Consider the following 115,343-nt stretch of genomic DNA (forward strand, 5'->3'; position numbering starts at 1 on the left):
CGAACGCGGACCAGGCCAGCGGCTTTTGTGAGACAAGCGGAACCATCTGGAAAGTTGGGCCATAGTGGGTGACAGCCCCGTACGCGTAATGCGAACAAAAGTCCTTGAGTAAGGCGGGACACGTGAAATCCTGTCTGAAATTCGGGGGACCACCCTCGAAGCCTAAGTACTCGTGCATGACCGATAGCGAACTAGTACCGTGAGGGAAAGGTGAAAAGCACCCCGACAAGGGGAGTGAAAGAGTACCTGAAACCGATTGCCTACAAACAGTGGAAGCCTGCAAGGGTGACCACGTACCTTTTGTATAATGGGTCAGCGACTTAGTGTGACGAGCAAGCTTAAACCGGTAGGTGTAGGCGCAGCGAAAGCGAGTCTGAACAGGGCGTTCAGTTCGTCGCATTAGACCCGAAACCGAGTGATCTAGCCATGAGCAGGCTGAAGGTAAGGTAACACTTACTGGAGGGCCGAACCCATAACTGTTGCAATAGTTCGGGATGACTTGTGGCTAGGGGTGAAAGGCCAATCAAACTCGGAAATAGCTGGTTCTCCGCGAAATCTATTTAGGTAGAGCGTCGACCGAATACCCCAGGGGGTAGAGCACTGGATGGGCTAGGGGTCCTTACCGGATTACCAAACCTAACCAAACTCCGAATACCTGGGAGTACTAGTCGGCAGACACACGGCGGGTGCTAACGTCCGTCGTGGAGAGGGAAACAACCCTGACCTACAGCTAAGGTCCCCAAGTTATGGCTAAGTGGGAAAGGATGTGAGGATCCCAAAACAACCAGGATGTTGGCTTAGAAGCAGCCATCATTTAAAGAAAGCGTAACAGCTCACTGGTCTAAATAAGGGTCTTTGCGCCGAAAATGTACCGGGGCTCAAGCCATACACCGAAGCTTAGGGTTTGCGAGCGATCGCAAGCGGTAGCGGAGCGTTCCGTAAGCCAGTGAAGGGAGACCCGCGAGGGCTCCTGGAGGTATCGGAAGTGCGAATGCTGACATGAGTAACGTAAGGGGAGTGAGAGACTCCCCCGCCGAAAGTCCAAGGGTTCCTGCTTAAAGTTAATCTGAGCAGGGTTAGCCGGCCCCTAAGGCGAGGCCGAAAGGCGTAGTCGATGGGAATCACGTTAATATTCGTGAGCCTGGAGGTAGTGACGGATCATTGAAGTTGTCGAGCCTTATCGGATTGGTTCGGCAGCCGCGTGGTTCCAGGAAATAGCTCCTCCTTATAGACCGTACCCGAAACCGACACGGGTGGACTGGTAGAGTATACCAAGGCGCTTGAGAGAACTATGCTGAAGGAACTCGGCAAATTGCACGCGTAACTTCGGAAGAAGCGTGACCCTTCGATGGGCAACCATCGGGGGGTGGCACAGACCAGGGGGTAGCGACTGTTTATCAAAAACACAGGGCTCTGCGAAGTCGCAAGACGACGTATAGGGTCTGACGCCTGCCCGGTGCTGGAAGGTTAAGAGGAGGGGTGCAAGCTCTGAATCGAAGCCCCAGTAAACGGCGGCCGTAACTATAACGGTCCTAAGGTAGCGAAATTCCTTGTCGGGTAAGTTCCGACCTGCACGAATGGCGTAACGACTTCCCCGCTGTCTCCAGCATAGACTCAGTGAAATTGAATTCCCCGTGAAGATGCGGGGTTCCTGCGGTTAGACGGAAAGACCCCGTGCACCTTTACTATAGCTTTACATTGGCATTCGTAGTGGCATGTGTAGGATAGGTGGTAGGCTTTGAAGCAGGGACGCCAGTTTCTGTGGAGCCACCCTTGAAATACCACCCTTATCTCTATGGATGTCTAACCGCGGCCCGTCATCCGGGTCCGGGACAATGTATGGTGGGTAGTTTGACTGGGGCGGTCGCCTCCTAAAGAGTAACGGAGGCGCGCGATGGTGGGCTCAGAACGGTCGGAAATCGTTCGCTGAGTGCAATGGCATAAGCCTGCCTGACTGCGAGACTGACAAGTCGAGCAGAGACGAAAGTCGGTCATAGTGATCCGGTGGTCCCGCGTGGAAGGGCCATCGCTCAACGGATAAAAGGTACGCCGGGGATAACAGGCTGATGACCCCCAAGAGTCCATATCGACGGGGTTGTTTGGCACCTCGATGTCGACTCATCGCATCCTGGGGCTGGAGCAGGTCCCAAGGGTATGGCTGTTCGCCATTTAAAGCGGTACGTGAGTTGGGTTCAGAACGTCGTGAGACAGTTCGGTCCCTATCTGCCGTGGGTGCAGGAATATTGACAGGATCTGTCCCTAGTACGAGAGGACCGGGATGGACGTATCTCTGGTGGACCTGTTGTGGCGCCAGCCGCATAGCAGGGTAGCTATATACGGACGGGATAACCGCTGAAGGCATCTAAGCGGGAAACCCACCTGAAAACGAGTGTTCCCTGAGAGCCGTGGAAGACCACCACGTCGATAGGCCGGGTGTGGAAGAGCAGCAATGCTTGAAGCTTACCGGTACTAATAGCTCGATCGGCTTGATCGTTCTCATTTGCCTATGTCCATCGCTATCGCGATGGTTTGTCTGCCCTCACGGCAGTCCCTTCGGGACGCCTCCGGGCGGGGCGCGGCATCAGCCGCGACGGCCGGTCGGCCTTGCGAAGCTTCGCTTCGTTGGCCGTCAAGCCCTGAAAACAAACCAGCTTCTCTTCGTGCGTTTCGCCGACCTGGTGGTCATGGCGGAGCGGCTGCACCCGATCCCATTCCGAACTCGGCCGTGAAACGCTCCAGCGCTGATGGTACTTCGTCTCAAGACGCGGGAGAGTAGGTCGCCGCCAGGTCTGCAAAACGCACGTACAGCTTCTCTTTATGAATTCGCTTGCTCTGCAAGCCCACAAAGCCCGCCTCCCCGGCGGGCTTTTGTCGTCTAGCGCCGAGCGCGGCGCGCGATGCACAGCAAAGGCACGGGCGCTTGATCGAACCCAATCCGGCCTCACCGGACGCTTGCTGGGGGCTGCGTAAGCCCCGGTCAAGGCCGCCTGCAAGACAGACGGCCTTCGTCGAGGAAATCCGGCGGAGACGTCCCGCGCCTGGGCATACGGTCGACCGGCCTGGCGCGCCCTCATCGGCGTGAGGGCCGCTCAGGCCAGCTTCGCCAGAGCCTCGAGATCCTGCCGGCGCTGCCTCACCCTCTTTTCGTAGCTCGCCTGGTTCTTGGTGCAAATCAAAGCATGCGGGCTGCCTTTGCGGAGCGTCGCACAGGACAGGTCGCAGGCCGCATTGCGGATGTTGGTCTCGACATGGCTGCGAATCTCCTGCCGGGCTCTCAAGGTCCACACCTCGGCGATTGGATCGGCCATGAATGCCGTCAAGGATCGACAATGCTCGCAGTCGCAGCGTATTTCCACCGGTCGGCGCCAGTCGGCGGGCGGTGCGAGCGGTTCGGCGATGCGAGCTTCGAGGTGGTTCCGGCAGGCCTTCACCAGATGGTTGACGGCGGGATGTCCCGAAAGGTCAGCACTGCTCGCGAGCTTCTCCGCCGCCGCCACCAGCACTCCATCGAAAGCGAAATATCCGGAATGCGCAAGCATATGCCGGACGGCCTGCAAGGAGAGTGCCGCATCGGCAGCAGCCAGGGCGGCGATGAGATCGACCACGCATCCGACGTCGACAGTTTCGTAGCGAACCACAGGATCGTAGGACGGGCGTCTTGTCGGCAGGGTGTCGACGAACTGCTGCAATACCGGACGAATTTCCGGCAACAGGTCGGCGAAGCTACCTGCCAAGGCTGCGAGCAGCGCGGCCAGAGAGTTCAATCTCCTGTCGGCGGATGACGAGACGATTGCCCGTACCGCCCCGACCTGCCGAGGCTTCGCCAGAGACACAAGGCTGGCCACCACTTCGGAAACGGTCTCCCTGCCATAGCTTCCGCCTGCAACAACTCCGTCAAAGGCGGCCGCAATCGTGCTGCCTTCCCCGAGTTGCCGCAGAGCCGCCAGCAGCCGGGCCGCTTCCTTGGCTGCAGCGCCGCGCTGCCAGATCGCGATCAAGCGCTCCGCCAGTCGCAGCGCTTCGACACGGGCCGCCGAGGGCGCCGTACCGCCTGCAACGAGCCCGACTCGATTCTCGAGATAGGAAAGAGCGGTCTCCAGCCCGGCTCCGACCACGATATCGACCGTCGTCCCCTCCGGCCACAGCACAAGCGCGGCGCGCTTGTAGGTCCGATCGAACGAGGCGCCCTCGTTCCCGGTGGCCTCGTGAAATTCCTCGTCGTCTGGCTTGGCTTCGTCGAGGAAGTCCGGCGGCGACAGCTCATACGGCCGCACGGATATCGCATGAAAGGGTGCAGCCTGATCGTCAACGCGTCGCCAGTCGGTGAGCGTATAGTCGCTGTCCGTGACTTCGCCGACCTCGAATTGATCCTCGTATCGCGAGCCCCGTCTCCACATGTCGGTATGCTCGGCCCAGCCGCTCTCCTCGATCGTCAGCAGGGCCAGATGCAGATCGGTTCCCGCCTCGACCGCAGCTGCCCTGAGCACATCCCCCACCGCCGCATCGATCCCCTTGAGGCCCGCGAAAGCGAGCTCGGCGGGCGTGTATGCATGTTGAAGCGGATAGACCAGCTTCTGCGGGACCTCGTCCCACCCGTCGTCGTCATCGTCTGCGATCTCGTCCCATTCATCGTCTGCCGGTGCCTCGTCCCATTCGTCATCGGCTGTGGCCGCATCCCAATCATCGTCCATCGGGGTCTCATCCCATCCGTCCGCCTCGTCGCCGTCAGGGCGGCCGGTCACATGCGCCGTTTCGGCAACCATCCTGCTCCAGCCCGCGAGCGCCTCTACGATCCTGGCCCGTTCCCGGGCATAGTTCGGCGCGGTCGGCGCCGCACCCTTGCCCTTGCGAACGAGATTGTAGGTCAAGGCAAGGCGATGGCCCGAGGTGACCGGCCGCACTTCGTGGACGCAGTCCGCATAGAAGGCGGCATAGCCGAGTTCACCGGGATCGGAGCGGCGCAGATCCAGGACCTGTTCGCGCCCGTTGTGACGCACGATGAGCTCGCCACCTTCCGATTCTCCGGGAAGCACCAGCACGAGGGTTGCGAACATACCCGCTGCCTTTTCCGTGTCGCGGTGCGGCAGAAAGAAACTCTCCTTGTCGTAGACGAGGAGCTTGTAGAACTGCGCTTCGACCGGATCGCTTACCCCTAATCCTTCCGCAATTCTTTCGAGGATGATGTCCAGGGTACGGATCCAGTTCTTGCCGCCAAGTTGCACCCTATCGGGACCGAGCTGCCAGGTCCGCCGCACATTGGTGTCGAGAATGGTCTGTTCGCCACGCCCGAAGGGCGCCTGCGTCGCCGTGGCGATAATCTGTTGCGCCTGGATCGGCAGCAGAGGCAGCGATATCTGGCCCACGCCCTCGACACGCAGGATCGGCGCGCCGAAATCAACGGTGCCTGAAGCGACAAAATCGCCCGGCCGCTCGACGGTCTCGAGCAGGGTCGCCAATTCCTGAGCAATATTCGACATCGTCGGAAGCCTGTTGCTTGGGGTGCTCCAATCGAGTCGGATCGTGACTGCCGCCGAGCCCGACGTCAACAATATCGGGGCGGCGTTCAGCGGTTCAGCGAGGTCACGCCGTCCAAAAAAAGCGCGGTCACCATGTCGGCGTAGCCGTCGCGGCTGAGCGCGCCGCTGGGCTTGAACCAAGTGTAAGCCCAGTTGAGGATGCCGAAAAGCGACATGGTCACTGGCGTCACGCCAGCCCGACCTTCCCCGAGTTCCGGGTTGATCTCGGTGAGCACGTCGGAAAGGGCCTTCACGATGCGGCGTTCCATCTCACGCAGTTCGGCGCGCTGCGCTTCCGGCAGCGAGCCGGTGCCGTTCAGCAGCACGTGGTGGAAGTTCGAGGCCGAACGATAATTCTCAAGCACGCCGCCGATGAGGTGGCGCAGCCGTTCCCGCGGATCGAGGTCGGGGCGGTCGGCCTTGCGGATGGCAGCCTCGAGCTCGACGAGATGCGTGCGACCGATATCGAAGAGAAGCACCTCCTTGCTGGGATAGTAGTGGTAGAGCGAAGCCTTGGAGACGTTGTTTTCCCTGGCTATCTGCGCCATCGAGGCATGTTCCATACCGAGCTTGGCAAACACCGCGGCCGCGCTGTCGAGAATGCTGCGCCGCTTTTCGTTGAAATCGGCGGCTCTCGTTCTCGCCATGTTGTCGTCCCCTCGGCCCGCCGTCGACGACGGGCCTGCCTTCCAACCGCTCGACCGAATCAAGGTCGCCGACGTTTACCTCGGTGCCGACAACGACCACGCATTCGATGCGGTGTGCAAGGTCCTTGGCGATCGGGCCGGGCGACCGAGCCTCGGCGCTCAGCGATGTCTTGTCACAGGCGACCGATGCCGAAGCACTCGATGGGGCAGGTGACGACGCCGCCTGCCGGTAGATGGGAAAGGCTTCGAATTGCGCCTTTGGCGGCCCGCAAACCTATCGGCAGTCCAAGTCAGAAAGCTCTTGCATTGTCCGACCGCTCGGTCAATAATAAGTCGAATTGGAGGAGCGAGACGCGTTTGCAACCGCCGGTACGGCGGAGCGTGGGAGGCTTGCCTGGAATTCGAGATCACTTTGCGCCCGGCGCCCGAAAGGCCGGATCGCGATCGTTCAACCTGGGAGGAACTTATGAAGCTTGCCTTGAAAGCCGCTGCCGCCGGCCTTCTGCTCAGCGTGGCGTCGCCCGCTCTTGCCGACATCAAGATCGGCGCGACCGTGTCCGAGACGGGGCCCGCTTCGTCGCTCGGCGATCCGGAGGCGAAGACCCTGCGCATGTTGGTCGAGGAGATCAACGCGGCCGGTGGCGTGCTGGGCGAAAAGATCGAGCTGATCGCCTATGACGACGCGGGCGACCCCAACAAGGCGCGAACCTTCGCCACGCGGCTGATCGAAGACGACGAGGTCGTCGCCATCATCGGCGGATCGACCACAGGCACCACGATGTCGATCATGCAGGTGGTTGCCGACGCCGAGATACCCTTCATCTCGCTCGCGGGCGCCATCGAGATCGTCGATCCGGTGCAGCCATGGACGTTCAAGACGCCGCACACCGACCGCATGGCTTGTGCCAAGATCTTCGAGAACATGAAGGCCGGCGGCATTACCAGGATCGGCATGATCTCCGGCTCCGACGGCTTCGGCGCCTCGATGCACAAGCAATGCCTGCAGATCATCGGCGACTATGGCATCGAGGTTCTGATCGACGAGACTTATGGTCCCAACGATGCCGACATGACGCCCCAGCTCACCAACATCCGCGGCAAGGAGGGCGTCCAGGCGATCCTCAACGCCGGTTTCGGACAGGGGCCCGCGATCGTCACGCGCAATTACGGCCAACTCGGCATCAAGACGCCGCTGTATCAGTCGCATGGCGTCGCCTCCAAGGCCTTCATCGAGCTTGCCGGTCCCGCCTCGAACGGCGTCAAGCTGCCCGGAACGGCCATTCTGATCGCCGATCTGCTCGGGCAGGACGATCCGCAATACGGCGTCGTGACCGCCTACAAGGAAGCCTACGAGGAAAAGACGGGCTCGCCGGCATCGACGTTCGGCGGCTATGCCCATGACGCGCTGCGGCTGATGGTCGAGGCCATCAGCCGGGCCGGCAAGGCCGAGCCGCAAGCGATCCGCGACGCGATCGAACAGACCAAGGGCTATGTCGGCGTCACGGGCGTCGTCAACATGTCGCCCACCGATCACCTCGGCCTCGATCTCACCGCCTTCCGCATGCTGGAGATCAAGGACGGCGGCTGGGCGCCGGCTCAGTAATCACTCCGGCGACGAAGCCCCGCGCGGCACCGGCGGCCGCGGCAGCGCAGAGGTATCGCGGTGACGGAACTGCTGCAATATGTGTTGTCCGGCTTGACGGTGGGCGCGGTCTACGCGCTCGTCGCACTCGGCTTCACCATCATCTACAATGCCTCCAACGTGGTGAACTTCGCCCAGGGCGAGTTCGTCATGCTGGGCGGCATGATCACCTTCTTCGGCTGGCATGCGGGCTTGCCCCTGCCTCTGGCGGCGGTGCTGGCGATCGTCGCCGCCGCCGCCGTCGGCGTGGCGCTCAACAAGCTGGCCGTGGAACGCGCCCGAGGGGCCCCGGTGGTAAGCCTGATCATCATCACCATCGGCGCGTCCATCTTCCTGCGCGGCGGCGCGCAGCTGGTCTTCGACAAGCAACTGCACCGCTTCCCGGCCTTCAGCGGCGACGAACCGATCACCATCGGCGGAGCGACCATCCTGCCGCAAGGCTTATGGGTGATCGCCGGGGCAGGGATGGTCTTTGGTCTTCTCTACGTCTTCTTCACACATACGCTGACCGGCAAGGCAATCCTCGCCACGGCCAACAACCGCGTCGCCGCGCGGCTGGTCGGCATCAACACCGACCATATGATGACGCTCTCCTTCGCGCTGTCGGCCGCCATTGGCGCCCTGGCCGGCGTGTTGATGACGCCGATCACGCTGACCAGCTACGATCTCGGCGTCGCTTACGCGCTGAAGGGTTTCGCGGCTGCCATGCTGGGCGGCATGGGCGTGCCGGCGGGAGCGCTTGCCGGGGGCTTGCTGCTCGGCCTGATCGAGGCGCTGACGGCCGGCTATGTCAGTTCCGTCTACAAGGACGCCGTCGCCTTCATCGTGATCCTTTCGGTGCTGTTCGTCATGCCGCAAGGGCTGTTCGGCCGCAAATCGACCGAGCGGGTATGACGATGAAGCTCCCGTCGAAACACCTTACCCTGCTGGTGCTGGCGGCCATCGTGCTGCTCGCTCCCCTCGGCTTCCCGTCCAACTTCTACTACCGCATCGGATCGCTGATCTTCGTCAACGGGCTGGCCGTGACGGGGCTCGTCATCCTGATCGGCTACGCCGGCCAGATCAGCCTTGGTCACGCCGGCTTTGCCGGTATCGGGGCCTATGCCTGCGCGCTTGGTCCGCAGTACCTCGACATATCCCCGGCGCTTGCGATGCTGCTCGGAACCGCGGTGAGCGCCGCGATCGCCTGGGTGATCGGCCGCCCGATCCTGCGTCTCCAGGGCTACTATCTCGCCGTCGCGACGCTGGGTTTCGGCATCCTCGTTTCGATGGTGCTTGCCAACGAAGCGCCTGTTACCGGCGGGCCGGACGGTCACGAAGTGCCCGAGCTCGGCCTCAGGCAATTGATAAGAACGATCGGCATCGATCTTTCCAACGCCCAGTTCTGGTACGCGTTCACGGCGATCTTCCTGCTTGCCGGGGCCTGGCTCGCGCTGAACCTTTACGACAGCCCTTCGGGGCGGGCGCTGCGGGCGCTGCACGATTCCGAGATCGCCGCACGCACTGTCGGTGTCGATGTCGCGCGCTACAAGCTCCTTGGCTTCGTGCTCTCGGCCGTATACGCGTCGTTGTCCGGCTCGTTGCTCGCCTTGATGAACAAGTTCATCACGCCGGACGCGGCGGGGTTCCTCCATTCGGTCGAACTGGTCACCATGACGGTCCTGGGCGGCGCAGCTTCCGTGCCCGGCGCGGTGGCCGGAACGGCGCTGCTCACCATGCTGCCGCAGGTACTCACGGTGCTGCAGGACTATGAGCACATGATCCTTGGTCTCGTCATGATGCTGGTGATGATCTTCATGCCGTCCGGGCTGGTGCCCAGCCTGTCACGTCTGTTGCGGGGGAAGGGGTGATGCCGCTGCTTCGCGTCGAGGGTCTCGGCATCGACTTCGGCGGACTGCGCGCCGTCAACGATGTCGGCTTCCAGGTCGAGCCGGGCGAGATCGTCTCGGTCATCGGTCCCAATGGCGCCGGCAAGACGACGCTGTTCAACATGATCAGCGGCGCGTACCGGCCGGGGCGCGGGACGGTGGCGCTGAACGGCGAAACGGTGACCGGCATGGAGCCGCATCTGCTTGCCCGGCGCGGCTTGTCGCGCACCTTCCAGAACCTGCAGATCTTCCAGAAGATGACCGTGCTGGAAAACGCCATGGCCGGCTGCCATCTGAAGGAACGCGGCAATTTCCTGGCCGACCTGTTCTCGCTGCCCGCCTCGCGCCGGCGTACAGCCGGGACGCGCGCCGCCGCCATGCGACTCCTGGCGCGCGTCGGCCTCGACCGCGCCGCCGACAAGGAAGCTTCTTCGCTCTCCTATGGCGCGCTGAAGCGGCTGGAGATCGCCCGGGCGCTTGCGCTCGAGCCAGGCATCCTCCTTCTCGACGAGCCGGCGGCCGGCTGCAATGCCGTCGAAACGGAAGAGATCGACCGTCTCGTCGCCGAGGTGGCGAAATCCGGCGTCGCCATCCTGCTTGTCGAACACGACATGAAACTCGTGATGCGCATCTCCAATCACATCGTCGTACTCGACCGCGGCGAGAAGATCGCCGAAGGAAAGCCCGAACAGGTGGCCCGTGATCCCAAGGTGATCGAAGCCTATCTCGGCGTTCAGGCGAAGGAGGCGGGAGGCCATGCTCTCGGTTGAGAACCTGCGCTCGCGCTACGGGCGGATCGAGGTGCTGCACGGCGTCGACCTCGATGTGCGCTCGGGCGAAATCGTCACGGTGGTGGGCGCCAATGGCGCGGGCAAGACCACGCTCCTGCGCTGCATCTCGGGCGTGCAGCCGATCAGCGGCGGCAGCATGATCTTCCGCGGCGAGCCGCTGCAGGCCGTTCCGGCGCATCGGCGCGTGGGGCTCGGCCTGTCGCAGTCGCCGGAAGGACGGCAGATATTCACCAATCTCAGCGTCGAGGAGAATCTGCGCCTCGGTGCCTATCTCTTCTCCGACGGCCGGGTCGAGACCGACATGGCGGAGGCATTCGCGCTCTTCCCGATCCTTAAGGAGAAGCGCAACCTCGCCGCCGGCGGGTTGTCGGGCGGCCAGCAGCAGATGCTGGCGATCGCCCGCGCACTGATGGCACGGCCCGCATGCCTGCTGCTCGATGAGCCCAGCATGGGACTGGCGCCGATCCTTGTGGCGCAGATCCTCGACGTCGTGAAGAACCTGAAGGCGCTCGGCATCACGGTGCTGCTGGTGGAGCAGAACGCCTATGCGGCGCTCAAAGTGGCCGACCGGGGCTATGTCATGGAAACGGGCCGCATCACGATGTCCGGTCCGGCTGAAGAACTGATCGCGGACGAACGCATTCGCGCCGCCTATCTGGGCGTGTAGCATCCGTCGCTTCAAGCCTGTGGCCAATACCCGGCATTTGCAGAGGCAATCGCGCTGTTGGTCGGCTGTACGATCCGCGACGCGATCGTAGCGGCGCTCCTCCAGCGGGATGCGGGTCTTCACCTCCGCCTCATACTGCTTGCGGGTGGCGCGGCGGATATGGTTGACGATCTTCTCCGCAGGCTTTTTCTATATCCCGGCCTTCTGTCTCATCTTCGCTCCTTTGAAGGAGCTGCGGGCCAGACATCCTTCTCCCTCAGTTAAGCCGATTTTGTCTTGTTGACGCTGATGCGAGGCACAGTCGGCTAAAGTAAAGACTCAATTCTACATCTTATGATCTAGACATGCCGCGCAATGGCGAGCACTATGTCTGCAAGCTCAACTTACATTCAATGTAATTTTGGGAGAGCATCATGTCGTGTGTCGTCACATTGGCAAATGCGCGATTTGTGTCGAGTGTTTTCGTCAGCAGTCTGGGGCTGATCTCGGCACTGCCCGCCGCGGCACAGATCGTAAATCCACCGGTGCTGCAGGACGAGCGTACCCCGATCGCCAAGCCCAATGTCATGGCGGTCCAGCCCGGCGCGGAGGCGCCCCGCGAGGGAGTGACGTTACCCGGCGACCGGCTGCTCGATCTCAAGATCGTCTATTCCGACAACCAGATCTACAATCCCTCCACGGACGGGTACGACAAGGTTCGCCTGCGCAGCTATACGGGCAAGGGCGTCGACCCTGACGCTCCGTTCGTCTCGCCGACGATCGAAGCGGTGCCGGGCGACACCGTGCGCGTCACGCTGGACAATCAACTGCCGTCGGGGCCGCAGCCCGGCGATCCAGGCTGCACCGCGCCCGACACGAAACCCAACACACCGCACTGCTTCAACGGGACCAACCTGCACACGCACGGGCTGTGGGTGAATCCGTCCGGCAATGGCGACAACGTGCTCCTTTCGATCAATCCGCAGACGCAGTTCACATACGAATACAACATCCCGTCCGATCATCCTGCCGGAACCTTCTGGTATCACACCCACCGCCACGGCTCGACGGCGCTGCAGGTATCGAGCGGGATGGCCGGCGCGCTGATCATCCGCGGCAGTCGCTTTCCCACCCCGACCGCGCATGGCGACATCGACACGCTGATCCCGACCTCCGCGGTGCCGGAACGCGTGCTGGTCATGCAGCAGATCCAATATGCCTGCCGCGCGCCGTCAACGGCCGCCGGGCAACTCGGACCGATCAAGCAGGACATCAACGGGCGTTACATCTGCGACCCGGGTGATGTCGGTGGGATCGAGGGCTACGACCAGTTCGGACCTGGCACCTGGCCGGCATCGGGCCGCTATACCTCGCTCAACGGCAAGGTCTTCAACCCCGACGATCCGCTGAAGGCGGTGCAAGGTCAGATCGAGCGCTGGAGAGTTATCCACGCGGGCGTGCGTGATACGGTGAGCCTGCAATTCGCCAAGGTGCAGGCGGGCAAGCTCGAACCCGGAACGAAGACGCTGCTCGACGCCAAGGCCAGCGCTGAATTCATCAGGGAGACGTGCAGCACTGAGACCGTACCCTATATGCTGATCGCCGCCGACGGGCTGACGCTGGCGGCAGCGCAGGAGACAGCGCTCGCGACGTTCCAGCCGGGCTATCGTTTCGATGCGCTGGTCGTCTTCCCCGAAGCCGGCCGCTATTGCGTGATCGACGCCTCGGCACCCAGGTCAGGTGTGGTCAACGCGCTCGACGTAGGGCCGCAGTTGCTGGCAGTGGTCGAGGTCGCCGCGGGAACGCCGGTCGACGACGTGGCGTCCTATGTCAACGGCAAGCTGATCGAACTGGCCGAGGCCAACATGCCCGAGGATGTCAGGTCGACGGTGGTGGACGATCTCAAGGCGGGGACGAAATTCACCAGCTTTACGCCACACCCCGACATTTCCGATGGCGAAGTGGAAGGCAACGGCACGCAGGAGCTGACCTTCTTCATCGACACGACGGGTCCGGACACCAAGTTCGAGGTCGGCAACACGCTCAGCACCGCCAACGTGAAGCCTTACGATCCCACCCGGCTCGACCGCGCGCTGCCGCTGGGCAAGGCGCAGGAATGGACGCTGCAGTCGCATTTCGTGAGCCATCCGTTCCATATCCATGTCAATCCGTTCCAGATCGTCTCGATAACCGATCCCAACGGCAAGGATGTGAGCGCGGCGGGCGCGACGGACGACGCCGGCGGCGCGCCCTATGACCCGCAATATCCGGGGCTCAAGGGAGTCTGGAAGGACACGCTGTGGATCAAGAGCCTGATCCCGCAGTCCTTGCCCGCGGGTTTCTCGGGCGTCTATACGATCAAGCTTCGCACCCGCTACCAGCGATACATCGGCACGTTCGTGCTCCACTGCCACATCCTCGATCACGAGGATCAGGGCATGATGCAGAACGTCGCCGTGGTGCTGCCCGATCAGGTGGGCGATATCACCCAGAGCAACGTCATGACCATGGGTGGGCATAATGGCCACCAATGAGATCATGGAGGCGTCTGTCGCGCCGTTCACCTGGAGCGACGTCGAGGCCATCCTGGCCGCGGCGGGCGGCACCGTTGGCCCCGGCAAGCTGGTCGGCCTGACGCTGCCGGAATTCCTCACGCTCCAGCTCTATGGAATGCCGTTGATCGCGCCGGCCTCGAGCTGCTGCGGCGCGAACGACGGGCGTGGCGCACGCTCCGCGCTGATCCGCGGGCTTCGCGGGCTGCCGCCGTTCGACGGCAGCCAGTTCCTGCGCCTGCCCTGGGGCGGCCGGCCGGTCGCCGATGCCGACATCGACCGGATCGAGGCGTGGATCGACGAGGGCTGCCCCGGCGCGCTGGTCGGATCGATCGAACTTGCCGGCGAACTGAGCGTCGCGACCGAAGCGCGGGTCGAGGTGAAAGGTATTGCAGGCACCGTCTTCAATGCGGCGCCCGATCCGGCAGCGTGGCGCTATGCCAAGGGCGAGTTGCGACAGCGGATGGACGTCGACGTGCTGGACGATGCGCAGAAGGAACGGCTGCGCTACGCGTTTCGCGAACTCTACAATCTCAACAAATGGGTTGGCGACAAGCGCAGCTACAACAATCTCGCATTGATCCACCAGAATCATTGCCAGCATGGCTGGGAACGCTTCCTGCCGTGGCATCGCGTCTACCTCTACGAATTCGAACAGGCGCTGCAGGACTTCTGCCCGGAGGTGACCATGCCGTGGTGGGATTTCCCCGCTCCGCGATACAGGCCGGACGATCCCGGCAACGGCGCCATCCTGCCCGATGCGTTCAAGGCGTTCCTGACCGAGTCTTCGGTCGGCTTCCTCCGCGACTACGGCTTCCCGGCGCAGGTGAGCACGCTGGTCGGCCAGCTCTGGGCCAATCCGACACAAGCCTATGACGCTGTCACGGGCGCGTGCGGCAAGGACTATGTGGAGGGAGAGAACCGCAAGCGGCTGATCGATGCGTTGCTGGAAGCCAATTCGCTCTGGTATCCGCTGCGCTATTCCGGCCAGTTTGGCAGCGGTACGATCAACACCGTCATTCACTACCACTACCCGGCGCAGGAAGACATCGACGAGATTCTGGGCCTGCGCACTTTCCGCGATTTCGGCGGCGGCAGCCTCTATGTCGACAGCTTCGGCTTCCTCGACCAGAACCCGCACAATACGATGCATATCTGGACAGGCGGTATGAACCCGGCGTTCAAGGCCGAAGCTCCGGCCGACCGCAACACCGCGGTGCGCGTTGCCGGGCGCAAATTCCACAAGCGCGACGATCTCTATTCCGAGCCTCAGTTCGGTGACATGTTCTCGAATCTGACCGCGTCCTACGACCCGATCTTCTGGCCGGTGCACGCCAATATCGACCGGCTATGGTGGCGCTGGCAGCAGGAGCATCCCGACGGGCTCCCCGCCGATCTCGATTCCGCGCTGACGCCATGGAGCTACGCGGTGCGCGATACGCTCGACATGAACCGCTTCGGCTATGAATATGTCCGTGGCGGTTGCCTCATGCCCGTCGGGCTCGCCAATCCGGTTGGCCGCTTCGTCTCGGCGCCGATCGCGGTACCCGACGCGCGTTTCCGCTCGGCCGAGGTGCGGCTGCACCGGGTGCCGCAGTTGCCGCGGTCATGCTTCATCCGGATCTTCCTGAACACGCCGGAGGCGGATGCGAGCACGCCGCTGACCGTCGAGGGCTATGCCGGCTACGCCGCCATATTCGGCCATGGCGAGTGCTATGGCGGTCCCGGGCATTGCGACATACCGCCGGCGGAGAGCCGCAAGTTCGACCTGCGCGAGCGCAGCATGAACACCCCGCGCAATCACCGCATCGACGTGACGCGCGCGGCGCGGCGGCTGATCGCGGCGGGCGCGACCAGCCTCACGGTGAGCCTGGTCGTGATCGGAGCGTCCTACGAGGAAGACCGCGAACTGCTGCGGCTCGACGGGGTCTCCCTCAACTTTCTCGATTGAGGCCAAGAGAGGCGACCGGCAAGGCAGAGGGGGAAATTCGCATGGCCGAGCCATCCGTTTACCGCATCCACCCCGCAATCGGCATCGCCCGGCTGGGTGACAGCCCCGATGGCTTCTGCATCTCGCCGGAGCGACCGGCGCAGTTGCCCATCGAATGCGACGCCAATGGAAATGCCGCGAAGGACGATGCGCCGGTCAAGCATTTCAAGGACGGGAAGGGCCGGATCAAGCGCCAGGCCGCGCGCTTCCAGATCTTCGTCTATGACGCCGACAACCCCGTGGGCCGCCCCCTGAAGATCGGAGACCAGATCGAGGGCGGCGGCAATCGCGGCAAGCTCGTCGACATTCAATGGCGCGCCCATCTCGCCAACAAGAAGGCGGCATGGTTCACTTTCGACGGGCTGCGCGGAGAGACCGGCTATCCCGACGGCACGCCGCTGCGCAACGCCTCCATCACCGATCCGATCGAGCGGCAAAAGCTGATCATAGATGCCGGTCCGCAGGCCGTCGACTGCACTGCCCGGCGCAAGGCGAGCTTCGGGCGCGACACCAATCCGGCCTATGCCGTCAACTTTCCGCCGGCCGGGATGTCACCCAGGGACATCGACACGCTGGGCGAGATGATGACGGACGACAGCGGACGGCTGCTCGTGCTCGGCGGGCACGGCAACAGCGGCTCGTTCCTTGCCGGCTTTGGCCATCCGCGTATCGAGACCTATGCCAACAGCGACGGCTGGTTCGACGACATCTCCGACGGGCCGGTGATGGCGCGGCTGGTGATGATGGAAGATCGCGTGCAGGCGCTGCGCTACATCGATGTCGAATATCCGGCCTGGGTGCTGGTCGGCTATCCGCGATACGCTCCCGAAGTGCTCGACATGATCACGCTCGAGGACGTGATCGAGGACATGTCGATCCGCGAATTCGCGTATCGCACCGACATGTACGGCACGGCCGGCAGTTTCGAGGCGCCGCCGCGGATCGACCCGACCGATACGCCTGCCCTGCTCCATTGGAAGGCGGGTCCGGTGGAGTGGAATGCGGCCTATCGCCCGTGGTTCTGGCGCGACATCTGGCCGATCCTGTTCCGCGCCGACGAGTTCTCCTATTTCGCCAACATCCTCCAGCTATCCAATTTTCCGCACAACCAGTCCAGCCGGGGCACGTTCGATCCTTATCGCCTGTGCATACCGCCGCGGATCGCACCGCGTGCGCTGGCGCGGAAGGAAGGACGCGCGAAGGACGATCATGTGAGCGCACGGCTGCTCGAGGCCGCGGTCGAGCCGAGCCTGATGCTGATCGATGCGACGCGTGTCCCGGGTGCGGCCGACGCGGCGGTGGTCGGCGATACCGCCTCGGCGCTCAGAAACGCGGCCGCAGCATTTGCCGGTGCGGTCTGCCCGCCCGGCGACGACGAGGCGCCGCAGGCCTATGCCGCGCGGTGGCGCATGGTGTTCGGCGACAATGAAAACGCAGCCGATCCCGCTTATGCAGAGGCGCTCGCGGTATTCGACGCGGCGGTCGCCGACGTGATCGGGCGTATCGCCGCGGCCATGGAGCCACCAGCGAAGCAGGTGCTCGAGCTCGCGCGGCCCTCGTCGCGGCAGGAGCCGGGCGAACCCGACCGCACCCCCGATCCCGACGAGCCGATCGAGGTCGCCCTGCGCCGACTGGCGTTCGAATACCGCTCCGGCCTGCTGCTCGATCGCGCGCTCGCCGCGGCGGCCAAGGACGCGACGACCGATCCCGGCGGCTCCGCGCGGCGTTATCTGTTCGACCTCTTGCGCAAGCCGGGCGAAGAGAACCTGTTCCAGCTCGAGGCCAATCCGGCGACACGCACCTATCACCTGCCGCTGATGCCCTTGCTCGCGGGCGACAATCCGATCACCAACAGGACGGTGAGCAAGTTCTTGCGGTTGACCGACACGCAGCTCTTCCTGCTTCGGCAATGGGCGACGGGCATGTTCATCGACGAGGTGGATGCCGGCTTCGCCCCTGCCATCGATCCGTGGCAGCCCTACAAGGACTGGAACGCGCCGGGCGGGCGCGGGCTCGACCGGGGCGTGCTGTCGAACGGCCTTGGCGGCGCCTTCTGCCCCGGCGGCGAAGTGACCTGGATCATCCGCAACCCGGCGATCTGGCGCGAACCCTACCGGATCAAGTCCGACCCCGACTGGTACAGCTTCGTGCTGACCGCGGCGCAGGAAAATGCCAATCGCTGGGGATCGGGCGTCAGCGAGGAAGACTATTCCGCCTATGCCTCCGAGCCTTTGTCGCAAGGCAGCAACCTCGATGTCGGACTGCAGCCAGGCGACCTGACCAAGCTCTGCGGGCTGCCGTGGCAGGCGGATTTCAACGAATGCTCCACGCAGACGATCGACGTCACCTATGAGGAGTGGAACGTCCTTTATCCGGGGAGCGTCGGCAATACGCTGATGGAGCGCGAGCGGCGCGTCTGGGAGACGCTGTGGTGGCCCGCGCACCGGCCGATGCAGGTCTACTATCCCGTCGGCAACGACTTCCAGTTCCGCAACTGGGCGCGCGGGATTCCGCAGACGCTGGAGGGTGACCTGAAAATGGTGACCGAATGGTCGAAGCTCGGCTTCGTGGTGCGCAATCCCAAGGGCGACCTCGATCAGCCCTCGCCGGGCATCAAATACATCTGCGTGGAAGATTCAGGGGAAGTGACATGACGAACCCGTTTGCCGGCAACTGGGCCTATCGCAGCTTCCTCAACGACGCCGACCTGTCGAAGGCGGCCAATGACCTCTTGTTCGGCGCGGGCACGCTGACGATAGCGGAGGAGTCCACGACGGAGCTGTCGGGAACGATCGGCGGGCCGGGCTGGTCGCTCGATCTGCGCGGGAGCTTCGGCTACGGCGCGCCGATGCAGGTCCGCTTCCAGGGCAAGGGCGTGGTGGGTGGCGAGCAATGGATGTACGACTATATCGGCTGGCTCGTACCCGTATGGCCGAACAGCACCGACCAGCTCGAAGTGCCCGCGATCGTGGGATCGGTGATACGCACGATCCCGCATTCGGGCGCCGGCGGCGGCACGAATCCGGCGGGGGTGGTGGCGTCGTTCTATGCGGCCCGGGCGGACTGATGTCGCTGTCGTCGGCGGCGGGCCGGCGGGGGCCGCCGCAGCGCTGGCGATGCGTCGCCACGCGCCGGCCCGGCGCGTGGTGCTGCTCGAGGCAGGATGCCACGACCGGGTGAAACCAGGTGAGATATTGCCGGCAGCCGCGCGCGGGCTGCTGCGCCAGATCGGGGTCCTGGAGCCGTTCCTGGCCGGAGATTTCGTCGAGTGCCGGGCGGTCGTTTCGGCATGGGCCGGCGATGCGCTCGAAGAGCGCAACAGTATTTTCCACGCCCAGGGCGCCGGGTGGCAACTCGACCGGGCACTGTTCGACCGCCTGCTGCTGGAGGCGGCCGCGACGGCAGGCGCCGAGGTGCGGCTGGGCAGCGCGGTGCATTCGGCGGCGCGTGAGGGCCAGGACTGGCAGCTCAAGCTGAGCGATGGGAATGTCGTGGCCGGTACCGTGATCTGGGCGACCGGGCGCAACTGGAAGCTTGCGCGACCGCTTGGCGCGAAGCTCTGTGTCCACGGTCAACTCGCGGCATATATCCGCTTCTTCGACCGCGCGCCCGGCGATTGCCGGCTGGTGATCGAGGCACGGCCCGAGGGTTGGTGGTACACCGCCGACCTGCCCAGGCAACGCCGGGTGGTGGCGTGTCTGAGCGATCCCGACCTGGGCGGCGAGCTGCGCAACCCGGCATCATGGTACAGGGCGTTGGCGGCCACACGGCACATCGCACCGCTCTTGTCATCTTCCGCGCGAGAAATCGCTTCGCTGGCAAAATCGGCGGGAACTGCAGGGGTCGATCCGGCCGCGGGCGAACGCTGGGTCGCTGCCGGGGACACCTTGTTCGCCGCCGATCCGCTGTCGTCGCGCGGCATCACGCATGCGTTGCGCTCGGGCATCCTCGCCGCCTATGCCGTGTCGGACATGCTCGACGGACAAGACGAGCTGGCACGCACACGCTATGCAATGTTCGCAGAGCAGGGTTTTGCCGGCTATGCACCCGCGCTCGCTGCACACTATGCCGCCGCCGCCCGGTGGGACACGGCTTTCTGGCGCCGCCGCCGGCGTCAGGCCGAAGAGGAGCGGAGACCGGTGACGTTTCCGGGATCATCACGCAGCGCGAAGGAGAGTTGGTTCGAGGCGTAGAGCGACGGTACCGGAAAAGGGTCAGAAACAAGACGGCCGACGTGGCACGCCTCGTCGCTTCGTCTGCTCGGACGATGCCCGCCACATCACCCGCACCGAGCTTCATATCGATGACGGCTACGGCCGCAATCTCGTGCGTTGCGACGGCCGGCCGTGATGCCTGCGGGTGGCGAAACGGCAGCCACGACGGTCAAGATTTGTCTCCGACGGTAACAAACCCGCCCAAAAGGCCGGTTTTGGCCCCGAAAACGCCTGCTGCCGGAAAAAGCGCTGTTGCTGGCAAGCAAAATTTAACCATATTTGTCCATCCTTTCCGGGTCACTCGGTAAAGTTGGGGACAATCCAGAAGTCACGCCGCGCCGGCCTTTGGCCGACCGAAGACCTTTGCGGGGCTCGCTGGTTTGATAAGCGTGAATGAGTAAAGTCGTTACTGCAGGGCATATTCGTCGTCTGTTGCGTCCACTGCTGATCACTTGCTTCGGAGCTGCCTTTGCAGGCACGGCTGCATGGTCGGCGGCCGGCATACTGGCGATCGGCAGTTCCTTCGTTCCCGGCTCGGGCCAACTCTTGCCGCGGCCGCAGCTCTATGTGGAGCGGCTGAAGGAACGCCCCTCGAACAAGCAGGCCAGGATCGCCAGCACGCCCAGGCAGGTCATCGCGGCGGGGCAGCCGGTCGTGGCGGCGAGCCTTGTTGCCGGCCCCGCCAAATCAGCCCGCCGAACCGGGCCGACTGCAGGAAAGAATGCCAAGGCGACGCGCTTCGATGCGGTGGTGAAAGAGGCCGCGTTGACCTCGGACAAGCTGGCCGGACTCTTCGAGCGCGCCGCCAGGCCGGCTGCGAGGTCCGATGCGCCCACACCCGAACGTTTCGCGCCGCGGGCCCTCGGCTCGAGCGAAAAGCCGCTCGCCCTGCTGGCCTATGCCGATCCCTCGCCGGGCGGTTCGGCGGGGGCCGCGCTCTCGACCTTGCTTGCGCCGCAATGGGACGAGGACCCGGCAGCGGCGGCCCAGGACCTCGATACCGACTCCGCCGCCCTGCCGTCCGACGGTCCGTTGCCGCAGTTTCGCCCGCGTGGCGAGCAGGCTGCAAAGCCTGCCGCCGAGGCGGAAAAGCCCGCCGGGAGGCAGGCTGGGGAACAGGCGACGCCCCAAGCGGCCGAACCCAAGCCGGATGAACCCAAAAAGGCCGACGAGCGCGAGAAGCCGAAACAGCAGAAGCTCGCTTATGCGCGGCCGGATGATCCCTCGCAGACGCGGTCCGGCGGCGGCCTCGGCCGGACGCTGCGCGACATGTTCGGCGGCGGGCCGAAGGCCGGGAACGGCGTGGCCGTCTACGACATCAGCGCCGCCAGGGTCTACATGCCCGACGGCTCGGTGCTCGAGGCACATTCCGGCATCGGCAAGATGGCCGACAATCCACGCTACGCCCATGTCAAGATGAACGGGCCGACCCCTCCGCACACCTACAATCTCAAAATGCGCGAGAAACGCTTCCACGGCGTCGAGGCCATCCGCATGCTGCCGGTGGACGGCAAGAACAAGCACGGGCGAGACGGCTTCCTCACCCACAGCTACCTGCTGCGCGGGGGCCGGGCGGAATCGCATGGCTGCGTCGCCTTCAAGGATTACAATCGCTTCCTGAAGGCCTTCAAGCAGGGCAAGATCAAGCAACTCGTCGTGGTGCCGAGCGGCGGCCGGGGCGCGGCCACGCGCATCGCTTCCTCGAACGGGAAGAGCATTTGACGGGGTGGGCCGTCGACCTCGCTGAGCGGCATTGACGACACAGTCTTGCCGCAGCACATCGGTGAGCGGACCTGAACGAAACGACCGCGCGATCATCCGGGCGGCTGGTGGAAGCGGGGCTTTTGTCCTCCTGTTCGGGAAGCGCCGCCTTGGTGCAAGCCTCCCGGATGCGTTTGGCGTCCAATGCGGGGTACAAATCCGATTTCGTCTTCATTGAGTTCGACGCGGCGCGATCCAGGCCGGCAGACGGCTCCGTGACCGAAATGGCCTGCCGGAAGTCAAGACCGGCGGCGAACGCGCACCAGCAGTTCGACGGCGGTGATCTCCGTGCCCTCGGGAGGTTCCGGCAGGTGCTGGATACCCATGTCGCCGACGAGGTCGATGAGCCGTCCTTCGCCCTCGACGAAGAAGTGATGGTGATCGCTGACGTTGGTGTCGAAATAGGCACGGCCGCTATCGACGGCGACTTCGCGCAGGAGCCCCGCCCGCGTCAATTTGTGCAGGGCGTTGTAGACTGTGGCAAGCGAGACATGGACATCTGCCGCTTCGGCTTCCAAGTGCAAATCCTCGGCCGAAAGGTGGCGATGGCCCTTGCCGAAGAGAAGGCAGCTCAACTGGACGCGCTGGCGCGTGGGGCGCAGGCCCGCCTTGCGCAGTTCCTCCGCCATCCGATCAGGGGTATCCGAAGCTCCAACCGCCGAAGTGCATTCCATCGAGACGCAGCACCTCAATTACAGCGTGTCGCGTGAAAAAGGATCCACGCGACACGCTGTAGGTTCTTGATTTGGCGCATGTCTTTTTCCCGAAACCGGTGTCCACTTTCGGGAGACATGCTTTAGCTGTGCTACTTTATGCGCAATGCTTCAGATAGGCCAGAGCCTTGGGTTGTTGGCTGCCCAGCAGCCAATCGAAACGGCAGGTTGATAGCGAAGAAAAAGGCGCATCCGGAGAAAAGAGCGCGACGTTGCGATGGTCAGGATCGACGGCGCACCCGCATGATCAATTCCACCGAGGTAATCTCCATGCCCTCGGGAGGCTTTGGCAAACGATCGACCGCAATGTCGGCGACCACGTCGATCAGCCGCCCTTCCCCTTCCACAAAGAAATGATGATGGTCGCTCAGATTGGTGTCGAAATAGGTGCGGCCGTTGTCGAGGACGACTTCGAGCACAAGGCCGGCTTCGGTAAATCGATGCAGCGCGTTGTAGACCGTCGCACGCGACACACGAAAGCCTGCCACCTCGGCTTCCGCATGCAGCTCCTCGACCGAGACGTGGCGGTTGCCCTTGGAATAAAGGACGCGACCCAGGTTGACACGCTGGCGCGTCGGCCGCAGTCCGGCATGGCGCAGTCGCTCCGATACCCAGTCGGCAGGCTTCAAGCTCTCGGCAGGCTCATGTCCCATTGCGATCGAACCTCGCGTCTTCGCCCTGCAATGTGCAGATTCGATAGACCAGAAGTATAGCTATCGCAAGACACGCAACAACTCTTCCCTCTGTCATGGCGCTCAGAGGTCGAGAAAGCCTCACGCCTTCCGGGCGAGGAAAGCTATATGGACGTGGCTGACCCTTGGCTCAAAACTCCATGTCGAGGTGATCGTCGTGGTCGTGATGACCGGGAAGCTCCGGCGGTGGCGGGCCGGGAAGCTCGGCCACCATCACTTCCGTGGTGATGAGAAGGCCAGCCACCGAAGCAGCACCCTCAAGCGCCAAGCGCACGGCTCTCGCGGGGTCGATGATGCCCATCGACAACAGATCACCGTATCGGCCCGATTGGGCATCGTAGCCGAAGGCACTGTCGGTGCTCTCGAGAATTCTCGCCACGACAGCGGAGCCGTCTTGCCCGGCATTCGTCGCAATCTGCCGCGCCGGCCAAGTGATCGCATCGCGGACGATCGCGATCCCGGCGTTTTGATCGGCATTGTCGGTCTCGAGATTGCCGATCGCACGGCTTGCCCGCAGCAACGCAACCCCGCCACCCGGCAGCACGCCTTCCTCCAGCGCGGAACGCGTGGCATGTACGGCGTTTCGGATGCGATCCCGCTTCTCCCTGACCTCGATTTCGGTGGCGCCGCCGACCCTTATCACGGCGATGCCGCCGGTCAGCCTGGCCAGCCGCTCCTGCAGCTTCTCGCGGTCATAGTCGGAAGGGTTCTCCTCGAGCTGGGCCCTGAGTTGAACGATGCGGGCATCGACGTCCCCCCTGCCGGCGGCGTCTCCCGCAATGGTCGTATTCTGCTTGTCTACCGTCACCTTTTTGGCGCGGCCCAGAAAGTCGAGCTGCAGTTCTTCGAGCTTCAAGCCGAGTTCGTCCGACAGAACCGTTCCGCCCGTCAGCAGCGCGATGTCCTGCAGAATGGACCTGCGCAGGTCTCCGTAGGCAGGACCTTTCACCGCTGCAACTTTGAGACTGCCGCGTAGCTTGTTGACGATCAGAGCCGCCGAGACCTCGCCTTCGAAGTCGTCAGCGATGATGAGGAGCGGCTTCCCCGTCTGGACTACCTTCTCCAGGAGCGGGAGCAATTCATTTGTATTGGAGAGCTTCTTCTCGCTGAGCAGGACGAGGGCATCCTCCATTTCCACAGCCATCTTCTTTCGGTTGGTGACGAAATGAGGAGAGATGTAGCTGCGGTCGAACTGAATCCCGGCTACGAATTCGAGTTCGGTCCGCAAGGTCGTTCCTTCCTCGACCAGGACGACGCCGCTGTTGCCGACCTTGCCCATGGCGTCGGCGATGATACGCCCCACTTCGATGTCGCCGTTTGCGGCTATGGTGCCGATATGGGCGATGTCGGCGTTCGAAACCACGCTTCTGGCGTTCTTCCCGAGCTCCGCGACAACCGTTTTGACCGCGCGATCGATGCCGCGCTTCATGTCCATGGGATTCATGCCTGCTGCAACGGCCCTGATGCCGTTCCTCAGGATTGCGCGCGCAAGGACGACGGCGGTCGTAGTGCCGTCGCCGGCCAGATAGGAGGCTCTGATGGCGCTCTCCCGCACCATCCGGACACCCATATTCTCGAACTTGTCGCCGAGTTCGATCTCCCTGGCCACCGACACCCCGTCCTTGGTGATCCTGGCCCCGAAGGATCTGTCGATGGCGACATTCCGGCCCCGCGGCCCCAGCGTGACGCTCACGGCTCCGGCAAGGGTGTCGATGCCACGGAACATCCCCTCGCGAGCCTCGGACGAGAATTTGATCTGCTTGGCTGTCACGAAACTGCTCCCTTTTGAAGGCGGCCCTTGGACAGAACCGTCAGAGGGTCATGCTGCTGCGCGAGCGATATTGTTTCGCCTGAGCCGGTCCCACATGTCGACGATCGCTTCGGCGAGCCAGACGGTTCGGGGAAACCGGCCGACGATCCGCTTCAGGTTCGGCGAGAACCCGATAGCGTCGCTCGAACTGCGGTCGCGCTATCGCTTCGGAAAAGAAGTTTTCGTAGTTCCGATGATGCTGCCGCATATTGCCGCCCGGCTGATCTGCACGGGATCGGTCCGCCGAACCTTCCGCGGGATGGACCGAATCGCGAAGCCCGTAAGGTCCTCCTCCCATGGCCGTCTCTCCTCCCGAAACGTGCCTATCGAGCCCTTGCCGATCTTCCTCGAACACAAGATCGTGTTTTTTAGTTGATTCTAGACTAATTCTAAATATTATCTGTGGCAACGCCCGAAATGACAACGGGAGGAGCGCTGCGATGAGAGCCGCAATTCTCATGGCAGGAGCGCTTGCGTTCGGCGGGGCGGCAATGGTTGACTTGCCCGCGCAAGCCTACGAAATCGGGCCTGTCGAAGGCGGCGGAACGATCGAGGGCACCGTCGTCTATCGCGGCAACGTGCCGACGCAAACGATCATACCCACCAAGGACGTGGAGGTTTGCGGAGAACCGCGCGAGGAACCGCTGATCCGCGTGGGCGAAGGCCAGGCCGTCGAAAGTGCCGTGGTCTATCTGGCCGAAGTCGCCAAGGGCAAGGACTGGCCCGAGTCCGGCAAGAAGCCCGAGCTCGACAATATCAAATGCCGATTCGAACCCCAGGTCCAGGTGATCGCACCCGGAGGCATCGACATCGTCAACAGCGATCCCGTGCTCCACAACACCCACGGCTACTACGGCAAGCGCACTGCGTTCAATCTTGCCTTGCCGAACAAGGGGCAGCGCATTCCGACCGACCTGCCTCGTGTCGGCACGGTCCGCGTCGATTGCGACGCGCATGGCTGGATGGAGGGCTGGATCTACGTGGTGGACAATCCCTACTACGCGGTGACCGGCGCGGACGGCAAGTTCAGCATCACCGACGTGCCGCCGGGCGACTATAAGCTTGTCGCGGTCCAGCCCTTCACCGGGCCGGTCGAGACGCAGGTTACCGTCGCCGGCGGCCAGCCCACGACCTTGGAGGTCGAACTGAAGAAGCAATAAGACTGCCATAAAATGACGCGGCCGAGGGGCTGCGTCCGCCTCGTCTCGGATCGGTGGCTCTTTTGACCGGTCCAATGGGCCAGGAGGAAACCCAATGTCCGACGAGCTTGACCGCCTGCGTCGAGAGATGCACGCAGTGCTGCAGCCGCCCGGAGTGCGCCCGGACGACTCGCTTCAGATCACCAGGCGCACTTTCATCCACAAGTCGCTCCTGTTCGGCGCCGCCACCGTCGGCCAGACGTTCGCATGGTGGCCGTTGCTGAATACGATCGACGTCGCCAACGCCGCCGAGGCGCCGTTCAAATTCGCCTGGATTTCGGACACGCATCTCTATCCGAGATCGCTCAACACGCGCTTCGTCGACAAAACGCTGCGGGCCGCGCAGGAAGTCCAGGCGATGGACCCGCCCGCGGAGTTCCTGATCTTCGGCGGCGACCTCGCCCAGCTCGGCAAGATCGAAGAACTGGAGCTCGGCGTCGAACTGCTGAAGGACGTCACCATTCCGAAACACTACATCCCCGGCGAGCACGACTGGTACCTCGACATGGGGAAGAAGTGGATGGAACTTTTCGGGGAGAGCAACTGGACCTTCGACCTGAAGGGCGTGCGCTTCATCGGTCTCGACACGGTGAGCCGGGGCCCGGACTACTGGACGGCGAAGAACATGACGCCGGAGGAGCGCATGGGCCATATGGCGACGCTCGACGGCACGGTCGCCGGGCCGTGGGCGGGTGTCGGCCGCGACCAGCTCGACTGGATGGAGAAGACGCTGGCCGACTGGGGCAAGGACCAGCCCGTCATCATCTTCAGCCACAATCCGCTCTACGAATACTATCCGCCGTGGAACTTCTGGGTGCGCGACTGGCGCGAGGTGCACGATGTCCTGAGGCCTTACACCAAGGTCACCAATATCCACGGCCATGTGCATCAGGTGCTTTACAACGAGATCGGCACCATGCGCTCCATCGGCATGCTGGCGACCTCGTGGCCGTGGCCCTATGCCCCGGAAGGTGTGCCCAAGCTGACCAAGCCGATGATACGCGCCGACCCCGGCGATCACTTCGATGGGGTGGGGTGGGAAACCGTGAACGTGACCGCCGACGACAACGTGGACGTCGAGTACATCATGTGGGGCCGCAAGGAGGTCTTCATCCAGTCGCCGGAGGACTACTCCAAGAGCATTTCCGAGGTGATACGCCCGCGCATCGCCGACAACATGTATCCGTTCGCGAATCCATAGGAGGAATGGCCATGTGGACCAATTCAGCATTCCTCTGCCTGCGGCACTGCGCCCTTGCGGGCGCATGCGCGACCGCACTGATGGTGCCGGCCAGCGCAAACAAGGATCCGGTTACACCAAAGCAATTGAAGGCATACCAGGAAGCCTTCATGGCGGAAGTCAGGAAGGGGGATCTCCTCTTCCATGGTGATGCGGCGACCGCCGAGCAGCTCGGTGTCAAGTTGTCGACCACCGGGTGGGCCTGCGCCATGTGCCATCCAATGGCCGCCGATACCCACCCGCATGCGTTCCCGAAGTTCCAGGTGTCGATGGCCAAGTTCGCAACGCTGCGCGACATGATCAACTGGTGCATCGAGAAGCCCAATCAGGGCGAAAAGATCGATCCGGAATCGGAGGCGATGAAGGCCCTGGAGGCTTACATCTACTGGTCGAACAGCGGCTCGGTGCTGGTGCCCGGCAAGTACTAGGCTTTGGCGCGGGCGAGGCTCGGCCTCGCCCGCGTGACTTCGCGCCCGGTATCGTCCCCTGCCGGGAAGGGGAACAATGCGCGGCGAGACGACCGTGGCATAGGGACAGGTGCCGTGTCGGAGACAGGAACAGTCTTGCGGGGCAGGTTCGAAGGCGTCGACCTTGATGAATTGGTCGACTGGCCGGCGGTTCGAACGTGGCTTTACTGGGGCATGTTCTGGCTCCTCGTCGCGCCGTCGGTGGGCGTGCTGCTGTCGGGCCTCTTCAATTTCCCCGACTATCTCGGCACCCAGCTGGAGACGACGTTCGGCAGACTGCGCCCGGTCCATGTCAATGGCGTTATCTTCGGCGCCTTTTCCTCGCTCTTCATCGGCGAATGCTACTATCTGGTGCCCCGGCTTTGCGGCGTGCGGGTGCCATGGTCGCGGTGGAACGTTCCGCTCGCCTGGGTCTGGAACGTCACGACCGCGGCAGCACTGATCGCGCTGCCGCTGGGCGAGAACCATGGCCTCGAGGCGGGCGAGTTTCCGCTGTTCGCAAAGATTCCGACCTTTCTCGTCGTCGCCGTCGCGACCGCGCAGTTCCTGCTGACCATCGCCAGGCGCCTCGAGCCGCCGCTCTACGTTGCGCTCTGGTATCTCATTGGCGCCTTCGTCTGGACGACGATGAACCTCGTGCTGGGCATTCTCCTGCCTTACATGATCACCGGCATCAACAGCGCCGCCTTCCATGGCCTCTACATTCACTACATCGTCGGGCTGTGGCTGACGCCGGCCGGCTATGTGCTGATCTACTATTTCCTGCCGATCAGCGTGCGCAATCCAATCTACGCCCACAAGCTCTCGCTCGTCGGCTTCTGGTCGCTCGCGCTGTTCTATCCTTTCGTCGGCATACACCACTATCTGTACAGCCCTATCGCCGACTGGGCCGAGACGATCGCGATCGTGACCTCGATGCTGCTGATCATCCCGGTATGGACGGTGCTCGTGAACTTCTTCGGCACGGTGATGGGCCGCTGGGACGGCTTTGGACGGAACCTGCCCGCGAAGTTCCTGATCATGGGTGCGATCATGTATCTTTTCGGGTGCTTCCAGGGGTCGACGGAGGCGCTGCGCCAGATTCAGCAGCCGACCCATTTCACCGACTTCGTCATTTCGCATTCGCACCTCACCGTATTCGGCACCTTCGTGGTGTGGGCGATGGGTGGACTGCTCTACGTCTGGCCGCGCGCATGCGGACGCGAGCTCTGGTCCTTCAAAATGGGCAACTGGGCCTTCTGGCTGATCACGGCCGGCATTTCCACCATGGGCCTCGGTCTGACCGCCGGCGGCCTGCAACAGGGCTTCCAGTGGATGGCCGGCACGGAATGGCTCGACACGGTGCTTGCGATGCGGCCCTACTGGTTCGTCCGCACCATGGCCGGCATCAGCATGGACATCGGCATGACGCTGCTCGTCATCAATCTGATGCTGACGGCGCTCGCGCGACCGGCCCCGGCGGACGAACGCGCCGGCTTCGGCGTCGCTCCGGTCCCGGCTGGCGGAGCCGCCGAATGAGCGGGCGCTTCGTCACTCTGGTCGCCGGCATCTTCTGTTTCTTCGCGGCCGTGATCATCCAGGGCTTCCTGCCTTTCTTCGAGCCCTCGGCGCGGACCACCCGCGTCAGCTCGGTGGTTCGCACGGATCTCGGCCAGTTGAAATGGATGATCACCGACGCGACCGACTACACGCCCCAGCAGCAGCGTGGTCGCGCCGTCTATCTGCGCGAGGGCTGCTGGTACTGTCATTCGCAATATGTACGTCCGGTAACCGGTGAGACGCGCCGCTGGGGGCCGGTGACCGAATCCGGTGAATATGCCTTCGACGTGCCGCATCTGTTCGGCACCCGCCGCATCGGCCCCGACCTGATGCGCGTCGGCCTGAAATTCAGCGACGAATGGCACTATGCCCATTTCTGGGATCCGCGAATGCTGTCGCCGGACTCGGTGATGGCGCCCTATCGCGGCCTGTTCGACAGCCAGGATGAGCGGGTGGGGATCGTAGACGACGGAACCGGCGGCCGCACCTTGCAGAAGACCCCCAGGACCGAGGCACTCTTCGATTTCGCCAGCAAGCAGCAGATCAGGCTGACGCCGAATTCCGACGGGCTGCTGTTCGTGCCGAGAAGAGCCCGCGACAAGGCGCCGGTCATCCAACTGCCCAACGAGGAGTTCGACCTCGACACGGTGCAGATCGCCGCCGAGACGGAAGATCTGGAGGCGCTCGTGGCCTATGTCCAGAAGCTCGGCATGAACCGCGGCAAGTGGCGCGACCTGTTCGAGCCGCAGCAGCTCGAGGTCATGGACGCGACGATCCCGCGTTCGGAAGAATGGATCCGTCACGGCAAGCAGGTCTACGAGCGGCGCTGCCTTGGCTGCCACGGCGAAAACGGTGACGGCAACGGGCCCGCGGCGACCTTCATGTTCAACCAGCGCCCGCGCAACTTCAATGTCGCCGTGTTCAAGTTCAGGCTGACGAAGGAGCCTCTGCCGACCGACGGCGACCTGCTGCGCACGATAACCCGGGGCGTGCGTGGAACGGCGATGCCAGCCTGGTACGAACTGCCTCTCAACGATCGTCTCTCCGTGATCCAGTACATCAAATACGAGCTTGCGGTAGACCGGTCCGATCCGGCCAATCCTTATGCATATTTCGTTGAGGAGCCGCCCGGCCCTCCTCTCTACATCGGCAAGCCGCCGGCTCCGTCCCAGCAGATGCTCGATCGGGGCAAGCAGACCTGGCAGGTTGCGAAATGTTGGGAATGCCATGGCCAGGGCGGGAAAGGTGACGGCGAAAAAGCTGCCGGGCTGAAGGACGACCTGGGCTTTGCGATCGTGCCTGCCGACCTCACCAGCGGGCAGTTCAAGTCGGGGCCGGCGGTCGAAGACATCTTCCGCACCATGACGACCGGGCTGAGCGGTACGCCCATGCCTTCCTATCGGGATGCCTTGCCCGAGGAAGACCGGTGGGCGCTCTCCTACTACGTTCTTTCGCTCTCAGCCTACAAGGATCCGCTGACGCTTGAACCCCTGGCGATCGTCGAGGCGCAGCGTGCCGCGCTCAATGACCTCGAGCTGAATGCGGCCACTCCGGCGACCGCTTACGATCCCGGCAGCGCCGGCGCTGCCGGGGAGGGCGGCGGAGGATGATCGGTACGAAAAGGGCTTCGCCAGAAGGAAGATCGAACCATGGAAGGCTTTGAGATCACGGGACCCTATGCGAGCGCGATGCTGATGAGCCTCGGCGCGCTTTGCGTCTTTGTCTGGGCCGTTCTCGCGGGGGCATTCCACGGCGCCGACGAGGAAGCCAAGAGGTTCTGTGAAAGGGAGATCGAAAGTGACGAAAACAGATCCCGCGCCGAACAATCCCGATGAACATTCGCCCGACGACGACCTGGAAGACTATGGCGGCGGCCAGGTGCAGGCGCGACATGGCCGCCTGCCCATCTGGCTGCTCGTGGTCTATGGGGTCATGTTCCTTTGGGGGCTCTACTACGCCTACCAATATTGGGGCGGGATCGGACCGGGGAGGATCGGCTAGTGCAAGGTCAAAAGGAGCGTAAGATGTGGGCAGCCAGACTCGTGTTGGTGGCCGCAGTCCTGAATTTCGTCATTCTGGTCTCCGCCCTTGCCTCGAACGTCCTGCTCGTCGCTTTCTGATCGGGAGGAGCAGCATGCTTGCAGAAACCGCCTTCTCCTTAGCTGATGCGAGCGTCTTCCAGGTGATCGCGTTTTTCGGCGGCGCGGTCCTCCACATCGCCTTTTTCGCGTGGGTGGTGTGGCTCATCCGCCGGTAGCGGGACGGGTCCACGGTCGATCGCTCCCGTCCGCGACAGGACAGTTTGCAGATGACGGCCTACTACCTGGTGATCTTCGGCGCCGGATTCCTGGGCAGCTTTCATTGCATCGGCATGTGCGGCGGCTTCGCCTGCGCCCTCGGCCGCGATCCGCGCGGCGGCGCCGCCACTGTCGCGCGCCACCTTCTCTACAATCTCGGTCGCCTGACGACCTACTGCTTTCTGGGCGCGTTGGCAGGGGCGCTGGGTCAAGCCGTGTGCATGACGTCAGGCGCGCCCGCGTCCTTGCCCTCCGGTCAGTTCGACACCGCGCAGCGGGTTCTTGCCGTCGTCGCCGGGCTTCTCATGATCGCCATGGCGTTGCAGTTCTTCGGCTTGCTCCACGGCTTCCGCCGCGTCGCGATGGGTTTTGGCGGGAGTACGCTTGCCATGTCCTTGCGCAGCCTGATTGCGGCCCGGAGCCAGGCGGCCCCGATCGCGCTCGGTGTGTTCAACGGCTTCCTGCCGTGTCCTCTCGTCTATGCCTTCGCAGCCCAGGCGGGCAGCACGGCCGCTCCGCTTTCCGGCTTCCTGGTCATGCTGGCTTTCGGCCTCGGGACGTTTCCGGCGATGCTGACGATGGGCGGTCTGGCGCGCGTCCTGGCGCCGGCGTGGCGGCAGCGTGGAGTCTGGCTAGCCGGCAGCTTCATTCTTGCGCTCGGCGTGATCACGATCTGGCGCGGCGTCGTCTCGTTCGAGGCGCATCCGGATCATCAGGCGCACATCGAAAACGTCGGCCACGCGGAGCCGGATGCCGGATGATGACGTCTGCCGGCGATTTCTGTACCCACTGTCGCCTGCCGCTCGGGCTACGCCCGATGCAGCGAACGCTCGACGGCGAGGCGTGCTCTTTCTGCTGCTACGGCTGCTGCATCGCCTATCAGGTGAAGACCGGAAGGAACGAGGAATTCGAGGCGACGTGGCTCCTGATCCGCCTCGGCGTCGGCGGCTTTCTCTCGATGAACGTCATGCTTGTCAGCCTGGTGATCTATGCGGGCGCCTTCGATGCCGATGCCTGGCTGATCCCGTGGATCCACCTGCTGCTGTGGATCTTCGCGACGCCTGCCCTGGTCATTCTGGGGGAACCGTATCTGCGGGAGACCATCATCAATGCGCGACAGGGACGCCTCACCTCCGCCGCTCTCGTCGTGCTCGGCGTGACCGCTGCCTACGCCTACTCGGTGTTCGCCATGTTCGAGCGGAGCCAGCATGTCTATTTCGATACCGCCACGATGGTGCTGATGCTGTTCACCCTCGGCAGCTACATCGAGGCAGCCGGGCGCGCCAAGGCCGCGCGTGACCTGGAGCCGCTGCTCGCCGCCGAGAGCGAAAGCGCCACGGTCGTCGAAAACGGTATCGAGACGCGCCGCCCCGTGCGCGACATCGGCCCCGGCATGCTGGTTCGGACCATGCCCGGCGAGCGTGTGTCCGTCGACGGCGTCGTTGTCGAGGGTGAGTCTCACACCGATGAGGCGGCCATCACCGGCGAGAGCCGCCGCATCGTCAAGGGCGTCGGCTCGACGGTGATCGCCGGAAGTGTCAACCTCGACGGGCCGCTCCTGATCGAGAGCGCCGCCGCGGGGACCTCGACCCGCTGGGCGGGGATCTGCCATTCGGTCCGCGAGGCGCTGTCCCGTCCCAGCCCGCTGCAGCGGGTCGCCGATCGCGTCGTCGGCATGTCCGTGCCGTTTGTCGTCGTTCTCGGCGGGCTGACGACCGTTTTGTGGGCCCGCTCGCTTCCCTTCGACCAGGCCCTTCTGGCCGGGCTCGCGGTGCTCGTCGTCGCCTGTCCCTGTGCGGTGGGTCTCGCCGCTCCGCTTGCGACCTCGCTCGGCATCGGGCGGCTCGCGCGTAGCGGCTGTCTCGTTCGCGACCCCGCCGCATTGGAGGCGCTGGGCCGTTGTCGGCTGCTTGCATTCGACAAGACGGGGACGCTCACGTCCGGGACCCCTCGCATCGTCGGCGTCGATGCCGACGGGGTGGAGCGCGACGAGGTGCTTGCCCGCGCCGCCGGACTGGAGCGGCATTCCGAACACGGGTTTGCGCGAGCGGTCATGGCCGCGGCCAACCAGAGGGGTCTGGAGCCGGCCAAGGTTCACGACGTCCGCGTGGTGCCCGGTCGGGGCGTCCTCGGCAGCATCGGCGGCCAAACCGTGGCGGCCGGCAACGGTGCCCTGATGAAGGACATGGGCTGGCAGGCTGGACCCGCCTTGGGCGCGCGGGCACAGACGCTCGAGGCCAGCGGCCATTCGTTGATCCAGGTCGGTTGGACTGGGCGCGTTCGTGCCGTGCTGGCGCTCGACGACACCCCCCTTCCCGAAGCGCGTTCGACGATCGGGCAACTGCAAGGCCTCGGGCTGCATGTGGCGATCCTGACCGGCGATCTCGAACAGGCCGGGCGCCGGATCGGCGCCGCGGTCGGCATCGAGGACACTGCGGCCGGGCTGTCGCCCGAGGAAAAGAGCGCCGCGCTCGATCGTCTCCGTCAGACCTACCCGGTCGTGGCGATGGTCGGCGACGGCCTGAATGACGGGCTTGCCCTGGCGGAAGCCGACATCGGCATTGCCGTCGGCAGCGCCACCGACCTGGCACGCGAGACGGCTACCGTCCTGTTGCCTTCGGGCGGCCTGTGGATGCTGCCGTGGGTCGTCTCGGTCGCCCGAATGGTCAGGCGGACGGTCATCACCAACCTCGTCTGGGCGTTCGGGTACAATCTGGTCGCCCTGACGCTTGCAGCGCTCGGCTTGCTGCAACCGGTCCTGGCCGCCGCCGTGATGGCAAGTTCCAGCCTTCTCCTGGTCGTCAACTCGCTGAGGCTTTGCCGGCTTCCCGAACCGGTTTCGACCCGGACACGGCAGGCGGACACGGAGCTGGACGGCGTCGGCGCGCTTGTTCCGGCGCTGACCCGTTCTGCGGTGCAAGGCGGATGAGGACGTAATCAGCCGAAGGTGTCGCGGGTGAACGCAGCGTACCAGCCGATTGCGTGCCGCGCCGTTTTCCGGCGAAGTTCGGCGCTTTCGCCAACCTTGCTGACGAAGCTGTCGACGACCTTGATCTTGCCGGTGACCGGATCGGGCCGGAAGTTCAGGGCGTTGGTGAACGCGTCGTCGCGGGCGAGAAACGTGTAGCAGGAGTTGAAGAGGTGGGGAGCAAACTGCCGTGATCCTGCAAGTTCCGCGGCTATCGCGAAGGCGCATGCCTTGGCCTGGCTATTTGCGGAGAAGGCGGATTTCGGCATGTCGCCTCCAATGATGGCGTCGCCGACGAGGTGGATATTTCGCTGCAATGTCGACTCGAACGTCATCGGATCGACCGGGCACCAGCCGGACTTGTCGGCCAAACCCGTCTCGATCGCCAGAGCCCCCGCACGTTGCGGCGGAATGACATTTGCCACCGCAGCCTTGAACGTCTCCCCTTCTGTGATCACGGATCGGGTACCGACGTCGACTGCTTTTGTCGCGCCGGTGAACTGTGCGGGCAGCCACTCGATCATGCCCGGATAGTGGCGGGACCAGGCTTCCTGAAAGACGTCCTGGGGCTTGAAGGCATCCTTCGCATCGAGAATCAGTATCTTGGACCTCGGCTTGTGCCGCTTGAAATAGTCGGCGACGAGCGATGCCCGTTCGTAGGGACCCGGCGGGCATCGGAAAGGGTCCGGCGGAACCACGATCAGGAAGACCCCGCCGTCCTCCATGCTTTCCAGCTGCCGGCGCAGCAGCACGCTCTGCGGGCCGGCATTCCAGGCGTGCGGCATGACCTCGGTGGCCGCCTCGTCATAACCCTCGATGGCGTCGAGCCTGAAGGAGACGCCAGGGGCGAGGACGAGGCGGTCGTAGGGGAGGCGGCTCCCGCTCTTCAGTTCAACCGTCCTTGCGACGGGATCGATGCCGGTCGCCGCCTCGTGGACGATCATCACACCGGATTTCTCGGCAAGCGACCGATAGCCGTGGGAGAGCGAATCGAGCGTGCGCAAGCCGGCCAGGAAGAGATTGCTGAAGAAGCAGGTGACATAGCGCTCCTTCGGCTCGACCAGGGTGACGTGGATCGGCGGCGCGAGGGCGGCAAGGTATCTGGCGACCGTCGCTCCGCCGATGCCGCCCCCGACCACCACGACGCGAGGCAGAGCCTGGGCCAGGGCCGCTTTCGGATCCGCCGCCGCCAGCAGCGTCGCTCCCGTCAGGCCAACAAACTTGCGTCGCGTCCATCGCGTCATGGCGAACCGGTCCGACCGCTGCTCGTGGCAATGTAGTGTGCGACGCTGGCGAACTCCTCGTCGGTCAGCGACAGCGCGACCGCGTGCATGACATGGCTCGGCGCTTCGCTCGTTCGATAGGCCTTCAGCGCGCGAACGATCGCCTGCTCGTCCAGGCCGACAAGTGTCGGAATTCCCTGCTCGCCTCCGGCCGGGTCATGACACGACGCGCAGGTGGCGGCGATCTGACGCCCTTGTTCGTTCCCGGCTGCGACGTGCGGCGCACCGAGCAGAACGAGGCTCGCCCCAACAAGCGCGCCGACGCGGCTCGCCCGCGCGCTCTGATGATGGAGCCGCAAGTCCTTCGGTCCGGTTCGCACCCTCAACGGACCACCAGATCGTGAGACAATGAAAACACCCTGCCGCCATCTTCTTCCCAGACGAATTCCAAGGGGCCGCTCTCCGTCGCGGTCAGGAAGTACTCGAAGAAGGGATTGGCCGAAACGGCCTCATGAAGATGGACGCTGAACACTTCAGTTTCGAGATAGGTGCAGGCAAATCTGTTGATGATCCTGCGCGGTATGACCGCGCCGTTCTCGTCGAGGCGCAGCCCGGTTTCCATGTCGTGGCTGATGATGGCCCTGACGGAGAAGATTTCCCCCTTCACGGCTGTATCCGGTACGATGACGCGCGGTTTGGGGGCCGTCACGGATCCGTCTCCCTCAGGGCTCAGGCGCAGCCATTGCTGGCGACGTCGACCCATGTCCTGGCCGCCAGCAATCTGCCGTCATTCATCTCGGCCACCGCGACGACGTTTTGAGGCTTGGCCAATCGGATGCGCGTCGACACCCGCGCGACGCTGCGCCCCGGCACAAAGTTGAAACCAGCGACTTCGACAATGGGGTTTTCGGGCGCGAAGACGCGTATGCGCCGCACATGATCGTCCCTTGTCATGGGACTGTCCACCCGAAGTTCCATCGGGACCGTATAGCCGGTAGGGAACGTCGCCGGCATGACGAGGTGAACGCTGTCCGACGCGGTGACCACTCCCCCGATTTGCTGCCCGACGAATTCCATCACCTGGTCGGCGTCGGATGCCTCCGCCGGCGCCAGGAACGCGCATGCTAGCACTGCACCGCCCGAGCAGCCGCCTTTCAACACGTCGCGCCTGGTCAGGTCCATTGCTTTTCAGCCTCCAACCCTGACAGACGGCGTTGGGCGTAGCGCCCACTCTCCTGTCAGGCCCGAAGTCTCTAACGCAAATCCATTCTAGACAGGGTCCAGACTACAGACATGCCATTGCGTAGTAAAGGAGAACGGCAATTCTCGGACGCTGGGGCAAGTCCATGTGGCGGACATGATGTGCGGAACCACAGGGCCGAGAATGTCGAAGTGGTCGGCCAGGTCGAGACGCTGACGAGCATTCCGGGCCACCCCAATGGCACCTGGCACGATCGAGACGGCGCGGGACGGCAAGACGCTTGGTCAGATCTGCGATCGGCTCAAGGATCCGGCGCGCGGCAAGAACATCGGCGAGATCGTCGAGCGCATGGCGCATGACGGCCTCGCGGGCCGGCGCTGGAACCCGGGAAGGGCAGGGGTGCCCGGCACGCGGGACGTCTTCGGCGAACTCATCCGCCGACGGGCGGCCTTTCCGACGTCTTGACCTGAAAAGGCTGCTTTCAATCAGGGTCACGGAAAGCGTCCTGGCCTTGCCGCCGACACGTTGGTGAAGCAGCCCGGCGCCGCGCGCGCTTGCGATGCCGCCGCTGCTCGGCTACCCCTTCGGCCATGACGACACATCATTTCCGCCCATCCGCCTGGCACAATGTCCTGGGCACCCTGCCTCCGGCCCTTGCGGTCGCGTCCGGCGACACCGTGATCACCGAAACCGTCGATGCCCATGGGATCGACAAGGACGGTGTGCAGCGCGCTACCGAGCCGAACCCGATGAACGGCCCGATCTTCGTGACCGGCGCCGAGCCGGGCGATGCACTGAAGGTCGAGATTCTTCGCATGACGCCGATCCGCGACCATGGCTGGACCCGCGGCTCGCTCGCCGGCAATGTCGTCGACCCGGAATTCGTCCGGCGCCTGCCGCCGCGCGCCAAGGTGAACTGGCGGATCGACCGGCAGGCGCTGACGGCCTCCCTGGAGCCGACCGTGCCCGGCCTTGAGGACTTCGTGCTGCCGCTCGAGCCGATGATCGGCTGCTTCGGCGTGGCGCCTTCCCTGGGGCAGGCCTTCTCGACCGCCACCAGCGCCGAGAATGGCGGCAATATGGACTATCGGGGTTTTTGTCCCGGCGCGACGGTGTGGTTTCCGGTCGCCGTGCCGGGAGCGCTGTTCTTCCTCGGCGATTGTCACGCCACGCAGGGCGACGGCGAGATCGTCGGCACCGGCATCGAGACCTGTTTCGAGGTGGAAGTGCGGCTGACGGTGGAAAAGGGCCGCACGCTCGTCTGGCCGCGTGGCGAGAGCGCCACCGACATCTTCTCCGTCGGCAATGCGCGGCCGCTCGAGCAGGCCCTGCAGCACGCCACCACCGATATGTTCGAGTGGCTGACCAGCGACTATGGGCTCTCCCCGGCAGCGACCAGCCACCTCATGGGGCAAGTCGTCCGTTACGACGTCGGCAACGTGTTCGATCCGGCCTATACGATGGTCTGTCGCATCGCGAAGAAATGGCTGCGGGCTCGGGGCAGCAGTCGATGAGCGTTGCCTGCGCGCGCACATCGCAGGAGAACCCCTCATCCGACCTCGCTTCGCGAGGCCACCTTCTCCCACAAGGGGAGAAGGGAACGCTGCGGCAACGGTTCCGCCAGTCGCCGACGTTGGTGAGTTGCAGAGCCGGCAAAGCCAGGCTCCAGCCTTCTCCCCTTGTGGGAGAAGGTGGCCGCGCCCACGGGCCTTGCCTCCGGCAAGCCCGAGGACAGGCTCCGCGCGGTCGGATGAGGGGTATCAGGCGCGCAGAGTGGCCGGAGTGCGCGCTCGCCGTCACCTTGCGGGCGTCTTCTAGTTGACCAGGACATCCTCCAGCCGGATCGGGAATCGCCTGACGCGCACGCCGGTCGCGTGCCAGACGGCATTGGCGATGGCGCCCACCGTGCCGGTGATGCCGATCTCGCCGACACCCTTCACGCCGAGCGGGTTGACGTGGGCATCGTGCTCCGGGATCAGGATGGCATCGAGCGACGGTACGTCGGCATTGACCGGCACGTGATATTCGGCGAGGTCGGCATTCATGATCCGGCCCGTCCTGGGGTCCGTGACCGCCTCCTCCTGGAGCGCGAAGGAGACGCCCCAGATCATGCCGCCGAAATACTGGCTGCGGACGAGGCGCGGGTTGATGATGCGGCCCGCGGCGAAGGCCCCGACCAGGCGCGTCGCCCTGATCTGGCCGAGGTCGGGATCGACCTTGACCTCGGCGAAGACCGCGCCGTGCGAATACATCGCGTGGGCGGCGGCCACGTCCGGGTCGCGGGCCGCCTTGGCCATGCCGACGACCTCGGGCCGACCCGCGCGCAGCAGGATTTCCGCATAGGTTTCACTGCGCCCTTCATCGTCGCTGCGATGAAGCCGTCCGGAGCGCGCCACGACGCCGACATTGCCGGCGCCGAAGAGCGGCGACCGGGGATCGGCCGTCGCGAGCTCGGCAAGCCTGGCGATCACATCCTCGCCGGCATTGTGGATGGCCAGGCCCGCGCTGGCGGTGTGCCCGGAGCCGCCGGCAATGCCGCCGTCGGGCAGGCTCGACAGGCCTGAATGCAGTTCGACCTGATCAACGTCGAGCCCGAGCGTCTCCGCCGCGATCTGGGCGAGCGCCGTCCAGGCGCCCTGGCCCATATCCGCGCCGCCTGTTTCCACGAGCGCCGTGCCGTCGGTGCGCAGGGTGGCGCGCGCCTCGGCCGGGAAATGCGGGCAAGGGAACACGGCCGTGCCCATGCCCCAACCGACGAGGAGCCCGTTGTCGTCGCGCATGCTGCGCGGCTGGAGCGGGCGATCGGACCAGCCGAAGCGTTTCGAGCCCTCGGCATAGCATTCGCGCAGGGTCTTGGACGAAAACGGCCTGCCGGTGCCCGGCTCGGTCTCGGCGTAGTTGACGAGCCTGAATTCGAGCGGGTCCATGCCGCAGGCTTCGGCCGCCTCGTCCATGGCGACTTCGAGCGCGGCCGACCCGGACGCCTCGCCTGGCGCGCGCATCGGGCCCGGCGTGCCGGCATCGAGCCGCAGGGCCTCGTGCTCGGCAAGGATGGCGGGGCTCGCATAAAGAGGCAGCGACGCATTCGCGGCCGGCTCGATGAACTCGTCGAAGCTGGAGGTGGAGCCGATCGCGTGATGGTGTAGCGCGGTCAGGCGCCCCTCCTTGTCCGTGCCGATGCGCAGCTTCTGCCAGGTGCGTGCGCGATGCCCGACGGGGCCGTACATCTGTGCCCGCGTGAGGGCCAGCTTGACCGGCCGGCCGAGCATGCGCGCGGCGAGGATGGCGAGGATCTGCGGTCCGTTGAGGATCGCCTTCGAGCCGAAGCCGCCTCCGAGGAAGGGCGAACGGATGAGCACGTTCTCGGCCGGGATGCCGAAATAGGCCCCATAGGCAGCGCAACTCAGCGCCAGCGCCTGGTTGGGCATATCGAGGGTGACATGGTCGCCGTCCCATTGGGCGACCACGGCATGGGGCTCCATCGCGTTGTGATATTGCGCAGGCGTGACATAGTCGGCCTCCGTAACCCTGGCGGCGACCGCGAGGCCCGCCTCGACGTCGCCATGGCCCGTGCGCGCCGGCGCGCCGATGCCGACCGCAGGCGGCGCATAGCGATCGCCATTGTCGAGCCCTGTCCGGGCACTTTCGACCTCATATTGTGGACTGAGCAGCGCGGCCCCTTCGGTCGCCGCCTCCAGTGTCTCGGCGATCACCATGGCGATCGGCTGGTTCACATAGCGCACCTTATCGTCCTGGAGCACCTCTACGCGGAAGCCGAAGGGCGGCATCTTTTCGTCCGGATCGTGCGCCAAAGGCGGCCGGTTGGCCGGCGTCAGGACCTCGACGACGTCGGGATGAGCCCTGGCGGCATGGACATCAAGCGCCGTGACCCGGCCGCGCGCGATGCTGCTGACGGCCGTCACGGCGTAAAGCATGCCTTCGGGATGGTTGTCGGCGGCGTAGGTCGCGCGGCCAGTGACTTTGAGCACGCCGTCGCGGCGCGTGATCGGCTGGCCGGCATTGGACCCGTGGCGACGGTATTGGGGAGAAGCGGTATCAGGAGACATGGTTCGATCCGGGAATTGTGGAGAAGGGCGAGGCCGGAAGCGCAGGCATGGCTTCCGGCGTCCCCTCCAGTGCCAGGGACAAGGCGCGCATGACGATGCGGCGCGCCAGTTCGATCTTGAAGGCGTTGTCGCCGGACGGCCTCGCGTCGGCCAAAGCCAGCTCGGCCGCATTCGCGAAGGCGTCCGCCGTCGGCCGCATGCCGACCAGCGACGTCTCCGCCTCCGACGCGCGCCAGGGCTTGGCTGCCACGCCGCCGAGCGCGATGCGCGCCTCGCGGATCGTTCCGTTTTCGACATCGAGCGCGGCGGCGGCGGAAACGACGGCGAAGGCATAGGAGGTACGCTCGCGCAGTTTCAGATAGCGCGCGTTGCGGGCAAAGACCGCGGCTTCGGCGGGAAGCCGGACCGCGACAATCAGTTCGCCCGGCGCCAGCGCCGATTCCTGTGCTGCCGCGCCCGGCAGGGAGTGCAGCGCGTCGAGCGGTATCTCCCTGATACCTCGAGGGCCTTCCAACTCGACCACGGCATCGAGCGCCACGAGCGGCACGCAGAAGTCGGAGGGGTGCGTGGCGATGCAATGCTCGTTCCAGCCGAGCACCGCGTGAAGGCGGTTCTCGCCGTCGCGCGCATCGCAGCCCGACCCCGCTGCGCGCCGGTTGCAGGCGCTGGACAGGTCCTGGAAATAGGCACAGCGCGTGCGCTGCATCAGATTGCCTCCCACGGTTGCCGCGTTTCGCAGCTGCGGCGAGGCGCCTGAAAGAAGCGCCTCGGCCACCACGGGGAAGCTCCGCGCGAAGCGCTCGTCATAGGCGAGGTTCGCATTGCGGACGAGCGCGCCGATGCGCACGCTGCCGTCGTCGAGCCATTCGATGCGATCGAGCCCGGGCAGACGGGTGATGTCGACGAGCCGCCGCGGCCGCGCCGCGCCGATCTTCATCAGATCGAGCAGATTGGTTCCGGCCGCGAGATAGGCCGATCCCGGCTCGGCCGCCGCGGCAACGGCCTCCGGCACGCTGGCCGGGCGGATATAGTCGAACCGGTTCATGCCGCGTCCCTCCGGCTGCGTTCGGCAATGGTCTTGCGGGCTTCCAGCACCGCTTCTGTGATGCCCTGATAGGCGCCGCAGCGGCAGATGTTGCCGCTCATCAGTTCGCGTATGCGCTCGGGGTCGCCGCCGGCATGGCCCTCCAGGATGAGGCCGACCGCGCTCATGACCTGTCCCGGCGTGCAGTAGCCGCATTGGAAACCGTCATGTTCGATGAAGGCAGCCTGCACCGGATGGAGAGTTTCGCCGTCGGCCAGGCCCTCGATGGTGGTGATTTCGGCCCCGTCGAGGCTTGCGGCGAGCGAGAGGCAAGAGTTGATGCGCCGTCCGTCGACGAGCACGGTGCAGGCGCCGCACTGGCCGCGGTCGCAGCCTTTCTTGGTGCCCGTCAGGACCAGCCGCTCGCGCAACAGGTCGAGCAGCGTCACGCGCGGGTCGTCGAGCACGATGTCGCGGGGCTCACCATTGATGGTGAGGCTGATGGAGAGTGACATGTGGTACCCCATTCAGTGATTGTGATGTATGGATCGGGACCGCCGGGAGGCGGCCAAGGATGCGGGCGCATGGAGAGATCTGGCGCGAACGGTCCGTCGGCCCTGGCCGGGATTGCGTGCCTTCGTGCGTTTTCCCGGTGCGATCTATTTATACGGAGGGTGCCTCCGTTTATCAAGGGGCAAGAAGGCCTGTCGGGAAAAAAATGGGATCTGACACCGCGAAAACAAGACGCAAGCCGCGCGCCGACTCGATCCGCAACCGCGAGCGCCTGCTCGAGGCGGCGACGCAGGTCTTCAGCGCCGGCGGTCCGCAGGCAAGCCTCGAGGCGGTCGCGCGCGAGGCCGGCGTCGGGATCGGCACGCTCTACCGCCACTTTCCCACGCGTGAGGCCCTCTTCGAGGCGGTCTATCGTCACGAGGTCGATCATCTTGGCGAACTCGCCGAAAAGCTGGCGCGCGACACCGCGCCGGTCGACGCCCTGCGCGCTTGGCTGCACGCCTATGTCCGCTTGGTGGCGACCAAGAAGGGGATGGTCGAGGCGCTGCAACTCGCCGTCTACGGTTCAACGGAGTTGAAGGCCTATACGTTCGAGCGCCAGACCCGGGCGATCGGCCTGCTGCTCGACCGGGCGGTGGCGGCAGGGGAGATCCGTTCCGACATCCTGCCGGAGGATCTGCTGCGCACCCTTATAGGCATCTTCTATTCCCAGGGGCCGACCGACTGGCAGCCGACCGCGCTGCGCCTGGTGGATGTCTTCGTCGACGGCTTGCGCAAGCGCTGAATGCGGGTGCTGCCGGGCTGCGGTGCAGTCCGTGTCGAGCCGCGGTGAGGCCGCGCCAATGTGGTTGCGAACGAACCGGAAACAGAGTTCATTCCGGCGCATGACTTCAGCTCTTCGTGATTCGACCGCGATCCAGCCGGCGGACTATCTCGCCGCGCTGAATGCCGACCAGCGCGCCGCGGTCGAGCATGGCGATGGCAAGGTGGCCGGTCCGCTGCTGGTGATCGCGGGGGCGGGTTCCGGCAAGACCAACACGCTCGCCCATCGGGTCGCGCATCTCATCGTCAACGGCGCCGACCCGCGCCGAATTCTGCTCATGACCTTTTCGCGAAGGGCAGCTTCCGAAATGACGCGGCGCGTGGAACGCATCGCCGCGCGCGTGATGGGCGAGAAGGCCGCGACGCTGACGGAAGGGCTGAACTGGGCCGGCACCTTCCATGCGATCGGCGCGCGGCTGCTTCGCGACTATGCGCTGGAGATCGGCCTCGACCCCGCCTTCACGATCCACGACCGCGAGGATTCCGCCGACCTGATGAATCTCGTGCGCCACGAACTCGGGCTGTCAAAGACGGAGAGCCGGTTTCCGGCCAAGGGCACCTGCCTTGCGATCTATTCGCGTGTGGTGAATGCGCAGGCCGAGGTGGCGCCGGTGCTGGCGAAACATTTCCCCTGGTGCGTCGGCTGGGCCGACGAGTTGAGAGAGCTCTTCGCGGCCTATGTCGACGCCAAGCAGGCGCAGAACGTGCTCGACTATGACGACCTCCTGCTGTGGTGGGCGCAGATGTGCGCCGAGCCTGACATCGCCGAGCATCTGGGGGCCCGCTTCGACCACATACTCGTCGACGAATATCAGGACACCAACCGCCTGCAGGCCTCGATCCTGCTCGCTTTGAAGCCGGACGGGCACGGCCTGACCGTCGTTGGCGATGACGCCCAGTCGATCTATTCCTTCCGGGCGGCGGAGATCCGCAACATCCTCGACTTCCCCGGGCATTTTCCGGAACCGGCGCGGGTCGTGACGCTCGACCGCAACTATCGCTCGACGAACACGATCCTGGATGCGGCCAATGCGGTGATCGGCGAAGCGCCGGAGCGTTTCACCAAGAACCTCTGGACCGACAGGGGCTCGGGCGAGAAGCCGCAGATCGTCACCGTCCGCGACGAGGCCGAGCAGGCGAACTATGTCTGCGAGAAGATACTGGAGGAGCGCGAGGAAGGTGTCGCGCTCAAGTCGCAGGCCGTTCTCTTCCGCGCCTCGCATCATTCCGGCCCGCTGGAGATCGAGCTCACCCGTCGCAACATCCCCTTCGTCAAATTCGGCGGACTGAAATTCCTCGACTCGGCGCATGTGAAGGACGTGCTCGCGGTGCTCCGTTTCGCCGAGAATCCGAAGGATCGCGTCGCGGCCTTCCGCGTGACGCAGCTCATGCCGGGTATCGGGCCTTCGGCTGCCGCCGCCGTCATGGAGGCGATGGAGCGCGCGCTCGATCCCGTGCTGGGCTTGCAGTTCTTCCGCGCCCCGGCGCGGGCCGGCGCCGACTGGCCTTCTTTCGTCGACCTCTTCTCGATCCTGCGGTCCCGTTCGGCCTGGCCCGCCGATCTCGAAGGCGTGCGGCTGTGGTACGAACCGCATCTGGAACGCATCCATGAGGATGCAGCGATGCGCCGGGCGGACCTGCTTCAGCTCGAACAGATCGCGAGCGGCTATCCCTCGCGCGAGCGCTTCCTCACCGACCTCACGCTCGATCCTCCCGATGCGACCAGCGACGAGGCCGGCCCGCCGCTCCGCGACGAGGATTATCTGATCCTCTCCACCATCCATTCCGCCAAGGGCCAGGAATGGTCGAAGGTCTTCATCCTTAACGGCGTCGACGGCTGCATCCCGTCCGACCTCGCGGTCGGCGAGCGCGATGAGATCGAGGAGGAGCGGCGGCTGCTCTATGTCGCGATGACGCGGGCGAAGGACAGCCTCCACCTCATCACCCCGCAGCGCTTCTTCGTGCATGGCCAGGCCGCGCGCGGCGACAGGCATGTCTATGCCTCGCGCACGCGTTTCATTGCCGACCGCATGCTCGACCGCTTCACGCGCACGTCGTGGCCGCCGCCGGCGTCCGCGGCGAGCAGCCGGGCACCGCAGCCCGACATCCGCGTCGACCTCAAGGCCCGCATGCGCGGCATGTGGCGATAGAGCCGTTTGTTCCCGGTGGAAGCAGTGTGCACATTTCCGTGCATTGAAGCCCTGGCTGCACGTGCTACATCGACGCCATGAAAAAGATCGGCTTCCTCTCATTCGGGCATTGGTCGCCCTCATTCCAATCGCAGACACGGTCGGCGTCCGACGCGCTGCTGCAGTCGATCGACCTGGCGGTTGCGGCCGAGGAACTGGGTGCGGACGGCGCCTATTTCCGCGTGCATCACTTTGCCCGCCAGCTCGCTTCTCCCTTTCCGTTGCTGGCTGCCGTCGGCGCCAGGACGAAACGCATCGAGATCGGCACGGCCGTTATCGACATGCGTTATGAGAATCCGCTCTACATGGCCGAGGATGCCGGTGCTGCCGACCTGATCGCCGGCGGGCGCCTGCAACTGGGCATCAGCCGCGGGTCGCCCGAGCAGGTGATCGACGGCTGGCGCTATTTCGGCTACGTGCCGCAGGAGAACCAGACCGACGCCGACATGGCGCGGCGCCATGCCGAGATCTTCCTCGATCTGCTGCGCGGCAGGGGATTTGCGCAGCCCAACCCGCGCCCGATGTTCCCGAACCCGCCGGGCCTGCTGCGCGTCGAGCCGCATTCGGAGGGCCTGCGCGAGCGCATCTGGTGGGGCGCGGCTACCAATGCCACGGCGGAATGGGCGGCGAAGCTCGGCATGAACCTCCAGAGCTCGACCCTCAAATTCGACGAGAGCGGACAGCCGCTTCACATCCAGCAGGCCGAGCAGATCCGCGCCTTCCGCGCGGCGTGGAAGGCGGCCGGCCACGAGCACGAGCCGCGCGTGTCGGTCAGCCGCAGCATCTTCGCGCTGGTCGACGACCGCGACCGGGCCTATTTCGGCGGCAGCGACAGCCAGGACCATTTCGGCTACATCGAGGCGGACACACGTGCCGTTTTCGGCCGTTCCTATGCGGCGGAGCCCGACATCCTCGTCGAGGAACTGAAGAAGGACGAGGCGATCGCCGAGGCCGACACGCTGCTCCTGACGGTGCCCAACCAGTTGGGTGTCGACTACAACGCCCATGTGATCGAGGCGATCCTGAAGCACGTCGCGCCGGCCCTCGGCTGGCGCTAAGAGCCGTTGCGATGGGGGGCCGGCGGCCGGGATTAGCCAACGGGCGGCGTCGAGTACCCATGACGGCGATACTCGACTGCGATCGGGCACTGAACTGTCAGGAGTGTGAACGCCGATCCCGATCTGCCCAATGCCGAGCCGAGCATCGCTTGCTATGGTGTGCCTAGACCGGGCGAGGGCGAGGAGATGCGGGTGAAAGGGAACGCTTTTCTTCAGGCCGCCTTGAACGGCGACAGCGTTCATCCCGCCACTCCGCGCGATCCCGAGAGCATCGCCGAAGCAGCCCGGTCGGCTGTCGCCGCGGGCGCGCATTCGGTTCATGTTCATGCCTTCGACGAAAACGGTCGCGAGACGCTCGCGGCGCGTTTCTGCGCCGAGACGATCCGGTCGATCCGGGCCGCCTGCCCCGGCATCCCCATATCCTTGACGACTTCGGCGGCCATCGAGCCGGACCCGGAAAGACGGCTTGGTACAATCAGGAGCTGGCAGGAGTTGCCTGATCTGGTTACGGCGAACCAGGGGGAAGCCGGGATCGTGTTGCTATGTGAGGAGCTTCTATCGCGGGGTGTCGCGATTGAAGTCGGGCTCCTGTCGGTCGACGACGCAAGGCTCTTCGTCCGCTCGGGGCTTGCCGCGCGCTGCCGGCGCGTGCTCATCGAGCCACTGGATCTCGATTCCGACGTGGCCGTTCGGCATGCCGTGGAAATGGAAGCCATCGTCATGTCTGCGGGCATCCGCCTGGAACAGGTGCATCACGGTAATGGAGCGGCATGCTGGGCGGTCAACAGGCGCGCGCTCGCGAAGGGTCATGGCATTCGAACCGGTTTGGAAGATGTCACGGTCCTGCCTGACGGAACGCCGGCGAGGGACAATGCCGAACTGGTTGCCGCTGCTGTGGCTTTGATCGCTTCGCAAGCGCGGATGTCGCCCTGACGGATTGGTTCATTGCCGTGTGAATATCGGCAGTGTTGGGGCCGCGACGTTTGATCGAGCGGAACGCGCCACGAGCTTGTCGGCCATGCATCCGCACACGTAACTTACATGCTCACGCTCGCGCCAGGCGCGTTCCGTTCCTACTGTGCCGCGCGGTGGGTCTGTTGTCCTTCGTTACCAATCCAGAGATAGAGGAAAGAGTTATGCACACCCGGATGAAAATCGGCGCCGCTGCGGTCTTTGTGGCCCTGGCTGCAACAGGCGCGGCCGCCGAGACGTACAAGAAATACGGGTCGGAAGCCGGCTGGGATATCTATGCCACCGGTGGCGCGGACAGCGGTTGCCTGATGTCCAGGAACCTGACCCCCGAAACGCAGTTCCAGATGGGTATCGTCCCGGATGCGGAGGCGCGCGGCTATATTGCGCTCTACACCAAGGAGGGTACGCAGATCGGCACCGGAGAACAGATTTCCGTGCTTTTTGATATCGACGGACAGCAATTCACCGGCGAAGCGACGGGCCGGCAGATGATGGACGGCTACACGGGAGCCTTTGCCTGGGTCGACAATCCCGCGTTCATCTACGAACTCGCCAAGAAGAAGACGCTGACCATTACGCCGGCAGGCGGCGAGCCCATCGTGCTGAGCCTCGCGGGAACCGATGCCGCGCTGAAGGCGCTGCAGGCGTGCCAGGAAAAACAGTAGAGGCATACCTGCTCGGATCGAGCTGGCGGCGCTACGACGCCAGCTCGACCGAGAAAAACGAACTTGCTCGGGCATCGCTGATCGATCTCGTCACGCATTCCGGCCGCTCCGCCAGCAGGCCGCAATACAGTAGGCCGTTGTACCGCCCTTCCCAGGGCGGGCATTGCCCTACGACCTCATGGCTCAGGCGACTTCCTCGACCAACTGCGGCGGCAGGTGCAGGTAGCGTGCGACCTTGCGTTTGGCAGCTATGTCGCTCCAGATGCGGCCGACATCTTCCTCGCTGAGCGAGACGGCGCATGCGACCTGCGCCGCTGGCACGCCGTTGTCCAGCCCGTAGAGGCACAGGTCCATCTTGTCGTAGGGGAGGGCGAAGTAGAACTCCTCCTGGGTCTGCGCCAGCGAGTAGGTGTCGGTGGTGGGCGGACGGCGGCGCACCTCTTCGGGTACGCCGAGATGGGCGGCGAGCTGATAGACCTGCGACTTGTAGAGATGCGCGATCGGCTTCACGTCGGCGGCGCCGTCGCCATTCTTCACGAAGAAGCCCTGGTCGTATTCCAGCCGGTTCGGCGTGCCGACGACGGCATGGTTGAGCCGGTCGGCATGATAATATTCGAGCTGCTTGCGGGTGCGCTGCTTCATGTTGGTGGCCGCCACGATGCCGAGATAGACAGGTGCCGGCAGGCGGTGTTTCTCGGTGCGGCCGTCGGGGCTGCGCACGACAAGCGACGAGATGTTGTAGCCCGTGGTGGTCAGCGCATTGGCGATGACGATCTTCGAGCTCCAGCCCGGGCCGTAGTCCGGCATCATCTGGCGGATGAAGCCGTCGCGGCGCCTGTAGCATCCCATGGCTTCGAGCGCCGGGCCGATATCCTCGACCTCGCCTGGCAAGCCGAAAGTGTCGGCGACCAGCCGGCCGAGCCGCAGGCTCTCGGGATCGGAATCGTTCTCCGGCATGAACAGGCAGAACACGTTCTGCGGCCCGACGGCGCGCGCGGCGAGCGCGGCGCAGACGCTGGAATCGATGCCGCCGGAGAGGCCGAGCACGAGGCCCCGCTTGCGCACCGTGCCGCGCAACTGCTCACGCAGCGCCGCGACGATGCGCGCGGTTTCGGCCTCGGCGTCGATGTCGAGCGTCCTCATGGAAAACGGCGCGTCGCGGCCGGCTGACGTCATCTTGTCCTGTCTCCTGCTTTCATCACACCAGCCGCCGCACGACCTTGCCGCTCGCCGTCCTGGGCAGCGCGCTGCGGAACTCGATCGTCTTCGGCACCATGAAATCCGGTAGGCCACGCGCGCAGTGGCGCAACACGTCGCGCTCGCTCGGCGGCGGATCCGACGGCACGATCACCGCGTGGAGCGCAAGGCCGAGGATGCCGTCGGGAACGCCTGTCACCACCGCCTCTGCGACGCCGGGGCAGGCATGCAGCACGGCTTCGACCTGTCTGGGCGCGACCTTCTCGCCGCGGATCTTCAGCATGTCATCCTTGCGGCCGACGAAGGTGAGGAAGCCTTCCTCGTCGGCGGTGAAGAGATCGCCGGTATGGAGCACCTTCTCCCAGGGGTTGGCGCCGGGCCGCAGCGCCGCGTCGGTGGCCTCGGCATTCTCCCAGTAGCCGCGCATCAGATGCGGCCCGCGCACGACCAACTCGCCGACGACATCAGGGCCGACGGGCCGTCCGTCTTCGCCGACGACATAGGCCTCGGTGTTGGGGATGGCCTTGCCGACGGAGCCTGGCCTCCGGTCCAGTTCCTCAGGCGGCAGGAAGGCAGCGCGGGCGCATTCGGTGAGGCCGTACATCAGATAAAGCTTTGCTTCGGGGAACAACGCCCGCAAGCCCTCGACATGGGAAGGCGGAAGCGGTGCGGCGGCATTGGTGACGTAGCGCAGCGCCGGCAGGCTATCCGGCGTCAGTTCCTTCATCGAGAGCAGCATTGCCGCGATGGTCGGAACCAGCGGCAGGCCCGTCACGCCCTCGGCGCGCGCCGTTTCGATGACGGCATGGGGAAAGGCGAAACTCTTCGCCAGCACCAGCCTGCCGCCGCGGCGGATGGTGACGAAAAGCTGGTAGAGCCCATAGGTGAAGGAGAACGGCAGCAGGCCGAGCACCACGTCGTCGGCGGTGCTGCCGAGATAGGCGGCGATCGAGGCCGAGGCGGCGTCGATGCTGGCATGCGTCATCATCACGCCCTTCGGGCGGCCGGTCGTGCCTGACGTGTAGATGAGCATGGCGAGGTCGGCGTCGATGCCGGCTTCCGCCGATGAAACCTCTGCGGGAGCGGAGATGCAATCCTCGAAGGCGACGACATCGGCTTCGGATGGGCCCACGCCACGGGCGGAAATCACAAGCGGGCGGAGCGCACCGGCGGCCTCGGCGCAGAGCCTTGTGTATTTCGCCTGCGTCAGCACGGCGCTTGGCCGGCAATCGCGCATGATCTGGCCGAGCCAGTCGGCCTTGACGGACGGATTGACGGGACAGAACACGGCACCGGCCTTGAGCACCGCGAAGATCGCGACCGGCGTCTCCCAGACGTTCTCCATGAACAGCACGACCCGGTCGCCGCGCAAGACGCCGCGTGCGCGCAGCGAGGCTGCGAGCCTGTCCGAGAGCCCGTCCAGCTTGGCGTAGGAGAGGCGCATGCCGTCGGCGACGACGGCCATCCCGGCGGGATCGGCCGCCGCGCTTTCGCGCAGGAACGCCTCGACGCGCATCGAAGGGGCCTCAGCCTGCCGCCCGCATGCCGGCCTGCCTGGCGCCCACGAAGGCGGCGATGCGGGCGACGGAATCGAGATTGGCGGGAACGATGTCGGCATCCGCCACCGCGATGCCGAAACGCTCCTCGAGGAACGAGACCATCTCGAGGATGCCGGTGGAGTCGACGATGTCGTTCTCGACCAGCGACAGGTCGTCGCCGAGCGCATAATCCTCGTCGCCGAACAGGAAGTTCTCGACGATGAAGGCGCGAATCTGGGCTGCGGTGGTGTCGGGCATGGCTCGTCTCTCGAAAAGTGTCAGGATACCGGCTCGCGGAGCCGGCTGGTTTCTCGGGTCGCGAAGCTGCGTAGCCAGAGCTGCGCCGACACGATCCCGACAAAGGCGGCGTTGTCGCGGAAGCTGCCGATGGCGCCCCGCCGGCTCTTCTCCAGGAGCTTGGTCGTGGCCTGCGGGTTGAACAGGCCGCCTGCCGCAAGTGCCGATGGCGACAGGAGTTCGCCGACATAGTCGCCCGACGGGCCGGCGAAGGCGCGGCTGTCGGGCGCGCGATAGGGCTGCTTGGGACGCCGGCCGATCGACGGGGGCAGGAGATCGGCCGCGGCCTCGCGCAGGATGTGCTTTTCGCGCAGACCGCGCAGCTTCAGCCCGGCGGGGATGCGTGCGGCGAATTCGACCAGCCGGTGGTCGAGGAAGGGAAAGCGCGTCTCGACGCCATGCGCCATCGCCATGCGATCGCCCTGGCTCGACAGGATGTAACCGGGCAGCAGGAAGCTGGTCTCGATGAACTGGGCCTGGTGGAGCGGGTGCCACCGCCTGAAGTCTTCCGGCAAGGTACCGGCCAGTTCCTCGGCGGCATCGTAGCCGGCGAGCGTGTCGCGCAGTTCCTGCGAAAAGAAGATCTTGGCGCCCGACGTGGCCCGGATGCGCGGCCGGTGCGAGAAGAGCGGATCATCGGGCGCGTCGGTTCCGGCGCCGAAAAAGGCGGCCAGATACTCCGGCGACTGTTTCTGCAGCCCCGGCAGATAGGGATAGATCTTCCGGAAGAGATGGGGACGTATGCGAGAGCCGGGCTGGCGTCCGCAGAAACGCCGGATGCGGCTTTCCTTGAACAGGTCGTAGCCGGCGAAGACCTCGTCGGCGCCTTCGCCCGACAGCACCACCTTCAGCCCCTCGTCGCGCACCAGGCCCGACAGCAGATAGAGCGGGGCAGGGGCGGTGCGCAGCACCGGGCGCTCCATGTGCCGCTCCGCAACAGGGAAAACGCCGGCGATGTCGTCGGGCCGGCAGGCGACCATGTGGTGCCGCGTGTCGAGCGCCTCGACCATGACCGACTGGAACGGGCTCTCGTCGAATTCGGCGTCTTCGAAGGTGACGGCGAAGGTCCTGAGGCCGGCCGGGGCGATGCGTGCGGCGAGAGCGGAAATGATGGAGGAATCGAGCCCGCCCGACAGGAAGGACCCCACCTCGACGTCGGCACGGAGTCTGATGCGGGTGGCATCCTCCAGCAGCGCCCGCAGTTCTTCGGCGATGCGGGCCTCCGAGCGGGGGGCGGCCTCCTCGCCGGCGTCGGGAAAGCCGAGCGACCAGTAGGCTCTGCTGCGCGCCCGTCCACGCTCGACGACCATGATCCGGCCCGGAGCGAGTTCCGAGATGTCCTTGAAGGCGGTGCGCGGCGCGATCGGCGCCCAGAGCGTGAAGATCTGGTCGAGCGCGACCGGATCGATTTCGGCCACGATGCCGGGAACCTGGAGCAGCGCCTTCACCTCGGAGGCGAAATAGAGTGTGCCGGCCCGCCAGGTGTAGAACAGCGGCCGAACGCCCATGCGGTCGCGAGCCAGAATCAGGCGGCGGCGCGGCGCGTCCCAGATTGCGAAAGCGAAGTCGCCGTTGAGCCCGGAGACGAAGTCTTCGCCCAGTTCCTGATAGAGCTGGAGGATGACCTCGGTGTCGCTCGTCGTGCGGAAGCGGCGGCCGCGCGCCATAAGCATCTCGCGCAGCTCGACATAGTTGAACACCTCGCCATTGTAGGTGATGTGGATATTGCCGTCGGCACTGCTCATCGGCTGGGCGCCGTCGACGAGGTCGATGACGGAAAGGCGGCGATGTCCGAGACCGGCGTCCTGGCCGACGAAGACGCCTTCCCCATCCGGGCCGCGATGCGCGATCGCGCCCGTCATGCGCAGCAGCAGCTCCGTGGCCTCGGCATGCGGCAGCTCGCGGCCGAAGTAGCCGGCTATGCCGCACATGCGCCCAGTCCTCTGCAGCCACCCGGTCTATTCAAAACTGTCTCCGATCAGCCGCGACCAGGATTCGCCGGCAAAGCCGTTGAAGAAGGCCTTGCCGGCCAGGAACGGCTCCAGCAATGCCGGATTGCGCGCATGCACGATGCTGGACGACGCATGCACGAAGACGAAGCGGCGGCCGAGCATCGCCTCGAGCAGGGCCGGCTGGGTGCGGCCGCGCAGGGCGACGATGCCATAGCCAGCGGCGTGAGCCAACATGCTGTCGAGCACGGCACCTGCCTGACCGGGCGCGAACAGGATCTGCACCACACGGCCCACCCGGCCGGGATCGCCGTAATAGAGGAACATGCCAAGCGGTCGGCCGCCGCGCGCGGTGACGACCCGCCGCACCATGCCGCCATAGATCGCCTTGCGGCGCGATTCCGCCACCATGCGCGCCAGGCTTTCGGTTCGCCAGACCGGCCGCGCCGCGAAATCCGTGGTGAAGTTCTGGAACATCTCGACGGCCGTCGCATCGTCGGCATCGGCGCTCGGCATGGCGTCGGCACCCATGGCGGCGGGCAGGCTCGTCCAGCGTGGCTCGTCCGGCCCGCGCCGCAAAAATGCGTCGATCGGCCGGGCGAGCGGCGCCGCCAGCCGGGCGAGGCCGATCCTGCGCCCGGCCATCTCGGCGACGAAACCCGCGGGACGGATCACGCGGAGCCATTCGAGGCTGTGGTCGGGCAGCACGGTTGCGCGCAGCTTTCGCCACATGGTCGTGGAAATGTCGTTGGCGGTTTCGGTCAGCGATATATCCTGCGGGCCGGCGAGGAAGGCGCGCATCAGCCGGGCGCCGGCGAACGGGTCCTCGTCATGGCGGTCCACCATCAGCGTACCGCAGATCGCGCCGCGCGCCGGCTTTCCGCCGATCTCCATGGACATCGGCAGCGCGCCGATGAAGCCGTTGACGGCGCCGGCGTCGTCCAGATGCACGAAAGAGTTGATTTCCGGATCCTGGTCTGGACCTTCCAGGAACACCTGGCCGAGATAGGCGGCAAGCGACAGCGCAACCGGTTCGCGGCTCTTGCGCAGGATGCGCTGAAACAGCTCCGCGACCGTCGGCAGGTCGTCTTGCCTCAAAGTCCTAACGCTGCCCACAGCCGCTTCCGAGCTCCGATGGCGACCTTGCCGCCGTCGATGATGTTTCCCTTGCGAAGGCGGCAAGCTAGCAGGCGGTGATTAACGTTAGGTTCCCCCCGGGGGGCGGAGGACGCGCCGACGATCCCGCGCCGCCCGGGAGGACATCCATCTCGGCGAACAATGACCACCCGGAGCATCGATGACATTCGACAGGCCTCGCGGCCTTGGCACCCCCTGCGGCAGGTATTGAACAACCCGGCAGTTTCCCCAAAGGGCAATATCGCCAAGCACCGATCCTGCGTAGACTTGCCGTTATGTAAGGCAGGACGCGCTGTGTTTATCGACCACAACAAAGTCCGGTCTTGCCGAGGCGCTTGGCTTGTAAGCGCGAACGCATGGAATAACCCAAGTGTTCGCCTTCCTGCCGATCGAGGCTTCGTGGTTGCGGCCCAGCGGCCATGGTGCAACCTTGGATCGCAGGCAAAGGGCACGTCCCGAGGAGGACCAGTGGCATGAGAACTACGATACCGGCCTATATAGCAGCAGGGATGACCATCGGACTGCTCGGCAGCTCCGCCGTCGTCCAGGCGCAGGATCAGGCGAAACCGAACATTCTCTTCATCGTCTCGGACGACACCGGCTACGGTGATCTCGGTCCCTACGGCGGCGGAGAGGGACGCGGCATGCCGACGCCGAGCATCGACAAGCTGGCGGCCGAAGGCATGACCTTCTTCTCCTTCTACGCTCAACCCAGCTGCACGCCCGGCCGTGCAGCAATGCAGACGGGACGCATCCCAAACCGCAGCGGCATGACCACGGTGGCTTTCCAAGGCCAGGGCGGCGGCTTGCCGGCGGCCGAATGGACGCTCGCCTCCGTGCTGAAGCAGGGCGGCTACAAGACCTATTTCACCGGCAAGTGGCATCTGGGCGAGGCAGACTATGCATTGCCCAACGCCCAGGGCTACGACGTGATGAAATATGCCGGGCTCTATCACCTGAACGCCTATACCTATGGCGATCCGACGTGGTTCCCCGATATGGATCCCGCACTCAGGGAAATGTTCCAGAAGGTCACCAAGGGCGCCCTGTCCGGAAATGCAGGCGAGCCTGTGAAAGAGGATTTCAAGATCAACGGACAATATGTCGACACGCCCGTGGTCGACGGCAAGGAAGGCGTCGTCGGTATCCCGTTCTTCGACGGTTATGTCGAGAAGGCCGCCTTGGAGTTCCTCGACGATGCGGCAAAGACGCCGAACCAACCCTTCTTCATCAATGTGAACTTCATGAAGGTGCATCAGCCGAACATGCCGGCGCCCGAGTTCGAGCACAAATCGCTCTCCAAGTCGAAATATGCCGACTCGGTGATGGAGCTCGACACCCGTATCGGCCGCATCATGGACAAGCTGCGCGAAACCGGCATGGATAAGAACACGCTGGTTTTCTACACGACCGACAACGGCGCATGGCAGGATGTTTACCCGGATGCCGGCTATACTCCGTTCCGGGGCACCAAGGGCACCGTGCGCGAGGGCGGCAATCGTGTTCCCGCCATTGCGGTGTGGCCGGGCAAGACCAAGCCGGGCGTCAAGAACCACGAGATCCTGGGCGGACTCGACCTCATGGCGACCTTCGCTTCCGCAGCCGGCGTGAAACTTCCGGAGAACGACCGCGAAGGTAAGCCGATCATCTTCGACAGCTTCGATATGACGCCGGTTCTGACGGGAGCCGGCCCTTCGCCGCGCAAGGAGTGGTTCTACTTCACCGAGAACGAGCTGACGCCCGGCGCAGCGCGCGTGGGCAACTACAAGGCGGTGTTCAACCTGCGCGGCGACGACGGAGCCTCGACAGGCGGTCTTGCGGTCGATTCCAACCTGGGCTGGAAAGGTGCCGAGAAATACGTCGCGACGGTGCCCCAGGTGTTCGACCTGTGGCAGGATCCGCAGGAACGCTACGACATCTTCATGAACAACTATACCGAGCGGACCTGGACCATGGTGACGATTTCGGACGCGATCCAGAAACTGATGAAGACCTATGTCAAATATCCGCCCCGAAAGCTGCAAAGCGAATCCTATAGCGGTCCGGTCACGCTCACGAACTACCAGCGCTTCCAGTGGGTACGCGATCAACTCGACAAGGAAGGTGTAACGATCGCACTGCCGACCGGAAATTGACGCGACCGCGTGCCCCGGCCCGGCCGGGGCACGCATCTCGAGCTACGGCACCGCCCCTTGCGAGATTGCGACATGAAGCCGAACCTTTCCATCCCGTCCTTGAACCGGCGCTCGTTGCTGTCGGCGATGACCGCTTTTTCCCTGTTTGCCGCTTTGCCCGACCTTGCCGGTGAGGCATTGGCCGCAGACGATCCGCTGCCATCCTGGAACGACACAGGGCCCAAGGTCGCCATACGCGATTTCGTCGATAAGGTGACCAAGGAGGGTTCGCCCGACTTTGTCCCGGAGCCGGAACGCATTGCCGTGTTCGACAATGACGGCACACTATGGGTCGAGCAACCGATGTACACGCAACTCGCCTTCGCCCTCGATCGGGTGAAGCAGGAAGCGCCGTCGCATCCGGAATGGACCACGACGCAGCCGTTCAAGGCGGCACTCGAGGGCGATATGAAGACGCTCGCGGCGAGCGGCGAAAAGGGCCTCGTCGAGCTCATCATGGCGACCCATTCCGGGATGACCGTCGCCGAGTTCGAGACGATCGTGTCCACCTGGCTTGCCGAAGCACGCGACCAGCGTTTCAAGCGCCCCTACACCGAACTCGTCTATCAGCCGATGCTCGAACTGCTCGCCTATCTGCGAGCCAACGGCTTCACGACGTTCATCGTTTCGGGCGGCGGTATCGAGTTCATGCGACCGTGGAGCGAGCAGATCTACGGAGTTCCGCCCGACCAGGTCGTGGGCTCCTCGATCAAGACCCAGTTCGAGATGCGCGATGGCATCCCGACGCTGTTCCGGCTGCCCGAGATCAATTTCGTCAACGATGGCGCGGGAAAGCCGGTCGGCATCAACGAGCATATCGGCCTTCGCCCGATCGCGGCCTTCGGCAATTCCGACGGCGACCTCGAGATGCTGCAGTGGGCAACTCTGGGCGCCGGCCCCGGCTTCGGCCTGATCGTTCACCACACGGATGCGCAACGCGAATTCGCCTATGATCGGAAGTCGTCCTTCGGGCATCTGGACAAGGCCCTGGACGCGGCTTCGGTGAACCAGTGGACGGTCGTCGATATGAAGATGGACTGGAAGACCGTCTTTCCGTTCGAGCAGAAGTAGTCTCCGGCGTGGATGGCGGGCTTGTCTGCAGCTTCGCGCAAGAAAAGCCGCTTCCGGGTGTGGTCATGCGTCTGGGGGGATCCGAGGCTCGCGCCAACGGTGTCCTGCCAGACGAACGCATCCCCGGTGTGAGTGCGATCCGCAACATGCGACGTCGAAACATCCTCCTGTCGGCAATACTGCTAGGCGCCCTGACCGCGTGGTCGGGCGGCATTGGCAGGGCCGCCGAACTGCCGGGCTTTGCGGGCACGCCGGTATGCGGTACCTGTCACGCCCCGCAGGCAAGGGACTGGGCCAACTCCCATCACAGATGGGCGCTGACCGAGCCGACAGCCGAGACCGTGCTTGGCGATTTCGCCGAGGCGACCCTTGATCATAAAGGGCTGACTTCGCGCTTCTTCACGAAAGAGGGGCGATATTTCGTCGAGACGGATGGGGCGGACGGCAAGCCGGGGACCTTCGAGATAAAATACGTCGTCGGCGTCGCTCCGCTGCAGCAATATCTCGTCGAACTCGATCGCGGACGCCTTCAGCCCCTCGATCTCGCCTGGGATACGGTTCGCGGGCGCTGGTTCCACCTCTATCCCGACGAGGACGTATCGGCCGGCAACGGCCTGCACTGGACCGGTTCCTACAAGAACTGGCAGGCGCGCTGCGCAGTTTGCCACCAGACCGACTTCCGCAAGAACTATGATCCGTCCACCCATGCCTATCGCAGCGAGTGGAGCGAGTTGACGGTCGGCTGCGAAGCCTGTCACGGGCCGGGGGATGCCCATGTCGCGTGGGCGCAGAGGCGACCGGATTTCGATCCGGCGGCCTTTACGAATATCGATGGGCACGGGCTGCTACGTCCCGAAGCGAAAGACCGGCAGGCAACCGAGCAGAATATGTGCGGGCCTTGCCATTCGCGGCGCGAAGCAATGGGCGGCGACAGCACATCGCCTCAAGCGACCTTCGGCGACCACTACAACCTCATGACGCTTGGAAACGGGCTCTATTTCCCCGACGGCCAGCAGCATGACGAAGTCTACATTCTGGGCTCCTTCCTCCAGTCCAAGATGCACGCCAAGGGTGTGACTTGCACAAACTGCCATGATGCCCACTCAGGCGGGCTGGTCGCGGAAGGAAATGCCGTCTGTACCCAATGTCACAACGAGGCGGGACGAACCGATTTTCCGTCGCTGAAGCCGGCGAACTACGATTCGCCGGACCACCATCATCACCCGGAGGCAAGCGATGGCGCACGCTGCGTCAGTTGCCATATGCCCGGGCGCAACTACATGGTTGTCGATAGCAGGCGTGACCATTTCTTCCGGGTGCCGGATCCGCTGCTGTCCGATAAGGTCGGCTCCCCCGATGCCTGCCTTTCATGTCATTCCGCGAAGTCGGCCGCCTGGGCGGCGGACAACATAAGGCGATGGGCACCGGACCTGTCCAGTGCGGCTTCCACGCTGGCGGAGACACTCGCCGTCGCGCGGCGAGAAGGGATTACACAAAAGACGTTCGACGATCTGATCGCCGTCGCCAACGACCGGTCGCGTGCTGCGGTCGAACGCGCCACCGCGGCGCGGGAGATCGGCGATCAGGCCGACCCTGCGACGGCCGTGGCACTTGTCGAGCTCCTCTCCGATGAGAGCGAGATAGTGCGCGCTGCGGCCGTTCGTCTGTGGCGGTCGGCCCCCGCCGCCGATCGTGTCGCACGGCTCGAGCCGCTGCTCGCCGATCCTGTCGCGGTGGTGCGTGTTGCGGCGGCCCTGGAACTGTCGAATGTGTCTCCCGATGCATTGCCGGCCGACCGGCGAGAAGCCCTGGCGGCGGCGCTGGCGGAATTGAAGGCGACCATGGAAGCGAAAGCCGACTTTCCCGAAGGCCAGTTGGCAATCGGCGGCCTGGCGATGGCGACCCGCAACTGGGATGCGGCGCAGGCCGCTTTCGCCGAAGCGACCTTGATGGATCCGCAACTCATCCAAGCCTGGCAGGCGCGAGCGAACATTGCGGCCGCCCTGGGCTTTGCCGTTGAGGCCACCGCGATCCTTGCCGATGCGCACGCCAAGAACCCGGACGACGTCACTATTGCGGCGCAACTCTCCCAGTTCCTGATGAATCAGGGCCGAGCCGACGACGCGATCCCGGTGCTGAGGGAGGTCGTTGCGGCCGATGCGGGCAATCAGGATATGAGGATCACGCTTGCCCTGGCGCTGCTGCAAACCGGCGACCTCGCCTCGGCGGCAGCCGAGATCGGGGTTTTGCGCGCCGCATCGCCGGAAAGGGCGGAAGTACTCGTGCTTCTGGCACTTTGGCAGGCCGCGTCCGGCGATCTTGCCGGCGCGCGCGAAACGGCAAAGGAAACAGCGCGGCGCTATCCTGGTATGCGCTTGCCCCCGCCGCTTGATGCGCTTTCCCGGTAGGGAGCGTACGCAGCATCGGATCCGGTGCCTTTGATGCTGCGACATCGAAGGTCGGCTGCCGGCACGGCGCTCGCCCCTTGCAATGGCGGGTCGTTTTCGGCGGTTCGGGGCAGGATCAGATGATCCCGCCATTTGCGCGCAGCACCTGGCCGTTGATCCAGCCGCCATCGGGGCCGGCGAGGAAGGCGACGGTGGCGGCGATGTCCTGCGGTTGGCCAAGCCGCTCGAGCGGCGTGAGTTTCGTCAGGCGGTCGATGACCTCCTGAGGGTTCTGCAGGAAAAGTTCAGTTGCAGTCGGCCCGGGGGCGACCGCATTGACCGTGATGTTGCGGCCACGCAGCTCCTTTGAAAGCACGTGGGTCATCGCCTCGACGCCGGCCTTCGTCGCTGCGTAGACCGCGTAGCCGGGCTGGAGCAGACCGACCACGCTCGACGAGAAGCTGATGATGCGGCCGCCGCTGCGCAGGCGCCTGGCCGCCTCGCGCAGGCCGTTGAAAACACCCTTGAGATTGATCGCGACCTGGCGGTCGAACAACTCGTCGCTCGCCTCGGCGATCGGCGAAAGCTGCATGATGCCGGCATTGTTCACCAGCACGTCGATCCTGCCGAAAGCAGCCTTCGCCGCGTCGAACATGCGCGCGACCGCGGCAGGATCGCTCACGTCGGCCTGGGCGGTGATCGCCCGGCCGCCGGCCTTCTCGATCCTGGCCGCCAGCGCCTCCGCCGGACCGACGGACCCTGCATAGTTGATGACGACCGTGAAGCCGTCCGCGGCGAGCCGCTCGGCGATCGCTGCCCCGATGCCGCGAGATGCCCCGGTCACGATGGCCACCTTGTTGCCGTTCTCGGACATTGTCGTTCTCCTTGTCGAGACGCCTCGGCGCGTCGAGGGAGAAGATGCCCCATTTCAGTTGGCGGATAATTGGCCTAACATCGGCATCACTGTCCGGGAAAATCGAATAAAGACATGGACCGTATCGAGGCCATGCGGGTTTTCGCCCGTGTTGCGGAAAGGCGCAGCTTCACGCTGGCGGCCGAAGACCTGGGCCTGCCGCGCTCGACGGTGACGGACGCGGTGAAGCAACTGGAGAAACGCCTCGGCGTTCGTCTGCTGCAGCGCACGACCCGCTTTGTCAGCCCGACGCTGGACGGCGAGGCCTATCACCAGCGATGCCTAAGCATCCTCGCCGACATCGAGGATGCCGAAGGCGCCTTCGCCGGCGCCCGGCCCAAGGGCCGGTTGCGGGTCGACGTGCACGGCACGCTGGCCCGGCACTTCGTGCTTCCGGGTCTGCCAGAATTCCTGCGCAGCTATCCCGATATAGAATTCTACATGAGCGAAGGCGACCGGCTCGTCGATCTTGTCCGTGAAGGTATCGACTGCGTGCTGCGCGTCGGCGTTCCGCAGGACAGCGACATGGTTGCCCGCCGTGTTGCGATGCTGGACGAAGTGACACTGGCCGCGCCAGGCTATGTCGAGGTGCATGGACGGCCGGAGCATCCCGATGCGCTCGGAGGCCACCGGATGGTCGGCTTCCGTTCGTCGGCCACCGGAGGCTTGCTGCCCCTGGAATTCACCATTGCGGGCAAGGTTCACAATGTCACGCTGCCGGCGACGGTTTCGGTCAACGCCGCCGAAAGCTATCTCGCAGCCGCCAGGCTCGGGTTGGGGGTGATCCAGATTCCGCGCTATCACGCAGACGCAGCCTTGAAATCGGGCGAACTGATCGAGGTGCTGGAACGATTTCCGCCCACGCCGACGCCGGTTTCCGTGCTCTATCCCCGCAACCGTCAGCTCTCGCCGCGTGTGAGGGTCTTCATCGATTGGCTCGTTGCGGTCTTCGAGCGGCGTGCGTGAAGTCGTCCTTGCCCCTACCGGCTCGACATCCGCAACGCTGCAGGGTCTTCCTGGTCGGCTGCGTCGGATTGGTCTCGCATGATGGGGAACAGTGCTCGCAGGCGCGGATCGCGAAGCCACAGGCCGCCCCACATGAACAAGCCGAGATAGAGGCTGAACAGGATATGGGTGAAAAGCGGACTACCCGCGCGGATCTGGGTTGCCATCGCGCCGCCGAGCAGCGCCATCATCAGCACCGCGCCGAGCACGCTGGTGCGCGGGATCAGGTAAAGCACGAGACAGGCCAGTTCGATGATGCCGATGGTGAAGGCATAACCGGCGGGCCAGCCGAGCTGGGCCATGGTCTCTTCGGCCACCGGCATCTGGAGCAGCTTCGGCGAGATCGAGGCGCCGAGCATGAACAGGGCGAAAAGCCCGGTGAGAATTCGGCCGGTCCACAGCATCGCTGACGGGCTCATGTCGTTCTCCTGTAAGTGAGCAGAAATTGCTCGAGGCGGGCGAAGGTGCCCGTCCATCCGTGGCGGTGTCCGGCAAGGCTCTCGTCGGATTTCAGACCCTGCTGCGTAAAATCCATCTGCGTCCGCCCATCTGGCAGTTCGATGAGGATGACGGTAACAAGCGTCTCGACCGGGACGCCGTCCTCGTGGTCGTCGCTCTCCCATCTGAAGCTGAAGACCAGCCGTTCCGGCGGCACCACTTCGCGATAGACGCCGCCCTGCCAGAGCACGCGATCCTCCGTCGTCGAGCGTAGGCAGGCACGCCAGCCGCCACCAGGGCGCAGGTCCTGTTCGGTGCTGACGGCAGGCCATTCGGGCGGCCCCAACCATGCGACCAGCATCTCCGGCTGGGACCAGGCGCGCCAGACCAGTTCGCGCGGCGCATCGAAGATGCGGCGCAGGGTCAGCGAGAGCGACGCAAGTCTGTCAGTGGCGGGAGCCATCGTCGTTCCCCGATTGGATGTGCTTGAGATAGGCATCCAGCCGGTCGAAGCTCGATTCCCAGAAGTGGCGATACCTGTCGATCCAGTCGGCCATGTCCTTCATGGCCAGCGGCTCGAGCCTGGCCGGGCGCCATTGCGCCGTGCGGCTGCGGCTCACGAGGCCGGCATTCTCCAGCACTTTCAGATGACGCGAAATGGCCGGAAGGCTCATCGCGAAAGGCGCGGCGAGATCGTTCACCGATGTTTCCCCCTCGCTCAGCCGGGCAAGTATGGCACGGCGCGTAGGGTCGGCAAGAGCAGCGAACTGGGCGCTGAGCGGGTCGGAATGCATGACGTGCCCTTTATTTAACGACATCGTTAAATAAAGATCGAACCGGTGTCAAGGACACCACTGCCGGGCTTCGGGCGCGAACGCTGTGAGCGCGAAAGACGAAATGCAAGCGACAAGCGCGGTCAACGCGCTCGGGTGCAAGGCTCCGTTGGCTCCGCCCAAACCGTTCGGGCCGGCCAATCCGGAGGCGCCGATGGCCAGCGCCATGCCGCCCGGCCAAGAAAATGCGTTCGGGCTGGCCCTATGCATCCGAGCCAAAGATACGAAAGACCCCCCGGGCCTTGCTTGGCAACAAGAAGTCGAGCAGATGCACGTTCCAGAAATCGCGTTCGCAGCTCTCGGCATGGGCAACAGGGATGGCTCCGCTGGTCCCCTGTTCGACGAACTCGTCTTGAGGCGGTGAATAGATCTTGCCCTGATCAAGCGAAAAGATGGTCTGCACCGGCAGCATGTCAGCTTCTCCCCGAGCGCCTATGGCGGTCTTTTCCCGAAACCGGGCCCCGATTTCGGGACCGCCGCGGCCGTTGAGCGATGAGGATCATTGTCGCGGACGCGCCCGGTTTGCGTCCTTAAGCAAGGTCCAAAAGATTCCGAAAAGTTCCAAAAAGGGGATGCTTGTCAGCCTTGGGGAAGGCCGGCAAGCCGTAAGCCGTGAAGTATGGCTGCGAGGCGGGCTGGGTCCTTGGCGGGCTGCCCGGCAGTTATGCTTGTTATGGTGACATCGGGAGCCATCTTCAGCAAATCGCCAAGGAAGCGGTGAGCCTCCTCCATGCGCCCGAGATGCGCGTTTGCGGCGATCAGGATCCAATAGGCCGGATCGAAGTTCGGGTTCACGGCGCGTGCACGCGTCGCCCAGGCCAGGGCCTCGGCGTAGTTGCCGAGGATCATATGCGCATGTGCCGTTCCGCTGAGCGAGATATGGGCAACAAGGTCGCGCGGCGAGAGCCTTCTTGCGCGGTCGAACAAGGCGAGCGCGTCGACGACATTGCCGCAGTGAAGGTTGGCAACGCCTGCCGCGGTGACCACCAGCATGTTGTTGGGATTGGCCTCCAGTGCAGCGTTGAGCACCGCCATTCCCCAGTCATAATCCCTTGCGACCTGCACCAGCGCCATCGCGCAGTTCGCCATCACTGTGGGATCGCCGGCCGCCTTTTCCAGACCGCGTCGCGCCAACTCGAAGCATTTCTCCCGGTCACTGGCGCTGAGCGGAGGCCATCCCATGGTGATGCGGTGCTCCAGAACCCAGGCCGCGAGGGAGAGCAGGTTTGCATTGTCGGGCTCGAGCACCAGCGCTTCGGTGAGCAAGGCGTAGGCGGCCGCGTTCTCATCAGCCGATTCCGCCAGGATCTTGGACAGGGCGCTCAGATAGGAATCATATGCGGCGACGCTTCCGGGCCGCTCCCTTCGCGAATGTTCGATTTCCGCGGTCTTGATATGAGGCTCGACGACGGTTGCGACGCTTTCGGTGATCCTGTCCTGGAAGTCGAACACTTCGCCGAGGGCGCCGTCGAAGTTCTTTGCCCATAGATGGGCGCCGCTGGCGCCATCGACGAGCTGCGCCGTTATCCTCAGCCGGTCTTCCGCCCGCCTTATGCTGCCTTCGAGCACATAACGCACGCCAAGTTCGCTTGACACCTGCCTGATATCGACGGTGCGTCCCTTGTAGACAAAGGACGAGTTGCGCGCGATGACAGAAAAACTCCTGAAACGGCTGAGCGCCGTGATGATGTCGTCCACGACGCCGTCTGCGAAGTAGTCCTGCTCGACATCGCCGCCCAGGTTGACGAAAGGCAAGACCGCCAATGCCGGCTTGACCGGCAAGGCCATGCTCGACACCTCCTGAGCCGCCGCCGGCCGCAACAAACGATAGCCGACGCGCGGCACCGTCACGATCCATTCCTGGCCGTCGGGCGCAGGGCCAAGCGCCTTGCGCAGGGCCGCGATCTGGACGGTGAGATTGCCTTCCTCGACGATCGTGCCGGGCCAGCCGCGGTCCATCAGCTCTGCCTTGGGAACGATTCCTCCCTCGGCGTCCAGGAGCGCTTCGAAGAGAGCCAGCCCGCGTTGGCCAACGGCGACGGATTTGCCGTTCCGCTGCAGCTTGCCGCGCGCGGTATCGAGGACAAACGGACCAAAGGAACGCAGCGACTGCTCCATGCAAGGAATATATCCCGCGGTCCGGCCGACGAAAACCGGGCGAAGCGCACCGACCTGCACGCCCGGTGAACGTCCTCAGCCGGCCGGCCGGAAGGGTTTGGCGAGCGAGACGGGGAAGTTCAGGGCGAGCAGCTTGCGGTTGCGCGAGATGATCACCAGGACGGCGATCGTCGCCAGATAGGGCAGGGCGGACAGCAGTTCGGACGGGACGGCGAGACCGAGCGCCTGGCCCTGAAGCTGCAGAATGGTCATGCCGCCGAACAGCCAGGCGCCGAGCAGGACGCGCAAGGGCCGCCATGTGGCGAAGACCACCAGCGCCAGCGAGATCCAGCCCTTGCCGGCGGTCATATTCTCGACCCACAGCGGCGTGTAGGCGACCGACAGGTAGGCGCCGGCCAAACCGGCCATCAGGCCGCCGAACAGCACGGCGAGGTACCTTATCCCGATCACCGGATAGCCGATCGCATGCGCGGTTTCCGGCGACTCTCCTATCGTGCGCAGGATCAGCCCGCCCTTGGTCCGGTAGAGAAACCAGCTGATGACGAAGAACATGGCGATCGCCAGATAGACCATCGGGTCGAAACGGAAGAACATCGGCCCGATCACCGGAAGGTCCGAAAGGAAGGGGACACGGATGCGCTTCAGCGCCTCGATCGGCGCCGAGCCGAAGCCGCGGCCGAGAAACGCCGAGACGCCCGAGCCGAAGATGGCGAGCGCCAGCCCCGCCGCATATTGGTTGGTGAGGAAGGTGAGGGCGAGAACGCCAAACAGCAGCGAGGCCGCCGCGCCGGCAAGCGCGCCGGCGATGATGGCGACCGGCATCGGCAGGCCGGCAATGACGGCCCAGAAGGCGAAGGCCGCGCCTATGAGCATCATACCCTCGATGCCGAGATTGAGTACGCCGGATTTTTCGACGACCAGTTCGCCGAGAGCAGCGAAGATGAGCGGCGTGGCGGCGATGATGGTGCCGGCGAAGATGGCGACAAAGAGCTCCATCAGGCGTGCTCCGGGAGGCGGCGAAGCCGGTAGAAAATGAAGAAGTCGGCGGCGAGCAGGAAGAACAGCAATATGCCCTGGAAGATTCGCGTCAGCGCCGCCGGCAGGCCGAGATTCATCTGTACCGCCTCGCCACCGAGGAAGAGCAGCGACATCAGCAGCCCGCCCAGCACGATGCCGAAGGCATTGAGGCGGCCGATGAAGGCGACGATGATGGCGGCGAAGCCGTAGCCGGGCGAAATCTGCGGCGACAGCTGGCCGAGAGGGCCTGCGACTTCGGCCATGCCGGCAATGCCGGCTGCAGCACCCCCGGCGAGGAGGCCCGTCCACACAGCCGCGGATTCGCGAAAGCCGGCATAGCGCGCGGCGAGCGGGGCGGCACCGCTGACGGACATCTTGTAACCGAGGAAGCTGCGGTCGGTGAACAGCCACATCACGAATACCGCGATGACGGTGATGAAGATGGATGAGTTCAGCCGGTAAGCATAGTCGAACGGCTGGAACATCGCGGCCGCCGGCAGCAGTGCGGTTTGCGGATAGTTGAAGCCGGCCGGATCGCGCCACGGGCCGTGCACCAGCCAGGACAGGAAAAGCGTCGCGATGTAGGTGAGCATGAGGGTGACGAGGATCTCGTTGGTGTTCATGCGTGCCCTGAGGAATGCGGGGATCGCAGCCCAGGCCATGCCGGCGCAGGCCCCGGCGAACAACATCAGCGGCAGCAGGATGGGGCTTTCCGGGTTCGGATAGAACAGGCCGACGCCGCAGGCGGCGATCGCACCGATGATCAATTGTCCCTCGGCGCCGATGTTCCAGACATTGGCGCGGAAACCCACCGCCAGGCCGCAGGCGATGAGGATCAGCGGCGAGGCCTTGAGCAGCCATTCGGAGATGCCGTTGAGCGAGTTGAGCGGTGTGAAGAAAAAGGCCTGCAGGGTCGCCAGCGGGTTATAACCGAGTGTGGCAAACAGCACCCAGCCTACAAACAGGGTCAAGGCAGTCGCGATAACCGGGGCAGCGATCCGCATCCGCGCGGACGGCTCCGGCCTCTGTTCAATCCTGTATCGCAAGTTCACCTCTCCCGCTCGTACCGTTGCCGCGGTTGGTCATCAGAAGGCCGACTTCTTCCCGGTTGGTCTGTTTCCTGATCAGCGGCGGCGACACCTGGCCCTGGCAGATGACGAGCAGCCGGTCGCAGATCTCAAACAGCTCGTCGAGTTCCTCGGAGATGAGCAGCACGGCTGTCCCGGCGCGGCTCAGGTCGACCAGCGTCTGGCGGATGAAGGCCGCAGCGCCGACGTCGACGCCCCAGGTCGGTTGCGACACCAGGAAGAGCTTCGGCTCAAGCGCGATCTCGCGGCCGACGATGAATTTCTGGAGATTGCCGCCCGACAGGCTCTGCGCGCTCGATTGCGGCCCGTTGGCCTTGACCTTGAAGCGCTCGATGATGCTCCTGGCGAAGGTGCTCGCGCGACCGCGGTCGACGAGGCCGTGTCGCACGAGGCCGCTGCGATGGCCGGTGAGCACGGCGTTCTCCCATAGCGTCTGCGGCGGCACGGCACCGCGCCCGAGACGTTCCTCCGGCACGAACGCCATGCTGAGCCTGCGCCGCTCGCTGGCATTGAGATGAGCGGCCGCCTTGCCGCCGATGCGGATCGTCTCGGAAGTCGAATGCGTGCGCTCGCCGCTGAGCAGCGAGACGAGTTCGGCCTGGCCGTTGCCCGAGACACCGGCGAGTCCAACGATCTCGCCGCGATGGACCTCGAAGGATATGTTGCGGAGTTCGACGCCGTATTTGTCGCGGGCGGGGGCCGAAAGGTTCCGCACTTCGAGTTGCGGCTCGTCACTCGGCACGGCGGGGCTGACATGCATCTCCGGAAGTTTCGAACCCACCATCATGCGGGCAAGCTCGAGCGAGGTTGTCTCCCTGGGCTTTGCCGTGCCGGTCACCTTGCCGTTGCGCAGGACGGTGGCGGAGTGGCACAGTTCCTGCACCTCGTCGAGTTTGTGGCTGATATAGACGATGCTGCAGCCTTCGGCGGCAAGCTGGCGCAAGGTTTCGAACAGCTTCACCACCGCCTGCGGGGTCAGTACCGAGGTCGGCTCGTCGAGGATCAGGAGTTTCGGCGCCTGCAGCAGGCAGCGCACGATCTCGACGCGTTGGCGTTCGCCGACGGAAAGGTCGTGTACCAGCCGCCGCGCGTCGATCGGCATGCCATAGCGGTCAGACAGGTCCTTGATCTGCCGTGCGAGCGCGTCCAGGTCGAAGGTGCTCGAGACCGACAGGGCGATATTCTCGACCACCGAGACGGATTCGAACAGCGCAAAATGCTGGTAGACCATCTCGATGCCAAGCGCGCGCGAGCTCGCGGGATTGTGCGCCTCGATCAGCTTGCCGTCGCAGTAGATCTCGCCGGAATCGGCTTGCGCGGCGCCGTAGATGATCTTCATCAGGGTTGATTTGCCGGCGCCGTTCTCGCCGAGGACAGCATGGATTTCCCCGGGCATGATCGACATCGAGATGTCGTCATTCGCAACGATGCCGGGATAGCTCTTGGTGATGTTGCGCAGTTCGAGGCGCGGGGTCATAGCCGGTCCTGCCATGGCACATGCGAGGTTGGACGGAGCGCAGCCTGCAACCACCGAGGCGGAAAGCCCACCCCGATGGCGTCGGTTGCCGCAGGGGCTTCAGCCGAGCTTGCCGATCATTCCCTTGACGAACCAGTTCATGCCGCGGATGTCGGGATCCGAGAGCACCGAGCCTGCGGCCACCTTGACGTTGCCGTCCTGGTCCTTCAGCTCGCCGGCATAGGGATGGACCTTGCCGGACCCGATATCGGCTTCGAGCTGCTTGAGCCTGGCCTGGACGTCGGCCGGGATCGCCTCGTTGTAGGGCGCCATCTTGACCACCCCGCCGGCAAGACCGTCCCAATGCACCTCGGGCTTCCAGGTGCCCTCGGCCACTCCCCTGGCAGCGCGCAGATAGTCGCTCGACCAGTCAAGCGTGAAGGCGGTGAGCTGCTTGCCCGAACCGAACTTGGCCATGTCGCTGGCATAGCCGACCGACCAAGCGCCGCCTTCGCCGGCCACCTGCACGCCGGTCGCGGTATCGGTCATCGAACAGATGACGTCGCAGCCCTGCGAGAGGAGCGTGTTGGCCGCTTCCTTCTCCTTGCCCGGATCGAACCAGGAGTTGAGGAAGATGGTGTTGCAGGTGATCTCCGGCTTGACGCTCTGCGCGCCGAGCAGCAGCGCATTCGCCGGTCCCACGATGTCGGGTATCGGGAAGCCGCCGATGAAGCCGATCTTGCCGGATTTGGTCATATGGCCGCCGGCCGCGCCGGCGACGAACGTCCCTTCGTAATACTTGGCTTCGAACGTGCCGAGATTGGCGAGGTGGACGATGCCCGAGCAGTGCTCGAAGGCGACCTTTGGGAAGCGGGGCGCGACCTTCTGCATCGGCGTACCGTGCGAGAAGCTCGTGCCGAAGATCAGCTGGTTGCCGGAGGCGGCGAGTTCGCGGAACACGCGCTCGGCATCCTGGGGCATGAAGATGTTGTCGATGGCCGTAATGGTCACCTTGTCGCCGAATTCCTCCTTGATCGCCTCGATGCCGAGGCTGTGCTGCTTCGTCCAGCCGATCTCGGCGATGGGCGAGACGTAGACGACGCCGATCTTGAGCGGCTCCTGGGCACGTGCGATGCCGGCGAGCCCGCTGGTGCCAAAGGCCGCGCCCGCGGCGCCCGAATATTGCAGGAATTGTCGTCTGGTCAGATTGAGCATGGCGGTAACCCTCTGTTGGTTCATGCGGATGGCGCCCGGCTTGTGCCGCCGGGTCTATTTGGAGGCATGGACATGGCTGTGCACCGATGCCCCGTCGTTATCTCCCGTCTTCTTGCCTGGTGCCGGCTTCGGCAGTTCGGCGGTCCTGCCCTCGAGATATGGTCCGAGCGCCTCGCGCGGCGTCAGTTCCGGAAACACCTGCCGGTCCATGATGTAGCCGCGCACGACGGTGCGATGATGCGATTCGATCAGCTCCATCGCCTGTTTCAGCCGGCCCTTTTCCAGCAGATCGATCACTCGTGCGTGGTCGTCGAGCAGGTTGCAGTAATCGAAATCGGCGGTGATCAGCGAACGCAGCAACGTGGTGCGGCGCAACAGCTGCGCATGGATCTCCTGCATCACCTTGTTGCGGCTGAGGCGCACGAAAACAGTGTGGAACTCCTGGCCGAGCACGTCGGCAAGGGGATTGTTGCCGGCCGCAACCGCCTGGCGCTGGCGTTCGACATGTTGGCGCAGTTCGGCCCAGCCGGCAGGCCCGAGGCGATCGCTGAGCTGGGCGGCAACACCCTGTTCGACCAGCGTCAGAGCATCATAGATCTCCAGGGCCTCCTGGATGCCCGGCTTGGCCACGAACGCGCCGCGATTGCGCTCCATCTGGACGAGCCCGTCTTCGGCAATGCGTATCAGCGCCTGGCGAATGACTATGCGGCTGACGTCGAAGATCTCGGCAAGTTCGCGCTCGCCGAGCTTGCAGCCGGGCACAAGACGGTGCTCGATGATGGCACGCGTCAGAATATCGGCAACGACCTTCGATCGGCTACTCAATGCGGGGTTTCCTCCACGCCGACGAGTTCGACGACGCCTGACGCCAGAGCCTGAAACTGGTCCATTTCGACATTGGACGATATGTTAAGTCGCAGCACGATTGGAGGACAATACCGGCCATCCGACAATCAAGATAAACAGGAAGGACTTTCAAAAAAAAGTGGATTGATATCCAATCCAGCGCGCCGAATGCTCGTCCCAAAGAGCTGGGTTCATAGGGAAGTGCCAGCCGGGAGGGTGCGATGAGCAAAGCTGCCCCTTGTCGTGACAGAGTTCTTCTCAATGATTGGCACGTTGTCGCGGATCGCGCCAATCTTTCGTCAGCGATCCCATTCGAAACGCGCCTTCTTGGTGTGGACCTCACCATCGATTGCCGCGACAGCCATCACACGGAAGTGGTCCGCAAAGACACCGGCAGGCCGGTCAACCGAGCCGTGCGCTACGGCTTCATCTGGGCCTGTCTCGGAAAACCGGAGCGCGACATCGTCTTCGTGCCCGAGGCCGAGGAGGCTGACCGCTATCTCGTCACCGGCGGGTCGATCGCGGTCAAGGTTTCGGGGTTGCGCGCCGTCGAGAATTTCCTCGACATGGGACACTTTCCCTTCATCCACACGGGCTGGCTCGGCGAGGAACCGCATACCGAAGTTCCGCCCTACAATGTCGAGATCACCGCCGCAGACGAGGTGCTTGCGACCGAATGCAGATTCTACCAGCCGGTCGCCTCTCCCACGGCCAAGGGCGGGATGATGGTCGACTATGTGTACAAGGTGATCCGGCCCTACACGGTGGCACTGTACAAGACCAACCCGCTTCATCCGACGCGCAAGGACGTCATCGTGCTTTTCGTCCAACCGGTCGACGAGGAGCACTGCATAGCGCACCCCTATCTTTGCTATCTGAAGGATGGGATGGATGCGGCGACGGTGCGCGGCTTCATGCAACTGATCTTCGCGCAGGACAAGCCGATCCTGGAGAACCAGATGCCCAAGCGCCTGCCACTGGATCCACGCGCCGAGACCCCGATCCGCGCCGACGCCGTCTCGATCTATTACCGGCGCTGGCTGCGCGACCGATCAGTCACCTATGGCGCGATCCCGGCGCGGAGATGACGCATGGCAGCGGCGCCATCCAGGAAGGAAGAAAGAATGACCCAAACGAGATGCAAGGATCAGGTAATCCTCGACCTTTGGCATCCGCTGGCCGCATTGGCGGAAGTGCCGCCGGGTGTCGTTTCCGATACGGTGCTGCTCGAGGAGCCCGTTAGCTATGCCGCGAATCGCGACGGCAAGGCCGACGTCTGGCGGTCACTGCGCGATCTGCCCGCCGGCACTCCGGTCGAGGTCGGCACGCTCGGCAACACGCTGCCGGTCAAGATCGCCTACGGCTATGTGTGGACGTCTCTCGGCAATCCCCCGGCCGATCTTTTCCCGATCCCCGAATTCGAGGAAGCCGATCGCCGCAAGCTCAATGCCGCGACGGTTGGCGTCCATGTCTCCGCGCCGCGTGCGATCGAGAACTTTCTGGACATGGGACATTTCCCCTATGTCCATACGGACATCCTCGGCGCCGAGCCGCATACGGAAGTCAAGGAATACGACGTCGAGATTTCCGTGGATCGGGACGAGATCCTGGCGACGCGTTGCCGCTTCTTCCAGCCGATGGCCTCGACTGCCTCGCAAGGGGGGGCGGATGTCGACTACATCTACCGCGTGCCGCACCCCTATTGCTCGGTGCTCTACAAATCCAGTCCGGTGGATGAAAGTCGCCTGGATGTCATCGCCGTGTTCCTGCAACCGGTGGACCAGGAGCACATCCGCGCGCACATGATGCTGTGCGTACTCGACGACAGCAGTGAGGACAAGGTGATCAAGCGCTTCCAGCAGACGATTTTCGGGCAGGACAAGCCGATCCTGGAGAACCAGTTCCCGAAGCGGCTGCCGCTTGATCCGCGCGCCGAAACGCCGATCCGCGCCGACAAGTCGGCCATCGCCTACCGCCGCTGGCTCAGTCAGAAGGGCGTGACGTACGGGGTCATCCCTGCCGCCACCTGACCGACACGGGAATTCTGGAGATAGAGATGCTCGATACCGCCAAGACAAGATGGCATCCCATCGCAGCGGCCTATGACCTGCATTTTCGCCATGTCTTCCACGCCCAGCTGCTCGGCCGCGAGTTCGCCGTCTGGCGTGCCGATGACGGCTATATCAATGTCTGGGAGAACCGCTGCCTGCATCGTGGCGTGCGTTTGTCGATCGGAATCAATGACGGCCGCGAGCTCAAGTGCCAGTACCATGGCTGGCGATACTCGAACCGCACCGCCGGCTGCACCTATATTCCGGCACACCCAGCCGACGCGCCGGCCCGCACCATCACCAACCGCACCTTCGCCGCAGTCGAGCGCTACGGTCTCGTCTGGTCGGCCGAAGAGCCGCAGGGCGAGGTGCCAAATGTGCCTGGTCTCGCCGAAGGCAATCTGTTGACGTTGCGCGGCATCCCGGTCAACGCGCCGGCCGACGTCGTAGCGGCAAAGCTGAGAGGCTACCGCTTCCAACCGAGCGGGCGGATCGACGGCGCCGCTGCGGATGTTTCCGTCGAGGCATCGAATGCGTTTTCGGTGGCGCTGCGCGCGACCGAGGGGCACGCCAGCACGCTCTTGGTCTTCTTCGTCCAGCCGGTCGATTCCAACCGCTCGGTGATCCGCGGCGTGCTCGACGGCCAGCCGCAGGACAGGGAGCGCATCGCGGTCCTGCGCCATCACAACGAGCTGCTGTCCAAACTGCGTGAGGCGGTCGAACGCGAGGCGGCAGCGGCTCCCGCGCCAGCGCCGCTCGAACCGGTGATCGAGCGCGTTTCGCCGGAACTTGCCGAGATGCCGGAGGCGACCGCGCATGGCCGCAAGGCGACGATCCGCGTCGAGGTCGCAAGAAAGTGGCGGGCGGCCGACGGCATCGCCGGCTTCGAACTGCGGCCGATCAAGGGGCTGCTGCCGACCTTCCAGCCCGGCGCCCACATCGACGTGCATATGCCCAACGGCCTGATCCGCCAGTATTCGATCATCAACGGTCCGGGAGAGAGCGGCACCTACGTCATCGGCGTCAAGCTGGAGCGCGACTCGACGGGCGGCTCAACCTGCATGCACGAGACGGTGCGGGCGGGCGACGTGCTGGCGATCTCGGAGCCGCGCAACAATTTTCCGCTGCGCCGTGACGCAGTCGAGACCATCTTCGTTGCCGGCGGCATCGGCATCACGCCACTCCTCGCAATGGCCCAGACGCTCAAGAACCAGAACCTGGCCTACGACCTGCACTATTTCGCGCAGGACGAGGCGCAGCTTGCCTTTCCCGAAAGAACGAAGGAACTGGGCGACGCGCTGAAGCCGCATCTGGGTCTGTCGCCAGACGAGACCGGTGTGAAGCTGCGCGAAATCCTCGCGACGTGCCGCCCCGACATGCATCTTTATCTCTGCGGTCCCGGGCCGATGCTTCAGGCGGCGCGCCGCATAGCCGCCGAACTGGGCTGGCCGGAAACCGCAGTGCATTTCGAGTACTTCAAGAACACCAACAAGATCGACGACAGTTCGAGCTTCGAGGTAGCGTTGGCCCGCTCCTGTGTGACGCTCAAGGTGCCTGCGGGAAAGACCATCCTCGAGGTGATGCGCGAGGCCGGCGTCGACATGCCGTCCTCCTGCGAGCAGGGCGCCTGCGGCACCTGCCTCGCGACGGTCATCGAAGGCGAGCCGGACCATCAGGATGTCTATCTCAACGATGCCGAGAAGAAGTCCGGCACCAAGATCATGACCTGCGTGTCGCGCGCCAAATCGGCCCGCCTCGTCCTCGATCTTTAGGAGCCGGCCGATGATCACGCTCTACGACTACGAACTGTCCGGCAATTGCTACAAGCTTCGATTGCTGATGAGCATGCTCGGTGTCGATTACAAGACCGTGCCGGTCGACTTCTATCCCGGGCGGGAACACAAGTCGGACTGGTTCCTTAAGCTCAATCCGCTCGGCCAGCTTCCCGTCATCGACGACGACGGTCTGATCCTGCGCGACGCCCAGGCGATCCTGGTCTATCTCGCCTCGAAATACGATCCGAGCGGACGGTGGTACCCCAGGGACAATCCGGCCCTGCTCGGCGAGATCGGCCAGTGGCTTGCTTTCGCCGACGGCGTCACCGCGACCGCCTCGGCGGCGCGCCTCCATGACGGTATGTTCTACGATTTCGACATCGACGCCGTCCGGGCCGGCGCTCACAGGCTGTTCCGCATCCTCGACGAGCATCTGTGGTTCGGCGAGCAGGAAGGTCGCGATTGGATCTGCAGCGCGCCCTATCCGACCATCGCCGACATCGCCTGCTTCCCCTACATTGCGCTTTCGGAGGAGGGCGGGGTGTCGCGGCAGGACTATCCCGCGATCCGGCGGTGGATGGACCGGGTGAAGCGCGTGCCCGGCTTCAGCGTGATGTCCGGCGTCTTTCCCGCGGGACCGGCTCGCGCGGCCTGACGGCAAGAACCACGACAATGAAGCCGGTGCATCACAACCGGCCGGACCAGCGGGGAGCGAATGGAAGACATCGCCTGCACAATCGCCTGCAACGCTTTCCATGTGCCGGAACGCGGCAGGCTGGAAATTCTCGAAGACTGCCTGATCCGTATCGACGAGGACGGCAGGATCGTCGACGTCATGCATGCCCAGAGCCCCGATCACACTGCGGCCCGGCGCGCGGCCGAAGCAAACGGAACGCTGGTGGCCCTGGTTGACGGGCAGTACCTGATCCCCGGCATGGTCGACCTGCACATCCATGCGCCGCAATGGGCGCAACTTGCCAAGGCTCTCGACCGTCCGCTTGAGGAATGGCTGCAGACCTACACCTTCCCGCTCGAGGCTCGTTTCGCCGACACCGGCTTTGCGCGCGAGATCTATTCGTCCCTGGTCGAGAACCTGTTGGCCAACGGCACGACCACGGCGGTCTATTTCGGCACGATCCATCTGGAGGCCAATCTGGCACTGGCCGAAATCTGCCTGGAGCGCGGCCAGCGCGCACTGGTCGGCAAGGTGGCGATGGACAACGCGGCCGAGTGTCCCGACTATTATCGCGACGTCGACGCGTCCTCGGCGGTCGCCGATACCAAGAGCTTCATCGACAGGCTGGCGGCAATGCAGCGCGATGGAGAACCTGATGTCCTTCCCGTCATCACACCGCGTTTTGTGCCGAGCTGCAGCGACGCGCTGCTCGACGGGCTCGGCCGTCTCGCCGGCGAGACGGGTTGCCATGTCCAGACCCATTGCAGCGAAAGCGACTGGGCGCATGGCTACGTGCTCGAGCGGTTCGGCAAGACCGACGCCGAGGTGCTCGCGGGCTTCGGGCTGATGACGGAACGCACCATACTCGCCCACTCGAATTTCATCTCGCCGTCAGACATGGAGACGATCAAGCAGGCCGGGTCGGGCGTGGCGCATTGTCCGCTGTCGAACGTCTATTTCGCCGATGCGGTATTTCCACTGCGGGCCGCCCTCGACAAGGGGCTGCATGTCGGGCTCGGCACGGATGTTTCCGGCGGCTATTCGCCGTCGCTCCTCGACAGCGCGCGTCTTTCCATGGTTGCAGCGCGAGCGCTGGCGAGCGGCGTCGACGCCGCGCTGCCGCGCGAGGAGCGCGGCGTCGCCGGATCACGCATCACCACGGCCGAAGCGTTCTGGTTGGCGACGGCGGGCGGTGGCGAGGCGCTCGGCCTGCCGATCGGCGTCTTTGCGCCCGGCTACGAGTTCGACGCGCTGGCGATCGACGTGAAGGCGGCAGGTTCGAATGTCGTGATCTGGCCGGACCTCGACGGGCCCGTCGATATCTTCGAGAAGATCCTGCTCAACGCGACGCGCGCCAATATCGCCGCCGTCTGGGTCGGAGGGAAGATTCGCTCGGGTGGATTGGCCGCGTAGGGGCGGCTACTTTCGTTTTCCGCCGGCCTGCTTCCTGGGCTCGACCGCGCCGAAGAGGTCGTACTGAGCCTCCTCTTCCTGCTGCTCCGTCTGTGTGTTGGCCGGTGTCGGCATGGTTTTGGTAGATGCTTGCTCCGCCGATTTGCGGTTCCGTCCCAGCTTCTTTTCCAGCGCCTGGCAAAGCCAGTGCTCGGTGAAGATGAAGGCGCAGCGGCCGAGCACTTCGTCGGCGCTCATCGCGGCCTTGCCGTGCTTGAGGACGTCGAAGGCTTCCCGCATCTCTTCGTCGATCGGCTCGCCCGCTTCCCTGGCGCGTTGGATGAAGGCAGTCTCCAACTGCTCCGGGGTGGCATTGGCGAGACTGCGGAGATCGTCGGTGACGGCGCCGATCCGGCTCCTTTCGAAGATGAGCGTCACGCCGCCGATTTCGGTCCGGCCGTTGATGGCGATGAGCCGCGTGGCGAAAATGTCGAGCTCCTTCGCGTTGTGCGTTCCTGCCTTCTCATGGACCCAGACGGGCTCGCCGCCCCGCACGAGGTCGCGCAGGAAGAAACCCTCTCCGACCCGGATGCCGGTGACCTCGTAAAGGCTCATCACGGATTGGCGAAGCGCTCGGATCAGGGTGCGCGCAGCGGCGCTGTCCTTCCAGCCACGCCGCTTCAGGTAATCGTCGGCGAGATTCGAACCGCCGATTTCGGCTGCGATCAGGTCCTCGAAAACGCAATTCCACAACTTCGAGAATTCGACCGGTGCGAGACAGTCGATCAGATCCTCGGGCTCGATGCCCATTTCGTCGCAGGCATTCTCGATGTGCTGCGTTGTGAATTCATCGAACAGTTCCCGCCGCTGGTCCCGCTGGACCCATTTGACGATGCCTTCTAGAAGTGCCTTGCGTGCCATGATCGCCGTCCTTGAAAAGGCTCCGCACATGAGAGCTTGCCCGCGCCGTCCAGCGCCGCCTTCCCGGCATTAGCCTTTCCAGGCCAGTCGTTCAGCAGGCCATGGCCTTTGTTCCACCGGAAAGTGACGGGGTTCGAACCCTGCTCCGACGAATTTTTCCGAGACGGTGTCGGCCATCAGCAAATCTCCTTGCAAGTTTGACGAATTGTCGACAATCTAGCAAACATTCCTTCCGGCCTCGCTTATGTCCCAGACCGTCTTATTCGACCCGATCGCCGATACGACCCGCCGCGCAGAAATCGTCGCGCTCCTGAGGCGCGCGATCCTGACCGGCCAGTTGCAGCCCGGGCAGAAGGTCAACGAGCTGCGCATCGCCGGAGAGATGCGCGTCAGCCGCGCGCCGTTGCGAGAGGCGGTGAGGGAACTGGTGCAGGAAGGGCTGCTGACCGGCATACCCTATGCCGGAACCTTCGTCATCGACGTCACGGCGCGGGATGTCGAGGAGGCCTATTCGCTGCATCGCGTGCTCGAAGCCTTCGCCATCGAGACCGCGTGGCCGCGCAGGAACGCGCTTTTCCGCTCTGAGCTCGACCGCCGACACGACAGCGTAAAACAGGCGATCGCCGCGGTTGACCTCACCAGCCAGATCGAGGCCGCGCTCAGCCTGCATGGGCTCATCTATGAATGGGCCGACCATTCGCTCCTGCTCGACACGTGGCGGCGGCTGGCCGGCAGGCTGCAGATGTATTTCGCCCTGCATCAGCGGGCCCGAGGAGAGGCGGTGCCTGCAGCCCACCTGCATGAGGATTATGTCCGCCTGCTCAAGGGCGACGACATGGATGCGGCGCGCCGTCACGCCCTGGAACATATCGACTGGGATTTCGAGGAACTGCTCGGCTACGCCCGCTCGCTCGAATTGCGCGGCGACACCAGGTAGCGAACCAGCTTGCCGGCTCGTGGGCCGGGCAGCGGAGGATGGAGTTGATGAAGATCAAGACGATCAAGGCCTTTCGCGTCCTGCAGCCCTTTGTCGGCGGCGCCTACAACATGTCGAAGGGGCGAAGCGCCGACGCTTTCGACGCTGTCATCGTTGCCATGATCTCGGACAGCGGCCTGACCGGCTGGGGCGAGATGGCGCCGCTCGGCAATTTCTATTCGCCCGCCTTCGCTTCGGGCGCGCGGGCCGGCGTGACGGAAATCGCTCCGCATCTCCTAGGGCAGGATCCCAGGGCACTCGGCAGCGTGGGCCGGCTCATGGATACGGTTTTCAAGGGGCACCCCTATGTCAAGTCGGCGCTCGATATGGCTTGTTCCGATCTCGCCGCCCGTGCGGCCGGCGTGCCGTTGGTGACGCTGCTGGGCGGAAGGGAAGGGGAGAGGGCGGAGCTTTACAAAGTGGTGACCCATGGCGAGGTGGACGCGATGGCGGCAACTGCGGCCCGCATCGTCGCCGAGGGTTTCCGCCGGCTGCAGGTCAAGGTCGGCGGCGACGTCCGCGGCGATATCGATCGTGTGCATGCCGTTGCGGGGGCGGTCCCCAAGGGCACGGTGCTGTTCTGCGACGCCAATGCCGGCTGGACGCCCTTCCAGGCACGGCAGTTCGCCGACGCCACGCGTGACATCGACTATGTGTTCGAGCAGCCCTGTACCACCATCGAGGAATGCCTGTCGGTGCGGCGCATGCTCGACAAGCCGATGGTGCTCGACGAATCCGTCGCCTCGCTGGGCGACATGCTCGACATCCACCGCAAGGGCGCGGCCGACGGGCTGACGCTGAAGATCTCGCGCCTGGGCGGGGTGACGAAGACGCGGCAGATCCGCGACCTCGCCGTCGATCTCGGTTTCATGATCACCGTGGAGGACACCGGCGGCGCCGAGATCGACACCGCCGCCATGGCGCATCTGTCGCTCTCGACGCCGGAGGAACGCCGCCTCCATGCGATCGCTTTCCACGAGTGGGTGACGGTGCGCACCGCGTCGAATAGGCCGCCGGTCGAGCGCAACCGCATGGGGCTTCCGGACGGGCCGGGCCTCGGCATCGACGTTCGGGAGGATCTGCTCGGGGTGCCGTTCCTGGAACTGGAGGGCTAGTCAGAACATGTCTCCCGAAAGCGATTGCGGGGAAAAGGCACGCCGCAAATCAAGGCCTGCAGGCTGATCGAAGGGCCCAGCGAACCTTCCGGATACGCTCCTGCGCTCCGACGTCCGGCGGTGCCTTCGAACGACCGATCCCATTCATGGGCCACGCCGAAGCGTCCGGTGCTCGCACGGGATCGTCCAAGCCGTGCTCACGATTTCTCGCGGCCCGTGGGTCGGATCGGCGACGCGATACCTTCCGTTAACCACGCTCGTTTACCATAACTCTCGTTGCCAAAGCTGATGTCGTCGGCAACCGAGTTCCGTCCAGTTTCGTACCGACCCCTCCGGGCCGGATTTCAGTATAAGGTATATGTGCCATGACGAGTATCATGACCAACCCGTCTGCAATGACGGCTCTTGCCAGCCTCCAGGCGACGAACCGCGCGCTCGAGGCGACACAGAACAGGATATCGACGGGCTACCGCGTCGCTGAAGCCAGCGACAACGCGGCCTATTGGTCGATCGCAACCACCATGCGCTCGGACAACAAGGCGCTGTCGACCGTGCGCGACGCGCTCGGCCTCGGCGCGGCGAAAGTCGATACCGCCTACACCGCGATGGATTCCGCAATCGACGTGGTCGACGAGATCAAGGCCAAGCTGGTGGCGGCGCGCGAGCCCGGCGTCGACAAGTCCAAGGTCCAGTCGGAAATCACGCAACTTCAGCAGCAGCTGATCGGCATCGGCGGATCGGCGAGCTTCTCGGGCGAGAACTGGCTGTCGGTGGACTCCTCTGCCGCCGGCTACACGACCGTCAAGCAGATCGTCGCCTCCTTCACCCGCGGCGCCAGTGGAACGGTGACGATCGGAACGCTGCAGATCGATATCGACGGGCTCAAGCTCTTCGATGCCAACGACCAGTCCGGCATTCTTGACACCCAGAGCACGACGACCAACGGCGGCGTCGTCTATTCGGTCTCGACGCTCGACATCTCGGCGCTCACCAACTCGGCCAACGATCTCGCCGATCTCGACGAACTGATCCTCACGGTTGACGGCGCCCTACAGGACATGGCCTCGGCCGCCAGCGATCTCGGTGCCGCCAAGAGCCGGATCGCGATGCAGCTCGACTTCGCCTCAGACCTGATGGACGCGATCGAGCGTGGCGTCGGCACGCTTGTCGATGCCGACATGAACGAGGAATCCACCCGCCTGCAGGCTCTCCAGGTGCAGCAGCAGCTCGGCATCCAGGCGCTGTCGATCGCCAATGCCGGAGTCCAGGGCGTGATGAAGCTCTTCCAGTAGGCTGGACACGACTTGTGACACTGGCCAGGGGCCGGCTCCAGAGCCGGCCCCTGCCAATTGAGGTGCCCGCATCGCTCCAGCCGCACAAGCGAAAATCGAACACGATCTTCGGGGAAGCGCGATGCGTCGATCAGGGTGCTGGAACGTCCTTTGTGTCGAGATGGACAGGGCGCGCTCCAACCATTTGTTAGCGTCGGAGTTATCTGCAAGCCGGAGCCCGCTTTCGGGTCCGATACCCTATACGAACGGCCTGCCGACCTTGTATTTCCGCGGGATGAGCCGCTCGAGATAGGCCATGCCGGCGCTCGATATGTCGTTGACGTCGGGCTTCATGAAATTCTCCGGCATATGCCGCGTCTTGCCGGCGACATTGCCGAGCGGAACCAGCCGCGGAACGGTCTTGCCGCCTTCATGCCGCAGGGCGACGGAACCGCTGCCCCTTGTCGCAGCGTCGGCAGCGAAAGCGCCGGCGTCGAACGCTTCCTGCGCATCGGTCGGGTTGATCGTGGCGATGTTGCCGCGCGGCATATAGCCAAGCGTATCGACCCGCGCGCGTGTTCCGGGCAAGCCGTCGCGCAGCGCATGCTCGAAGGCGAGGCCGAGGTCGCCGCCGGAGAGCTTGACGTTGCCGTGGGCGTCGCGTTCCAACCGATCCTCGGGGACGAGGCTCTCCACCAGCGAACGCCCGTCCTCCGACGTCACCCCTTCCGAGACGGCCACGATGCAGCGCCCGTGGCGGCCGAGAGTTGCCCGCACGTCGTCGATGAAGCGCGGCACGGAGAAGGGGCGCTCGGGCACATAGAGCAGATGCGGGCCGTCGCCCTCCTCGTCCCGCCACGCGGCGGCCGCAGCGGTCAGGAAGCCGGCGTGCCGGCCCATGACGATGCCGACATAGATGCCGGGCAAAGCGCGGAAGTCGAGATCGACGCTCAGGAAGGCGCCGGCAACGAATTCGCCGGCGGAAATGAAGCCAGGGGTGTGGTCGTTCTCGACAAGATCGTTGTCGATAGTCTTCGGCGCATGGACGAAGGCGATCTTGCCGCCTGCCGCATCGGCCAGGATCTGCTGCGTGCCGGCCGTGTCGTTGCCGCCGATATAGATGAAGGCGTCGGCGCCGAGCGCCTGCAACCCCTTCAGCACCACCTCGCAATAGGCGGCGTCCGGCTTGTCGCGCGTCGAGCCGAGAGCCGCGCTCGGCGTCGCCGCGATCAGGCCGAGCCGTTCGGACGAGACATCGGCGAAATCGACATAGTTGCCGTCACGAATGCCGCGCACTCCATGGCGAGCGCCCAGTATCCTCGCGCCGGGATGCTGCTTCCGGATCTCGGCGACGGCGCCGGCCAGCGTCCGGTTGATCACGGCCGTCGGGCCGCCCCCCTGCGCGATCACGAATGTCCCGGCCATGTCGATCCTCCCGTCGGATGAGTGAGAAGGATACCTTCTTCCTTTCGTGACGGGAAGGAAGCGAATAGCGAGTAGCCAATAGCGAATAGGGATGGACCTACTGGGTTCCGAAGGTCGGAGCCCCTTCCTTTTTCCCCCTACTCGCTATTCGCTCACGCAACTACAATTGGCGTTTTGCCGTTGACGCGATTGTAGAGGTCGATGACGTCCTGGTTGATCATACGAACGCAGCCGGACGACATGGCTTGGCCGATCGTCCACCATTCCGGCGAACCATGCACGCGGTATCCGGTGTCCTGGCCGTCCTTGAAGATATAGAGCGCGCGGGCGCCGAGCGGGTTGTCGAGGCCGCCCGGCTGGCCGCCGCGCCACTTCTCGAGCTCGGGCTTGCGCGCGATCATCTCGGACGGCGGCGTCCAGCGCGGCCATTTCTTGCCGTACTGGATGTTGGCGCGCCCCGACCAGAGGAAGCCGTCGCGGCCGATGCCGACGCCATAGCGGAGCGCGTCGCCGCCCGGCTGCACGAAATAGAGGAAACGTTCCTGGAGCCGCACCACGATGGTTCCCGGCGCCTCGCCGGTCGGGTCGACCACGATCTGGCGCCTGAACTTCGGATCGACCTTCGCATAGGGGATGGCCGGAAGCTGGAAACCATCATCCGTGGCCGAGGCATACATCAGGTCGGGGCTCGTCACCTGCCGGTCGACGCTGATCTTTGGCCGGATCGTGCCGGTCGTGATGTCGTCGAGCTGGAGCGACGGCATGTCCAGCGTCCTGGTACAGGCTGCGAGGCCGGTGAGCGACAGAGCGCCGAGGCCGAGCAATGCCGTTCGGCGATTGGGCTGCGGATGATCTTCCGATGACGGAATATGGTTACTGCGAGGAGACGAGTTACGCGGCACGCGACTGATTCCATGTTACAGCTGCCGGAAATCCTGCCGAAATATGGTTGATAAAGGCTGAACCGCAGTGCAAATCCGGCGTGGCGATGGCCGGGGAGACAAATATGCGTGTCGCGAAGGAAGGCGAGTGGTTCGCCAGGCGCCGGCTGGCGCCAAGTCTCGACATGCTCACGGAGCCCTTCGTGCATGGCTTCCTGCGGGCAAATATCTACCATCTGCGCGGTCGTGACCGGGATCTGGTCATCGACACAGGAATGGGTCTTGCCAGCCTGGTGCCGGCGCTGGACCTGACTCCGGGCAAGCCGCTGCTGGCTTTCGCCACCCATATCCATCTCGATCATGTCGGCTCCTTCCACGAATTCGCCGAGCGGGCCGGTCCGCGCCTGTCGGCGGAGGCCTTCGCGACGATGCCTGATGCGTCGACCTATGCCGACATGTTCGTCGAAATGGCAGATCCCGTGACGCTGCTGCCCGCCGAGGGCTGGCGCGCGGCGGACTACGCGATCAGGCCGGCGCCGCTTACGCTCGCGCTCGGTGAAGGCGACCGGATCGACCTCGGTGACCGCTGCTTCACCGTCCTCCATCTGCCGGGCCATTCGCCCGATTCGATCGCGCTCTTCGACGAGGTGGACGGCACCTTCTTCAGCGGCGATGCGATCTATGACGAGATGCTGATCGACGATCTGCCTGATTCCGACCGCGACGCCTATCGGCGGACCATGATGCGCGTCCTCGAATTGCCCGCGAGCGTCGTTCACGGTGGCCACGGTGAGAGCTTTTCCCTGGAGCGAATGCGAGCGATCGCACAGGCCTATCTCGAGGGCAGCAGGGCCTGACGGGCCGGATCGGCTTGAAAAAAAATTGGCTCTTTACATCGGCCGCGGACGAGAGATTTATCCTCTTCTTTCAGAGAGGAGTGTTCCATGACCATCGAAACCTGGGCTGCCTTCGTTGCCGCTTCCGCAGTCCTTCTCGTCATACCGGGGCCGACGATCCTGCTCGTCGTCTCCTATGCGCTCGGCCAGGGCTGGCGCACGGCACTGCCGATGGCCGTCGGCGTGGCGCTCGGCGATTTCACCGCCATGACCCTGTCGATGCTCGGCATCGGGGCTCTTCTGATGGCCTCCGCAACCGTGTTCACCCTGCTCAAATGGATCGGCGCGGCCTATCTGATCTATCTCGGCGTCAAGCTGTTCCGGGCGGGCGGCACGCTCGACGCGACGCCGCGCAGGGATGCCACGCCGCCCCTGAAGATGATGGCCCATGCATGGCTGATTACAGCGCTCAACCCCAAGAGCATCACCTTCTTCGTGGCGTTCCTGCCGCAGTTCATCGATCGCCACGCCGATTTCCTGACGCAGATGATCGTCTTCGAGACAACCTTCCTGACGCTCGCCTTCGCCAATGCCTTCGGTTATGCGCTTGTCGCCTCGCGGGCTGGCCGGCTGGTGCGGAGCCCTCGGGCGATCCGCATCTTCAACCGCACCGGCGGCACGCTGCTGGTGGGTGCCGGCGTCGCCACGGCGGTGGCGCGCTCCGGCAACTGAGCGGACCGCGTCTTTCGAAGCGTCGGCACGGAAATTTCGTCCTTCGGCCATCGCGCGGTCGCTCCGATACAGGACTCGGCTAGCCTTGGCCTCCCGAGCGCATCTGCGCTACCTATGAGGCCGACAGGAGCGGGGCCGACCCAGCGGCTCAAGGAGCGCGACATGACGATCAGGGACAGTCTCGGCCTGCCGATATCGGGCGCCACCGATGCCGGGGCCGCCTTCTATCAGAAGGCCGTGCACGAGTTGCAGTGCTTCGTCGGCGATCCGGTCGGCTCGATCGATGCGGCGATCGCGGCTGCGCCCGGTTTCGTCATGGCGCATGTGTTCAAGGGCTATCTGTTCGGCCTCGCCACGGAGCGCGAGGCGACGGCGGTCGCGGCCGATTGTTTCGCTGCCGCGAGCGGGCTCGGCGGCACGGCGCGCGAGCGCACCCATGTCGAGGCGCTCGGGCATCTGGCGCAAGGACGCTGGCATGCAGCCGGAGGCATTCTCGAGGATCTGACGATCGAGGCACCGCGCGACGCGCTCGCCTTGCAGGCCGGCCACCAGATCGACTTCTTCACCGGCAATGCGCGCATGCTGCGCGACCGCCTGGCACGTGCGCTGCCGGCCTGGGACGAGGCCATGCCCGGCTATCACGCCATGCTCGGCATGCAGGCCTTCGGCTTCGAGGAGATGGGCGACTACGGACGCGCCGAGGCGCTGGGCCGCAGGGCCGTCGAGATCGAACCACGCGACGGCTGGGCCCAGCATGCCGTCGCCCATGTCATGGAGATGCAGAGCCGGCAGCGGGACGGCATCGCCTGGATGCGCGCCAATCCGGACGCCTGGGCGAAGGAGAGCTTCCTGCAGGTGCATAACTGGTGGCATCTGGCGCTGTTCCACTACGATCTTGGCGAGATCGCCGAGGTGCTGGCGCTCTATGACGGGCCGATCTTCGGCACGCGGTCTTCGGTGGTGCTCAACATGGTGGACGCCTCCGCGATCCTGTGGCGGCTCCATCTCGGCGGTGTCGACGTCGGCGGCCGCTGGACGCCGCTCGCCGAGAACTGGGCGCCCAAGGCTATGTCGGCCAACTACGCCTTCAACGACGCCCATGCCATGATGGCCTTCGTCGGCGCGGGCCGGGCGGACCTGGCCGGCGCGCTTCTCGACGCCCAGCGCGCCGCGATGGAGGCGGGTGGCGACAATGCCGGCTTCACGCGCGACGTCGGTCATCCGCTCACCCTGGCGATCAAAGCTTTCGGCGAGGGCGACTTCGCCCAGACCGTAGGGCTGCTGCGGCCGATCCGCTCCATCGCGCATCGCTTCGGCGGCAGCCATGCGCAGCGCGACGTCATCGACCTCACGCTGATCGAGGCCGCATTCCGTGCAGGCAATGCCGCGCTCGCCGCGGCGCTTGCCGCGGAGCGTCTCGCCGCCCGACCGGACAGCCCGCTTTCGCAGCTGTTCATGAAGCGCGCGGCGCGGCCGGCCGAGGTCACGTAAGGGCGCAGACCCCCGCCCTCCGCTCCGCCTGACGTCCTGTCGAGGAAGAGTGCCCTGGCACCGGGGCTCTTCTCATGGCCGGCAGCGGCCTTCAAACCGCATTGCGGTCGCTCCGACGCCGATTTATTGCGAGTCGCGAAAAAAATATGCCATAGGGCCAGCCAGACGGTTGCATCGTGCCCCGTTTTCATATTCTGCTTCGGTCCGGAGGAAACATCGGCAGAAGGGCTCGCCGCGCCGTGCGGTCGGGTGCCCTGACCGGGAGGAGCGACATGTATCTCGGGCTCGACCTCGGCACGTCTGGCGTCAAGGCGCTGCTGATCGACGCCGACCAGAAGGTGGTCGGCTCCGCCAATGGCGACCTCGACGTATCCCGGCCGCATTCCGGCTGGTCGGAGCAGGACCCCGCCGACTGGATTGCGGCGACCGAGGCCGCCGTCGGCGAGCTCAAGGTGGGGTATCCCGCCGCATTGGCGGCGGTGCGCGGCATCGGCCTTTCCGGCCAGATGCACGGCGCGACCCTGCTCGGCGACGGCGATTGTGTGCTGCGCCCCTGCATCCTGTGGAACGATACGCGCAGCCATGCCGAGGCGGGGGCTCTGGACGCCGACCCGCGATTCCGCGCCGTCACCGGCAATATCGTCTTTCCCGGCTTCACCGCGCCCAAACTCGTCTGGGTGAGGAACAACGAGCCCGGGATCTTCGCAGCGGTGCGCAAGGTGCTGCTGCCGAAGGACTATCTCAGGCTCTGGCTGACCGGCGAGACGATCTCGGAAATGTCCGATTCGGCCGGCACCTCGTGGCTGAACGTTGCAGGCCGCGCCTGGGCGCCGGAGCTGCTCGAAGCGACGGGGATGGACGAGAGCCGCATGCCCGCGCTCGTCGAGGGCACGGAGCCTGCCGGCACACTGCGCGGCGCGCTTGCCGCGCGCTGGGGTATGGGCGGCGCGGTGACGGTGGCCGGCGGAGCCGGCGACAATGCGGCGTCGGCCTGCGGCATGGGCACCGTGACACCGGGCGCGGCCTTCGTCTCGATCGGCACGTCGGGAGTGCTGTTCGCCGCCAATGCCAGCTACCTGCCGAACCCGGAAAGCGCGGTCCATACCTTCTGCCACGCCCTTCCCGGTGCGTGGCACCAGATGGGGGTCATCCTGTCGGCGACCGACGCCCTCAACTGGCTTTCGGATATCACCGGCGCGGGCGCGGCCGAGCTGACCGACGAGCTCGGTCCAATTCTCAGGGCGCCGACCGGCATCACCTTCCTGCCCTATCTCTCGGGCGAACGCACGCCCCACAACGACGCCGTCATCCGCGGGGCCTTCACCGGGCTCGGGCATGAGTCGGGCCGCGCCGCGCTCACCCAGGCCGTTCTCGAAGGCGTCGCCTTCGCCTTCCGCGACAGCCTGGAAGCGCTTCGCGCCGCCGGCTCCGACCTCTCTCGCGTCACTGCGATCGGCGGCGGCTCGCGCTCGCGCTACTGGCTGAAGGCGATCGCCACGGCGCTGGGCCTACCGGTGGACATACCCGCCGACGGCGATTTCGGCGCGGCCTTCGGAGCGGCGCGCCTGGGGCTGATTGCAGACCAAGGAGCCGATCCGCTCGCCGTCTGCTCGCCGCCCGACACTGCCGCGACGATCGAGCCCGACCTTGGGCTGACCGCCGCCTATGACGAAGCCTATCGGCGCTACCGCGCCTCCTATCCCGCCATCAGAGGAGTGACATCGTGAGCACCGGATTCTTCGGCGACATCAAGCCGATCGCATATGAGGGGCCGGAATCGAAGAATCCGCTTGCCTACCGCTTCTACGACAAGGACGAGGTCGTGATGGGCAAGCGGATGGAAGACCATCTGCGCTTCGCCGTCGCCTACTGGCACTCCTTCACCTGGCCGGGCGGCGATCCCTTCGGCAGCCAGACCTTCGAACGGCCCTGGTTCGGCGACACGATGGAGGATGCCAGACAGAAGGCCGAGGTGGCCTTCGAGATGTTCTCGCTGCTCGGCGTTCCCTATTTCTGTTTCCACGATGCGGATGTCCGGCCCGAGGCCGCCACCTTCGCGGAAAGTGCCGCACGGCTCGACGAGATCGCCGACGTCTTCGAAGCAAAGATGAAGAAAACAGGTGTCAAGCTCCTGTGGGGCACCGCCAACCTCTTCTCCAACCGTCGCTACATGGCGGGTGCCGCCACCAATCCGGACCCGGATGTCTTCGCCTACGCCGCCGCCACGGTGAAGAAATGCATCGACGTCACGAAGCGGCTGAAGGGCGAGAACTATGTGCTGTGGGGTGGCCGCGAAGGTTACGAGACGCTGCTCAACACCGACATGGGACGCGAACTCGACCAGCTCGGCCGCTTCCTGTCGCTGGTCGTCGACTACAAGCACAAGATCGGCTTCAAGGGCACGATCCTGATCGAGCCCAAGCCGCAGGAGCCGACCAAGCACCAATACGACTACGACGTCGCCACCGTCTACGGCTTCCTCAAGCGCTACGGGCTGGAGAAGGAGGTGAAGGTCAATATCGAGCAGGGACATGCGATCCTTGCCGGCCACTCCTTCGAGCATGAACTTGCCCTGGCCAATGCGCTGGGGATCTTCGGCTCGATCGACATGAACCGCAACGACTACCAGTCGGGCTGGGATACCGACCAGTTCCCGAACAATGTGCCCGAAATGGCGCTCGCCTATTATCAGGTGCTGGCGGGTGGCGGCTTCAAGACTGGCGGAACCAATTTCGACGCCAAGCTCCGCCGGCAGTCGCTCGACCCGGAGGACCTCCTCATCGCCCATATCGGCGGCATGGATTGCTGCGCGCGGGGCCTCAAGGCGGCTGCCGGGATGCTCGAGGACAAGGCCCTGTCCGGGCCGCTGGAGGAGCGCTACGCCGGATGGAAATCGGCCGAGGCGAAAGCGATGCTGGCCGGCAAGCGCACGCTCGAGGAGATCGCCGACAGGGTGGTGAAGAAGGAGATCGAGCCGAAGCCGAAGTCCGGCCGCCAGGAACTCCTGGAGAACGTCGTCAACCGCTACGTCTGAAGGCGCCCGGCCGTCGCCGCGATTGTGAATTGTCGACCGGTTCGAGGTCGGCCATTCTCCGACCATGATGCGCGGCGTGCTTCTCGATCTCGCGGGCGTCGTCTATGACGGCGAGAAGCCGATAGCGGGTGGGATCGAGGCGGTGGCCGCACTGCGCGACGCCTGCCTGCCGCTTCGTTTTGTCAGCAACACCACCCGGTTGGCCAAGCCGGCCATCGTGGCCAAGCTCCATGCCATGGGCCTCGATATCGGCACGGATGAAGTGTTCGCGCCGGCGGCCGCCGCGCGCGACTGGCTTCTGCGTCACCGGCGAAGCCCGCACCTCCTGATCCATCCCGGCCTGGAGCCCGAGTTTCGGGACCTGCCGCGAGGCGGGCAGCCGGCCGTCGTCATCGGAGACGCGGGAGAAGCCTTCACCTATTCCGCCCTCAACGAAGCGTTCCGGCTCCTGGACGACGGAGCGGATTTCCTGGCGCTGGCCGCCAACCGGACCTTCAGGGATGGCGACGGCCGCCTGAGCCTCGATGCCGGACCATTCGTCACCGCGCTCGAGTTCGCCACCGGACGGCATGCGACGGTGCTCGGCAAGCCCTCGGTGGATTTCTTCCTTGCGGCTCTGGCCGATATGGGCTGTGAACCTGAAACGGCCGCCATGGTCGGCGACGATGCCGAAGCGGATGTCGCCGGAGCATTGCGCGCCGGGCTCGCAACCGCGCTGCTGGTGCGCAGCGGCAAATACCAGCCCGGCGACGAGACGCGCTTCGATCCGCCCCCGACAGCCGTGGTCGACGACCTTGCTGCGGCGGCCACATGGATCATCGAGCGACGGGGACCATGAAAAGCACGGGGATTCTCCCCCGGCATCAGATCGCGAGATCGAAGCCGCTTTCGGCGAGAACCTCTCCATTCACCAAGAGTTCGACGAGATGGCGCCCGGGATAGTGCTTGCGGGTGGTGAAGTCGCGGATCGTCTGGCCTACGGCCAGATCGCAGGCGGCTCGCGGAGCAAGGTCGACCGTCTTGAGCTTGAAGACCTTGCGCGACGGCGAGCCGCCTTTCCTGACATAGCGGACGGCGTAGTCGACGACGAGCCGCTGCGGCGCATCTGATATCGACACCAGGCGGGCGTCCATGCGGATACGCTGGCCGAGCGTTATCGCGGCCGGTGCGACCGCAAAGTCGTCGATCCGCACCTCGGGCTTGTCGCCGGCTCCGATCAGACCGAGGGCTCGCGGATCGCCCTTCTTGATCAGCGTGCGCAGCGCATGTTTGACGATCCAGGCCGTGCGGGCGTCATCCATCGGCCAAGTATCGAGGCGCTCCAGAACCCAGGCCGGGCTGTCCTTGGTGATGTCGTTGAGATGATTGGCGACCGACTTGCGGACATAGGGGCTGGGATCGCTTTTCAGCGTCTCCAGGATGGTCGCGACCGGTGAGGGGTCGGCGACCAGCTCCTTGATCTGGAAGGACCATGGCAATCTTGGCCGGCAGCCCTCGCTGGCGAGGCGCCTGACATGCTCATTGTCGTCGCGGGCCCATGTCTCCATGACATCAAGCGCGCGCCGGAGATCGCGCGCGAGGAAAGGCCGGATCGCGAATTCGGACGAACCGAAGCGCGTCAGGAAACGAAGCGACTCCATCGAGAGGTCGAAATGCGCCTTGCCGTAAAGGGCGACATATTCGGGCAGGGCGATCGATGCGAAGCCGTGGCCGATGCGGGGCGCCAGAGCATGAAGCACCTCGACGTTCTCCGGAAAACCGCCGGGCAGGGTCTGGTGCAGGCTGGTCGCGACCTGGCGCAGCCGCTGCATGATGCCGAGCGCGTCGAGGTTCTCTGTGGCCAGGATAAGGAAGCGATCCTTGTCGAAACCGGGGCAGACGGCCGCGGTCTCGGTCGCGATGTGGCGAAGCCGCTCGCGGTTGAAGATTTCCTTGAGGAGCGGGGACGCGGTCGTTTCTGCCTGCATCTGTGGTCGTCTTGCAAAGGGGATTCGGTGTCGCCGGTCTAGCACAGCCTGCTGCCAGCATGTTGTCAGGAGGGTGGGCGGCCGTGCTCCTGCACACAGAAGGCTCACAGCCTTGACCACCTCACGTCAAACTCGAATACTGGTATGGCGATGGAGGTCTCATGCGGCAGACATGGCGGTGGTTCGGGCCCCACGACAAGGTCAACCTGGCCGATGCGCGCCAGGCTGGCGCGGAAGGGATCGTCACGGCGCTCCATCATGTGCCGACCGGCGAGACCTGGCGCCCGGAGGAGATTGCCAGCCGACAGCGCGAAGTGGCCTTCCATCCCGACGGCTCGATAACCCATCTCAAATGGGAAGTGGTCGAAAGCCTGCCGGTCTCGGAGGCGATCAAGACCCAGACGGGCGCGTGGCGCGCCCACCTCGTCCATTACCGCCGCAGCCTCGAGAACCTGGCGCAGGCCGGCATATCCGTCGTCTGCTATAACTTCATGCCGGTGCTGGACTGGACGCGCACCGATCTCGCCTGGCGGGTGGCGCATGGCGGAACCGCGATGCGCTTCGACCTCGTCGATTTCGCCGCCTTCGATATCCACATTTTGCGGCGCAAAGGCGCGGCCGAGGATTTCCCTGAAGCCGTCGTCGCTGAGGCCGCGCGTCGTTTCAGAGCGATGGTCGACGACCGGCGCAATCAACTCGCGGCCAATGTCACCGCCGGCCTGCCGGGCGCGCAGGAGCATTGGTCCCTCGACGGACTGTCGGTCCACCTCGCGACCTATTCCGGGATCGGTCCGCAGAAGCTCCGGAGCCATCTCGTCGATTTCCTGGCCGAGGTCGCCCCGACGGCGGAAAGACTCGGCCTGCGGCTCTGCTGCCATCCCGACGATCCGCCTTTCCCGCTGCTCGGCCTGCCGCGCATCATGTCCGGTCTCGACGACTATCGTCATGTGCTCGAGGCGGTCGACCTGCCGGCCAACGGTGCGACCCTGTGCACGGGCTCGCTCGGCGCCCGGCCCGACAACGACTTGCCCGACATGGTCAGGAAGCTCGCGCCGCGCATCCATTTCGTGCATCTGCGGAACGTGAAGCGCGACACCGACGAGGTGCCGTGCTCCTTCCACGAGGCTGAGCACCTCGCGGGCGACACGGATATGGTGGCCGTCGTCGCGGCCCTTCTGGAAGAAGAGCGCCGCCGCCGCGAAGAGGGGCGTTCCGACGCCCGGATCCCGATGCGGCCCGATCATGGGCAGGACATCCTCGACGACCTGAAGCGCGGTGCGCAGCCGGGCTATCCGGCGATCGGCCGACTGAAAGGACTTGCCGAGCTGCGTGGCGTGATGGCCGCGTTCAGCCACCCGGAGATCGGCCTGTGACTGCACGCCTCAAATATCTTTCGGCCGTGTCCAAAAATGTCCGGCGGCCTTCCTACGGCCGCAATCGGGCCAGCGGCATCGTGCATATCGGCGTGGGCGCATTCCACAAGGCGCATCAGGCCGTCTATACCGACGATGCGCTGCAGGAGACGGGCGGCGACTGGATGATCACAGGTATCAGCCTGCGTTCGCCCGACGCGGCGCAGGCGCTCAACCCGCAGAAAGGGCTCTACACCCTGCTGGAACGCGGCCCCCAAGGCGTCTCGGCGCGTGTGATCGCCAGCATTGCAGGAGTTCTGGTCGCGCCCGTGGACCAGCCACATGTGCTCGTCGCGCTCGCATCACCCCAGACCAGGATCGTCAGCCTGACGGTCACGGAAAAGGGCTACGGGCTCGATCCGAAAACCGGCGGGCTCGACCCGAGCCATCCCGCCGTGGCGGCAGACCTCGCGGACCCCGACAATACCCGAAGCGCCCTGGGCTTCCTGGTTGCTGCACTTCACGCACGGCAAGTGCTCGGCCGTCCTCCGTTCACCGTGCTTTGCTGCGACAACCTTCCGTCGAACGGCAAGGTGTTGCGCCGGCTGGTGCTTGAATTCGCTGCCCTGAGGGACCCGGAGATCGTCCCTCACATAGAGAGCGCCGTCAGCTTCCCCTCGACCATGGTCGATCGCATCACGCCGGCCAGCACCGACGGGACCTTCGCCGATGCGCGGGTGCTGACCGGATGCGAGGACCGCGCGGCGGTCGAGACCGAGCCCTTCTCGCAATGGATCATCGAGGACCGATTCGTTGCCGGCCGCCCGCCTTGGGAGGCCGGGGGCGCGGTGTTCGTGGAGGATGTGACGTCCTACGAGATGATGAAGCTGCGCATGCTCAACGGTGCGCATTCCATGCTCGCCTATGCCGGCTTCATCGCCGGTCACAAATATGTGCGCGACGTCATGGGCGATGCCGATCTCGCGCGGCTCGTCGCGCGCCACATGAGCGAGGCGGCGCGGACGCTCGACCCCGTTCCCGGTGTTGACCCAGGCCGCTACGCGGACGAACTCCGCGATCGATTTGCCAATCCGGCCATCGCGCATGAGACGTGGCAGATCGCGATGGACGGTACGCAAAAGCTGCCGCAACGGCTGATCGAGCCGGCACGCATCGCGCTCGAGCGCGGCCTCCCGATGGATGCCTACGCCTTCGCGGCGGCCGCCTGGATGCGTTACACGCTCGGCGAGACGGAGAAGGGCGAGAGCTATGTGCTGCGCGACCCGCGCGAAGCGGAGATCCGATCGGCCCTCGCGGGCTGCGGGCGCGACCCAAGCGCGGTCGTCGAGGGCCTGCTCGCCTTGCCCGGCCTCTTCCCGGGCGCGCTGGCCACATCGACCGCATGGCGCGAGGCAGTGGCCGTCCGTCTCAAGACGATGCTTGCCGACGGAATGCGCAGTGCCATAGCACGCGAAGCTGCCGCTCGGCACGGGTGAGTCAGGACCCGGCGAGGCTCACACCCGCCGGTATCCGTCTCGGTTGTGCTTTCACGACGGGACGGGAGGTATCGACGTCGCGGGCCCGGATCACTGAACGACGAAATAGTCCTCAATGCCGGTCGCGGCCCGCTTTAGATGAGGCAGGATCTCGCGCTCCATCTCGGCCACGGAAACGCGCGCCGACTGGGTCGAGACGTTGATGGCCGCGACGATGGCGCCCGACCGGTCGCGGATGGGCACAGCGATGGAGCGCAGGCCGATCTCCAGTTCCTCGTCGACGGAGGCGAACCCTTTGCGGCCCGCCTCGACGATGGTCTGTGCGAGTTCCACCCGATCGGTGATCGTCTTGGCCGTATTCGCGCGGATCGTGGCCCGGGAGAGGAAAGCGTCGAGCGCATCCGGTGCGAGACCGGACAGCAGCACCCGGCCCATGGAGGTGCAGTAGGCCGGCAGCCTCGTGCCGATATGCAGCGCGATGCTGACGATATGGCGGCCGGGAACACGCGCGACATAGACCACGTCCTCGCCGGAGAGGATGGCGGCGGAGCAGGATTCAGCAAGAGCGCCGGAGACTTCGCGCATGAAAGGCTCGGCATAGGTCCATAGCGACGAGCCGCCGAGCCAGACCCGGGCAAGCGAGATCAGCCTGGGCGACAGGAGAAAGCGGCGGCCCTCCTGCGTGGCATAGCCGGTCGCGACCAGGGTCAGCAGGAAACGGCGTGCGCCGGCTCGCGTCAGTCCCGCCTTCTCGGCGGTCTCGGTCAAAGTCAGGCCGGCGGGATGGGCGGCGAGGATCTCCATGACGCCGAGCCCGCGTTCCAGGGAAGACACATGATCGCGCGAATGGCCGGCATCCGGCGCTTCCCCGGCCGCCATCGTCGCGATTGACTCGTCATGGTTCGTCATATAGGAAGTATCACATACAAAACAATTGTTCGCAATACGAACTTTTCGGAGGATCTGCGATGGCAAAGTTCATGCCGCTCAGCCAGGCGGTGGCGGAGAATCTGAAGGACGGCGATACCGTCGCCTTCGAAGGGTTCACGCATCTCATTCCCACGGCGGCCGTGCATGAGGCCATCCGCCAGGGTTTCAAGGACCTGACCCTGATCCGCATGACGCCCGACCTCATCTATGACCAGATGATCGGCATGGGCATGGCGAAGAAGATCGTCTTCTCCTATGTCGGCAACCCCGGTGTCGGTCTCCTGCGGCGTGCGCGTGACGCGATCGAGAACGGCTGGCCGCGGGCTGTCGAGGTCGAGGAGCACTCCCATGCCGGCATGGCGAACGCCTATGAAGCGGGCGCCGCGGGGCTCCCCTTCGCCGTCTTCCGCGGCTATCGCGGCGCCGGCCTCGCCGAGGTGAACCCCAACATCCGCTCCGTCACCTGCCCCTTCACGGGAGAGAAGCTGGCGGCGGTTCCGGCGCTGCGCCCTGACGTCACCTTCATCCACGCGCAGAAGGCCGACAGGAAGGGCAATGTGCTCGTCGAAGGCATCATCGGCATCCAGAAGGAAGCAGTGCTCGCAGCCAAGCGTGCCGTGGTCACCGTCGAGGAGGTGGTCGACGACTTCGCCGACCTGCATCCCAACCTGACCGTGCTGCCGAGCTGGACCATCACTGCGGTCTCGGTCGTGCCGGGCGGTGCGCATCCATCCTACACCCACGGCTACTACATCCGCGACAATGCGTCCTATCTCGAATGGGACGAGATCGCCGCCGACCGCGACAAGTTCCGCGACTGGATGCAGAAGAATGTGATCGAAAAGACCGCCGACGACTTTGCCGGCCGTGTCGCCCATCTGAGGAAGACCGCATGAGCACGGATCTCGGTTTCACCCCCAACGAGATGATGACGATCGCCGCCTCGCGCGCGTTGAAGAACGACGACGTCTGCTTCGTAGGCATCGGCGCGCCGTCGGCCGCCTGCAATGTCGCGCGGCTGACGCACGCGCCAGACATCACGCTCATCTATGAAAGCGGCACGATCGGCACGGCTCCCGACGTTCTGCCGCTGTCGATCGGCGACGGCGAGCTCTGCGAGACGGCGGTGACGACGGTGTCCGTGCCGGAGATGTTCCGCTACTGGCTGCAGGGCGGCCGCATCACCATCGGTTTCCTGGGGGCTGCCCAGCTCGACCGCTTCGGCAATATCAACACGACCGTGATCGGCGACTATCACAAGCCCAAGACCCGGCTTCCTGGCGGCGGCGGCGCGCCCGAGATCGCCACCTCCTCGCAGGAGGTCTATATCACCATGGCGCAATCGAAGCGCGGCATGGTCGAAAAGATCGACTTCTTCACCTCCTTCGGCCATGGCGAGGGCGGCGACCATCGAAAGCGACTCGGCATCGACACCAAGGGGCCGACCCTCCTGATCACCGATCTCGCCATCTGGAAGCCCGATCCGGTGACCAAGGAATTCACAGTCGTTTCGTTGCATCCAGGCGTGACACGCGAGCAGGTTCAGGAGACTTGCGGCTGGACGGTGAAGTTCGCCGGGGATATCGAGGTGACGCCGGCACCGACCGAGCTCGAACTGAAGACGCTGCGCGACCTGCAGGCCCGTACCAAGGCGGCGCATCAGGGCACCGCAAAGACCGAAAAGGCATGACCATGGCCGAAGCATTCATCTGTGACTACATCCGCACTCCGATCGGCCGCTTCGGCGGCTCCTTGTCGTCGGTGCGCGCCGACGATCTCGGCGCTGTCCCGCTCAAGGCGCTGGTCGAGCGCAACGCTACCGTCGACTGGCAGGCCGTCGACGACCTCGTCTATGGCTGCGCCAACCAGGCGGGCGAGGACAATCGCAACGTGGCGCGCATGTCGCTGCTTCTCGCCGGCTTGCCGCAGGAGATCCCGGGCTCGACCGTCAACCGGCTCTGCGGATCCGGCATGGATGCACTCATCATCGCGGCGCGGGCGATCAAGTCAGGCGAGGCCGAGCTGATGGTGGTCGGCGGCGTGGAATCCATGTCGCGGGCGCCCTTCGTCATGCCCAAGGCCGACACCGCCTTCTCGCGCAATGCCGAGATCTACGACACCACCATCGGCTGGCGTTTCGTCAATCCGCTGATGAAGAAGCAGTACGGCATCGATTCCATGCCGGAGACCGGTGAGAATGTCGCCGAGCAGTTCCAGGTGTCGCGTGCCGACCAGGATGCCTTTGCCGTGCGCAGCCAGGACAAGGCCGTGGCGGCGCAGGCCAACGGCCGGCTGGCCAAGGAGATCGTGCCGGTGACCATCCCGCAGCGCAAGGGCGATCCTGTCGTGGTCGGCAAGGACGAGCATCCGCGCGCCGGCACTACGGTGGAGACGCTGGCCAAGCTACCGACGCCGTTCCGGCAGGGCGGCACGGTTACGGCCGGCAACGCATCCGGCGTCAACGACGGAGCGGCGGCGCTGATCGTCGCTTCGGAAACGGCCGCCAGGAAGCATGGCCTCAACCCCATCGCGCGCATCCTCGGCGGCGCGGCGGCAGGCGTCGAGCCGCGCATCATGGGCATCGGCCCGGCTCCGGCAACGAAGAAGCTCTGCGCCCGGCTCGGCCTCAAGCCGACGGATTTCGGCGTCGTCGAGTTGAACGAAGCCTTCGCCTCCCAAGGCATCGCCGTGCTCCGCGAACTCGGGATCGCCGAGGACGCGGAGCATGTGAACCCGAATGGCGGGGCGATCGCGCTCGGCCATCCGCTGGGCATGTCGGGGGCCCGGATCGCCGGCACTGCCGCGCTGGAACTCAGGGAGCGCGGTGCCAGGCTGGCGCTCGCCACCATGTGCATCGGCGTCGGCCAGGGCATCGCCGTCGCGCTGGAGCGGGTCTAACCCTCCAGCCAGTCCTCGATCCGGAGGTCGGGGACGAGACGGAAGGCGCGATCGCTCGTGACGAGCGTCGCGCCGACAGAAAGCGCATGGGCGGCGATGAGCATGTCGAGTGCGCCTAGGCTTTTCGCCTGTCGCTCCATATGGGCGCGGAGGTGGCCATAGAGCCTTGCTTCTTGTGCCGACCATTGCAGCACGTCGACCTCGGCGAAGAAGTCGGCTGTTACCCCCGCCAAACGGGTAGCCTCCGGGCGCTTTGCCAACCCAAACTGGATTTCCCCGAAAGAGATGGCGGACACGCAAATATCCTGGGGCGGGATTTTGCTGTGTCGGTCGGCGACAGGTCCCGATCGCTTCGTCACGATCAGTCCGATAGCGTTCGTATCGAGCATGTAGCGCGTATTCATGCGAAGGGGTCGTCCCGCTCCTGAGTCCCCTGGTCCCGGTCCTTCAGGAAATCTTCGGGAATGTCCTCCGGCCTGAGCGCGTCCCGCGCGGCAAAGAACTTCTCCCACGACCCTGTCCGCTGCGGCTTCTCTGCCAGGATCACGTGTCCCGTTGCCGGGTCCCGCCAGATCTCCACTTCCGTTCCCTTGAACCGAAACTCCTGGGGAAGGCGCACGGCTTGGCTGCGCCCGTTCATGAAGAGCTTTGCGACGGCTGTCATTCCCATGCCTCCTTCCAGTCAGTATATATCAAGATATATACCGAGGCGTGATTTTCGGCAAGGGCACTAGCCGCGGCGCAGCTTCACCGGTGCCTCGCCGAAGGCGTGCGAGAAGGCCCGCGAGAAGGCCGCCCCGCTCGAAAACCCCGTGCGCGCAGCGATGTCGGCCATCGGCACGGCGGTATCGACGACAAGGCGGCGGGCTGCGGCGAGCCGCAGCCGGAGATAATAGGCGCCTGGCGTCTCGCCGATCGCTTTGGCAAAGACCTTCTCCAGCGTACGCGCGGTGATGCCGGTGCGCCGCGCGATAGCCGACACTGTCAGCGGCTGGTCGACATGGGCCTCCATCAGCCGGATCGCCTGGGCGAGCCGCGGGTCGTAGCCGTCGAGACGGCCGAGCGATACCAGCGGCTGCGCGTCGGTCGCGGCCCGCGCCTGATCGTAGATGAAGACGCTCGCCACATCGAGAGCGACGGCCATGCCAAGCCGCATGCGGATGAGATGCAGCATCAGGTCGAAGGTGGGCGAGGCGCCCCCCGTCGTGAAGACCGGGCCGTCAATGACGTAGCGGTCCGGCCTGATGTCGGCGTCGGGGAAGGCGGCGGCAAAATCCTCCATGTCCTCCCAGTGGGTGGTCGCGGATCGTCCGTCGAGCAGTCCGGCGCGGCCGAGCAGCCATGTGCCGGCCTCGACGCCACCGACCGCGCGTGCGGAGCGCGCGACCTTGCGGATTGCCGCCAGCATGGCTGATGTCGCCTGCTGCCGCGTTCCGAAGCCGCCTACCACGACCAGCACGTCGGTCCTTTCGCCGGCGTCGAAACGGCCGCTCACCGCGACTGGCAGGCCCGATGTGGTGGCGGGCGGCTTCCCATCCGCCGAGACGATCTTCCAGTCGAACAGCGTTTCACCGGAGACTCGGTTGGCCGCCCTGATCGGATCGACAGTCGAAGCCACGCACATGATCGACGATCCGGCGAGAATGAGGAGCGTCATCCTGAGTGGGGTGCGCTCGGGCTGGAAGATCGAAGGCCTTTCGTTTTTCATCAAGCATCATTCGTAAAATGCAAAGCAGCTTTCTGCAAGTCAGGGGATTATGCGCTGAAATGGGCAAAGGCGCTTCACGGTGCGCAAGATGCGCACACGGCGTTGGCACGACGCGACAGCGCACATGCCCGCAAAGGAGGAGCTTCCATGAGTCTCAATCCCAGCCGCGACGTATTCATCACCTGTGCCGTCACCGGTTCCGGCGACACCACCAGCCGTTCCAACAAGGTTCCGGTCACGCCGCGGCAGATCGCCGATGCGGCGATCGAGGCCGCCAATGCGGGTGCTGCGATCGCCCATATCCATGTCCGCGACCCCGAAACGGGCAAGGGGGCGCGCGACGTCCATCTCTATGAGGAGGTGGTGAACCTTGTGAAGCAGTCGGGTGTCGACGTCGTGCTGAACCTCACCGCCGGCATGGGTGGCGACCTCACGCTCGGCGGGGTCGAGATACCGTTGCCGCCCGCCACCGTCGGAACCGACATGGCCGGCGCCACGGAGCGGCTCGCCCATGTGGCCAAGCTGCTGCCGGAGATCTGCACGCTCGACTGCGGCACGATGAATTTCGGCGAGCAGGACTACATCATGACCAATACGCCGATGATGCTGAAGGAGATGGCGCGCCAGATCCAGGCGCATGGCGTCAAACCCGAGGTCGAGATCTTCGACACCGGCCATCTGCTGCTGGCGAAATGGCTGCACGGCCAGGGCCTGCTCGACGATCCGGTCATGGTGCAGCTCTGCATGGGCATACCGTGGGGGGCGCCCGACGATATCGCCACGCTGACGGCGCTCACCGCGAACCTCCCGTCCGACTGGGTCTTCTCGGCTTTCTCGATCGGCCGCAACCAGCTGCCCTACACGGCAGTGGCGCTCGCCTGCGGCGGCAACATCCGCGTCGGGCTGGAGGACAATATCTGGCTCGACAAGGGTGTGCTCGCAACCAACGGGGCCTTGGTGGAGCGGGCCGTCAAGGTCGCGGAAGGCATGGGCTCGCGCGTGATGAGCGCGGCCGACGTGCGCAAGAAGCTCAAGCTCGAGAAGCGGTGGTAGGACGATGGGCCCGATCAACAAGGCCGCCGCCATCGGCGGCGGGGTCATCGGCGCAGGTTGGGTTGCGCGCCTCGTCCTCAACGGCATCGACGTGGCTGTCTTCGATCCTGATCCGGAAGCGGCGCGCAAGGTCGACGAAGTGATGAAAGGAGCCCGCCGCGCCTATCGCAAGATGGCGCCGGGCGGTCTGCCCAAGGAGGGCAGGATCACCTATGCCAAAACCATCGCGGAGGCGGTGGCCGGGGCCGACTTCATCCAGGAAAGCGTTCCGGAGCGGCTGGACCTGAAGCACAAGGTGCTGGCGGAGATCGACGCCCATGCGCCGAAGGGCGCACTGATCGGCTCATCGACCTCAGGGTTGAAGCCGACTGACATGCAGACGGCGCTGAAGCGTCCTGAACGGCTGGTCGTCGGCCACCCGTTCAACCCGGTCTATCTCCTGCCGCTGGTCGAGATCGTCGGCGGCGAGAAGACGTCGAAGAAGGCGATCGAGAAGGCGCGCGTGCTCTACGCCTCGATCGGCATGAAGCCCGTCGTCATCAGGAAGGAGATCGAGGCCTTCGTCGGCGACCGCCTGCTCGAAGCGGTGTGGCGCGAGGCCCTGTGGTTGATCAAGGACGACATCACCACCGTCGAGGAACTCGACGACATCATGCGTTATTCCTTCGGCATACGGTGGGCGCAGATGGGCATGTTCCAGGTCTACCGCATCGCCGGCGGCGAAGCCGGCATGCGCCACTTCATCGCCCAGTTCGGCCCGTGCCTGGCGTGGCCCTGGACCAAGCTGACCGACGTTCCCGAACTGACCGACGAGCTGGTCGACAAGATCGCCGACCAGTCCGACGAGCAGGCCAATGGCCTGTCGATCCGTGAGCTGGAGCGGATCCGCGACGACAATCTGGTCGCCATCATGGAAGCCCTGTCCAGGCAGAACAAGGGCAAGGGCTGGGGCGCGGGCGAACTGCACAAGGACTATACGAAGCAGCTTGCAAAGGCCGCGAAATCCGGCAAGGCCAAGGCCGAGAAGCCAGCCAAGGATGTCAAGGCCGACAAGGTGGTCAAGGAAGCCAAGGCCGGCAAGCACAGAAAGAAGCCGGGCAGCAAGAAGAAGGGGTGAACCCATGGATTTCGGCCTCTCCGAAGAGCAGAAGCTGATCGTCCAGACGACACGGGCCTTCGTCGAGAACGAGCTCTATCCGCATGAGGCGGAGGTCGAGCGCAGCGGTCATCTCAGGCGCGACTTGATCGAGGAGCTGAAGGCGAAGGCCATCGCGGCCGGTCTCTACGCCGCCAATATGCCCACCGAGGTGGGCGGGGCCGGGCTCGATACCGTCACCTGGCTGCTCTATGAAAAGGAACTCGGCCGGGCGAATTACGCGCTTCACTGGACCTGCGTGGCGCGGCCTTCCAACATCCTGCTCGCCGGCACGCCGCAGCAGCGCGAGAAATATCTGTTCCCCTGCGTGCGCGGCGAGAAATGGGACTGCCTTGCCATGACCGAGCCCGGCGCCGGGTCTGACCTGCGTGGCATGAAGGCCAGCGCGGTGCAGGACGGAGACGACTGGGTGCTCAACGGCACCAAGCATTTCATCTCGCATGCCGACCTCGCCGATTTCGCCATCGTCTTCATGGCCTCTGGCGAGGAGGACAGCCCGCGCGGCAAGCGCAAGAAGATCACCGCCTTCTTCGTCGACAAGGGGACCAAGGGCTTCACCGTTCGCGAGGGGTATCGCAACGTCTCGCATCGCGGCTACACGAATGCGATCCTCGAATTCGACGACTGCCGCCTGCACAAGGAGCAGGTGCTGGGCGAGGTCCACAAGGGCTTCGAGGTCGCCAACAGCTGGCTCGGAGCGACACGGCTCCAAGTCGCCGCGACATGCCTCGGCCGTGCCGAGCGCGCGCTCGGCCACGCCGTCGACTATGCCGCGCAGCGCGAGCAGTTCGGACAGCAGATCGGCAAGTTCCAGGGCGTTTCCTTCAAGCTGGCTGACATGGCGACGGAACTGAAGGCTGCCGACCTGATGGTGTTCGAGGCCGGCTGGAAATACGACCAGGGCACGGTCACCGATCAGGACATGGCCATGGCCAAGCTGAAGGCCACCGAGATGCTCGCCTTCGTGGCCGACGAGGCTATCCAGGTCCATGGCGGCATGGGTCTCATGGACGACCTGCCGCTCGAGCGTATCTGGCGCGACGCCAGGGTCGAGCGCATCTGGGAAGGCACATCCGAGATCCAGCGCCACATCATCTCGCGCGCGCTGCTGCGCGCCGTGGGTGGATAGTACCGCGATGCGCATCCACCGCCGCACTCCGGAGAGCACCCCTCATCCGACCCACCCTGTATTTCGGCTTCACCCTCCAGTTCGGCACGACCGCTTAAGCCGAAATACAGGCTGGGCCACCTTCTCCCACAAGGGGAGAAGGGGGAGCCTGGCTTTGACAGTTCCGCAAATCGCCAGCGTTGAAGGTTGGCGGCAACGCCTCTGCAATCCTGCCTTCTCCCCTTGTGGGAGAAGGTGGCCCAGACAGTATTTCGGCCCCGGCAGTTATGACGAGCTCAACAGTGCAGCCGAAATACTGGCTGGGTCGGATGAGGGGTGCTCGCCGAAGCGCGGCGGTCACACTCTTCAATGGTCTCACCTGCTTTCGAACCTGCGCCAACGGTCGGGCTTTGCGAGATGTGTACATCCCCTAGCTGAGCCAGAGAGGGGCGTTCATGCATCGGCTTGAACGCCTGCTGCGTCCCCGCTCCATCGCCGTCTTCGGCGGTGTGCAGGCGGCCGCTGTTGTCCGGCAGTCGCTGATGATGGGTTTTTCCGGCGACATCTGGCCGGTCCATCCCTCCAAGGATGAGGTGGCCGGCGTCAGGGCCTATCGTTCGGTGGGCGAGTTGCCTGATGCCCCCGATGCCGCCTTTGTCGGCGTCAACAGGCACCTCACGCTCGATGTCGTCAGGGAGCTCGGCGAGCGCGGGGCGGGCGGCGCGGTCTGCTTTGCCGCAGGCTTCCTGGAAACCGGCGACTATGACGAGGACGGCGAACGCCTGCAGCAGGAACTACTCGACGCCGCCGGCGCCATGCCCATAATCGGTCCTAACTGCTACGGTCTGATCAACTATGCCGATGGTGCGCTGCTGTGGCCGGACCAGCATGGCGGCATCAGGCTCGCCGAAGGCGGGCGGGGCGTCGCGATCGTCACCCAATCCTCCAACATCGCCATCAACATGACGATGCAGAAGCGCGGCCTGCCGGTCGCCTATGTGATGACGGCCGGCAACCAGGCCCAGACCGGCCTTTCGGAGATGGCGCTTGGATTGATCGAGGACGATCGGGTCTCCGCGCTCGGCCTGCATATCGAGGGCTTCGATTCCGCTTCCGGTTTCGAGAGGCTGGCGGCGCGTGCTCGCGAACTGGGCAAGCCTGTCGTCGCGATGAAGGTCGGCCGATCGGAGCAGGCGCGGGCCGCGACGATCTCGCACACGGCGTCGCTGGCCGGTTCGGATGCGGCTTCCGACGCTTTCCTGAAGCGTCTGGGGATAGCCCGCGTCGATACGATCCCATCCTTTCTCGAGGCGCTGAAGCTGGTCCACGCGGCAGGACCGCTCCGGGGCCATCGGCTGTCTTCGATGAGCTGTTCGGGTGGTGAGGCGTCGGTCATGGCCGACAGTGCGGAAGGCCGGCGCGTCTATTTCCCTGCGCTCACCGAGGCGCATCGGGCGCAAGTGAAGTCGACGCTCGGGCCGCTGGTGGCGGTCGCCAACCCGCTCGATTACCACACCTTCATCTGGAACAACGAACCGGCGATGACGGCCGCCTTTACGGCGATGGTCTCGGGCGGCTTCGATCTCAACATGCTGGTCATCGATTTCCCGCGCGGCGATCGCTGCTCCGATGCCGACTGGTTCCCGACGCTGCGTGCCTTCGAAGCCGCGTTGAGGACGAATTCGGCAAAGGGCGCGATCGTCGCCTCTTTGCCGGAGAACCTGCCGGAGGAATATTGCGCCGACCTCATCGCGCGCGGCATCGTGCCCCTCTGCGGCATTGCCGAGGCGATCGACGCGGCCGAGGCTGCGGCTTCGATCGGCGAGGCGTGGGTGGCAGGCGCGGCGCCGGCCGTCGCCGACAAGACGGGTTCGTGCGAACGATGCGCCGGGCGCACGTCCGACGAGGCAGAAGCGAAGGCAATGCTGGCCGCCCATGGCCTTCCGGTGCCCCCCGGCCGTCACGCCTCGAACCCGGACGAAGCGGTCGCGGCGGCGCGGGCCCTGGGTTTTCCGGTGGCGCTCAAGGCGCTCGGCCTCGCGCACAAGTCGGAACATGGCGCGGTGAAGCTCGACCTCCGCGACGGCGAGGCGGTTCGTGTCGCCGCGGAGAGCCTTGCCGGACTGGGTACAGGCCTCTATGTCGAGCGCATGGTGTCGGGCGGCGTGGCCGAACTGATCGTCGGCATCACGCGCGATCCGCTGTTTGGACCGGTCATGACGATCGGCTCCGGCGGCGTGCTCGTCGAATTGTTGAAGGATTCCGCGACATTGCTTCTGCCGGCGCGCAGGGGCGACGTCGAAGCCGCCTTGCGCGGGCTGAAGCTCTTCCCGCTGCTCGACGGCTATCGGGGCCGGCCCAAGGCCGATCTCGACGCGGCGCTCGACGCGGTGCTCGCCATTGCCGCATTCGCCGTCACCGAGGCCGAGACGATCGAGGAGCTCGACATCAATCCGCTGATCGTCTGCGGTGAAGGTCAGGGCGCCTGGATCGCCGATGCGCTGCTGGTCGCCGGCGAGGTTCCGGCCGCATCACACCGCGAGAGCCACCGCAAGATTGGAGCCGAGCAGCCATGTCCGATGTGATCAAGACCCGCCGCGAGGGTGCCATCCTCGAAGTCACTCTGGACAGGCCGAAGGCCAATGCGATCGACCTCGCGACGTCGCGCGCCATGGGCCTCACCTTCCAGTCGTTCCGCGACGATCCGGAACTGCGCGTTGCGATCGTCCGGACCGCCGGCGACAAGTTCTTCTCGGCCGGCTGGGACCTGAAGGCGGCGGCCGGCGGCGACGCCGTCGACGGCGATTACGGTGTCGGCGGCTTTGCCGGGCTGCAGGAGCTGCGGGACCTCAACAAGCCCGTCATTGCCTGCGTCAACGGCATGGCGGTCGGCGGCGGCTTCGAACTGGCGCTGTCCTGCGACCTCATCTACGCCTCCGATCATTCGTCTTTCGCCTTGCCGGAGATCCGCGCCGGCACACTGGCCGATGCCGCGACCATAAAGTTGCCGAAGCGCATTCCCTATCACGTGGCCATGGACCTTCTGCTCACCGGCCGCTGGATGGACGTGCAGGAGGCGCATCGCTGGGGGCTGGTCAACGAGGTGCTGTCGGCCGAAAATCTCGAGGACAGGGTGTGGGAGATCGCGCGGCTTCTGGCGGGCGGCCCACCGCTGGTCTTCGCCGCGATCAAGGAAGTGGCCCGCAGGGCCGAGGCGATGGAGTTCCAGGACGCGATCAACTGGATCACGAAGCGGAAGTTTCGGACCGTCGACGAGCTCTATGCCTCGGAGGACAATTTGGAAGGTTTCCGGGCCTTTGCCGAAAAGCGCGATCCGGTGTGGAAAGGACGATAGATGACGACCGACTACAGCAAGCTCATCGACGCCGAGACCCGGGCCTTCATCGAGCGCACCAATGCCTATTACCCGCCTGATACGATCGACTACACGATCACCCAGCAGCGCGAAATCTACGATCGGATGTGCCGGGAGTTCTTCGCGGGCTATCCGCAGGGCATGACCGCGCAGGATTCGGCGATAGAGACGCCGACCCATGCGATCCCGATCCGCATATACCGCCCGGCCACGCCGGACGCTTCGGCAATGGTGCTCTATTTCCATGGCGGCGGCTTCATCCTGGGCGGGCTGGAAAGCCATGACGATGTGTGCGCCGAGCTCTGCGCGCGCACCGGGTACGAGGTCGTCTCGGTCGATTACAGGCTGGTGCCGGAGCATATCCATCCGGCGGCATTCAACGACGCCATGGGCGCCTTCGAATGGGCCGCCTCGACCTATTCGCAGCCGATCCTGCTCTGCGGCGACAGTGCCGGCGGCAATCTCGCGGCGGCGGTGGCGCATCATACGCGCGGTCACGCCCGCGCGCCCATCGGACAGGTGCTCATCTATCCCGGCCTTGGTGGCGACGTCACCAAGGGTTCCTATGTGACCCATGCGGACGCGCCCATGCTGACCATGCGCGATCTGCTTTTCTACAAGGACATCCGTACCGGCGGCGCCGACGTCTCCAACGACGTCAGCTACATGCCGATGCGCGATCCGGATTTTTCTTCGCTGCCGGCGACGGTCATCATAACGGCAGAATGCGATCCGTTGTCCTCCGACGGCGAGGCCTATCGCGACCGCGTGCGCGCGGCGGGCGGCAAGGCCTTCTCGCGCGAGGAGACAGGGCTGGTGCACGGCTATCTCAGGGCGCGCCATACCGTGGAACGGGCGCGCGCGAGCTTCACCCGCATCGTCGACGCGGTGAAGGCACTCGGCAAGGGCGAGTGGCCGTACTGACCGATTGTACGCGGTAACGCTTCGTTAGCTTTTTTGAAGGTCGAAGCCGGCTAACAACCCGCATCCTCGCCCGATCGATGCTAGTCAGGTTTTCGGCGGGCAAAGGAGCGTGATCGATGGCTGCTAGCATACTGAACGCCAAAGGCGTCCCTCTTTTCTACAGCGGATCGCCACAGAGGTGGTTCTCGGCGACCAATTCAGGGCCGTCGCTTTATGGCACGACCCTGAACGACGCACTTTACGGCGATGCCGCCGTCTCGGTAACGATGTATGGCGGCAAGGGCGACGACACCTACTATCTCTATTCCTCGAAGAACAAGGCGGTCGAATTCGGAGACGGCGGCGTCGACACCATCTCCACCTGGATGAGCTATGAATTGCCCAGGAACTTCGAGAACCTGACCGTCACCGGCGACAAGCGTTACGCTTTCGGAAACGACCAGGACAACATCATCACCGGAGGCTCGGGCCGGCAGACGCTCGATGGCGGCTACGGAGACGACGTCCTGATCGGCGGGGCCGGCGGTGACGTCTTTGTCGTCTCGAAAGGCAAGGGCAGCGATCTGATCGTCGATTTCCAGGCGGCCGACGTGATCCGTATCGGCGGTTACGGATTCACCTCCTTCGACGCAGTCAAGGCGAAGATGGTGCAGTCGGGGGCGGATGTCAGGCTGAACCTCTCGGGTGACGAGTTCCTGGTCTTCGCCAACAAGACCATCGCCGAGCTCAGCGCCGGTCAGTTCAAGCTCGAGATCGACAGGTCTGCGCTCCGGCCGTCCTTCGCAGACGAGTTCGACAGGCTGGACCTGTGGAACGGCACCAGCGGCACATGGGATTCGAACTTCTGGTGGGGAGCGCCGAACGGCAGCACATTGTCCAGCAACAATGAGCGCCAATGGTATATCGACACCGACTATGGTCCGACCAAGTCGGTCACGCCGTTCAGCATCGACGATGGCGTGCTGACGATCACTGCCGCCCGGGCGCCCGGCGCGATTCGGCCCTACATCAACAATTACGAATACACATCCGGCCTGCTGACGACCTATGAGAGCTTCACGCAGACCTACGGCTATTTCGAGATTCGGGCCGACATGCCGGAGCGGCAGGGCGTGTGGCCGGCCTTCTGGCTGCTGCCGGCGGACGGATCGTGGCCTCCCGAGCTCGACGTGATAGAGATGCGCGGCCAGAATCCCAACGAGCTCATCCTGACCGCGCACAGCAATGCGTCGGGCAGCCACACCACGGCGGCGACGTCGGTCCATGTGTCCGACACCGAAGGCTTCCACAGCTACGGGCTCCTGTGGACCCCGGATGAACTGATCTGGTTCTACGACGACGTCGAGGTCGCGCGTGCTCCGACGCCCGACGATATGCACGAACCGATGTACATGATTGCCAATCTCGCGGTGGGCGGCCTGGCCGGCACGCCGACCGACGGCCTCGCCACGCCGGCCGAGATGAAGATCGACTACATCCGCGCCTATGCGCTCGGGGGCGATTTCATCCTCTGACAAGTGCCGTTTGTTGGGTTGCTAACAGACGCCCGAAGCTATTCGAGGAAAGCTCGTGCCTTCATGGTCGAGGGCACGGGCACTCCGAGGCGCCCGAGAATCGTCGGCGCGAGCTGGAGCTGATCGAGCAGCACGCTGCTCTCCGGACCGCTGGCGGTGCCGAAATAATAGAGCGCGAAATCCTGCTGCTCGTCTTCCCTGCCGCCGTGATGGCCGCGGTCGGTCTGGCCGTGGTCGGCAGTAACGATCACCTCGTAGCCGGCTGCCCGCCAGCGCGGCAGGAAGGCGGCGAGCATGCCGTCCATGGCGTAGCATGCATGGTCCATCTCGATGCAGTCGTGACCGTAGCGGTGGCCCATCGAATCCAGCGTGCAGGTGTGCAGGATGCCGTAGTCGATCGAAAAGCGCTTCGTCAGCATGGTCAGCGTCGCGAACAGATCGATGTCGCTGGGCGTCATCTGGTTCTTGTTGTTGTAGCCGGTCATGGTGTGGAAGCGGCCATGTGTGATCGGGCCGTCCGGCTCGTCATACTCCATGTCCTCGACGAGATCGAAGGGACAGCGATTGAAGAACTCGGACCAGTAGGAATGGGTGACGGCGCCCGTCTTGCCGCCGGCCCGGGTGATCTCGGAAAAGAGATCGGGCTGTTCGACGCGGAATCGGACCTCGTTCGAATGGATGCCGTGGACCTGCGGCGGAACGCCGGTATGGATCGAGGCGTAGCAGCAGGCCGAGGTCGAGGGCAGCACCGAGCGCATCTGCCAGACGCGCGCCTCGCCCGACTGTACCCAGCCTTCGAGGTTGCCCATCAGGCGTCGCCAGTTGCGATAGGGCACGCCGTCCAGGATGATCAGCAGCAGTTTCGATTTCAGGGGCATCTCTCAGCGGTTCCGTTTGTTGAAAATCCCTCACCTCGCTTTTGAGCGAATAGCGAGTAGCGAGTAGCGAATAGCGAATAGCGAGTAGGGGAAGGAAAGAGGGCGCGGCAGTCCCGCGAGCCGTCGCTGTCACCCCTTTCCTATTCGCTACTCGCTATTCGCTACTCGCTCGAAAAGAGGGGGAACGAGGGATATCACCTGTTGACCTTCAGTTCCCCGCACTTTCCATGCGGCGGCCCTTGATCGCGCCTTCCAGCCAGCCGATCTCCATTTCTGGCACGGAGGACAGCAGCAGGTCGGTATAGGCGTCGAAGGGCGGCGTCAGCACCTGAGATTTCGGTCCGTAGCGCACCACCTCGCCGCGATACATGACGGCGATCGAATCGGCGATCGCCTTCACCGTCGCCAGATCATGCGTGATGAACATGTAGGCGACGTCCTCCTCCTTCTGCAGTTCGAGCAGAAGCTTCAGGATGCCGTTGGCCACCAGCGGGTCGAGCGCGCTCGTCACCTCGTCGCAGATGATCAGCTTCGGCTTGGCGGCGAGCGCTCGGGCGATGCAGACACGCTGCTTCTGGCCGCCTGAAAGCTCGGCCGGATAGCGGTCGACGAAGCCTTTGCCCATCTCGATCTTGTCGAGCAGCTCGGCGACCCGGCCATCGCGTTCCTTGCCCTTCAGGCCGAAGTAGAACTCCAGCGGCCGGCCGATGATGGTGCCGACGGTTTGACGCGGGTTCATGGCGACATCGGCCATCTGGTAGATCATCTGCAACTCGCGCAGATCGTCCTTGCTGCGGTCCGCCAGACGGTTGGCCAGCCTGCGCCCGGCAAAGGATATGGAACCTTCCAGCGGCGGCAGCAGCCCGGTGATGGCCCGCGCCAGCGTCGATTTGCCGGAGCCGGATTCGCCGACCACGGCCAGCGTCTGGCCCGGCGGAATGTCGACGGATACGTTCTTCAGCACCTTGACCAGGCCGCCGCCATAGGCGGCCGTCAGATTGCCGACCGAAAGAAGCGGCGTCTTGCCCGGCTTGTGCTCCTCGTGCTCGATGCGGTTCACCGAGACGAGCGCGCCGGTATATTGCTGGCGCGGCTCCTTGATGATCTGGCGTGTCTCACCCCATTCGACCAGCTTGCCGTGGCGAAGCACCATGATCTCGTCGGCGACCTGGGCCACGACCGCGAGGTCGTGGGTGATGTAGAGCGCGGCTACACCGGTGTCGCGGATCGCCTCCTTGATCGCGGCGAGCACGTCGATCTGGGTCGTCACGTCGAGCGCTGTGGTAGGCTCGTCGAAGACGATGAGATCGGGCTCGGGGCACAGCGCCATCGCCGTCATGACGCGCTGCAGCTGGCCGCCGGAAACCTGGTGCGGAAAGCGCTTGCCGATATTCTCGGGGTCCGGAAGGCTGAGTTTCCTGAACAGCGCGACGGCGCGCCCCTCCGCCTCGGCGCGGCTGGCGAGGCCGTGCTCGAGGCACGATTCCACGACCTGGTCCATCAGGCGGTGCGCGGGATTGAATGCCGCGGCCGCCGACTGCGCGACATAGCAGACCTCGCAGCCGCGAAGCTGCCGCAGACCTTGCTTGCCGCCCTGCAATATGTCGCGGCCGTTGAGGATGACCTCGCCGCCCGTGATCCTGACGCCGCCACGGCCATAGCCCATGGAGGCGAGACCGATGGTGGACTTGCCTGCGCCGGACTCGCCGATCAGGCCAAGCACGCGCCCACGATTGAGCGTGAGGGACACGCCGTCGACGATGATGATGGTGCGCGGATCCTCGCCGGGCGGGTAGACGGTCGCCTCTATTCTGAGATTGCGGATGTCGAGAAGGCGTTCGCTGTCCTTCTTGACGACGCTTTTCCTAGCCATTGCCCCGCCCTCCCTTCAGGTCGGTCGTGCGGTTGAGGACCCAGTCGGCGACGAGGTTCACCGAGATGGCGAGAAGCGCGATCGCCGCTGCCGGGATCAGCGCCGCCGGCACGCCGAACACGATGCCGTCCTTGTTCTCCTTGACCATGCCGCCCCAGTCGGCCTCCGGCGGCTGGACGCCCAGCCCGAGGAAGGACAGCGCGGAGAGGAACAACACGGCATAGATGAACCGCAGGCCGAGTTCGGAGACCAGCGGCGACAGTGCGTTGGGCAGGATCTCGCGGAAGATGATCCAGCTCCAGCCCTCGCCGCGCAGCTTGGCCGCCTCGACGAAATCCATGACGTTGATGTCGACCGCGACCGCCCGCGACAGGCGATAGACGCGGGTGGAATCGAGCAGCCCCATCACCAGGATCAGTGTCGTCAGCGTGGACGGCAGAACCGACAGGATGACGAGTCCGAAGATCAGGGTCGGGATCGCCATCAACAGGTCGACCAGGCGCGACATTCCCGTGTCGACCCAGCCGCCGATCACCGCGGCAGAGAAGCCGAGGATCGAGCCGAGGCCGAAGGAGAGGGCGGTCGCCGCCGCCGCGATAAAGATCGTGGTCCGCGCCCCGTAGATGATGCGCGACAGGAGATCGCGGCCGAGATTGTCGGTGCCGAGCCAATGGTCGGCCGAAGACGGCTGCCAGACGTCGCCGACGATCTCGCTCATCGGATAGGGCGACAGCAGCGGGGCGAAGATCGCCATGACGAGGAATGCCGTCGTCAGGACGAGGCCGAGCCAGGCGCCCGGCGGAATGCGTTTCAGGTCGAGCATCGCCGCCCCCTCATTTCGGATGCCTGAGCCGCGGATTGGCGATGATCGCGGCGATGTCGGCGACGATGTTGAGCCCGATATAGACCGCAGCGAAGATCAGGCCGCAGGCCTGCACTACCGGGACGTCGCGCTTGGCGACGTGGTCGACGAGATATTGCCCCATGCCGGGATAGACGAAGATGACCTCGACCACCACGACGCCGACCACCAGGAAGGCGAGGTTGAGCATCACCACATTGATGATCGGCGCGATCGCATTCGGGAAAGCGTGCCGGCGGATGATGTCGAGCGGCGACAGGCCCTTGAGCTCCGCCGTCTCGATATAGGCGGACTGCATGACGTTGAGGATCGCCGCGCGCGTCATGCGCATCATATGGGCGAAGACCACGAAGGTCAGCGCCAATGCGGGGAGCGCGATGGCTCTCATCCGGTCGAGGAAGGGCATTCCGTCATAGACCGTCGAGACGCTGGGCAGCCATTGCAGCTTCACCGCGACGAAATAGACGAGCAGGTAGCCGATGAAGAACTCCGGCAGCGAGGTCGAGGCGAGCGCGATGCCTGATATCGTCTTGTCGACCGGCCCGTTGCGGTAGCGCACGGCGATCAGCCCCGCCGCGATTGCCAGCGGGATCGACAGGATCGCGGCCCAGAAGGCCAGGAACAGCGTATTCGACAGCCGGCCGCCGAGCGATCCGGCGATATCCTGCCGGCTGGTGAGCGCGGTGCCGAGGTCGCCTGTCAGCACGCCGCCGAGCCAGCGGAAATATCTGACATAGGCGGGATCGTTGAGGCCGAGTTCCTCGCGCAGATTGGCCAGCGCCTGCGGCGTGGCCGACTGGCCAAGGATGGATTGCGCGACGTCGCCGGGCAGGATCTGCGTGCCGGCGAAAATCAGGACCGAAACGGCCAGGAGCAAGAGGATGCCCAGCGCTATGCGCTGGGCAACCAGTTTCACGATGGGAGAGCGCATCGGGCAGCCTGGACTCAGGCCGCGACCCAGCACTCGGCGAGCGCGTAACCGTCCATCAGTTCGGCGGCGGGGTGCTTCTCGTAGCCGGCCACCTTGTCGTTCGACGCGTCGATGAACTCGTTGAAGAAGGGGACGATCAGCCCGCCTTCGTCGCGCATGACGATGGCGATGTCGCGATACATGGCCTTGCGCTTGGCCTCGTCGAGTTCCGCGCGCGCGGCCAGCACCATCTTGTCGAATTCAGGCCGTTTCCAGCGCGTGTCGTTCCAGTCGGCGCCGGAGAGATAGGCGGTGGAGTACATCTGGTTCTGCGTCGAGCGGCCGCCCCAATAGGAGAGCGAGAAGGGCTGCTTGTTCCAGACCTCCGACCAGTAGCCGTCGCCCGGCTCGCGCTTGACCTCGATGGTGATGCCGGCCTTGGCGCAGCTCTGCTGGTAGAGCTGGGCGGCATCGACCGCGCCGGGGAAGGCGACGTCGGATGTCCTGAGGAGGATCGGGCCGCTGTGGCCGGACTTCTTGTAGTGGAACGCGGCCTTCTCCGGATCGAACTTGCGCTGCTCGATGTCGTCCGAGAAAAGCGGGTAGGCCTTGTTGATCGGGAAGTCATTGCCGACCGAACCGTAGCCACGCAGGATCTTCTCAAGCATCTCCTCGCGATCCATCGCGAGCTTCAGCGCCATGCGCACGTCGTTGTTGTCGAACGGAGGCGTGTCGCAGAACATGTTGAACGGATAGAACCCACGCCCGGCGACGTTCTGGATCGTGACGCCGGGAATGTTCTTGATCAGGTCGACGATCTTCGGCTCGACGCGGTTGATCAGATGCACCTGGCCGCTCTGGAGCGCGGCCGTGCGCGCCGTGGCGTCGTTGATGACGATGATCTCGACCTGGTCGGCATGCCCCATCTTGTCGCCGCCCCAGAAATTCTCGAAGCGCTCGCCGCCCTGGCGGACACCCGGCTCATTGACGGTGACCTTGTAGGGGCCTGCGCTGACGCCCTCGCTCGGATTGTCCTTGCCGCCATTGGGCTGGATGATGAGGTGATAATCGGCCATCAGATAAGGGAAGTCGGCATCCGGCTCGGACAGGGTGACGATCACCTCCTTGCCGTCGGCCTTGATGGCGGAGAGGCCCTTCATGACGCCGAGGGCGCCGGACTTCGAGTTCGCGTCCGAATGGCGCTCGAGCGTCGCAGCGACATCCTGCGCCGTCACAGTCTTGCCGTTGTGGAACTCGATCCCGTCGCGGATCTTCATCGTCCAGGTCTTGCCGTCGTCCGAAGCGCCGATCTCCTCGGCGATGCGGTTCTCCAGGGAGCCGTCACGGTTCAACCGCACGAGATACTCGCCCCAGCATTTGCCGAAATTGAAAGGCACCTGGCTCAGGAAACTCGCCGGATCGAGGCTGTTGGTTGCCTCGCCGCCGACCAGGCCGGCCTTCAAGGTACCACCCTTGACCGGGCCCGCCGCCCTGGCTGCACTGCCAAGAAGCGTGTTGGCGAAAGATGCGGCGACGCCGAGCGCTGCGGCGCGGCCGAGAAAATCACGCCGGCTCATCTTGCCGGCGGCAACGCGTCTGCTCAGGAATTCCAGCTCATTGGACATCGAGTGCTCCTCACTCCGTTGGTACTGACCAAGGGTATTTTTTATGATTTTTGTGTAGGGAATATTGGCCGCAACGGAAACCATGCCGCAAGGCCGAATGCGACATTCGGTGGCGTAATTGGCAATGCATGCTGGACCAAGCCGCGCCTGGTCAAGGATGGGCGCGACGGAT

General features: G+C 64.7%; 98 protein-coding genes and 2 rRNA genes (1 of these 100 only partly in view). 59 read left to right on the forward strand and 41 right to left on the reverse strand.

Annotation, left to right across the window (positions count from 1 at the left end; translation table 11 throughout):
• A 23S ribosomal RNA gene (locus JN302_RS12605) occupies positions 1-2,494 on the forward strand; it begins 386 nt to the left of the window's first position.
• A gap of 180 nt (positions 2,495-2,674) precedes the next feature.
• Positions 2,675-2,789, forward strand: a 5S ribosomal RNA gene (rrf, locus tag JN302_RS12610).
• Between the two features lie 300 nt (positions 2,790-3,089).
• Here the strand turns inward: rrf and JN302_RS12615 are convergent.
• Both JN302_RS12615 and JN302_RS12620 read right to left on the reverse strand, forming a co-directional pair.
• Positions 3,090-5,477 carry a 2OG-Fe(II) oxygenase gene (locus tag JN302_RS12615; protein ID WP_202333081.1) on the reverse strand — a complete coding sequence of 796 codons (2,388 nt, stop codon included), beginning with the start codon at positions 5,475-5,477 and terminating at the stop codon, positions 3,090-3,092.
• Positions 5,478-5,563: 86 nt separating this feature from the next.
• Positions 5,564-6,163: a TetR/AcrR family transcriptional regulator gene (locus tag JN302_RS12620; protein WP_202333083.1), complete on the reverse strand. Its 600-nt coding sequence runs from the start codon at positions 6,161-6,163 to the stop codon at positions 5,564-5,566.
• Positions 6,164-6,629: 466 nt separating this feature from the next.
• Between JN302_RS12620 and JN302_RS12625 the strand changes: the two genes are divergently transcribed.
• The 11 genes from JN302_RS12625 (at position 6,630) to JN302_RS12675 (ending at position 21,588) form a co-directional block, all read left to right on the forward strand.
• Positions 6,630-7,766 (forward strand): ABC transporter substrate-binding protein, encoded by a 1,137-nt coding sequence (locus JN302_RS12625; RefSeq protein WP_202312551.1) that lies wholly within the window; start codon positions 6,630-6,632, stop codon positions 7,764-7,766.
• Positions 7,767-7,826: 60 nt separating this feature from the next.
• Positions 7,827-8,699: a branched-chain amino acid ABC transporter permease gene (locus JN302_RS12630; RefSeq protein WP_202333084.1), complete on the forward strand. Its 873-nt coding sequence runs from the start codon at positions 7,827-7,829 to the stop codon at positions 8,697-8,699.
• 2 nt (positions 8,700-8,701) lie between these two features.
• Positions 8,702-9,655, forward strand: coding sequence for a branched-chain amino acid ABC transporter permease (locus JN302_RS12635; protein ID WP_446720754.1), 954 nt, complete (start codon positions 8,702-8,704; stop codon positions 9,653-9,655).
• A complete protein-coding gene (locus JN302_RS12640; RefSeq protein ID WP_202333086.1) occupies positions 9,655-10,443 on the forward strand; it encodes an ABC transporter ATP-binding protein in 789 nt (262 codons plus the stop codon). The genes JN302_RS12635 and JN302_RS12640 overlap by 1 nt, the downstream gene beginning before the upstream one ends.
• Positions 10,430-11,131 carry an ABC transporter ATP-binding protein gene (locus JN302_RS12645; protein ID WP_202312555.1) on the forward strand — a complete coding sequence of 234 codons (702 nt, stop codon included), beginning with the start codon at positions 10,430-10,432 and terminating at the stop codon, positions 11,129-11,131. Before JN302_RS12640 ends, JN302_RS12645 begins: the two co-directional genes overlap by 14 nt.
• A gap of 413 nt (positions 11,132-11,544) precedes the next feature.
• Positions 11,545-13,644, forward strand: coding sequence for a multicopper oxidase family protein (locus JN302_RS12650; protein WP_202333090.1), 2,100 nt, complete (start codon positions 11,545-11,547; stop codon positions 13,642-13,644).
• Positions 13,631-15,613 (forward strand): tyrosinase family protein, encoded by a 1,983-nt coding sequence (locus tag JN302_RS12655; RefSeq protein WP_202333091.1) that lies wholly within the window; start codon positions 13,631-13,633, stop codon positions 15,611-15,613. The genes JN302_RS12650 and JN302_RS12655 overlap by 14 nt, the downstream gene beginning before the upstream one ends.
• Positions 15,614-15,654: 41 nt before the next feature.
• The gene (locus tag JN302_RS12660; RefSeq protein WP_202333098.1) at positions 15,655-18,306 is read left to right on the forward strand and encodes a LodA/GoxA family CTQ-dependent oxidase; all 2,652 of its coding nucleotides are present in this window, start codon (positions 15,655-15,657) and stop codon (positions 18,304-18,306) included.
• Complete coding sequence (locus JN302_RS12665; RefSeq protein ID WP_202333099.1) at positions 18,303-18,719, forward strand: hypothetical protein; 417 nt, start codon at positions 18,303-18,305, stop codon at positions 18,717-18,719. The genes JN302_RS12660 and JN302_RS12665 overlap by 4 nt, the downstream gene beginning before the upstream one ends.
• Positions 18,700-19,845 (forward strand): NAD(P)/FAD-dependent oxidoreductase, encoded by a 1,146-nt coding sequence (locus tag JN302_RS12670; RefSeq protein ID WP_202333100.1) that lies wholly within the window; start codon positions 18,700-18,702, stop codon positions 19,843-19,845. The genes JN302_RS12665 and JN302_RS12670 overlap by 20 nt, the downstream gene beginning before the upstream one ends.
• A gap of 414 nt (positions 19,846-20,259) precedes the next feature.
• Positions 20,260-21,588, forward strand: coding sequence for a tlde1 domain-containing protein (locus tag JN302_RS12675; protein WP_202333101.1), 1,329 nt, complete (start codon positions 20,260-20,262; stop codon positions 21,586-21,588).
• Positions 21,589-21,866: 278 nt separating this feature from the next.
• Here the strand turns inward: JN302_RS12675 and irrA (JN302_RS12680) are convergent, their stop codons facing one another.
• From irrA (JN302_RS12680) to groL, 3 genes are all read right to left on the reverse strand, one after another.
• Positions 21,867-22,256: an iron response transcriptional regulator IrrA gene (gene irrA, locus JN302_RS12680; RefSeq protein ID WP_202312568.1), complete on the reverse strand. Its 390-nt coding sequence runs from the start codon at positions 22,254-22,256 to the stop codon at positions 21,867-21,869.
• A gap of 305 nt (positions 22,257-22,561) precedes the next feature.
• Positions 22,562-22,993 carry an iron response transcriptional regulator IrrA gene (irrA, locus tag JN302_RS12685; RefSeq protein WP_202314712.1) on the reverse strand — a complete coding sequence of 144 codons (432 nt, stop codon included), beginning with the start codon at positions 22,991-22,993 and terminating at the stop codon, positions 22,562-22,564.
• A gap of 169 nt (positions 22,994-23,162) precedes the next feature.
• Positions 23,163-24,803 (reverse strand): chaperonin GroEL, encoded by a 1,641-nt coding sequence (gene groL / locus JN302_RS12690; RefSeq protein WP_202333102.1) that lies wholly within the window; start codon positions 24,801-24,803, stop codon positions 23,163-23,165.
• A 530-nt stretch (positions 24,804-25,333) separates the two neighbouring features.
• On the opposite strand from groL, the gene JN302_RS12695 reads away from it, so the two are divergent.
• From JN302_RS12695 to JN302_RS12730, 9 genes are all read left to right on the forward strand, one after another.
• Complete coding sequence (locus JN302_RS12695; protein WP_202314714.1) at positions 25,334-26,002, forward strand: carboxypeptidase regulatory-like domain-containing protein; 669 nt, start codon at positions 25,334-25,336, stop codon at positions 26,000-26,002.
• A 94-nt stretch (positions 26,003-26,096) separates the two neighbouring features.
• The gene (locus JN302_RS12700) at positions 26,097-27,242 is read left to right on the forward strand and encodes a metallophosphoesterase family protein (RefSeq protein WP_202312572.1); all 1,146 of its coding nucleotides are present in this window, start codon (positions 26,097-26,099) and stop codon (positions 27,240-27,242) included.
• A gap of 5 nt (positions 27,243-27,247) precedes the next feature.
• The gene (locus JN302_RS12705; RefSeq protein WP_244846304.1) at positions 27,248-27,709 is read left to right on the forward strand and encodes a c-type cytochrome; all 462 of its coding nucleotides are present in this window, start codon (positions 27,248-27,250) and stop codon (positions 27,707-27,709) included.
• A gap of 114 nt (positions 27,710-27,823) precedes the next feature.
• Positions 27,824-29,266, forward strand: coding sequence for a cbb3-type cytochrome c oxidase subunit I (locus tag JN302_RS12710; RefSeq protein WP_202333103.1), 1,443 nt, complete (start codon positions 27,824-27,826; stop codon positions 29,264-29,266).
• The gene (locus JN302_RS12715; protein WP_202333105.1) at positions 29,263-30,897 is read left to right on the forward strand and encodes a cbb3-type cytochrome c oxidase subunit II; all 1,635 of its coding nucleotides are present in this window, start codon (positions 29,263-29,265) and stop codon (positions 30,895-30,897) included. Before JN302_RS12710 ends, JN302_RS12715 begins: the two co-directional genes overlap by 4 nt.
• Positions 30,898-31,084: 187 nt before the next feature.
• A complete protein-coding gene (locus tag JN302_RS12720) occupies positions 31,085-31,288 on the forward strand; it encodes a hypothetical protein (protein ID WP_202333107.1) in 204 nt (67 codons plus the stop codon).
• A gap of 133 nt (positions 31,289-31,421) precedes the next feature.
• The gene (locus JN302_RS39625; RefSeq protein WP_274609080.1) at positions 31,422-31,544 is read left to right on the forward strand and encodes a hypothetical protein; all 123 of its coding nucleotides are present in this window, start codon (positions 31,422-31,424) and stop codon (positions 31,542-31,544) included.
• A gap of 51 nt (positions 31,545-31,595) precedes the next feature.
• Complete coding sequence (locus JN302_RS12725; RefSeq protein WP_202333109.1) at positions 31,596-32,345, forward strand: sulfite exporter TauE/SafE family protein; 750 nt, start codon at positions 31,596-31,598, stop codon at positions 32,343-32,345.
• Positions 32,342-34,513 (forward strand): heavy metal translocating P-type ATPase, encoded by a 2,172-nt coding sequence (locus tag JN302_RS12730; protein ID WP_244846306.1) that lies wholly within the window; start codon positions 32,342-32,344, stop codon positions 34,511-34,513. The genes JN302_RS12725 and JN302_RS12730 overlap by 4 nt, the downstream gene beginning before the upstream one ends.
• An 8-nt stretch (positions 34,514-34,521) precedes the next feature.
• On the opposite strand, the gene JN302_RS12735 is transcribed toward JN302_RS12730, so the two are convergent.
• From JN302_RS12735 to JN302_RS12750, 4 genes are read right to left on the reverse strand one after another with little or no spacing between them, the layout of a single operon-like run.
• Complete coding sequence (locus JN302_RS12735) at positions 34,522-35,796, reverse strand: NAD(P)/FAD-dependent oxidoreductase (protein WP_202333111.1); 1,275 nt, start codon at positions 35,794-35,796, stop codon at positions 34,522-34,524.
• The gene (locus tag JN302_RS12740) at positions 35,793-36,134 is read right to left on the reverse strand and encodes a c-type cytochrome (protein ID WP_244846307.1); all 342 of its coding nucleotides are present in this window, start codon (positions 36,132-36,134) and stop codon (positions 35,793-35,795) included. Before JN302_RS12740 ends, JN302_RS12735 begins: the two co-directional genes overlap by 4 nt.
• 23 nt (positions 36,135-36,157) lie before the next feature.
• A complete protein-coding gene (gene soxZ / locus JN302_RS12745) occupies positions 36,158-36,484 on the reverse strand; it encodes a thiosulfate oxidation carrier complex protein SoxZ (protein WP_244846308.1) in 327 nt (108 codons plus the stop codon).
• Between the two features lie 20 nt (positions 36,485-36,504).
• Positions 36,505-36,957, reverse strand: a complete 453-nt coding sequence (locus tag JN302_RS12750) for a thiosulfate oxidation carrier protein SoxY (RefSeq protein ID WP_202312583.1) — start codon at positions 36,955-36,957, stop codon at positions 36,505-36,507.
• Between the two features lie 256 nt (positions 36,958-37,213).
• Between JN302_RS12750 and JN302_RS12755 the strand changes: the two genes are divergently transcribed.
• Positions 37,214-37,441, forward strand: a complete 228-nt coding sequence (locus JN302_RS12755; RefSeq protein WP_202333113.1) for a hypothetical protein — start codon at positions 37,214-37,216, stop codon at positions 37,439-37,441.
• A gap of 125 nt (positions 37,442-37,566) precedes the next feature.
• Entirely contained in the window at positions 37,567-38,490 is a 924-nt protein-coding gene (locus tag JN302_RS12760; RefSeq protein WP_202333114.1) for an acetamidase/formamidase family protein, read from the forward strand.
• Between the two features lie 300 nt (positions 38,491-38,790).
• Here the strand turns inward: JN302_RS12760 and JN302_RS12765 are convergent, their stop codons facing one another.
• The 3 genes from JN302_RS12765 to JN302_RS12775 are packed head-to-tail and all read right to left on the reverse strand — an operon-like array spanning position 38,791 to position 42,582.
• Entirely contained in the window at positions 38,791-41,043 is a 2,253-nt protein-coding gene (locus tag JN302_RS12765; RefSeq protein ID WP_202333115.1) for a xanthine dehydrogenase family protein molybdopterin-binding subunit, read from the reverse strand.
• Positions 41,033-42,088, reverse strand: coding sequence for an FAD binding domain-containing protein (locus JN302_RS12770; protein WP_202333116.1), 1,056 nt, complete (start codon positions 42,086-42,088; stop codon positions 41,033-41,035). Before JN302_RS12770 ends, JN302_RS12765 begins: the two co-directional genes overlap by 11 nt.
• Entirely contained in the window at positions 42,085-42,582 is a 498-nt protein-coding gene (locus JN302_RS12775) for a (2Fe-2S)-binding protein (RefSeq protein ID WP_202312589.1), read from the reverse strand. The genes JN302_RS12770 and JN302_RS12775 overlap by 4 nt, the downstream gene beginning before the upstream one ends.
• Before the next feature lie 203 nt (positions 42,583-42,785).
• Here JN302_RS12775 and JN302_RS12780 point away from each other — a divergent pair, with 203 nt between their 5' ends.
• The 5 genes from JN302_RS12780 (at position 42,786) to JN302_RS12800 (ending at position 48,286) form a co-directional block, all read left to right on the forward strand.
• Complete coding sequence (locus JN302_RS12780; RefSeq protein WP_202333117.1) at positions 42,786-43,364, forward strand: TetR/AcrR family transcriptional regulator; 579 nt, start codon at positions 42,786-42,788, stop codon at positions 43,362-43,364.
• A gap of 100 nt (positions 43,365-43,464) precedes the next feature.
• Positions 43,465-45,552, forward strand: coding sequence for an ATP-dependent helicase (locus tag JN302_RS12785; protein WP_202333118.1), 2,088 nt, complete (start codon positions 43,465-43,467; stop codon positions 45,550-45,552).
• A 77-nt stretch (positions 45,553-45,629) separates the two neighbouring features.
• Positions 45,630-46,649 carry an LLM class flavin-dependent oxidoreductase gene (locus JN302_RS12790; RefSeq protein WP_202333119.1) on the forward strand — a complete coding sequence of 340 codons (1,020 nt, stop codon included), beginning with the start codon at positions 45,630-45,632 and terminating at the stop codon, positions 46,647-46,649.
• Between the two features lie 192 nt (positions 46,650-46,841).
• Positions 46,842-47,582 carry a 3-keto-5-aminohexanoate cleavage protein gene (locus tag JN302_RS12795; protein WP_446720723.1) on the forward strand — a complete coding sequence of 247 codons (741 nt, stop codon included), beginning with the start codon at positions 46,842-46,844 and terminating at the stop codon, positions 47,580-47,582.
• 164 nt (positions 47,583-47,746) lie between these two features.
• The gene (locus JN302_RS12800) at positions 47,747-48,286 is read left to right on the forward strand and encodes a hypothetical protein (RefSeq protein ID WP_244846309.1); all 540 of its coding nucleotides are present in this window, start codon (positions 47,747-47,749) and stop codon (positions 48,284-48,286) included.
• Positions 48,287-48,469: 183 nt separating this feature from the next.
• On the opposite strand, the gene nadE is transcribed toward JN302_RS12800, so the two are convergent.
• The 5 genes from nadE to JN302_RS12825 are packed head-to-tail and all read right to left on the reverse strand — an operon-like array spanning position 48,470 to position 54,383.
• Positions 48,470-49,462 (reverse strand): NAD(+) synthase, encoded by a 993-nt coding sequence (nadE, locus tag JN302_RS12805; protein ID WP_202333120.1) that lies wholly within the window; start codon positions 49,460-49,462, stop codon positions 48,470-48,472.
• Positions 49,463-49,484: 22 nt separating this feature from the next.
• A complete protein-coding gene (locus tag JN302_RS12810) occupies positions 49,485-50,999 on the reverse strand; it encodes a class I adenylate-forming enzyme family protein (RefSeq protein ID WP_202333121.1) in 1,515 nt (504 codons plus the stop codon).
• Positions 51,000-51,009: 10 nt separating this feature from the next.
• Positions 51,010-51,279: an acyl carrier protein gene (locus tag JN302_RS12815; protein WP_202333122.1), complete on the reverse strand. Its 270-nt coding sequence runs from the start codon at positions 51,277-51,279 to the stop codon at positions 51,010-51,012.
• Between the two features lie 20 nt (positions 51,280-51,299).
• Entirely contained in the window at positions 51,300-53,249 is a 1,950-nt protein-coding gene (asnB, locus tag JN302_RS12820) for an asparagine synthase (glutamine-hydrolyzing) (protein ID WP_202333123.1), read from the reverse strand.
• A 27-nt stretch (positions 53,250-53,276) separates the two neighbouring features.
• Positions 53,277-54,383 carry a hypothetical protein gene (locus JN302_RS12825; RefSeq protein ID WP_244743271.1) on the reverse strand — a complete coding sequence of 369 codons (1,107 nt, stop codon included), beginning with the start codon at positions 54,381-54,383 and terminating at the stop codon, positions 53,277-53,279.
• A 530-nt stretch (positions 54,384-54,913) separates the two neighbouring features.
• Between JN302_RS12825 and JN302_RS12830 the strand changes: the two genes are divergently transcribed.
• From JN302_RS12830 to JN302_RS12840, 3 genes are all read left to right on the forward strand, one after another.
• A complete protein-coding gene (locus tag JN302_RS12830) occupies positions 54,914-56,539 on the forward strand; it encodes an arylsulfatase (protein WP_244846640.1) in 1,626 nt (541 codons plus the stop codon).
• A 72-nt stretch (positions 56,540-56,611) separates the two neighbouring features.
• Complete coding sequence (locus JN302_RS12835) at positions 56,612-57,649, forward strand: HAD family hydrolase (protein WP_202333125.1); 1,038 nt, start codon at positions 56,612-56,614, stop codon at positions 57,647-57,649.
• 146 nt (positions 57,650-57,795) lie between these two features.
• Positions 57,796-60,057, forward strand: a complete 2,262-nt coding sequence (locus JN302_RS12840; protein WP_202312613.1) for a tetratricopeptide repeat protein — start codon at positions 57,796-57,798, stop codon at positions 60,055-60,057.
• A 115-nt stretch (positions 60,058-60,172) separates the two neighbouring features.
• Here JN302_RS12840 and JN302_RS12845 read toward each other — a convergent pair whose 3' ends face one another.
• The gene (locus tag JN302_RS12845; protein WP_202333126.1) at positions 60,173-60,910 is read right to left on the reverse strand and encodes an SDR family oxidoreductase; all 738 of its coding nucleotides are present in this window, start codon (positions 60,908-60,910) and stop codon (positions 60,173-60,175) included.
• 114 nt (positions 60,911-61,024) lie between these two features.
• Here JN302_RS12845 and JN302_RS12850 point away from each other — a divergent pair, with 114 nt between their 5' ends.
• The gene (locus JN302_RS12850) at positions 61,025-61,915 is read left to right on the forward strand and encodes a LysR family transcriptional regulator (protein WP_202333127.1); all 891 of its coding nucleotides are present in this window, start codon (positions 61,025-61,027) and stop codon (positions 61,913-61,915) included.
• A gap of 14 nt (positions 61,916-61,929) precedes the next feature.
• Here the strand turns inward: JN302_RS12850 and JN302_RS12855 are convergent, their stop codons facing one another.
• The 10 genes from JN302_RS12855 to JN302_RS12900 all read right to left on the reverse strand — a co-directional run bounded on the left by JN302_RS12855 (position 61,930) and on the right by JN302_RS12900 (position 70,944).
• Positions 61,930-62,373 (reverse strand): DoxX family protein, encoded by a 444-nt coding sequence (locus tag JN302_RS12855; RefSeq protein WP_202333128.1) that lies wholly within the window; start codon positions 62,371-62,373, stop codon positions 61,930-61,932.
• Positions 62,370-62,855 (reverse strand): SRPBCC family protein, encoded by a 486-nt coding sequence (locus JN302_RS12860; RefSeq protein WP_202333129.1) that lies wholly within the window; start codon positions 62,853-62,855, stop codon positions 62,370-62,372. Before JN302_RS12860 ends, JN302_RS12855 begins: the two co-directional genes overlap by 4 nt.
• Entirely contained in the window at positions 62,839-63,186 is a 348-nt protein-coding gene (locus tag JN302_RS12865) for an ArsR/SmtB family transcription factor (RefSeq protein ID WP_202333130.1), read from the reverse strand. The genes JN302_RS12860 and JN302_RS12865 overlap by 17 nt, the downstream gene beginning before the upstream one ends.
• Positions 63,187-63,427: 241 nt before the next feature.
• Positions 63,428-63,637 carry a hypothetical protein gene (locus JN302_RS12870; protein WP_202333131.1) on the reverse strand — a complete coding sequence of 70 codons (210 nt, stop codon included), beginning with the start codon at positions 63,635-63,637 and terminating at the stop codon, positions 63,428-63,430.
• 167 nt (positions 63,638-63,804) lie between these two features.
• Positions 63,805-65,343 carry a winged helix-turn-helix domain-containing tetratricopeptide repeat protein gene (locus JN302_RS12875; protein ID WP_202333132.1) on the reverse strand — a complete coding sequence of 513 codons (1,539 nt, stop codon included), beginning with the start codon at positions 65,341-65,343 and terminating at the stop codon, positions 63,805-63,807.
• 75 nt (positions 65,344-65,418) lie between these two features.
• Positions 65,419-66,339 carry an ABC transporter permease gene (locus tag JN302_RS12880; RefSeq protein WP_202333133.1) on the reverse strand — a complete coding sequence of 307 codons (921 nt, stop codon included), beginning with the start codon at positions 66,337-66,339 and terminating at the stop codon, positions 65,419-65,421.
• Positions 66,339-67,406, reverse strand: coding sequence for an ABC transporter permease (locus JN302_RS12885; protein ID WP_202333134.1), 1,068 nt, complete (start codon positions 67,404-67,406; stop codon positions 66,339-66,341). Before JN302_RS12885 ends, JN302_RS12880 begins: the two co-directional genes overlap by 1 nt.
• Entirely contained in the window at positions 67,390-68,925 is a 1,536-nt protein-coding gene (locus JN302_RS12890; protein WP_202333135.1) for an ABC transporter ATP-binding protein, read from the reverse strand. Before JN302_RS12890 ends, JN302_RS12885 begins: the two co-directional genes overlap by 17 nt.
• A 99-nt stretch (positions 68,926-69,024) precedes the next feature.
• The gene (locus JN302_RS12895; protein ID WP_202314730.1) at positions 69,025-70,119 is read right to left on the reverse strand and encodes a BMP family ABC transporter substrate-binding protein; all 1,095 of its coding nucleotides are present in this window, start codon (positions 70,117-70,119) and stop codon (positions 69,025-69,027) included.
• Positions 70,120-70,173: 54 nt separating this feature from the next.
• Positions 70,174-70,944, reverse strand: a complete 771-nt coding sequence (locus JN302_RS12900; protein WP_202312627.1) for a GntR family transcriptional regulator — start codon at positions 70,942-70,944, stop codon at positions 70,174-70,176.
• 242 nt (positions 70,945-71,186) lie between these two features.
• Between JN302_RS12900 and JN302_RS12905 the strand changes: the two genes are divergently transcribed.
• Genes JN302_RS12905 through guaD form a run of 5 tightly spaced genes read left to right on the forward strand, consistent with a single transcriptional unit; the run spans position 71,187 to position 76,880 of the window.
• Positions 71,187-72,053, forward strand: a complete 867-nt coding sequence (locus JN302_RS12905; protein ID WP_202312628.1) for an aromatic ring-hydroxylating oxygenase subunit alpha — start codon at positions 71,187-71,189, stop codon at positions 72,051-72,053.
• 36 nt (positions 72,054-72,089) lie between these two features.
• Positions 72,090-72,995: an aromatic ring-hydroxylating oxygenase subunit alpha gene (locus JN302_RS12910; protein ID WP_202312630.1), complete on the forward strand. Its 906-nt coding sequence runs from the start codon at positions 72,090-72,092 to the stop codon at positions 72,993-72,995.
• Between the two features lie 26 nt (positions 72,996-73,021).
• Positions 73,022-74,788: a Rieske 2Fe-2S domain-containing protein gene (locus JN302_RS12915; protein ID WP_202333136.1), complete on the forward strand. Its 1,767-nt coding sequence runs from the start codon at positions 73,022-73,024 to the stop codon at positions 74,786-74,788.
• Positions 74,789-74,798: 10 nt separating this feature from the next.
• Positions 74,799-75,446, forward strand: coding sequence for a glutathione S-transferase family protein (locus JN302_RS12920; protein ID WP_202312634.1), 648 nt, complete (start codon positions 74,799-74,801; stop codon positions 75,444-75,446).
• Positions 75,447-75,506: 60 nt separating this feature from the next.
• Positions 75,507-76,880, forward strand: a complete 1,374-nt coding sequence (gene guaD / locus JN302_RS12925; RefSeq protein WP_202333137.1) for a guanine deaminase — start codon at positions 75,507-75,509, stop codon at positions 76,878-76,880.
• 6 nt (positions 76,881-76,886) lie between these two features.
• On the opposite strand, the gene JN302_RS12930 is transcribed toward guaD, so the two are convergent.
• A complete protein-coding gene (locus tag JN302_RS12930; RefSeq protein WP_202333138.1) occupies positions 76,887-77,780 on the reverse strand; it encodes a hypothetical protein in 894 nt (297 codons plus the stop codon).
• Positions 77,781-78,024: 244 nt separating this feature from the next.
• Here JN302_RS12930 and JN302_RS12935 point away from each other — a divergent pair, with 244 nt between their 5' ends.
• From JN302_RS12935 to JN302_RS12945, 3 genes are all read left to right on the forward strand, one after another.
• Positions 78,025-78,717, forward strand: coding sequence for a GntR family transcriptional regulator (locus JN302_RS12935; protein WP_202333139.1), 693 nt, complete (start codon positions 78,025-78,027; stop codon positions 78,715-78,717).
• A gap of 47 nt (positions 78,718-78,764) precedes the next feature.
• Positions 78,765-79,871, forward strand: a complete 1,107-nt coding sequence (locus tag JN302_RS12940; protein WP_202333140.1) for a mandelate racemase/muconate lactonizing enzyme family protein — start codon at positions 78,765-78,767, stop codon at positions 79,869-79,871.
• A gap of 365 nt (positions 79,872-80,236) precedes the next feature.
• Positions 80,237-81,163, forward strand: coding sequence for a flagellin N-terminal helical domain-containing protein (locus JN302_RS12945; RefSeq protein ID WP_202333141.1), 927 nt, complete (start codon positions 80,237-80,239; stop codon positions 81,161-81,163).
• Between the two features lie 237 nt (positions 81,164-81,400).
• Here the strand turns inward: JN302_RS12945 and JN302_RS12950 are convergent, their stop codons facing one another.
• Positions 81,401-82,567, reverse strand: coding sequence for a diphosphate--fructose-6-phosphate 1-phosphotransferase (locus tag JN302_RS12950; RefSeq protein WP_202333142.1), 1,167 nt, complete (start codon positions 82,565-82,567; stop codon positions 81,401-81,403).
• Between the two features lie 152 nt (positions 82,568-82,719).
• On the reverse strand, positions 82,720-83,436 hold the full coding sequence (locus JN302_RS12955; protein ID WP_244846642.1) for a L,D-transpeptidase: 717 nt from the start codon (positions 83,434-83,436) through the stop codon (positions 82,720-82,722).
• A 137-nt stretch (positions 83,437-83,573) separates the two neighbouring features.
• Here JN302_RS12955 and JN302_RS12960 point away from each other — a divergent pair, with 137 nt between their 5' ends.
• From JN302_RS12960 to JN302_RS12985, 6 genes are all read left to right on the forward strand, one after another.
• Complete coding sequence (locus tag JN302_RS12960) at positions 83,574-84,305, forward strand: MBL fold metallo-hydrolase (RefSeq protein WP_202333144.1); 732 nt, start codon at positions 83,574-83,576, stop codon at positions 84,303-84,305.
• Between the two features lie 87 nt (positions 84,306-84,392).
• Positions 84,393-85,016 (forward strand): LysE family translocator, encoded by a 624-nt coding sequence (locus JN302_RS12965; RefSeq protein WP_202312653.1) that lies wholly within the window; start codon positions 84,393-84,395, stop codon positions 85,014-85,016.
• Positions 85,017-85,178: 162 nt separating this feature from the next.
• Positions 85,179-86,507 carry a tetratricopeptide repeat protein gene (locus JN302_RS12970; protein ID WP_202333145.1) on the forward strand — a complete coding sequence of 443 codons (1,329 nt, stop codon included), beginning with the start codon at positions 85,179-85,181 and terminating at the stop codon, positions 86,505-86,507.
• A gap of 272 nt (positions 86,508-86,779) precedes the next feature.
• Positions 86,780-88,234 (forward strand): xylulokinase, encoded by a 1,455-nt coding sequence (gene xylB, locus JN302_RS12975; protein WP_202333146.1) that lies wholly within the window; start codon positions 86,780-86,782, stop codon positions 88,232-88,234.
• A complete protein-coding gene (gene xylA, locus JN302_RS12980) occupies positions 88,231-89,541 on the forward strand; it encodes a xylose isomerase (RefSeq protein ID WP_202333147.1) in 1,311 nt (436 codons plus the stop codon). Before xylB ends, xylA begins: the two co-directional genes overlap by 4 nt.
• A gap of 67 nt (positions 89,542-89,608) precedes the next feature.
• Complete coding sequence (locus tag JN302_RS12985) at positions 89,609-90,379, forward strand: TIGR01458 family HAD-type hydrolase (RefSeq protein ID WP_244846644.1); 771 nt, start codon at positions 89,609-89,611, stop codon at positions 90,377-90,379.
• Positions 90,380-90,404: 25 nt separating this feature from the next.
• On the opposite strand, the gene JN302_RS12990 is transcribed toward JN302_RS12985, so the two are convergent.
• Positions 90,405-91,508 carry a DNA alkylation repair protein gene (locus JN302_RS12990; protein ID WP_202312663.1) on the reverse strand — a complete coding sequence of 368 codons (1,104 nt, stop codon included), beginning with the start codon at positions 91,506-91,508 and terminating at the stop codon, positions 90,405-90,407.
• A gap of 161 nt (positions 91,509-91,669) precedes the next feature.
• Here JN302_RS12990 and uxuA point away from each other — a divergent pair, with 161 nt between their 5' ends.
• Positions 91,670-92,881: a mannonate dehydratase gene (gene uxuA / locus JN302_RS12995; RefSeq protein ID WP_202333149.1), complete on the forward strand. Its 1,212-nt coding sequence runs from the start codon at positions 91,670-91,672 to the stop codon at positions 92,879-92,881.
• Positions 92,878-94,356 (forward strand): mannitol dehydrogenase family protein, encoded by a 1,479-nt coding sequence (locus JN302_RS13000; protein WP_202333150.1) that lies wholly within the window; start codon positions 92,878-92,880, stop codon positions 94,354-94,356. The genes uxuA and JN302_RS13000 overlap by 4 nt, the downstream gene beginning before the upstream one ends.
• 90 nt (positions 94,357-94,446) lie before the next feature.
• Here JN302_RS13000 and JN302_RS13005 read toward each other — a convergent pair whose 3' ends face one another.
• Positions 94,447-95,235: an IclR family transcriptional regulator domain-containing protein gene (locus JN302_RS13005; RefSeq protein ID WP_202314732.1), complete on the reverse strand. Its 789-nt coding sequence runs from the start codon at positions 95,233-95,235 to the stop codon at positions 94,447-94,449.
• Positions 95,236-95,324: 89 nt separating this feature from the next.
• Between JN302_RS13005 and JN302_RS13010 the strand changes: the two genes are divergently transcribed.
• From JN302_RS13010 to pcaF, 3 genes are read left to right on the forward strand one after another with little or no spacing between them, the layout of a single operon-like run.
• Positions 95,325-96,182 (forward strand): CoA transferase subunit A, encoded by an 858-nt coding sequence (locus JN302_RS13010; protein WP_202333151.1) that lies wholly within the window; start codon positions 95,325-95,327, stop codon positions 96,180-96,182.
• Positions 96,179-96,976, forward strand: coding sequence for a CoA-transferase subunit beta (locus JN302_RS13015; protein ID WP_202312671.1), 798 nt, complete (start codon positions 96,179-96,181; stop codon positions 96,974-96,976). Before JN302_RS13010 ends, JN302_RS13015 begins: the two co-directional genes overlap by 4 nt.
• Before the next feature lie 2 nt (positions 96,977-96,978).
• Positions 96,979-98,184, forward strand: coding sequence for a 3-oxoadipyl-CoA thiolase (pcaF, locus tag JN302_RS13020; RefSeq protein ID WP_202333152.1), 1,206 nt, complete (start codon positions 96,979-96,981; stop codon positions 98,182-98,184).
• On the opposite strand, the gene JN302_RS13025 is transcribed toward pcaF, so the two are convergent.
• The 3 genes from JN302_RS13025 to JN302_RS13035 form a co-directional block, all read right to left on the reverse strand.
• Positions 98,181-98,588, reverse strand: coding sequence for a type II toxin-antitoxin system VapC family toxin (locus JN302_RS13025; RefSeq protein WP_202312673.1), 408 nt, complete (start codon positions 98,586-98,588; stop codon positions 98,181-98,183). The two genes, pcaF and JN302_RS13025, sit on opposite strands and share 4 nt — an antisense overlap.
• Complete coding sequence (locus JN302_RS13030; protein WP_202312674.1) at positions 98,585-98,848, reverse strand: antitoxin; 264 nt, start codon at positions 98,846-98,848, stop codon at positions 98,585-98,587. The genes JN302_RS13025 and JN302_RS13030 overlap by 4 nt, the downstream gene beginning before the upstream one ends.
• A 66-nt stretch (positions 98,849-98,914) precedes the next feature.
• Positions 98,915-99,895: a GlxA family transcriptional regulator gene (locus JN302_RS13035; RefSeq protein ID WP_202333153.1), complete on the reverse strand. Its 981-nt coding sequence runs from the start codon at positions 99,893-99,895 to the stop codon at positions 98,915-98,917.
• Between the two features lie 144 nt (positions 99,896-100,039).
• On the opposite strand from JN302_RS13035, the gene JN302_RS13040 reads away from it, so the two are divergent.
• The 7 genes from JN302_RS13040 to JN302_RS13070 all read left to right on the forward strand — a co-directional run bounded on the left by JN302_RS13040 (position 100,040) and on the right by JN302_RS13070 (position 109,023).
• A complete protein-coding gene (locus JN302_RS13040) occupies positions 100,040-100,945 on the forward strand; it encodes a 3-keto-5-aminohexanoate cleavage protein (protein ID WP_202333154.1) in 906 nt (301 codons plus the stop codon).
• Between the two features lie 4 nt (positions 100,946-100,949).
• The gene (locus JN302_RS13045; protein WP_202312677.1) at positions 100,950-102,062 is read left to right on the forward strand and encodes a carnitine 3-dehydrogenase; all 1,113 of its coding nucleotides are present in this window, start codon (positions 100,950-100,952) and stop codon (positions 102,060-102,062) included.
• Between the two features lie 4 nt (positions 102,063-102,066).
• Positions 102,067-103,230 (forward strand): acyl-CoA dehydrogenase family protein, encoded by a 1,164-nt coding sequence (locus JN302_RS13050; RefSeq protein ID WP_202312678.1) that lies wholly within the window; start codon positions 102,067-102,069, stop codon positions 103,228-103,230.
• Positions 103,231-103,664: 434 nt separating this feature from the next.
• Positions 103,665-105,794, forward strand: a complete 2,130-nt coding sequence (locus tag JN302_RS13055) for an acetate--CoA ligase family protein (protein ID WP_202333155.1) — start codon at positions 103,665-103,667, stop codon at positions 105,792-105,794.
• Positions 105,782-106,564: a carnitinyl-CoA dehydratase gene (locus tag JN302_RS13060; protein ID WP_202333156.1), complete on the forward strand. Its 783-nt coding sequence runs from the start codon at positions 105,782-105,784 to the stop codon at positions 106,562-106,564. The genes JN302_RS13055 and JN302_RS13060 overlap by 13 nt, the downstream gene beginning before the upstream one ends.
• A complete protein-coding gene (locus JN302_RS13065; protein ID WP_202333157.1) occupies positions 106,565-107,509 on the forward strand; it encodes an alpha/beta hydrolase in 945 nt (314 codons plus the stop codon).
• Between the two features lie 116 nt (positions 107,510-107,625).
• Positions 107,626-109,023 (forward strand): family 16 glycosylhydrolase, encoded by a 1,398-nt coding sequence (locus JN302_RS13070; RefSeq protein ID WP_202333158.1) that lies wholly within the window; start codon positions 107,626-107,628, stop codon positions 109,021-109,023.
• Positions 109,024-109,061: 38 nt separating this feature from the next.
• Here JN302_RS13070 and JN302_RS13075 read toward each other — a convergent pair whose 3' ends face one another.
• From JN302_RS13075 to JN302_RS13095, 5 genes are all read right to left on the reverse strand, one after another.
• Positions 109,062-109,901: an alkaline phosphatase family protein gene (locus JN302_RS13075; protein ID WP_202333159.1), complete on the reverse strand. Its 840-nt coding sequence runs from the start codon at positions 109,899-109,901 to the stop codon at positions 109,062-109,064.
• Between the two features lie 208 nt (positions 109,902-110,109).
• Positions 110,110-111,774 (reverse strand): ABC transporter ATP-binding protein, encoded by a 1,665-nt coding sequence (locus JN302_RS13080; protein WP_202333160.1) that lies wholly within the window; start codon positions 111,772-111,774, stop codon positions 110,110-110,112.
• Positions 111,767-112,597, reverse strand: coding sequence for an ABC transporter permease (locus JN302_RS13085; protein WP_202333161.1), 831 nt, complete (start codon positions 112,595-112,597; stop codon positions 111,767-111,769). Before JN302_RS13085 ends, JN302_RS13080 begins: the two co-directional genes overlap by 8 nt.
• Positions 112,598-112,607: 10 nt before the next feature.
• On the reverse strand, positions 112,608-113,567 hold the full coding sequence (locus tag JN302_RS13090; protein WP_202312692.1) for an ABC transporter permease: 960 nt from the start codon (positions 113,565-113,567) through the stop codon (positions 112,608-112,610).
• A 14-nt stretch (positions 113,568-113,581) separates the two neighbouring features.
• On the reverse strand, positions 113,582-115,171 hold the full coding sequence (locus JN302_RS13095; protein WP_202312694.1) for an ABC transporter substrate-binding protein: 1,590 nt from the start codon (positions 115,169-115,171) through the stop codon (positions 113,582-113,584).
• Between the last annotated feature and the right edge of the window lie 172 nt (positions 115,172-115,343).

The sequence above is a fragment of the Mesorhizobium sp. L-8-3 genome (assembly GCF_016756615.1).
Taxonomy (GTDB): domain Bacteria; phylum Pseudomonadota; class Alphaproteobacteria; order Rhizobiales; family Rhizobiaceae.

Excerpts from the sequence above, each read along its gene's own strand:
- JN302_RS12915 (WP_202333136.1), top strand. The coding sequence starts at position 73,022 with ATGCTCGATACCGCCAAGACAAGATGGCATCCCATCGCAGCGGCCTAT.
- JN302_RS12895 (WP_202314730.1), bottom strand. The coding sequence starts at position 70,119 with ATGCTCAATCTGACCAGACGACAATTCCTGCAATATTCGGGCGCCGCG.
- JN302_RS12870 (WP_202333131.1), bottom strand. The coding sequence starts at position 63,637 with ATGCTGCCGGTGCAGACCATCTTTTCGCTTGATCAGGGCAAGATCTAT.
- JN302_RS12725 (WP_202333109.1), top strand. The coding sequence starts at position 31,596 with ATGACGGCCTACTACCTGGTGATCTTCGGCGCCGGATTCCTGGGCAGC.
- JN302_RS13085 (WP_202333161.1), bottom strand. The coding sequence starts at position 112,597 with ATGCTCGACCTGAAACGCATTCCGCCGGGCGCCTGGCTCGGCCTCGTC.
- JN302_RS12640 (WP_202333086.1), top strand. The coding sequence starts at position 9,655 with ATGCCGCTGCTTCGCGTCGAGGGTCTCGGCATCGACTTCGGCGGACTG.
- JN302_RS12750 (WP_202312583.1), bottom strand. The coding sequence starts at position 36,957 with ATGGACCTGACCAGGCGCGACGTGTTGAAAGGCGGCTGCTCGGGCGGT.
- JN302_RS12880 (WP_202333133.1), bottom strand. The coding sequence starts at position 66,339 with ATGGAGCTCTTTGTCGCCATCTTCGCCGGCACCATCATCGCCGCCACG.
- JN302_RS13055 (WP_202333155.1), top strand. The coding sequence starts at position 103,665 with ATGCATCGGCTTGAACGCCTGCTGCGTCCCCGCTCCATCGCCGTCTTC.
- JN302_RS12695 (WP_202314714.1), top strand. The coding sequence starts at position 25,334 with ATGGTTGACTTGCCCGCGCAAGCCTACGAAATCGGGCCTGTCGAAGGC.
- xylB (WP_202333146.1), top strand. The coding sequence starts at position 86,780 with ATGTATCTCGGGCTCGACCTCGGCACGTCTGGCGTCAAGGCGCTGCTG.
- JN302_RS12625 (WP_202312551.1), top strand. The coding sequence starts at position 6,630 with ATGAAGCTTGCCTTGAAAGCCGCTGCCGCCGGCCTTCTGCTCAGCGTG.
- JN302_RS12650 (WP_202333090.1), top strand. The coding sequence starts at position 11,545 with ATGTCGTGTGTCGTCACATTGGCAAATGCGCGATTTGTGTCGAGTGTT.
- JN302_RS12875 (WP_202333132.1), bottom strand. The coding sequence starts at position 65,343 with ATGGAGCAGTCGCTGCGTTCCTTTGGTCCGTTTGTCCTCGATACCGCG.
- JN302_RS13065 (WP_202333157.1), top strand. The coding sequence starts at position 106,565 with ATGACGACCGACTACAGCAAGCTCATCGACGCCGAGACCCGGGCCTTC.
- JN302_RS12735 (WP_202333111.1), bottom strand. The coding sequence starts at position 35,796 with ATGACGCGATGGACGCGACGCAAGTTTGTTGGCCTGACGGGAGCGACG.
- JN302_RS13030 (WP_202312674.1), bottom strand. The coding sequence starts at position 98,848 with ATGACAGCCGTCGCAAAGCTCTTCATGAACGGGCGCAGCCAAGCCGTG.
- JN302_RS13095 (WP_202312694.1), bottom strand. The coding sequence starts at position 115,171 with ATGTCCAATGAGCTGGAATTCCTGAGCAGACGCGTTGCCGCCGGCAAG.
- JN302_RS12865 (WP_202333130.1), bottom strand. The coding sequence starts at position 63,186 with ATGCATTCCGACCCGCTCAGCGCCCAGTTCGCTGCTCTTGCCGACCCT.
- JN302_RS13060 (WP_202333156.1), top strand. The coding sequence starts at position 105,782 with ATGTCCGATGTGATCAAGACCCGCCGCGAGGGTGCCATCCTCGAAGTC.
- JN302_RS12940 (WP_202333140.1), top strand. The coding sequence starts at position 78,765 with ATGAAGATCAAGACGATCAAGGCCTTTCGCGTCCTGCAGCCCTTTGTC.
- JN302_RS12665 (WP_202333099.1), top strand. The coding sequence starts at position 18,303 with ATGACGAACCCGTTTGCCGGCAACTGGGCCTATCGCAGCTTCCTCAAC.
- JN302_RS12840 (WP_202312613.1), top strand. The coding sequence starts at position 57,796 with ATGCGACGTCGAAACATCCTCCTGTCGGCAATACTGCTAGGCGCCCTG.
- JN302_RS12780 (WP_202333117.1), top strand. The coding sequence starts at position 42,786 with ATGGGATCTGACACCGCGAAAACAAGACGCAAGCCGCGCGCCGACTCG.
- JN302_RS13005 (WP_202314732.1), bottom strand. The coding sequence starts at position 95,235 with ATGGCGGCCGGGGAAGCGCCGGATGCCGGCCATTCGCGCGATCATGTG.
- JN302_RS12770 (WP_202333116.1), bottom strand. The coding sequence starts at position 42,088 with ATGAACCGGTTCGACTATATCCGCCCGGCCAGCGTGCCGGAGGCCGTT.
- guaD (WP_202333137.1), top strand. The coding sequence starts at position 75,507 with ATGGAAGACATCGCCTGCACAATCGCCTGCAACGCTTTCCATGTGCCG.
- JN302_RS12755 (WP_202333113.1), top strand. The coding sequence starts at position 37,214 with ATGGCACCTGGCACGATCGAGACGGCGCGGGACGGCAAGACGCTTGGT.
- JN302_RS39625 (WP_274609080.1), top strand. The coding sequence starts at position 31,422 with ATGCTTGCAGAAACCGCCTTCTCCTTAGCTGATGCGAGCGTCTTCCAG.
- JN302_RS12910 (WP_202312630.1), top strand. The coding sequence starts at position 72,090 with ATGACCCAAACGAGATGCAAGGATCAGGTAATCCTCGACCTTTGGCAT.
- JN302_RS13080 (WP_202333160.1), bottom strand. The coding sequence starts at position 111,774 with ATGGCTAGGAAAAGCGTCGTCAAGAAGGACAGCGAACGCCTTCTCGAC.
- JN302_RS12935 (WP_202333139.1), top strand. The coding sequence starts at position 78,025 with ATGTCCCAGACCGTCTTATTCGACCCGATCGCCGATACGACCCGCCGC.
- JN302_RS12945 (WP_202333141.1), top strand. The coding sequence starts at position 80,237 with ATGACGAGTATCATGACCAACCCGTCTGCAATGACGGCTCTTGCCAGC.
- JN302_RS12855 (WP_202333128.1), bottom strand. The coding sequence starts at position 62,373 with ATGAGCCCGTCAGCGATGCTGTGGACCGGCCGAATTCTCACCGGGCTT.
- irrA (WP_202312568.1), bottom strand. The coding sequence starts at position 22,256 with ATGGCGGAGGAACTGCGCAAGGCGGGCCTGCGCCCCACGCGCCAGCGC.
- JN302_RS12990 (WP_202312663.1), bottom strand. The coding sequence starts at position 91,508 with ATGCAGGCAGAAACGACCGCGTCCCCGCTCCTCAAGGAAATCTTCAAC.
- JN302_RS12950 (WP_202333142.1), bottom strand. The coding sequence starts at position 82,567 with ATGGCCGGGACATTCGTGATCGCGCAGGGGGGCGGCCCGACGGCCGTG.
- JN302_RS13070 (WP_202333158.1), top strand. The coding sequence starts at position 107,626 with ATGGCTGCTAGCATACTGAACGCCAAAGGCGTCCCTCTTTTCTACAGC.
- JN302_RS12700 (WP_202312572.1), top strand. The coding sequence starts at position 26,097 with ATGTCCGACGAGCTTGACCGCCTGCGTCGAGAGATGCACGCAGTGCTG.
- JN302_RS12815 (WP_202333122.1), bottom strand. The coding sequence starts at position 51,279 with ATGCCCGACACCACCGCAGCCCAGATTCGCGCCTTCATCGTCGAGAAC.
- asnB (WP_202333123.1), bottom strand. The coding sequence starts at position 53,249 with ATGTGCGGCATAGCCGGCTACTTCGGCCGCGAGCTGCCGCATGCCGAG.
- JN302_RS12785 (WP_202333118.1), top strand. The coding sequence starts at position 43,465 with ATGACTTCAGCTCTTCGTGATTCGACCGCGATCCAGCCGGCGGACTAT.
- JN302_RS12970 (WP_202333145.1), top strand. The coding sequence starts at position 85,179 with ATGACGATCAGGGACAGTCTCGGCCTGCCGATATCGGGCGCCACCGAT.
- JN302_RS12765 (WP_202333115.1), bottom strand. The coding sequence starts at position 41,043 with ATGTCTCCTGATACCGCTTCTCCCCAATACCGTCGCCACGGGTCCAAT.
- JN302_RS12860 (WP_202333129.1), bottom strand. The coding sequence starts at position 62,855 with ATGGCTCCCGCCACTGACAGACTTGCGTCGCTCTCGCTGACCCTGCGC.
- JN302_RS12675 (WP_202333101.1), top strand. The coding sequence starts at position 20,260 with ATGAGTAAAGTCGTTACTGCAGGGCATATTCGTCGTCTGTTGCGTCCA.
- JN302_RS13045 (WP_202312677.1), top strand. The coding sequence starts at position 100,950 with ATGGGCCCGATCAACAAGGCCGCCGCCATCGGCGGCGGGGTCATCGGC.
- pcaF (WP_202333152.1), top strand. The coding sequence starts at position 96,979 with ATGGCCGAAGCATTCATCTGTGACTACATCCGCACTCCGATCGGCCGC.
- JN302_RS12645 (WP_202312555.1), top strand. The coding sequence starts at position 10,430 with ATGCTCTCGGTTGAGAACCTGCGCTCGCGCTACGGGCGGATCGAGGTG.
- JN302_RS13090 (WP_202312692.1), bottom strand. The coding sequence starts at position 113,567 with ATGCGCTCTCCCATCGTGAAACTGGTTGCCCAGCGCATAGCGCTGGGC.
- JN302_RS12655 (WP_202333091.1), top strand. The coding sequence starts at position 13,631 with ATGGCCACCAATGAGATCATGGAGGCGTCTGTCGCGCCGTTCACCTGG.
- JN302_RS12775 (WP_202312589.1), bottom strand. The coding sequence starts at position 42,582 with ATGTCACTCTCCATCAGCCTCACCATCAATGGTGAGCCCCGCGACATC.
- JN302_RS12920 (WP_202312634.1), top strand. The coding sequence starts at position 74,799 with ATGATCACGCTCTACGACTACGAACTGTCCGGCAATTGCTACAAGCTT.
- JN302_RS12905 (WP_202312628.1), top strand. The coding sequence starts at position 71,187 with ATGAGCAAAGCTGCCCCTTGTCGTGACAGAGTTCTTCTCAATGATTGG.
- JN302_RS12930 (WP_202333138.1), bottom strand. The coding sequence starts at position 77,780 with ATGGCACGCAAGGCACTTCTAGAAGGCATCGTCAAATGGGTCCAGCGG.
- JN302_RS12660 (WP_202333098.1), top strand. The coding sequence starts at position 15,655 with ATGGCCGAGCCATCCGTTTACCGCATCCACCCCGCAATCGGCATCGCC.
- JN302_RS12830 (WP_244846640.1), top strand. The coding sequence starts at position 54,914 with ATGACCATCGGACTGCTCGGCAGCTCCGCCGTCGTCCAGGCGCAGGAT.
- JN302_RS12960 (WP_202333144.1), top strand. The coding sequence starts at position 83,574 with ATGCGTGTCGCGAAGGAAGGCGAGTGGTTCGCCAGGCGCCGGCTGGCG.
- uxuA (WP_202333149.1), top strand. The coding sequence starts at position 91,670 with ATGCGGCAGACATGGCGGTGGTTCGGGCCCCACGACAAGGTCAACCTG.
- JN302_RS13015 (WP_202312671.1), top strand. The coding sequence starts at position 96,179 with ATGAGCACGGATCTCGGTTTCACCCCCAACGAGATGATGACGATCGCC.
- JN302_RS13025 (WP_202312673.1), bottom strand. The coding sequence starts at position 98,588 with ATGAATACGCGCTACATGCTCGATACGAACGCTATCGGACTGATCGTG.
- nadE (WP_202333120.1), bottom strand. The coding sequence starts at position 49,462 with ATGACGTCAGCCGGCCGCGACGCGCCGTTTTCCATGAGGACGCTCGAC.
- JN302_RS12670 (WP_202333100.1), top strand. The coding sequence starts at position 18,700 with ATGCGGCCCGGGCGGACTGATGTCGCTGTCGTCGGCGGCGGGCCGGCG.
- JN302_RS13010 (WP_202333151.1), top strand. The coding sequence starts at position 95,325 with ATGGCAAAGTTCATGCCGCTCAGCCAGGCGGTGGCGGAGAATCTGAAG.
- JN302_RS12635 (WP_446720754.1), top strand. The coding sequence starts at position 8,702 with ATGAAGCTCCCGTCGAAACACCTTACCCTGCTGGTGCTGGCGGCCATC.
- JN302_RS12810 (WP_202333121.1), bottom strand. The coding sequence starts at position 50,999 with ATGCGCGTCGAGGCGTTCCTGCGCGAAAGCGCGGCGGCCGATCCCGCC.
- JN302_RS12760 (WP_202333114.1), top strand. The coding sequence starts at position 37,567 with ATGACGACACATCATTTCCGCCCATCCGCCTGGCACAATGTCCTGGGC.
- JN302_RS12730 (WP_244846306.1), top strand. The coding sequence starts at position 32,342 with ATGATGACGTCTGCCGGCGATTTCTGTACCCACTGTCGCCTGCCGCTC.
- JN302_RS12985 (WP_244846644.1), top strand. The coding sequence starts at position 89,609 with ATGCGCGGCGTGCTTCTCGATCTCGCGGGCGTCGTCTATGACGGCGAG.
- JN302_RS12890 (WP_202333135.1), bottom strand. The coding sequence starts at position 68,925 with ATGACCCCGCGCCTCGAACTGCGCAACATCACCAAGAGCTATCCCGGC.
- JN302_RS12845 (WP_202333126.1), bottom strand. The coding sequence starts at position 60,910 with ATGTCCGAGAACGGCAACAAGGTGGCCATCGTGACCGGGGCATCTCGC.
- JN302_RS13050 (WP_202312678.1), top strand. The coding sequence starts at position 102,067 with ATGGATTTCGGCCTCTCCGAAGAGCAGAAGCTGATCGTCCAGACGACA.
- JN302_RS12615 (WP_202333081.1), bottom strand. The coding sequence starts at position 5,477 with ATGTCGAATATTGCTCAGGAATTGGCGACCCTGCTCGAGACCGTCGAG.
- JN302_RS13075 (WP_202333159.1), bottom strand. The coding sequence starts at position 109,901 with ATGCCCCTGAAATCGAAACTGCTGCTGATCATCCTGGACGGCGTGCCC.
- JN302_RS12835 (WP_202333125.1), top strand. The coding sequence starts at position 56,612 with ATGAAGCCGAACCTTTCCATCCCGTCCTTGAACCGGCGCTCGTTGCTG.
- JN302_RS12620 (WP_202333083.1), bottom strand. The coding sequence starts at position 6,163 with ATGGCGAGAACGAGAGCCGCCGATTTCAACGAAAAGCGGCGCAGCATT.
- JN302_RS12790 (WP_202333119.1), top strand. The coding sequence starts at position 45,630 with ATGAAAAAGATCGGCTTCCTCTCATTCGGGCATTGGTCGCCCTCATTC.
- JN302_RS12705 (WP_244846304.1), top strand. The coding sequence starts at position 27,248 with ATGGCCATGTGGACCAATTCAGCATTCCTCTGCCTGCGGCACTGCGCC.
- irrA (WP_202314712.1), bottom strand. The coding sequence starts at position 22,993 with ATGGGACATGAGCCTGCCGAGAGCTTGAAGCCTGCCGACTGGGTATCG.
- JN302_RS12715 (WP_202333105.1), top strand. The coding sequence starts at position 29,263 with ATGAGCGGGCGCTTCGTCACTCTGGTCGCCGGCATCTTCTGTTTCTTC.
- JN302_RS13040 (WP_202333154.1), top strand. The coding sequence starts at position 100,040 with ATGAGTCTCAATCCCAGCCGCGACGTATTCATCACCTGTGCCGTCACC.
- JN302_RS12965 (WP_202312653.1), top strand. The coding sequence starts at position 84,393 with ATGACCATCGAAACCTGGGCTGCCTTCGTTGCCGCTTCCGCAGTCCTT.
- JN302_RS12850 (WP_202333127.1), top strand. The coding sequence starts at position 61,025 with ATGGACCGTATCGAGGCCATGCGGGTTTTCGCCCGTGTTGCGGAAAGG.